Source organism: Dyadobacter sp. CY356, assembly GCF_021440195.1.
Classification (GTDB): Bacteria; Bacteroidota; Bacteroidia; order Cytophagales; family Spirosomataceae; genus Dyadobacter.
The window spans coordinates 346,030-461,372 of record NZ_JAJTSZ010000006.1 but is presented as its reverse complement, the minus strand read 5'-3'; the positions used below and the strand labels follow the sequence as shown (position 1 = coordinate 461,372).

95 protein-coding genes (2 of these 95 only partly in view) are annotated in these 115,343 nt (G+C 40.1%); 61 read left to right on the top strand and 34 right to left on the bottom strand.

Translation table 11 applies throughout. The features are described 5' to 3' along the window. From LXL81_RS20865 to lpxA, 4 genes are all read left to right on the top strand, one after another. Window positions 1-89: the 3' portion of an HD domain-containing protein gene (locus tag LXL81_RS20865; protein WP_234648701.1), read on the top strand. The gene continues 1,144 nt to the left of window position 1, outside the view; 89 of the gene's 1,233 nt are visible here — the last part of the coding sequence; its start codon lies beyond the left edge, outside the window; it ends in the stop codon at window positions 87-89. 89 nt (window positions 90-178) lie between these two features. After that, a complete protein-coding gene (gene lpxD / locus LXL81_RS20860) occupies window positions 179-1,216 on the top strand; it encodes a UDP-3-O-(3-hydroxymyristoyl)glucosamine N-acyltransferase (RefSeq protein WP_234648700.1) in 1,038 nt (345 codons plus the stop codon). A gap of 98 nt (window positions 1,217-1,314) precedes the next feature. Beyond that, the gene (locus tag LXL81_RS20855; RefSeq protein ID WP_234648699.1) at window positions 1,315-2,706 is read left to right on the top strand and encodes a bifunctional UDP-3-O-[3-hydroxymyristoyl] N-acetylglucosamine deacetylase/3-hydroxyacyl-ACP dehydratase; all 1,392 of its coding nucleotides are present in this window, start codon (window positions 1,315-1,317) and stop codon (window positions 2,704-2,706) included. Next, on the top strand, window positions 2,703-3,515 hold the full coding sequence (gene lpxA / locus LXL81_RS20850; protein ID WP_234648698.1) for an acyl-ACP--UDP-N-acetylglucosamine O-acyltransferase: 813 nt from the start codon (window positions 2,703-2,705) through the stop codon (window positions 3,513-3,515). The genes LXL81_RS20855 and lpxA overlap by 4 nt, the downstream gene beginning before the upstream one ends. Window positions 3,516-3,613: 98 nt before the next feature. On the opposite strand, the gene LXL81_RS20845 is transcribed toward lpxA, so the two are convergent. The 3 genes from LXL81_RS20845 to tsaD are packed head-to-tail and all read right to left on the bottom strand — an operon-like array spanning window position 3,614 to window position 6,304. Further along, on the bottom strand, window positions 3,614-4,477 hold the full coding sequence (locus tag LXL81_RS20845; protein ID WP_234648697.1) for a hypothetical protein: 864 nt from the start codon (window positions 4,475-4,477) through the stop codon (window positions 3,614-3,616). Window positions 4,478-4,487: 10 nt separating this feature from the next. Next, on the bottom strand, window positions 4,488-5,285 hold the full coding sequence (locus LXL81_RS20840) for an MOSC domain-containing protein (protein ID WP_234648696.1): 798 nt from the start codon (window positions 5,283-5,285) through the stop codon (window positions 4,488-4,490). Window positions 5,286-5,305: 20 nt separating this feature from the next. Then, window positions 5,306-6,304, bottom strand: coding sequence for a tRNA (adenosine(37)-N6)-threonylcarbamoyltransferase complex transferase subunit TsaD (tsaD, locus tag LXL81_RS20835; protein ID WP_234648695.1), 999 nt, complete (start codon window positions 6,302-6,304; stop codon window positions 5,306-5,308). A gap of 72 nt (window positions 6,305-6,376) precedes the next feature. On the opposite strand from tsaD, the gene LXL81_RS20830 reads away from it, so the two are divergent. Next, entirely contained in the window at window positions 6,377-10,978 is a 4,602-nt protein-coding gene (locus LXL81_RS20830; RefSeq protein WP_234648694.1) for a translocation/assembly module TamB domain-containing protein, read from the top strand. Here LXL81_RS20830 and LXL81_RS20825 read toward each other — a convergent pair. Both LXL81_RS20825 and LXL81_RS20820 read right to left on the bottom strand, forming a co-directional pair. Further along, window positions 10,968-11,495, bottom strand: a complete 528-nt coding sequence (locus LXL81_RS20825; RefSeq protein ID WP_234648693.1) for a thioesterase family protein — start codon at window positions 11,493-11,495, stop codon at window positions 10,968-10,970. The two genes, LXL81_RS20830 and LXL81_RS20825, sit on opposite strands and share 11 nt — an antisense overlap. A 20-nt stretch (window positions 11,496-11,515) precedes the next feature. Further along, window positions 11,516-11,908, bottom strand: a complete 393-nt coding sequence (locus LXL81_RS20820) for a hypothetical protein (protein WP_234648692.1) — start codon at window positions 11,906-11,908, stop codon at window positions 11,516-11,518. 361 nt (window positions 11,909-12,269) lie between these two features. Between LXL81_RS20820 and pafA (LXL81_RS20815) the strand changes: the two genes are divergently transcribed. The 4 genes from pafA (LXL81_RS20815) (at window position 12,270) to LXL81_RS20800 (ending at window position 16,445) form a co-directional block, all read left to right on the top strand. After that, window positions 12,270-13,943 (top strand): alkaline phosphatase PafA, encoded by a 1,674-nt coding sequence (gene pafA / locus LXL81_RS20815; protein ID WP_234648691.1) that lies wholly within the window; start codon window positions 12,270-12,272, stop codon window positions 13,941-13,943. A gap of 157 nt (window positions 13,944-14,100) precedes the next feature. Further along, the gene (gene pafA / locus LXL81_RS20810) at window positions 14,101-15,735 is read left to right on the top strand and encodes an alkaline phosphatase PafA (protein WP_234648739.1); all 1,635 of its coding nucleotides are present in this window, start codon (window positions 14,101-14,103) and stop codon (window positions 15,733-15,735) included. Window positions 15,736-15,921: 186 nt separating this feature from the next. Further along, window positions 15,922-16,182, top strand: a complete 261-nt coding sequence (locus LXL81_RS20805; protein ID WP_234648690.1) for a hypothetical protein — start codon at window positions 15,922-15,924, stop codon at window positions 16,180-16,182. Then, complete coding sequence (locus tag LXL81_RS20800) at window positions 16,164-16,445, top strand: Txe/YoeB family addiction module toxin (protein ID WP_234648689.1); 282 nt, start codon at window positions 16,164-16,166, stop codon at window positions 16,443-16,445. Before LXL81_RS20805 ends, LXL81_RS20800 begins: the two co-directional genes overlap by 19 nt. Window positions 16,446-16,473: 28 nt before the next feature. Here LXL81_RS20800 and LXL81_RS20795 read toward each other — a convergent pair whose 3' ends face one another. The 3 genes from LXL81_RS20795 to LXL81_RS20785 form a co-directional block, all read right to left on the bottom strand. After that, on the bottom strand, window positions 16,474-16,914 hold the full coding sequence (locus LXL81_RS20795) for an NfeD family protein (RefSeq protein ID WP_234648688.1): 441 nt from the start codon (window positions 16,912-16,914) through the stop codon (window positions 16,474-16,476). 3 nt (window positions 16,915-16,917) lie between these two features. Then, window positions 16,918-17,835: an SPFH domain-containing protein gene (locus LXL81_RS20790; protein ID WP_234648687.1), complete on the bottom strand. Its 918-nt coding sequence runs from the start codon at window positions 17,833-17,835 to the stop codon at window positions 16,918-16,920. A gap of 125 nt (window positions 17,836-17,960) precedes the next feature. After that, window positions 17,961-19,073, bottom strand: coding sequence for an acyl-CoA dehydrogenase family protein (locus LXL81_RS20785; protein ID WP_409013936.1), 1,113 nt, complete (start codon window positions 19,071-19,073; stop codon window positions 17,961-17,963). A 262-nt stretch (window positions 19,074-19,335) separates the two neighbouring features. On the opposite strand from LXL81_RS20785, the gene LXL81_RS20780 reads away from it, so the two are divergent. Both LXL81_RS20780 and LXL81_RS20775 read left to right on the top strand, forming a co-directional pair. Continuing rightward, window positions 19,336-20,646, top strand: a complete 1,311-nt coding sequence (locus LXL81_RS20780; protein WP_234648685.1) for a UDP-glucose/GDP-mannose dehydrogenase family protein — start codon at window positions 19,336-19,338, stop codon at window positions 20,644-20,646. 32 nt (window positions 20,647-20,678) lie between these two features. Further along, window positions 20,679-21,671 carry a UDP-glucuronic acid decarboxylase family protein gene (locus LXL81_RS20775; RefSeq protein WP_234648684.1) on the top strand — a complete coding sequence of 331 codons (993 nt, stop codon included), beginning with the start codon at window positions 20,679-20,681 and terminating at the stop codon, window positions 21,669-21,671. 155 nt (window positions 21,672-21,826) lie between these two features. On the opposite strand, the gene frr is transcribed toward LXL81_RS20775, so the two are convergent. The 6 genes from frr to dusB form a co-directional block, all read right to left on the bottom strand. Then, window positions 21,827-22,387, bottom strand: coding sequence for a ribosome recycling factor (frr, locus tag LXL81_RS20770; protein WP_234648683.1), 561 nt, complete (start codon window positions 22,385-22,387; stop codon window positions 21,827-21,829). Between the two features lie 8 nt (window positions 22,388-22,395). Then, window positions 22,396-22,884 (bottom strand): hypothetical protein, encoded by a 489-nt coding sequence (locus LXL81_RS20765; protein ID WP_234648682.1) that lies wholly within the window; start codon window positions 22,882-22,884, stop codon window positions 22,396-22,398. After that, a complete protein-coding gene (locus tag LXL81_RS20760) occupies window positions 22,881-24,233 on the bottom strand; it encodes an AAA family ATPase (protein WP_234648681.1) in 1,353 nt (450 codons plus the stop codon). The genes LXL81_RS20765 and LXL81_RS20760 overlap by 4 nt, the downstream gene beginning before the upstream one ends. Window positions 24,234-24,247: 14 nt before the next feature. Further along, a complete protein-coding gene (gene pyrH / locus LXL81_RS20755) occupies window positions 24,248-24,967 on the bottom strand; it encodes a UMP kinase (RefSeq protein ID WP_234648680.1) in 720 nt (239 codons plus the stop codon). A 62-nt stretch (window positions 24,968-25,029) separates the two neighbouring features. Next, complete coding sequence (locus LXL81_RS20750) at window positions 25,030-25,560, bottom strand: acetyl-CoA carboxylase biotin carboxyl carrier protein subunit (RefSeq protein WP_234648679.1); 531 nt, start codon at window positions 25,558-25,560, stop codon at window positions 25,030-25,032. Further along, window positions 25,554-26,543, bottom strand: coding sequence for a tRNA dihydrouridine synthase DusB (gene dusB, locus LXL81_RS20745; protein ID WP_234648678.1), 990 nt, complete (start codon window positions 26,541-26,543; stop codon window positions 25,554-25,556). Before dusB ends, LXL81_RS20750 begins: the two co-directional genes overlap by 7 nt. 121 nt (window positions 26,544-26,664) lie before the next feature. On the opposite strand from dusB, the gene LXL81_RS20740 reads away from it, so the two are divergent. From LXL81_RS20740 to LXL81_RS20720, 5 genes are all read left to right on the top strand, one after another. Next, window positions 26,665-27,630 carry a CPBP family intramembrane glutamic endopeptidase gene (locus tag LXL81_RS20740; RefSeq protein ID WP_234648677.1) on the top strand — a complete coding sequence of 322 codons (966 nt, stop codon included), beginning with the start codon at window positions 26,665-26,667 and terminating at the stop codon, window positions 27,628-27,630. Between the two features lie 41 nt (window positions 27,631-27,671). Then, the gene (locus LXL81_RS20735; protein WP_234648676.1) at window positions 27,672-27,893 is read left to right on the top strand and encodes a putative signal transducing protein; all 222 of its coding nucleotides are present in this window, start codon (window positions 27,672-27,674) and stop codon (window positions 27,891-27,893) included. After that, window positions 27,865-28,698 carry a phosphatidate cytidylyltransferase gene (locus LXL81_RS20730; protein ID WP_137340242.1) on the top strand — a complete coding sequence of 278 codons (834 nt, stop codon included), beginning with the start codon at window positions 27,865-27,867 and terminating at the stop codon, window positions 28,696-28,698. Before LXL81_RS20735 ends, LXL81_RS20730 begins: the two co-directional genes overlap by 29 nt. Window positions 28,699-28,888: 190 nt before the next feature. Next, window positions 28,889-29,644: a carboxypeptidase-like regulatory domain-containing protein gene (locus LXL81_RS20725; protein WP_234648675.1), complete on the top strand. Its 756-nt coding sequence runs from the start codon at window positions 28,889-28,891 to the stop codon at window positions 29,642-29,644. A 141-nt stretch (window positions 29,645-29,785) separates the two neighbouring features. Then, on the top strand, window positions 29,786-30,538 hold the full coding sequence (locus LXL81_RS20720) for a carboxypeptidase-like regulatory domain-containing protein (RefSeq protein ID WP_234648674.1): 753 nt from the start codon (window positions 29,786-29,788) through the stop codon (window positions 30,536-30,538). Window positions 30,539-30,547: 9 nt separating this feature from the next. Here LXL81_RS20720 and LXL81_RS20715 read toward each other — a convergent pair whose 3' ends face one another. After that, window positions 30,548-31,357, bottom strand: a complete 810-nt coding sequence (locus tag LXL81_RS20715; RefSeq protein WP_234648673.1) for a UDP-2,3-diacylglucosamine diphosphatase — start codon at window positions 31,355-31,357, stop codon at window positions 30,548-30,550. Between the two features lie 167 nt (window positions 31,358-31,524). Here LXL81_RS20715 and LXL81_RS20710 point away from each other — a divergent pair, with 167 nt between their 5' ends. Together LXL81_RS20710 and LXL81_RS20705 are read left to right on the top strand one after the other, a co-directional pair. Continuing rightward, window positions 31,525-32,895, top strand: a complete 1,371-nt coding sequence (locus LXL81_RS20710) for an OmpA family protein (RefSeq protein ID WP_234648672.1) — start codon at window positions 31,525-31,527, stop codon at window positions 32,893-32,895. A gap of 61 nt (window positions 32,896-32,956) precedes the next feature. After that, on the top strand, window positions 32,957-33,694 hold the full coding sequence (locus tag LXL81_RS20705; protein WP_234648671.1) for a hypothetical protein: 738 nt from the start codon (window positions 32,957-32,959) through the stop codon (window positions 33,692-33,694). A gap of 13 nt (window positions 33,695-33,707) precedes the next feature. On the opposite strand, the gene LXL81_RS20700 is transcribed toward LXL81_RS20705, so the two are convergent. Beyond that, entirely contained in the window at window positions 33,708-34,211 is a 504-nt protein-coding gene (locus LXL81_RS20700; RefSeq protein ID WP_234648670.1) for a DUF4494 domain-containing protein, read from the bottom strand. Between the two features lie 201 nt (window positions 34,212-34,412). Here LXL81_RS20700 and LXL81_RS20695 point away from each other — a divergent pair, with 201 nt between their 5' ends. The 7 genes from LXL81_RS20695 (at window position 34,413) to LXL81_RS20665 (ending at window position 43,035) form a co-directional block, all read left to right on the top strand. Continuing rightward, window positions 34,413-35,048 (top strand): hypothetical protein, encoded by a 636-nt coding sequence (locus tag LXL81_RS20695; protein ID WP_234648669.1) that lies wholly within the window; start codon window positions 34,413-34,415, stop codon window positions 35,046-35,048. A gap of 107 nt (window positions 35,049-35,155) precedes the next feature. Next, window positions 35,156-36,985, top strand: a complete 1,830-nt coding sequence (locus LXL81_RS20690; RefSeq protein WP_234648668.1) for a hypothetical protein — start codon at window positions 35,156-35,158, stop codon at window positions 36,983-36,985. A 54-nt stretch (window positions 36,986-37,039) separates the two neighbouring features. Next, entirely contained in the window at window positions 37,040-37,804 is a 765-nt protein-coding gene (locus tag LXL81_RS20685; RefSeq protein WP_234648667.1) for an exodeoxyribonuclease III, read from the top strand. A 71-nt stretch (window positions 37,805-37,875) separates the two neighbouring features. Next, a complete protein-coding gene (locus tag LXL81_RS20680) occupies window positions 37,876-38,460 on the top strand; it encodes a Uma2 family endonuclease (RefSeq protein ID WP_234648666.1) in 585 nt (194 codons plus the stop codon). A gap of 20 nt (window positions 38,461-38,480) precedes the next feature. Further along, window positions 38,481-39,077, top strand: a complete 597-nt coding sequence (locus LXL81_RS20675; RefSeq protein ID WP_255713828.1) for a pseudouridine synthase — start codon at window positions 38,481-38,483, stop codon at window positions 39,075-39,077. 95 nt (window positions 39,078-39,172) lie between these two features. Next, the gene (mutS, locus tag LXL81_RS20670) at window positions 39,173-41,794 is read left to right on the top strand and encodes a DNA mismatch repair protein MutS (protein ID WP_234648664.1); all 2,622 of its coding nucleotides are present in this window, start codon (window positions 39,173-39,175) and stop codon (window positions 41,792-41,794) included. A gap of 50 nt (window positions 41,795-41,844) precedes the next feature. Then, window positions 41,845-43,035, top strand: a complete 1,191-nt coding sequence (locus LXL81_RS20665) for a nucleoside permease (RefSeq protein ID WP_234648663.1) — start codon at window positions 41,845-41,847, stop codon at window positions 43,033-43,035. A gap of 405 nt (window positions 43,036-43,440) precedes the next feature. On the opposite strand, the gene LXL81_RS20660 is transcribed toward LXL81_RS20665, so the two are convergent. From LXL81_RS20660 to LXL81_RS20640, 5 genes are all read right to left on the bottom strand, one after another. Then, window positions 43,441-43,980, bottom strand: coding sequence for an RNA-binding protein (locus LXL81_RS20660; protein ID WP_234648662.1), 540 nt, complete (start codon window positions 43,978-43,980; stop codon window positions 43,441-43,443). 45 nt (window positions 43,981-44,025) lie between these two features. After that, complete coding sequence (locus tag LXL81_RS20655) at window positions 44,026-44,856, bottom strand: ATP/GTP-binding protein (RefSeq protein WP_234648661.1); 831 nt, start codon at window positions 44,854-44,856, stop codon at window positions 44,026-44,028. A 144-nt stretch (window positions 44,857-45,000) separates the two neighbouring features. Next, entirely contained in the window at window positions 45,001-48,450 is a 3,450-nt protein-coding gene (locus tag LXL81_RS20650; protein WP_234648660.1) for a DUF1080 domain-containing protein, read from the bottom strand. A gap of 122 nt (window positions 48,451-48,572) precedes the next feature. After that, complete coding sequence (locus tag LXL81_RS20645) at window positions 48,573-49,847, bottom strand: Gfo/Idh/MocA family oxidoreductase (RefSeq protein ID WP_234648659.1); 1,275 nt, start codon at window positions 49,845-49,847, stop codon at window positions 48,573-48,575. A 276-nt stretch (window positions 49,848-50,123) separates the two neighbouring features. Continuing rightward, on the bottom strand, window positions 50,124-51,764 hold the full coding sequence (locus LXL81_RS20640) for an aminopeptidase P family protein (protein WP_234648658.1): 1,641 nt from the start codon (window positions 51,762-51,764) through the stop codon (window positions 50,124-50,126). A gap of 170 nt (window positions 51,765-51,934) precedes the next feature. Here LXL81_RS20640 and LXL81_RS20635 point away from each other — a divergent pair, with 170 nt between their 5' ends. Further along, window positions 51,935-53,755 (top strand): alpha-amylase family glycosyl hydrolase, encoded by a 1,821-nt coding sequence (locus LXL81_RS20635; RefSeq protein ID WP_234648657.1) that lies wholly within the window; start codon window positions 51,935-51,937, stop codon window positions 53,753-53,755. A 16-nt stretch (window positions 53,756-53,771) separates the two neighbouring features. Here the strand turns inward: LXL81_RS20635 and LXL81_RS20630 are convergent, their stop codons facing one another. The 3 genes from LXL81_RS20630 to LXL81_RS20620 all read right to left on the bottom strand — a co-directional run bounded on the left by LXL81_RS20630 (window position 53,772) and on the right by LXL81_RS20620 (window position 57,568). Then, window positions 53,772-54,779: a ScyD/ScyE family protein gene (locus tag LXL81_RS20630; RefSeq protein WP_234648656.1), complete on the bottom strand. Its 1,008-nt coding sequence runs from the start codon at window positions 54,777-54,779 to the stop codon at window positions 53,772-53,774. A gap of 61 nt (window positions 54,780-54,840) precedes the next feature. Beyond that, a complete protein-coding gene (locus LXL81_RS20625; RefSeq protein WP_234648655.1) occupies window positions 54,841-55,713 on the bottom strand; it encodes a cytochrome c in 873 nt (290 codons plus the stop codon). 295 nt (window positions 55,714-56,008) lie between these two features. Further along, the gene (locus LXL81_RS20620) at window positions 56,009-57,568 is read right to left on the bottom strand and encodes an acyl-CoA carboxylase subunit beta (RefSeq protein WP_234648654.1); all 1,560 of its coding nucleotides are present in this window, start codon (window positions 57,566-57,568) and stop codon (window positions 56,009-56,011) included. Window positions 57,569-57,657: 89 nt separating this feature from the next. On the opposite strand from LXL81_RS20620, the gene porQ reads away from it, so the two are divergent. After that, complete coding sequence (gene porQ, locus LXL81_RS20615) at window positions 57,658-58,701, top strand: type IX secretion system protein PorQ (RefSeq protein ID WP_234648653.1); 1,044 nt, start codon at window positions 57,658-57,660, stop codon at window positions 58,699-58,701. A gap of 113 nt (window positions 58,702-58,814) precedes the next feature. On the opposite strand, the gene LXL81_RS20610 is transcribed toward porQ, so the two are convergent. The 5 genes from LXL81_RS20610 to clpB all read right to left on the bottom strand — a co-directional run bounded on the left by LXL81_RS20610 (window position 58,815) and on the right by clpB (window position 64,595). Beyond that, on the bottom strand, window positions 58,815-59,156 hold the full coding sequence (locus tag LXL81_RS20610; RefSeq protein WP_234648652.1) for a DUF86 domain-containing protein: 342 nt from the start codon (window positions 59,154-59,156) through the stop codon (window positions 58,815-58,817). Then, window positions 59,146-59,478: a nucleotidyltransferase family protein gene (locus LXL81_RS20605; protein ID WP_409013935.1), complete on the bottom strand. Its 333-nt coding sequence runs from the start codon at window positions 59,476-59,478 to the stop codon at window positions 59,146-59,148. Before LXL81_RS20605 ends, LXL81_RS20610 begins: the two co-directional genes overlap by 11 nt. Window positions 59,479-59,520: 42 nt before the next feature. Beyond that, window positions 59,521-61,023 (bottom strand): ATP-binding cassette domain-containing protein, encoded by a 1,503-nt coding sequence (locus LXL81_RS20600; RefSeq protein ID WP_234648650.1) that lies wholly within the window; start codon window positions 61,021-61,023, stop codon window positions 59,521-59,523. Window positions 61,024-61,206: 183 nt separating this feature from the next. Continuing rightward, a complete protein-coding gene (locus LXL81_RS20595; RefSeq protein WP_234648649.1) occupies window positions 61,207-61,758 on the bottom strand; it encodes a type 1 glutamine amidotransferase domain-containing protein in 552 nt (183 codons plus the stop codon). Window positions 61,759-61,988: 230 nt separating this feature from the next. Continuing rightward, window positions 61,989-64,595 (bottom strand): ATP-dependent chaperone ClpB, encoded by a 2,607-nt coding sequence (clpB, locus tag LXL81_RS20590; protein ID WP_234648648.1) that lies wholly within the window; start codon window positions 64,593-64,595, stop codon window positions 61,989-61,991. Window positions 64,596-64,833: 238 nt separating this feature from the next. Here clpB and LXL81_RS20585 point away from each other — a divergent pair, with 238 nt between their 5' ends. Both LXL81_RS20585 and LXL81_RS20580 read left to right on the top strand, forming a co-directional pair. Next, window positions 64,834-65,550: a glutamine amidotransferase-related protein gene (locus LXL81_RS20585; RefSeq protein ID WP_234648647.1), complete on the top strand. Its 717-nt coding sequence runs from the start codon at window positions 64,834-64,836 to the stop codon at window positions 65,548-65,550. Window positions 65,551-65,651: 101 nt separating this feature from the next. Next, complete coding sequence (locus LXL81_RS20580) at window positions 65,652-66,173, top strand: phosphoribosyltransferase family protein (protein ID WP_234648646.1); 522 nt, start codon at window positions 65,652-65,654, stop codon at window positions 66,171-66,173. Window positions 66,174-66,390: 217 nt separating this feature from the next. On the opposite strand, the gene LXL81_RS20575 is transcribed toward LXL81_RS20580, so the two are convergent. From LXL81_RS20575 to LXL81_RS20565, 3 genes are all read right to left on the bottom strand, one after another. Continuing rightward, on the bottom strand, window positions 66,391-68,592 hold the full coding sequence (locus tag LXL81_RS20575) for an alpha-galactosidase (RefSeq protein WP_234648645.1): 2,202 nt from the start codon (window positions 68,590-68,592) through the stop codon (window positions 66,391-66,393). 105 nt (window positions 68,593-68,697) lie between these two features. Continuing rightward, entirely contained in the window at window positions 68,698-70,641 is a 1,944-nt protein-coding gene (locus LXL81_RS20570; RefSeq protein WP_234648644.1) for a KUP/HAK/KT family potassium transporter, read from the bottom strand. Window positions 70,642-70,734: 93 nt separating this feature from the next. Next, the gene (locus LXL81_RS20565) at window positions 70,735-72,084 is read right to left on the bottom strand and encodes an Nramp family divalent metal transporter (protein WP_234648643.1); all 1,350 of its coding nucleotides are present in this window, start codon (window positions 72,082-72,084) and stop codon (window positions 70,735-70,737) included. A gap of 150 nt (window positions 72,085-72,234) precedes the next feature. Between LXL81_RS20565 and LXL81_RS20560 the strand changes: the two genes are divergently transcribed. The 9 genes from LXL81_RS20560 to LXL81_RS20520 all read left to right on the top strand — a co-directional run bounded on the left by LXL81_RS20560 (window position 72,235) and on the right by LXL81_RS20520 (window position 82,032). Continuing rightward, on the top strand, window positions 72,235-72,897 hold the full coding sequence (locus LXL81_RS20560) for a metal-dependent transcriptional regulator (RefSeq protein WP_234648642.1): 663 nt from the start codon (window positions 72,235-72,237) through the stop codon (window positions 72,895-72,897). A gap of 19 nt (window positions 72,898-72,916) precedes the next feature. Continuing rightward, a complete protein-coding gene (locus tag LXL81_RS20555; RefSeq protein ID WP_234648738.1) occupies window positions 72,917-73,993 on the top strand; it encodes an LptF/LptG family permease in 1,077 nt (358 codons plus the stop codon). Between the two features lie 4 nt (window positions 73,994-73,997). Then, window positions 73,998-74,906 (top strand): DMT family transporter, encoded by a 909-nt coding sequence (locus LXL81_RS20550; RefSeq protein WP_234648641.1) that lies wholly within the window; start codon window positions 73,998-74,000, stop codon window positions 74,904-74,906. A 45-nt stretch (window positions 74,907-74,951) separates the two neighbouring features. Beyond that, window positions 74,952-75,902, top strand: coding sequence for a glycosyltransferase family 2 protein (locus LXL81_RS20545; protein WP_234648640.1), 951 nt, complete (start codon window positions 74,952-74,954; stop codon window positions 75,900-75,902). Next, the gene (locus LXL81_RS20540) at window positions 75,895-77,307 is read left to right on the top strand and encodes a DUF6056 family protein (RefSeq protein WP_234648639.1); all 1,413 of its coding nucleotides are present in this window, start codon (window positions 75,895-75,897) and stop codon (window positions 77,305-77,307) included. The genes LXL81_RS20545 and LXL81_RS20540 overlap by 8 nt, the downstream gene beginning before the upstream one ends. Then, entirely contained in the window at window positions 77,304-79,004 is a 1,701-nt protein-coding gene (locus tag LXL81_RS20535; protein ID WP_234648638.1) for a hypothetical protein, read from the top strand. Before LXL81_RS20540 ends, LXL81_RS20535 begins: the two co-directional genes overlap by 4 nt. A 74-nt stretch (window positions 79,005-79,078) precedes the next feature. After that, the gene (locus LXL81_RS20530; protein ID WP_234648637.1) at window positions 79,079-80,023 is read left to right on the top strand and encodes a glycosyltransferase family 2 protein; all 945 of its coding nucleotides are present in this window, start codon (window positions 79,079-79,081) and stop codon (window positions 80,021-80,023) included. A gap of 3 nt (window positions 80,024-80,026) precedes the next feature. Continuing rightward, on the top strand, window positions 80,027-81,487 hold the full coding sequence (locus LXL81_RS20525) for an MBOAT family protein (RefSeq protein WP_234648636.1): 1,461 nt from the start codon (window positions 80,027-80,029) through the stop codon (window positions 81,485-81,487). Between the two features lie 164 nt (window positions 81,488-81,651). Then, a complete protein-coding gene (locus LXL81_RS20520; RefSeq protein ID WP_194118982.1) occupies window positions 81,652-82,032 on the top strand; it encodes a co-chaperone GroES family protein in 381 nt (126 codons plus the stop codon). A gap of 30 nt (window positions 82,033-82,062) precedes the next feature. On the opposite strand, the gene LXL81_RS20515 is transcribed toward LXL81_RS20520, so the two are convergent. After that, complete coding sequence (locus tag LXL81_RS20515; RefSeq protein WP_234648635.1) at window positions 82,063-82,773, bottom strand: hypothetical protein; 711 nt, start codon at window positions 82,771-82,773, stop codon at window positions 82,063-82,065. 267 nt (window positions 82,774-83,040) lie between these two features. Between LXL81_RS20515 and LXL81_RS20510 the strand changes: the two genes are divergently transcribed. The 4 genes from LXL81_RS20510 (at window position 83,041) to LXL81_RS20495 (ending at window position 87,552) form a co-directional block, all read left to right on the top strand. Beyond that, window positions 83,041-84,063 carry an aldo/keto reductase gene (locus tag LXL81_RS20510; RefSeq protein WP_234648634.1) on the top strand — a complete coding sequence of 341 codons (1,023 nt, stop codon included), beginning with the start codon at window positions 83,041-83,043 and terminating at the stop codon, window positions 84,061-84,063. Between the two features lie 78 nt (window positions 84,064-84,141). Beyond that, window positions 84,142-84,615 carry a hypothetical protein gene (locus tag LXL81_RS20505; protein WP_234648633.1) on the top strand — a complete coding sequence of 158 codons (474 nt, stop codon included), beginning with the start codon at window positions 84,142-84,144 and terminating at the stop codon, window positions 84,613-84,615. A gap of 45 nt (window positions 84,616-84,660) precedes the next feature. Beyond that, complete coding sequence (locus LXL81_RS20500) at window positions 84,661-85,983, top strand: DEAD/DEAH box helicase (RefSeq protein ID WP_234648632.1); 1,323 nt, start codon at window positions 84,661-84,663, stop codon at window positions 85,981-85,983. Window positions 85,984-86,127: 144 nt separating this feature from the next. Further along, window positions 86,128-87,552: a DUF4173 domain-containing protein gene (locus tag LXL81_RS20495; protein ID WP_234648631.1), complete on the top strand. Its 1,425-nt coding sequence runs from the start codon at window positions 86,128-86,130 to the stop codon at window positions 87,550-87,552. Window positions 87,553-87,755: 203 nt separating this feature from the next. Here LXL81_RS20495 and LXL81_RS20490 read toward each other — a convergent pair whose 3' ends face one another. Further along, entirely contained in the window at window positions 87,756-87,947 is a 192-nt protein-coding gene (locus tag LXL81_RS20490) for a cold-shock protein (protein ID WP_090339609.1), read from the bottom strand. Window positions 87,948-88,190: 243 nt separating this feature from the next. Between LXL81_RS20490 and LXL81_RS20485 the strand changes: the two genes are divergently transcribed. The 19 genes from LXL81_RS20485 to LXL81_RS20395 form a co-directional block, all read left to right on the top strand. Then, entirely contained in the window at window positions 88,191-89,186 is a 996-nt protein-coding gene (locus LXL81_RS20485; protein ID WP_234648630.1) for a YheT family hydrolase, read from the top strand. A gap of 270 nt (window positions 89,187-89,456) precedes the next feature. Continuing rightward, the gene (gene serA, locus LXL81_RS20480) at window positions 89,457-91,361 is read left to right on the top strand and encodes a phosphoglycerate dehydrogenase (RefSeq protein ID WP_234648629.1); all 1,905 of its coding nucleotides are present in this window, start codon (window positions 89,457-89,459) and stop codon (window positions 91,359-91,361) included. Window positions 91,362-91,596: 235 nt separating this feature from the next. Then, window positions 91,597-92,670 carry an aminotransferase class V-fold PLP-dependent enzyme gene (locus LXL81_RS20475; RefSeq protein ID WP_234648628.1) on the top strand — a complete coding sequence of 358 codons (1,074 nt, stop codon included), beginning with the start codon at window positions 91,597-91,599 and terminating at the stop codon, window positions 92,668-92,670. Window positions 92,671-92,928: 258 nt separating this feature from the next. Next, window positions 92,929-94,092, top strand: a complete 1,164-nt coding sequence (locus LXL81_RS20470) for a cellulase family glycosylhydrolase (protein ID WP_234648627.1) — start codon at window positions 92,929-92,931, stop codon at window positions 94,090-94,092. Between the two features lie 123 nt (window positions 94,093-94,215). Then, window positions 94,216-95,787, top strand: a complete 1,572-nt coding sequence (locus LXL81_RS20465) for an arylsulfatase (RefSeq protein WP_234648626.1) — start codon at window positions 94,216-94,218, stop codon at window positions 95,785-95,787. Between the two features lie 90 nt (window positions 95,788-95,877). Further along, window positions 95,878-96,939, top strand: coding sequence for a sensor histidine kinase (locus LXL81_RS20460; RefSeq protein WP_234648625.1), 1,062 nt, complete (start codon window positions 95,878-95,880; stop codon window positions 96,937-96,939). Next, window positions 96,936-97,661: a LytTR family DNA-binding domain-containing protein gene (locus LXL81_RS20455; protein ID WP_234648624.1), complete on the top strand. Its 726-nt coding sequence runs from the start codon at window positions 96,936-96,938 to the stop codon at window positions 97,659-97,661. Before LXL81_RS20460 ends, LXL81_RS20455 begins: the two co-directional genes overlap by 4 nt. A 273-nt stretch (window positions 97,662-97,934) precedes the next feature. Then, window positions 97,935-99,392: a hypothetical protein gene (locus tag LXL81_RS20450; protein ID WP_234648623.1), complete on the top strand. Its 1,458-nt coding sequence runs from the start codon at window positions 97,935-97,937 to the stop codon at window positions 99,390-99,392. 727 nt (window positions 99,393-100,119) lie between these two features. After that, window positions 100,120-100,815, top strand: a complete 696-nt coding sequence (locus LXL81_RS20445) for a hypothetical protein (protein ID WP_234648622.1) — start codon at window positions 100,120-100,122, stop codon at window positions 100,813-100,815. A gap of 66 nt (window positions 100,816-100,881) precedes the next feature. Then, window positions 100,882-101,982 (top strand): Ig-like domain-containing protein, encoded by a 1,101-nt coding sequence (locus LXL81_RS20440; RefSeq protein WP_234648621.1) that lies wholly within the window; start codon window positions 100,882-100,884, stop codon window positions 101,980-101,982. Between the two features lie 139 nt (window positions 101,983-102,121). Next, a complete protein-coding gene (locus LXL81_RS20435) occupies window positions 102,122-102,889 on the top strand; it encodes a T9SS C-terminal target domain-containing protein (protein ID WP_234648620.1) in 768 nt (255 codons plus the stop codon). 78 nt (window positions 102,890-102,967) lie between these two features. After that, window positions 102,968-103,576, top strand: coding sequence for an RNA polymerase sigma factor (locus tag LXL81_RS20430; protein WP_234648619.1), 609 nt, complete (start codon window positions 102,968-102,970; stop codon window positions 103,574-103,576). A 117-nt stretch (window positions 103,577-103,693) separates the two neighbouring features. After that, window positions 103,694-104,809 carry a FecR family protein gene (locus LXL81_RS20425; protein WP_234648618.1) on the top strand — a complete coding sequence of 372 codons (1,116 nt, stop codon included), beginning with the start codon at window positions 103,694-103,696 and terminating at the stop codon, window positions 104,807-104,809. A 212-nt stretch (window positions 104,810-105,021) separates the two neighbouring features. Beyond that, complete coding sequence (locus tag LXL81_RS20420) at window positions 105,022-108,348, top strand: TonB-dependent receptor (protein WP_234648617.1); 3,327 nt, start codon at window positions 105,022-105,024, stop codon at window positions 108,346-108,348. Window positions 108,349-108,374: 26 nt separating this feature from the next. Further along, complete coding sequence (locus LXL81_RS20415) at window positions 108,375-109,811, top strand: RagB/SusD family nutrient uptake outer membrane protein (protein WP_234648616.1); 1,437 nt, start codon at window positions 108,375-108,377, stop codon at window positions 109,809-109,811. A gap of 38 nt (window positions 109,812-109,849) precedes the next feature. Continuing rightward, a complete protein-coding gene (locus tag LXL81_RS20410) occupies window positions 109,850-111,859 on the top strand; it encodes an FAD-dependent oxidoreductase (protein WP_234648615.1) in 2,010 nt (669 codons plus the stop codon). A gap of 23 nt (window positions 111,860-111,882) precedes the next feature. Then, a complete protein-coding gene (locus tag LXL81_RS20405; RefSeq protein ID WP_234648614.1) occupies window positions 111,883-113,535 on the top strand; it encodes an FAD-dependent oxidoreductase in 1,653 nt (550 codons plus the stop codon). A gap of 131 nt (window positions 113,536-113,666) precedes the next feature. Next, window positions 113,667-114,908, top strand: coding sequence for an MFS transporter (locus LXL81_RS20400; protein WP_234648613.1), 1,242 nt, complete (start codon window positions 113,667-113,669; stop codon window positions 114,906-114,908). Window positions 114,909-114,951: 43 nt separating this feature from the next. Then, on the top strand, window positions 114,952-115,343 hold the 5' portion of the coding sequence (locus LXL81_RS20395) for a gluconate 2-dehydrogenase subunit 3 family protein (RefSeq protein ID WP_234648612.1). It continues 130 nt past the right edge of the window; only the first 392 of its 522 coding nucleotides appear in the window; it begins with the start codon at window positions 114,952-114,954; its stop codon lies off the right edge, out of view.

Below are 115,343 nucleotides of genomic sequence, written 5' to 3'. Positions count from 1 at the left end.
CTTCCGACATTCCAACGATCGAAGCACTCACTAAGATTGTCCGCAAGTATTATGTATGTTGGGGTAAAAATGTATCTTTGCGTGGTTAGTGAGGATGTCAATTCTTACACAATAAAAAGAGCCATTTTTATAAATAGCTTTATTACTTACAAAGACGTTACCAGAAATTAGCCGAAATATGAAATTTACTGTCAGCGAGATTGCAAAGATGCTTGATGGAACTACCGTTGGTGATGACACAGTTACAATTGATTCGGCTGCAAAAATAGAAGAGGGTCAGCCAGGTTGTATCTCTTTTCTAGCCAATAGTAAATACGAACCCTATATCTATACCACACAGTCTTCGGCCGTAATTGTTAACAAGGATTTTGTTCCAAAACAGGATATAGACGCTACTTTAATCTATGTAGAAAATGCCTATACTGCCTTTACTGTCCTTCTTGAAGAATATCAGAAACGTATTGCAAGCGGAAAAAGCGGTATAGAACAGCCAAGTTTTATCGGAGAAAACAGTGAAATGGGCTTGTTCGGTTACCGTGGAGCATTTTCCTATATCGGGCGTAATTGTAAGATTGGAAACAATGTTAAAATATATCCGAATGCTTATCTGGGAGATGGAATTGAAGTTGGAGATAACAGCATAATTCACCCTGGCGTAAGAATTTATGATAATACCATAATTGGTAAAAATTGCTGTATTTTCGCCAATACTGTAATTGGAGGTGATGGTTTTGGCTTTGCTCCACAGGCAGATGGTTCATACAAAAGAATTCCGCAGCTGGGTAACGTAATCATTGAAGATGATGTCAGTATTGGCTCTAATTCAACTATTGATTGTGCCACGATGGGTTCAACAATCATCAGAAAAGGAGTAAAAATTGACAATCTGGTTCAGATTGCGCATAACGTTGAGATTGGTAAAAACACTGTTATTGTATCTCAGGCTGGAATTGCCGGCTCAACACGCGTCGGTGAGCAATGTGTTATTGGCGGCCAGGTTGGTCTTGTCGGGCATATTACCATTGCTAATAACACCAAAATCGGAGCGCAGTCAGGTATAGGGAAATCGATCAAAAAAGAAGGATTATCACTTTCAGGATCGCCTGCGAGAGATTTGACAGAACATTTGAGATCTATGGCTTTGACGAGACGATTGCCTGAATTGGAAGAAAGATTGAAAGAACTTGAACGTAAGCGAGAAGTTTCTGAACATTAAAAATATAGAAAGGAATTAAATAATTAAGTTTGGGTTATAAACGCTCAGATTTTGGCAACCGCGAGCCCCGCAGCCTTTTAGTAGATTAGGAGAATATAATGAACGAAAAACAACAAACCATTAAGAAATCCGTATCAGTTACGGGAGTGGGTTTACACACGGGTGTCGTGGCAACGATGACTTTTGTTCCTGCCGCAGCCAATCACGGTTATAAATTTCAACGTGTTGATTTACCAAATCAGCCTATTGTTGACGCAGATGTTGATAATGTGGTAGACTTGTCCCGCGGGACAACCATTGAACAAAATGGTGCCCGTATCCATACTGTCGAACATACGCTTGCTGCTTTGGTAGGTTTGCAGATTGACAATGTCCTGATACAGCTGGATGGTCCTGAGCCTCCGATCATGGATGGAAGTTCTATCAAATTTATCGATGCATTAATGGATGCCGGTATTGAGGAACAAAATGCTTACCGTAACTATTTCGAAGTTCCGGAATACGTTCATTATAAAAACAAGGAAAATGACATCGAGATGGCTGCTTTGCCACTCTCTGATTATAGATTGACGGTCATGGTTGATTACAATTCCAAGGTAATCAGCAGTCAGCATGCTTCATTGAACGATATTACTTTGTTTAAAGACGATATCGCAAAATGCCGGACATTTGTGTTTTTGCATGAACTTGAAGCATTGTATAAACAAAATCTGATCAAAGGAGGAGACCTTACCAACGCCATTGTCATTGTGGACCGTGACGTAAAAGAAGGTGAACTGGATCATTTGTCTCAGTTGCTTAACAAGCCGAAAGTAAGTGTTGACAAAACGAAGGGAATTCTGAATAATGTAGAATTGCATTACCCGAATGAAATGGCCCGCCACAAACTGCTGGATCTTATTGGTGATCTTGCGCTGATTGGCCGGCCTATAAAAGCCCAGATTCTGGCAGCACGTCCGGGACATGCTGCAAACGTAGCACTGGCAAAAAAGATAAAAAAACTCATCAAGTCAGGAAAAGGAGATATTCCTTCTTATGACCCTAATAAAGCACCGGTTCTTGATATCAAGCAAATTGGTGAGTTACTTGCGCATCGTTATCCTTTCCAGATGATTGATAAGATCATTGCCCTGGATGAAAATAGCGTGGTGGGTGTCAAAAATGTAACCATCAATGAGGAATATTTCGTTGGGCACTTTCCTGGAAATCCTGTAATGCCAGGTGTTCTTCAATTGGAAGCCATGGCCCAGACCGGAGGTATTCTGGTATTGAGCAGTGTGCCGGATCCTGACAATTACTGGCCTTATTTAATTGGAATAGACGCTTGCCGTTTCCGTAGAAATGTTTTCCCTGGTGATACTGTGATATTCAAATGTGTTTTTACCTCGCCGATGAAACGCGGTATCGTAAAAATGAGCGGCCGGGGATATGTGTCCGGACAGCTGGTGTGTGAAGCAGATATGATCGCAAGTCTAGTAAAGAAAAAATGACACAACAGTTAGCATATATTCATTCAGACGCGAAGATCGCTGCGAATGTAGAAATCGAACCTTTCGCTATGATACATGCAGATGTAGAAATAGGTGAAGGTACCTGGATAGGCTCACATGCAGTAATAAATGCAGGTGCGCGAATCGGGAAAAATTGCCGTATATTTTCCGGAGCTGTGATTTCGTCAACACCTCAGGATTTAAAATATAACAATGAATACACGCTGACCATTATTGGCGATAATACCATTGTACGTGAATATGCAACCATCAGCCGTGGTACAGAGGAACACTGGAAAACGGTGGTTGGATCTGGCTGTTTGATTATGGCTTATGCGCACGTAGCACATGATTGCCGTGTAGGAAATAATTGTATCATTGGAAATAATGTGCAAATGGCGGGTCACGTTCACGTGGACGACTGGGCGATTGTGAGTGCGATGAGTGCTGTACATCAGTTTGTTAAGATCGGTGCGCATTCTTTTGTTTCAGGAGCTTCTCTTGTGCGTAAAGACGTTCCGCCATTTACAAAAGCTGCCCGTGAGCCAATTTCTTATGCTGGTATCAACTCCGTTGGCTTACGCCGCAGAGGTTATAGCAACGAGAAAATCATTGAGATCCAGAACATTTACCGGTATATTTACATGCGCGGCCTGAACAACGCCGAAGCATTACAAAAAATTGAACTAGAATTACCTCCATCAAACGAACGCGACGAAGTTGTAAACTTTGTGCGTAATTCAGAAAGAGGAATCATGAAAAGCCCATTCCAGACTTACGGAACCGGAGACACGGAGTCCCAGTCATAAGATAAGTAAGACAAAAAAAGAGCCCATTTTTCAACCAAAAAATGGGCTCTTTTTTTGCATTCACTCATTCTACCCTTCAATCATGCTCTCATTATTTATTAGAGGATCAGCAGCGGTATAAGCAAAACCATAACAATCAGCATTCCTTTATATTTATTCTTTTGCATAAATCCGGAATTTTGTAACATAAAAGATTGCAGGACAGCCATCATCATCAAAATAACAGAAAAGCGTTGGGTATACCGAAATTCTGTATGAAGGCAAATGCCCACGCCACCGGCAATAATAGCCAATGTGAGAAAATGTATAATTTTTCCGGATAAAGGTGCTTTCAGTAAACCTGCCACATTTGAAACATTCGGATATTCAACAGATTGATAATAAGATGAAAGCAGGAAGTTTTGTATTACGATCAGAAAAAATAAAGCCGCTGAATATTTAATTTCTTTAACAATTTCCTGGTTTGAGAACAAAGTAAAAGCTAGTATCCCGGCTGTTAAAATAATAACAGAAACGGGTGCCCGAAGCGTATGTAACGGACTTCGTTCGGGTAATAAAGATATTAACCAAACGCTGATTCCAGAGATAACAGTCAGTCCAATGGCAATTTTCCAAACATTTGGGGGCAAATAAAAAGCAATAAAAATCCCGGTTACCAATCCACCAGCAACCACTTCCAAATAAGTGATCCGGTTTTTCTGGTTTGGTAAAAATCGCTTCATCTCTGTTCTGGCCGGTTTTCTGTTATCCAAAAGCCTGTTCATGGAGGAAATGACAAAAACAGCCAGGCCCAAAACTAAATTTACGGTAAGGTTAACAGAAGTTTTTCCCGTTGGCAGGCGATTGAAAGCCAGTTGGCACATCATGGCACCGGCTGCCAGATCAATGTTTGCCCAGTGCAAATGAATAGGACGGAATTTGCGGACAATATTTAAGGTATCGTTGAGTAAATCTATTTTCACAAAAAACTTTTTATTCTAATAATGAAATCTGGTCGCCCTCTTTGATCAGTCCGTCTTGTCTTGTTACAACATTCTGTCCAAAGAGTATTTTATTGTTAACACGTCTGTAAGTCGCCAGGGTTTTAAGCGGCTCCTTACCTTTTTCTGCTGTTTCAGGATCAATGGTTGTGAGTACGCACCGCGCACAAGGCTTTACTATATCAAAAAACAATCCACCAATCTGAATCGATTTCCAGTCATCTTCTGCATGAGGATTTGTCCCTGTTACTACAAAGTTGGGGCGGAAACGCTGCATTACGATTGGTGTTTCCAATTGTTCATTAAGATGATCAAGTGAAGCTTGCGAAATCAGTAAAAATGGGAATCCATCGGCGAAACTGACATTTTCATTATTTTTGGCATAACGCGGATCCGCTTTCCGTTCACTGGATTCAGGCATGATCACCAGTTTTACGTTCAGTGATAATTGCTCAGAAAGCCATTTGTCAACTTCATCACTCACTGTAAGCGCCTCCACTTGATCGTCCCAAACCGTTACATTAACAGGAATTGCTGATATAGCCTGAAAAGGAACATGAACTAAATTATCTGTTTCCACGCGACTTAAAATGATCAAGCCACTTTCATTTATAGCAACTTTCAGCATGGCCATTTTTGGATATTCCCTTTGCGTGAGGAAACGATTGTTTTCATCAACAATCATCCATCTTCGGTCATATTGAAGCCCTTTTTCTTCAACCTGCGCTTCTGTCAAACGGATTCCGGCCAGTGATTTTATTGGATAAATCCAGATTTCTGAGAGTACCATATTTCAGTATTTTGGGGGAATTAGAATTCCATTCTGGCCATCGGACTTACCGTCTGGTCGCAAAAATCATCATTTAAATATTTATAATGAGCCGCCATCGCAATCATCGCGGCATTATCAGTGCAATATTCAAAATCAGGAATATAAACTTTCCAATTTAACTGCTGTCCAAGTTCCAAAAGCGAAGTTCTCAATCCTGAATTGGCAGAAACACCACCAGCAATCGCAATTTCTTTAATTCCGGTTTCCTTGGCAGCTTTTTTTAATTTTTTCAACAGGATATTGACCAGTGTATGCTGAACGCTGGCGCAAATATCTTCAATGTTTTCCTGAATGAAATCCGGATTTTCACGAACCTGTTTTTGCAGAAAATACATGAATGAAGTTTTGATCCCACTAAAAGAAAAATCAAGTTCAGGCATTTCCGGTAAGGGAAAAGCATAAGCCAGCGGATTTCCTGTTTTGGCATATTTATCAATTAATGGGCCACCCGGATAAGGCAGATCCAGCAATTTTGCGGTTTTATCAAAAGCTTCTCCCACAGCATCATCCCTTGTCTGGCCAATCACTTCCATTTCCAGCGGACTGGTTATTTTGACAATTTGAGTATGTCCGCCGCTCACAGTCAGGCATAAAAAAGGAAATTCCGGTTTTGGATCCTGAATAAAATGGGCTAATACATGCGCCTGCATATGATTTACTTCAATAAGCGGCAACCCAAGCCCAAGTGCCATGGATTTGGCAAAGGAAGTTCCAACCAGCAACGCACCTAATAATCCCGGTCCTTTTGTAAAAGCAATGGCATCAAGGTCTTTTTTTGTTACTTTTGCATCAGTCAAAGCTTTATCTACCACTGGCAGAATGTGTTGCTGATGTGCACGCGACGCCAACTCCGGAACAACGCCGCCATATTGTGTATGAATGAGCTGCGTGGCAACAACATTGGAGCAAATTTTGCCGTTAGATAAAACAGAAGCCGAAGTCTCATCACAAGACGACTCAATAGCGAGAATGTTCATGAAATTTGAATAATATTCGCAAAAATAAGCAATTAACGATAAGATACGCAGGAATATGCTGCGAAGCTATATATGTTAAAAACCCTGAAGGCGATCACCAATGTACTGGTTGTGCTCATGATCTTTGCGCTCTTAGCGCTTGGGATCGTCACAATCGCCGTACAGTTTCCTTCGGTTCAAACATTTCTGGTACAAACCGCAACGGCCAGGATTTCAGAAAAGATGGGTTATCCCATTGAGATAACAAAGGTAAATATCAAATGGTTTGATGTAGTTTCTTTGGAAGGTGTCTCAGTGAAGGATACCAGTCAAAATGATATGATTGATGTCGGGCGGATCGATGTTAATCTGAATATGCAGAATATTATCCAGAATTCTGTCAATGAAATTCATCTGGACGAAGTGACGCTGTATCAGCCTAATGTCCATCTGATCGTCGCCCCAAAATCCGGTGATCTGAATATCGACGGATTTATAAACCGTATTGTTGAACTAACTTCTTCCAATACGCCCAGACCGGCAAATGCGCCGGAAAATAATACACCTTTCACCATTGGAAAATCAAGAATTGTTGACGGTACTTTTCGTTATGACGATCCGAGGAAACCGCGTGACAAAGGTTCCAGGACTTTTGATTATTCCCATTTTGAGCTTAATAAACTTAATGCTGATCTGAAAGATTTCCTGGCACAGGGAGATACGATTTCTTTTTTGGCAAGAGATATGAAAACGGTTGACAGGCGGACGGGCATGAAAATGCATGATCTTGATACTCGTTTTTTGTTTTGTCAGAAGAAAATGGAGCTGAAAGAACTAAGCGCTCATATCGGAAATTCTTTCATCGGAAATGATATCAGTTTTCACTATAACCGCTCTGGCGATCTGGGCGATTTTAATCATAAAGTCTTTTTAAGAGCGCATTTTGTTAATAGTAAAGTCAGTTCATCCGATCTGGGTTTATTTTCAACTTATGTCGATGGCCTCAGGGAAACCTGGCAGGTGTCCGGTGATTTTAATGGCCGGGTTGATGATTTTGAACTATCTCACGCCGATATCCATTTTGGGCAGGGGAGCCGTTTGCTTGGTGATCTGGGTTTTAAAGGTTTGCCGGATAATGGTCCCGATATGAACCTCCAGCTTTCCCTTTCCAAGATTTTACCGGTGGATCTTGTGCAATATTATCCTGAATGGAAATCGCATGAAACCTTGCAGAAATTCGGAGTGACGCTTTTGGAGGGAAAATTTAAAGGTACCATCCAGGATTTTGATGTCAATGCCTCTGTTTCCTCTGAATTGGGAAAAGCCTCTGGTGATCTCGTTTTCCATATCACGGACGAAAAAACAACTACCTATTCAGGAGATGTGAAAACGTCGGATTTTGAAATCGGTAAACTTATTGATGAACCTGAAACCTGGCAGCGTCTTGATTTTTCAGGAATGATCCATGGTAAAGGACTGGATCTGGCCAATGCTTCCACCAACATGGATGCGGTGGTAACCAGGGTTGGTTTTAAAAATTATGACTACCGGAATATTGGTTTGAAAGGAAATCTTCAGAATCAGTATTTCAATGGATTAGTAAGCACGAAAGATTCAAACCTGGTCGTAAATCTGGAAGGGGAATTTGACCTTTCAAAACCTAAAAATTCTTTTGATCTGCAAGGTATTATTGAAAAAGCAAATCTTAAACAGTTGGGTTTCACCAAAGATGAGATCACGCTTCGGACGCAACTGGATATTAAAGTTGCAGGAAATACGGTGGACGAATTGTTGGGAGACGCCAAGCTGCTGAATACCTTTTTAATTACACCAAAAAAAGAACGAAATCTGGTCATTGATACTTTGTTGTTTTCTTCCAGACAAAGGCTTGACAAACGGATACTTAATCTGGAAAGCGAATTTTTAACGGCGAAAGTTGAAGGCGATTTCGTTCCAACCCGGGCCTGGAAGGATGTTAGCCAGGTTTTGGAAGAGTATCAGCTATATTTCCTGGACAACGAATCTGACCGGAATGCGTATTATGCCAAAAAGGAAAAGAAAATAATCCAGCAGCAGTATGAAATTGATTATCAGGTTGAAACGAAAAATATAGCACAGTTTCTGGCATTTGTTAGTCCGGATGTTTACGTTTCTCATGGTTCCAAAGCGGAAGGGAAATTCAAAATGGACAATACTGCGTTTTTGTCCTTCAATGCAATGGCGGACACAGCGCGTTATGGAAAAAATGAATTTATAAAGTCGGAAGTTGACGTCACCACTTCCAAGTTTGTGAACAGCGCGGAAGTTCTCGCTTCGGTGCTTGTCACTTCAACAAAACAGCAGATCAGTGTTTTGGTACCAACGGAAAAACTGGAACTGGAAGGTACCTGGGATGTGGATCATATTGATTTTGATGGCAGAATCAGACAGGTCAAAAGTACTAATCTTGCAAATCTGGCGGGGGAAATCAGATTTTTGCCGGCCGGTCTGGATATCAGTTTTAAGAATTCGAGACTTAATCTGCTTGATGAGGAGTGGAATATGCCTGCAAATAGTTTGATTTCCATTGTTGGCCGGGATATCACTTTTAGTAATCTTGGACTGATTAATGGAAAACAACGGCTGGCGGTTAATGGAACCGTTTCCAGCGATCCTGACCGTACCTTGCTTTTTGATATCAAAAACTTCAAACTGGGAACACTCAATCCGGTTTTGAATACGCAGCTTGCGGGAATTATGGACGGTTCTGCAAAAATGCGGGATGCTTATAACAGCGTTGTGCTTGACGCCAATTTTAATGTTGAAAGTCTTGGTTATGCAAATTATGAATTTGGGAATTTTGCAGGAACCGGAGAATGGGATCAGTTTGATAACCAGTTACAAATCGATGCTGAGCTTACCAAAGATGCACGAAGAATATTCAGTGTTGTTGGCTCCTATCGTCCTAAATTAAGTGCAAACACTTTAAATCTGAAAGCTATTTTTAACGACATGGATTTCAAAGCTTTGGAGCCATTTGCGGAAGAACTGGTTTCGGATGTCAGTGGAAAAGCACATGGGACTGTTTTGATTAAAGGTACTTTGAACGCGCCGGTACTGGATGGATCCATCATGGTTGATAAGGGGCGGATGAAGTTTGATTATCTGCAATCGATTTTTACGTTTAGTGATAAGATCAATTTTACGGAAAGTGAAATCACTGTAAATAATATCACCCTAACTGATCCTGATGGAAATACGGCTTCTCTGCGCGGCGGGGTTTTTCATGATGGATTTAAATATTTCAGTTTAGGTTTTAATGCCGATCTGCACAATTTTAAGATCCTGAATACTGGTGTCAAAGACAATGAGATGTTTTACGGAACGGCTTATGTCACAGGTCCGGTCAATATTTTTGGCCCGATTGATAATATGAATATCGAAGCCAACGTGACCAGTAACAAGGGAACAAGGATTCATATTCCCCTCGATGGCGCGACGGAAGTTGCTACGCAGGATTATATCCAGTTTGTCAGCCAGATACCAAAAGTGGATAGTACTAATCTGGAAAAAGATGTACAGCAAAGCAGAGTGGCCGGTGGTATCAAGATGAATTTCAATTTCAATCTTACACCTGACGCGACCTGTGAAATTATATTTGACAGACAAACCGGTGATATTATCCGGGCAAATGGGAACGGTCGTCTTAACTTAAATATTGATACAAAAGGTGATTTTACGATGGTCGGGACTTATGAAATTGATAAGGGAGACTATAATTTCACGTTACAAAATGTTATCAATAAGAAGTTTACAATAAAAAAAGGAAGCCGGATTGTTTGGTCGGGCGATCCTTATGGGGCGCAGCTGGATGTGAAAGCAGGTTATACCCAGCTGGTTTCTCTGGTTGGCGTTTTGCCAAATACTTCATCAGCCAACACCTCCGGAAATGAAGCAATTGCGTCGGCTCTATCGCGCAGATATCCGGTAGAAGTTTCAATTTCTTTATCCGACAGGCTGATGTCTCCGCAGATAAAATATGATCTGCAAATTCTTGATAATCCATCTTTGAGTGTTTTGCGTGGACAATTGGAAGCTTTTCAAACAAAATTGAAGTCGGATGAGCAGGAGCTTAGCCGGCAGGTTAGTAGTTTACTGGTTGTCAATCAGCTTTTGCCGGAAGTCAATGCGGCAAGCAGCCAGAATTTTGTTGGAAATAGTATCAGTGAGCTGGTTTCGAACCAGATCAGCCGCTGGGCGTCAACGTTGAATGAAAAACTGGAAGTTGGTGTCAGCGGACTTTCACTTGACCAGAACGCGCTGAATAATCTTCAGCTCCGCTTTTCTTACCGTTTCCTGAATGACCGTTTCCGTATCACACGTGACGGACGCATCAGTTCGGGTGTAACCGGAGCAAGCCAATATGATGCAACAAGTATTTTAGGGGAATGGACTTTGGAATATTGGCTGACGCCTAACGGATCAATACGGGCTAAAGCGTATAACCGAAATATTCAAAATGCGTTGTATCTGAACAGTACGCTGACGACAGGCGGAGTGAGTATGCAGTTTACACACAGCTTCAACCGCTTCAAAACAATGCCAAGACCGACGTTGCAGGTTCCTTACGTACTTCCAATTCCGATTCCATCGGATTCGGTTGATAAGGATACCAGTACAAACAAGCTGATTTCAAGAAAAGAACTTATGCGTTAGTCCCTTGTGAAAGCGCGTATTTTATTTGATGGATACGGTCATTAAATTCCAGATTTGGAAAATCGATATCGGGAACGCAGGTCGCAGCCAGATATGCCATCACCTCTTCATTGTGCGGCACTCTTTTTCCGGTCAAAATACTGATATGTTTTGAAGTTGTCCAAAGCATCGTTTTTAATTCTGTGCGGTGGTCGTTGGTCATGAAATATTCAGTAACCATCGTGTCTTCGTTATAATGAATTACTCTGGAAGTAATGCGCGTCCATTCACTGATGAGTGCCGGACGAACGTATGCAATCTGATGCTGATACACTACCCAGCTGGTTTTCAATTCCCTGAACATCGCCTCAAAGCTAAATCCGTATAGTTTGGAAACCTGATCTTCTCTGGCATTGAAAAAATACTCGAAATATTTCGAATTGTTTAGGTGCATGAGCGGATCACAATCCTGAAAACGGACAATGACGCGTGACTCCGCCTCAACGGGCATTTTTGATAAATCTCCTGTAAAAAGCATCTTTTCTGATTAAGCTTTGGTTATTCTCCTCTGTATCTTACAGCAAGGCCTTTCATAATGTAACCTTCTTTTTTTACAGAAGTATAGTATTTATACTGCACATTGATCAGCGCATTCGCTCCGATTTTTTGCGCTTTCATCACAAGTCTCGCGGCAAGAAGCTCCTTGGTTTCTGCATCATTTCCTCGATACATCATTTTACGGTCCTTGGTTTGTCTGGCTGTCAGAGAATCTTCGCTACTGATTTCCACCCAGCCAATTTCCGAATAGGGCCGGTCAAGTGACTGGTTTTCATAGAGCACTTCAATCGGGTATTTCTTACTCGTTGAAATAGGCACCCCGGAGGCGCAGCCCGCTAAGGTGATTATAGTCAGAGCCAATAAAATATGGCTTAATTTAATTTTGCCGGACATTCGATTAATTAGGATTATGATAACAAAACTGAGAATCTTATCGCTGAATTCCCACAGATTCTATAAATATGTGCGAGGTCGCTGTACATTACCTTATCAATACATCTGCTGACATGCGGATTGTTGCGTTCGGATTGAAAAATTACAAATATCTGATTTGAATTATTTGATTTTCAGTCCACATAATAAAGGTAAGGAACAATCATTCCTGCTTTTATCTGAGAGGTAATTATTTGTTAAACTAAAATTGGCCTGAACAAATAATTAAGAAGTATATATTTGGAGTTGGATTATATTTATTGCTTAAATAGGTCCGCAGTTGCTTTAACCTTTCAAGACCAATAAAATTAATTGATTTCCTATGAAACGTATACCCAAGTTATTTCTGCATGTTTTGATCACTGGTTGCATGCTGAGTTCTTCGGTTTTTGCGCAAATTCCTTCCAAAAATATTTCAAAATCCACAACACTCGCCCGGCCAAAACTCGTTGTTGGCATCGTTGTTGACCAGATGCGCTATGATTATCTATATCGGTATTATAACAAATATTCAGAAGGTGGATTGAAAAGACTGATCAACGATGGCTTCAACTGTCGGAATAATCATTATCATTATGCCTTAACGGTAACGGCGGCTGGCCATTCTGCGGTTTATAGCGGTTCATTGCCAGCCATAAACGGTATTATTGGCAATGACTGGTTTGATACTAAAACGGGGCAGAAAGTCTATTGCACTGATGATCATGACGTTTCTACGGTCGGAAGTAATAATGTGACTGTGGGGAAAATGTCTCCAAAAAATCTTCTGACCAGTACGGTAACTGATCAGTTAAGAATTGCTACAAATTTTCGTTCCAAATCTATCGGTATTGCAATAAAAGACCGGGCATCCATTCTTCCCGCAGGCCATGCAGCAAACGGTGCTTACTGGTTTGATTCAAAAACCGGAAATTTTGTTACCAGTACTTATTATATGAATGAACTTCCAAAGTGGGTTCAGGATTATAATGACAAAAAAATGCCGTCAGTGTATTTGAAAAAGGGTTGGAGTTTACTTTTGCCTGCTGACCAATATACAGAAAGTACGCCGGATGACGAGCCCTGGGAAGGGAAATTGCCAGGTGTTGCCAAACCTGTTTTTCCTTATGAACTGGCCGGTTTGGCTGGTGATGCATTTGGTGTTGTAACGACCACGCCCTGGGGAAATACCATTACAAAAGAAATGGCCATTGCGGCTATTAAAGGTGAGAATCTTGGAAAAGGAAAGGATACTGATTTTCTGGCAATAAGTTTTTCTTCACCTGACAGAATCGGTCACGCTTTTGGACCTACATCCATTGAGCAGGAAGATGATTATCTGAAACTGGATATGGAGTTTGCCGAACTGCTTAACTTTTTGGATGGTTGGGTTGGAAAAGGAAATTATACCGTTTTTCTGACGGCAGATCATGGCGGAGCGGATGTGCCTGGGTTTTGGAAAGAGCATAAATTGCCTGCTGATTTGCTGGATGCTGTTAAAATTGAAGAAGCTGTTAAAAAATCAATGGCCGATGCTTTTGGTAAGGGAGATTTTGTTTTAGCAAGTGAAAACTATCAATTATATCTTGACCATAAACTTCTGAAAGAAAAGAAAATTTCAATGAATGATGCTTATGAGGTAGTCAGAACAGCACTACTTCCGATTGACGGTATAGCTGATGTTTTAAACTTGGCCGATATTAATAAGGCTCCATTGAATACCTATCAGCTTGAATTATTCAAAAATAATATCAATGCCAAAAGAAGTGGAGATCTGCAAATCATTGTTCAGCCAGGCTGGTTTGCAGGTGGCGCAACGGGAACAGATCATGGCACGCCTTACAATTACGATACCCATGTTCCATTTCTTCTTTATGGCTGGGGGGTGAACAAAGGCGAAACTCTGCGCAGAACAAGCATAGCGGATATTGCACCTACGATTTCATCACTGCTACATATTCTGCCACCAAGTGGAAACGTTGGAAACCCTGTTGAAGAGGCTTTGAAGAAAAACTAATGGTTTGATAAGGTTGAGTTAATTTAATAATCATTTTTATTTTTGAAGAAATTCCGGATTATTTCCAGTTTTGATTTCAACCTTTGTGTCTTGTCGAATATAAATTGACACCAATAAATTAATATCCTGAATCGTGAGAAAATTATCCTTCTGGGTTATGGGCATGCTGGCAACTATTTCTGTTGCTGCTCAAATACCTAAAAAAACATCAGTACCTGCATCAAAAAATCTGGCACGACCAAAATTAGTAGTCGGAATCGTTGTGGATCAAATGCGTTATGATTACCTCTACCGCTATTATGACAAATATGTGGAAGGCGGATTGAAACGTTTTATGAACGAAGGTTTCAACTGCCGGAACAATCATTATAGCTACGCCTTAACCGTTACTGCGGCCGGACACGCTTCAATTTACACAGGTTCTGTACCGGCAATTAACGGAATTATCGGAAATGAATGGCATGATCAGTATTCCGGAAAAGGCGTTTATTGCGTGGAAGACAGCACCGTAAAAACAATTGGAAGTAATAATGTCAGTGTTGGGAAAATGTCACCAAAGAATTTATTGACAAGTACCGTTACAGATCAACTAAGAATTGCTACCAACTTTCGTTCAAAAACAATCGGCGTAGCGATAAAAGACCGCGGATCGATTTTGCCTGCCGGACATACGGCAAATGCCTCATATTGGTTTGATTCGAATACGGGAAACTGGGTTACCAGTACTTTTTACATGAACGATCTGCCGCAATGGGCTAAGGATTATAATAACAAAAAAATGCCTGCTGAATATTTAAAAAAGGGCTGGCAGCTTTTAAATCCGATTGAGCAGTATACGCAAAGTACGGCAGATGATGTTGCCTGGGAAGGGAAATTGCCGGGTGCTAAAAAACCTGTCTTTCCTTTTGAACTGGCAGGTTTTGCAGGAGATGTTTTCGGTACGGTTACAAGCACACCCTGGGGCAACACGATTACCAAAGAAATGGCCATTGAAGCGATTAAAGGTGAAAATCTTGGGAAAGGTGCTGACACAGATTTTCTTGCAATCAGTTTTTCTTCCCCGGATAAAATCGGGCATATGGCCGGGCCGAATTCTGTTGAACAGGAAGATGATTATTTGAAACTGGACCGTGAATTTGCGGAGCTTTTTTCATTTCTGGATAGCTGGACAGGAAAAGGTAATTATACCGTTTTTCTTACTGCGGATCACGGGGTAGTTGACGTTCCGGGATTTGCCAAGGAACACAAACTTCCGGCCGGACTTGCCAGCAGAACCGTTTTAGGAGATATTGTGAAACAGGCACTGGAAGAAAATTTTGGTAAGGGTGATTACATCAAAGGCAATGAAAACAATCAGTTGTATCTGGATCATGCGCTTTTGAAGCAGAAAAAGATCAATATTACCAATGTTTATGAAGTAGTGCGCGAAGCATTACTTCCTGTTGATGGCATTGCTGATGTTATTAATTTAAGTGATATGGGAAGAGCGCCGTTAAATACTTATCAGCTTGAATTGTACAAAAATAATGTCAACGCGAAAAGAAGCGGAGATATTCAGATTATAACGCAGCCCGGCTGGTTTTATGGCACTTCGACAGGAACTTCGCACGGTACGCCATACAATTATGACACGCAGGTTCCTTTTGTGTTATATGGCTGGGGAATTAATAAAGGTGAAACGCTGAGACGGACTTCAGTTTCTGATATCGCCTCTACGATTGCTTCTCTGTTACATATTTTACCGCCAAGCGGAAACATCGGAAATCCGGTTGAAGAGGCTTTGAAAAAATAGGAATTCTGATAATGATTGAAAAAAAGCCTTGATGGGATTTGATTCCCTTTGAGGCTTTTTTTAATAAAATTCAGAATCAAGTTACTATTTATAGTTTTCATTGTATCAATATCGTTCTGCTAAGGCAGTTATGATTGTAGCTTAAGATTTTTTAATTAAATTTGTGTACACAAAATTGTACATACCATGAGAGTTATAACAGCAAGGGAATTTCGTGAAAATCAAAAGGATTACCTTAATATAGCCGAAACAGAGAGAGTAATTATTCACAGGGGGAAAAAGAGAAAACCTGTGTTGCTCGTTCCAATTAATGAAAATACTGAAACAGATATTTTTTTTTCAGATCCAAATGTATTGAATTCTATTAAGGAAGGAATTGAAGACGTAAAAGCTGGGAGAATAACGACGATAAGGGATCTTAAAAATATATGGGCAGATATTCTATAAAGATTTCTGATAAGGCTAAAAAAGAATTGGTTTTACTCCATCGATCGGGAGATAAAATTTTAATGAAGCGTATTGAAAAAATATTCGAAGAATTAGGGGATAATCCCTACGCAGGAACAGGAAAACCTGAACAATTAAGATATAATCTTTCTGGCTTGTGGTCAAGACGACTTGACAGGAAGAACCGAATTGTTTATGAAGTTCTTGAAGAAATAGTAACCGTTTTTATTATCGCTGCAAAAGGGCATTATTCAGATAAATGAACTCGATACATTGCATATAAGCAAGCTCTCAGGATTCCTCCACCACCAAAGTAATCCCTTCAGTCCGCTGGATGATTACTTTGCTACCAGCTTCAATCGTAGCATGGTTTTCGGAAATGGCACTCCATTCCGCTCCACGATAATAAATTTTCCCTGATCCACTCGCCGGTATATCTCTGATAACCATCGCTGTTTCTCCAACAAATTCTTTGTATTCCTGATGTTTTTCGTGCCTTGCCTCCATGATTTTTTTTGCATTTCTCCTGAATACGATCAATGTTAAAAGTGATATTACAGAAAAAGCAATAATCTGATATTCCAGACTTGGCAGTAAACCAATGGCTGCAAGTAAAGCAGTTAATAATCCACCAACGGCAAAAAATACAAAAACCAGGGCAACGCTTACCAGCTCTGCAACTAACATCAGCAGTCCGATAATTACCCATATCTGTGGAAGCGACAAATCCATATTCTATTTCTTTGGTTCGGAAGATTTTACGATACTAACAGCTGCGGCAATCATACTGCCCATGTCAGCAAGATTGGCCGGAAGTATCAGTGTATTGCCTGCTTTCGCAAGTTTTCCGAATTGTTCTACATAATTATCAGCAACTTTTAATTGTACCGCTTCCATTCCGCCTTCGGTTTGGATTGCCGCGGCCACCAGCCTGATACTTTCTGCTGTTGCTTCTGCAACTGATTTTAAGGCAGCTGCTTCACCCTCAGCCTCGTTAATCTGACGTAAGCGCAAACCTTCAGATTCCAGTACCGCTTTTTGTTTTTGCCCTTCTGCGACGTTAATTGCAGCCTGCTTTTCTCCGTCCGATTGTAAAATTACCGCACGGCGTTCCCGCTCAGCCTGCATTTGTTTTTCCATCGCAATCAGAACGCTTTGCGGAGGCGTAATATTTTTTATTTCATAACGAAGTACTTTCACACCCCATCCGATAGCAGCGTCATCAATAGACTGCACAACAGCGCGGTTGATGGTCATTCTTTCTTCGAAAGTTTTATCTAGATCAAGTTTCCCAATCTCACTACGCATCGTAGTTTGTGCAAGTTGTATTACGGCAAAGGTATAATCTGCAATACCATAAGCTGCTTTTTTAGGATCAATTACCTGAATGAAAATTACGCCATCCATGCGCACCTGGACATTATCACGGGTGATACAGATCTGTTCCGGAATATCAACGGCTGTTTCTTTCAGCGTATACTTATAGGCAATCCGGTCGAAAAACGGAATGATAAAATTGATACCTGGTTGTAATACCGCATAGAATTTCCCAAGCCTCTCCATAATATAGGCGCTTTGCTGTGGAATTACTTTTACCGTCATCAGGATAGTGAGTACGACAAGGACAAGAAGTACCAATAGCGGAGTCATCATTGTTTGTTGTTAAGGTTTATAACGAAAATAGGTTCGTTACAAACTTATTCCTAACAATGTTGTACCAACGACCTGCAAACGCGGTCGTCGGTTATAGTACTGGATGGATGGTCATAATTGATATATTAATCTTTCAAGATTTCTTTTGAAATAACCATTTTCTGAATTTCGCTGGTGCCTTCTCCAATCGTACAAAGTTTACTATCACGATAAAATTTTTCTACCGGATAATCTTTTGTAAAACCATAACCACCAAAAATCTGCACTGCCTCATTGGCAACGCGTACGGCTGTTTCCGAAGAATGATATTTTGCAACAGCACTTGGTAAAGTTACGGTCTGGCCTTTGTCTTTTAGAGCCGCTGCGTGATAGGTTAATAATGAAGAAGCCTGAATATCCGTATACATATCGGCCAGTTTGAAAGCAATAGCCTGGAAATTTGAAATGGATTTTCCAAATTGTTTTCTTTCTTTGGAATAACTTATAGCAGCTTCATAAGCACCTAATGCAGTTCCTACACCTAAAGCCGCAATAGAAATTCTTCCGCCATCCAGTACTTTTAGTGATTGAATAAACCCGTCGCCAGTTTCACCCATCCGCTGATTATCCGGAATGAAACAGTCCTGAAAAATAAGTTCGACTGTTTCCGAGGCACGCATACCGAGTTTATTTTCTTTCCGGCCTGCGGTAAATCCCGGTGTTCCCTGTTCAATAATAAAAGCGGTAGCTCCATGTTTATCACCGGGTTCACCAGTTCTGGCGATTAAAACTGTAACATCACCGCTTTTTCCGTTTGTGATAAAATTTTTCGATCCGTTGATTATCCAGCCGTCCTCTTTTTTTACAGCGACCGTTTGCATATTTCCGGCATCAGATCCGGTATTGGGCTCCGTCAAACCCCAGGCACCGATCCACTGACCGGTGGCTAATTTTGGAAGATATTTACTTTTCTGTTCTTCACTGCCAAACATCAAAATATGATTTGTACAAAGAGAATTGTGCGCTGCCATGGAAAGTCCGATGGACGGATCAACTTTTGAAAGTTCTATAATCGCTGTTACGTATTCGGCATAACCAAAACCTGCGCCGCCGTAAATTTCAGGCACGAGCATACCCATCAGGCCAAGTTCCCCAAGCTGGTGAAATATGGTTTTAGGGAAATATTGCTCCTCATCCCATTGGCTGATATTTGGTTTTATTTCCTTTGCTGCAAAATCCCTCACCGTTTTTTCAATCATTGAACGGATTTCGTCTTGTTCATTTTCGGTTACATTTGGCGTGTGCATTGTTATTTATGTTGATGAATTAATATGTATAGTTCAATAATAAGAAGAAAAGAACATATTTCATTACCGATTAAAAACAAAAGCGGATTAGAAGAAGTATGATTCATATAAAAAAATTACTTTTGCTTCCAATTGGATTTTGCAGGCTTAATAAAATGCAATTTCCGGGCTAATCGAAATCTAATTCATCGCAGCTATATTATTTTAGGATTTTATGAAAATAGCAGTAGTAGGAACCGGCTATGTCGGGCTGGTAACAGGAACTTGTTTTGCTGAAACAGGTAATCAGGTCATTTGTGTAGACATTGATGTAAAAAAAATAGACCGTATGTTAAATGGGGAGATTCCTATTTACGAACCGGGACTGGATGTTCTTTTTCACCGTAACGTGGAAGAAGGCCGTTTAAAATTTACAACCAATCTTGCAGAAGGAATTAAAGATGCAGAGGTAATTTTCCTTGCACTTCCAACTCCTCCGGGCGAAGATGGTTCTGCGGATTTGAAATACATTCTTAAAGTAGCGGATGATCTTGGTTATATTTTGGATAAATATGCTGTAATCATCGATAAAAGTACCGTTCCGGTTGGGACAGCAGAAAAAGTACGCGCAACAATTGCAAAAAATGCAAAAGTCGAATTCGACGTAGTTTCTAACCCTGAGTTCTTGCGCGAAGGGGTTGCCGTTGAAGATTTCATGAAGCCAGACCGCGTTGTAGTTGGGACTACTTCTGAGAAAGCTAAAAAAGTTATGGAGAAACTTTACGCACCGTTAGTACGTCAGGGTAATCCGGTTATTTTCATGGACGAACGTTCTGCGGAAATGACGAAATATGCAGCGAATTCTTTCCTTGCCATGAAAATTACTTTCATGAATGAGATCGCAAACCTTTGCGAAAAAGTAGGAGCGAACGTGGATGATATCCGTCGTGGTATTGGTACGGACAGCCGCATTGGTAAACGTTTCCTTTTTGCCGGTATCGGTTACGGTGGAAGTTGTTTTCCAAAAGATGTTCAGGCTTTGGCAAAAACATCAGCGGATTTTGATTATGATTTCAGAATTTTGAAATCGGTAATGGAAGTGAATGACGACCAGAAGAAGAAACTTTTGCCGATGGTCCATAATTTCTTTGATAACGATCTGAAAGGAAAAACTATCGCAGTCTGGGGCTTGGCCTTCAAACCTTATACAGATGATATCCGTGAAGCGCCGGCATTGGAAAATATTGATGCCTTACTTGAAGCAGGAGCTAATATTACTGTTTACGATCCGGAAGCGATGGACAATGTGAAAGCGATTCTTGGAGATAAAGTTACTTTCTGCCATACGCCTTATGCCGCTCTGGATGATGCGGACGCGCTGATGATCTTTACCGAATGGCCGCAATTCCGTACTCCTGAATTTGAAAAAATGGGTAAATTGCTTAAAAACAAGGTAATTTTTGACGGGCGTAATCTTTATGAATTAAGTACAATGCGTGAAATGGGTTATACTTATTTCAGCATAGGCCGGGAAAAAGTATCATAATTTTGTCTTAATCTCAATAAAATATATAATTCATGAAGCGTGTATTAATAACGGGAGCGGCAGGTTTTTTAGGGTCGCATCTTTGTGAGCGATTCTTAAAAGAAGGCATGTACGTGATCGCAATGGACAACCTGATCACAGGTGATCTGCGAAATATCGAACATTTGATGCCTAATCCAAATTTTGAGTTCAATCACCATGATGTTACGAAATTCGTACACATTCCCGGCGATCTGGATTACATCATGCACTTTGCATCACCGGCCAGTCCGATCGATTATTTGAAAATCCCGATCCAGACTTTGAAAGTTGGTGCCATGGGAACGCATAATTTGTTAGGACTTGCGCTTGCCAAAAAAGCACGTTTCATTATCGCTTCCACTTCGGAAGTTTACGGAGATCCTTTGGTTCACCCGCAAACGGAAGAATATTGGGGTCATGTGAATCCGATCGGTCCACGGGGCTGTTATGACGAAGCAAAACGTTATCAGGAAGCAATCACGATGGCATATCACCGCTATCATGGTGTTGAAACCCGTATCGTTCGTATTTTCAATACCTACGGACCTAGAATGCGACTGAATGACGGACGTGTATTGCCGGCATTTATCGGACAGGCTCTGCGCGGAGAAGATATCACGATCTTTGGAGACGGATCTCAGACACGTGCTTTCTGTTACGTTGATGACCTTGTTGAAGGAATTTACCGCTTACTTTTAAGTGATTATGAATTACCTGTGAACATTGGAAATCCTTCGGAAATCACGATTAAGGAATTTGCTGAGGAAATCATCGCTTTGACTGGTACTGACCAGAAAGTTGTTTATAAAGATCTTCCGCAAGATGATCCGAAACAACGTCAGCCTGACATTACAAAAGCAAAAGAAATCCTTGGCTGGGAACCAAAAGTTGCCCGTGCGGAAGGTTTGCAGATCACCTATGATTATTTCCGTAATCTTCCGAATGAAAGATTATACGAAGAATCAAACCACAGAGGTTTTGCAGATTTTAAGAAGGAAGACTAATTTGGCATTCGGCTATCAGCAATCGGCTGTCGGCCTGACTTAGCTAAAAAAGTTTTATAAATCATAACAAAAAATCCCGCAGATGTTTCTACGGGATTTTTTGTTTTAATTATGCGAAAAACTGACAGCCGATTGCCGAAAGCTGACCGCCCAAATTATACCTCCATTATTTCCTTTTCCTTCGCAGTAAGAATCTGCTCAACTTTTGCAACAAAACTATTAGTAAGCTGCTGAACGCGGTCTTCGCTTACTTTAACCAAATCCTCCGCAACGCCATCTTTCGTCAATTTGCGAAGAGAATTGTTTGCATCCTGACGAATATTACGGATATTGATTTTGGCCGTTTCAACCTCGTTTTTAGCACGTTTTGCCAATTCACGACGGCGTTCCTCATTAAGCGGCGGAACAGAAATGCGGATCAATTCCCCATCATTAGAAGGAGCAAAACCAAGGTTTCCGTTACGGATCGCTTTTTCAATATCATTGATAATTTTTTTCTCAAACGGTCTGATGGCGATAGTCCTTGCATCCGGCGTATTGATCGTTGCCACATTGTGCAAAGGCGTCATCGTACCGTAATAGTCAATCTGAAGCCCTTCCAGCATTTGAGGAGATGCCTTTCCGGCGCGTATCTTGCCCAGTTCAATAATTAAGTGCTTCACCGCACCTTCCATCGTGTCTTTGGCGTCGTCCAGATATAATTCTATTTCTTCCATTGTTAACTTTATATTAATTCAGTATATTCTCTACTTTTAATTCTAATTAAGTCAGCCACTTTAAATTGGCTATTGGCTTTGTGTTTTTCTTTTAAATGACCAGTTATTTTATTAATGTATTTAGTCTGTGTAGTCCTATTTGTTTGTGTCTGGATAATTCGACAACAAAACTGAAAATTTTTCAATTTAGGAGCTAACATGTCCACAGTAGATATAATTTGGTCAGTTGCGCCACTAAGATCTCCCCCTTTTAATTCAATAAAATAAGCAATTTTATCCGAGCAATCTAAAATAAGAAAGTCGCATTTTCTTTTGTCTGACCCTTTTATTAGACAGTTGTCTACTCTTAATTTTACTATTAAATTTCTTTTTGTATTGCCAAGTATATATTGTGACTTTGCTCGATCATCCTTAACGCTTACTATCGATCTACGATCAGTATATTCTTGACATATCTCGAATTTGGTTTCATCAAAAGGATTACAATTCTTACTCATTCGCTATACTGAATATCTAACAGGTCATCGAATTGCTTAATAATATCATCTGATACTTTATCCAGTACTTCGTGGTCAATTAAACCGGACTCTTGATCAAAAATATCTTGGATACCAAAATTGTCTTCGCCTTCATTTTTATTCATAAATCCTACGAACAAGTTTTTAGGATCAATCCAGAATTCTTTACTTAGGATTTTTTCTACCTCTTCTGCCTTGTTCTCTATTTGAGCTGTGGAAAAAGCTTTTATAGAATTGTTTAAGGTCGCTAATATATATGGACTGTGCGTTGTGACAATTATTCTAGTTTTCTTTTCTGAATCTGGGCTACTTAATAGAGTAATTAGTTTCGTCATGTCACGTTGGGCATCCGGGAAGAGGTGAGCTTCGGGCTCCTCTATTATTATGTCATAACCATTGGCATCAGATTCAGCTAAAATATATTGAATAACATTAATCAGCCAAGAAGATTCTTGTTGACCGGAAGATGTATGTTTTAATGGAATAACATAACCCGAATTGTTATGATACTGCATAATACCGTCACCATTATCCCCTATATGAAAATCGCCCTTTAAAATTTTAAATGACAGCCTATTACATAAAGAAAAAATATCTTCTTCTCCTCTATATGGCAATATTATTGCATCCCTGCCAAAAAGATTATTATGGTCAGGAGAAGTTAAAAATTTTCTTACCTTATTTGTAAACCGTATAAGGCTTTCATTAAAGTAATCTAAACTGTTACTTTCAACAAGTTGAAATGAATTGGATAAAATGGATAAAATAATTCTTCCTGCGGGGATGTAAACTCTTTCTGTTTTTACTGTCTCCGTAGAATTCGAAAGAATATCGTTCGACAATATTTTTATAAAGTCGTCTAAATCTATTTTTTGTTGGCGAAGTAAATTTGTTAGAGAAGGAGAGCTCTTTATCTTTTGGTCTACTTCATTTATTTCATTAATAAAACCACTACTTAGTTGAATATCCTCTTTCCCACGTAAGGAATACAAAGTGAGATCAATTGAAATGCTGTATTCATTATTGTAGAAATAGGAAATATTGCCATTTCTAATTGTTGGGAAAAAATCAGAAATTAGTTTTCTAATATCACCTTTAAATGTCTCAGCATAATTAACTTCTTCGCGATGAGTTTTTGTTAATAAATTACCTATATAAGTTGGTAATATTTCTTGCCTAAACTTATCCTCAACCTTCCAAAAGAAATAAATCAACTTCGCCAGCGTGCTTTTTCCCGAAGCCTGTGGCCCAATAAAAACCATGTAATCCTTGATTTCAAGGTTTATGTCTTTTAATGGGCCGAAATTTTTGACTTCGATGCGCTGCATGTATTTTGGAATTATTAATTCGATATCAAAGTCCCAACTTCTCCACCCATCACAAGGTCAAAAAGATTGCCGGTTTTGTTCATATCAAAAACGATGATGGGTACATTGTTTTCTTTACAAAGCGTGAAGGCAGTCAAATCCATAATTTTCAGATTTCTCGACAATGCTTCATCAAAAGTAAGTGAGGTATATTTTGTTGCCGTAGGATCTTTTTCAGGATCTGCTGTGTAAACACCGTCAACACGTGTACCTTTCAAAACCACTTCGGATTCTGATTCAATCGCGCGCAGACCTGCTGTGGTATCGGTTGTGAAATAGGGATTACCGGTTCCTGCACCAAAAATCACGATACGTCCTTTTTCCAGGTGACGTATTGCCCGTCGGCGGATCAAAGGTTCGCAAACCTGTTCCATCTTAATGGCAGACATCAGGCGCGTCCGCATGCCATGTTTTTCAAGTGAACTTTGAATTGCCATCCCGTTGATTACAGTGGCCAGCATGCCCATATGGTCGCCCTGTACCCGGTCAATTCCTGATTTTTCAACAGATGCGCCACGGAAAATATTTCCTCCGCCAATCACAATAGCAATTTGTACACCTACTTCCGCAATTCGTTTGATTTCTGACGAATAACTATCCAGAATGTTAAAATCGATTACTTGTGTTTTATCTCCACCGTTGAGTGCTTCTCCGCTAAGTTTGAGAAGGATACGTTTGTATTTAGGTTCGGGCATGATTTGTTTGTTGGTGTTTTTTCTGTAAAAATAAGTGTAGGCAGCTCAGATTACCAAGCATTTTATTGAAACTCTACCAATACCTGGTTTTTTTCTACGATTTGCCCGGCTGTAATTTTCAAAGTTTTCACAATTCCGGTACCAGGGGATTTGATAATATTCTCCATTTTCATCGCCACCAATACCAGTAAAGTCTCTCCTTTGTGCACTTCCTGGCCAGGTTCAACGGCAATAGACTGGATAAGTCCGGGCATTGGTGCTTTAAGATTATTTATTTTTGTGCTGATGCTGGCCTGCATACCCAATCCTTCCAGCAGCAGATCAAACTGATCTTTTACTGACGTTTCGAATAGTTGTCCGTTAATAAGGAGCTTGTAAGTTTTGCCGGCGATGCCCGTTTCCAGAACTTCAACATTGTAGGACCGGTTTTGCCATAAAACATGATATTGATTCTGGCTAATCTTCACAATATCACCATCGAAAATATTTTCTCCGACCGACCACAAACCTTTTTGCTGATCAATTTCAAAAGTTGAAATTTCACCGGATAAAACACCATCTACGGATTTGCCGCCTACATTTACTTTTAGCATAATACTTCACTGAATTCCTGTACAACTTCATTAAGGATCTGATCCAGCTCTTCATAAGACATGCCCTCGACAAGGCGCATACGGAAAGGTTTGAAGTTTTCCAGCCCTTTGAAATAATTGGTATAATGACGGCGCATTTCAAAAACACCGGCTATCGGACCTTTCCAGCGAATGGAGAATTCGAGATGGCGGCGGCAAACGGCCACACGTTCCGCAAGGGTAGGAGGTGCCAGTCTATGACCTGTTTTGACAAAATGTTTTATTTCATTAAAAATCCAGGGATTTCCAATCGTCGCACGTCCGATCATGATTCCATCGACACCAAAACGGTTTTTATATTCCAGTGCTTTTTCCGGACTATCCACATCGCCGTTTCCGAAAATCGGAATCGTAATACGCGGATTGTCTTTTATTTTAGCAATCAAAGTCCAGTCGGCTTCACCTTTATACATCTGCACGCGGGTTCTTCCATGGACTGAAAGCGCCTGAATACCTATATCCTGTAATCTTTCCGCTACTTCCTGAACGTTCTTAGTACTTTCATCCCAGCCCAGACGCGTTTTTACAGTCACTGGCAAATGGGTAGATTTCACAACAGCGTCCGTCATGCGCACCATTTTTGGTATATCCTGTAATAATGCAGCACCGGCTCCACGGCAGGCAACCTGTTTTACCGGGCAGCCATAATTAATATCAATCAGGTCCGGATTAACGCGGGACGCTATTTCGGAACAAGCGCCCATCGTTTCCACATCGCTTCCAAAAAGCTGAATACCAACCGGTCTTTCATATTCAAAAATATCCAGTTTTTGTACGCTCTTCGCAGCATCACGAATTAAACCTTCGGATGAAACAAATTCGGTATACATCAAATCCGCCCCGTTTTCCTTGCACACCGCACGAAAAGGCGGGTCGCTCACATCTTCCATGGGAGCAAGCAGCAGCGGGAAATCTCCCAGTTCTATTTTGCCGATTTTTATCATTTTCACAGATTTGAGATGCTTGTGGGAACAGATTTTATAAGTCTTTTATTCACTTAATCTTACAGCTCAACAATCACTCAATATTTTTAAATTCATAATTAGCTGTAAATTTACACCAATTATGCAAAAAAGTTATTCAAATTTGGTACATACACGAGTGCCCGGTACGTTGGGAGGTTTGTTGGTCTTGGTTGGTTTCGTGCTTATTGGAATGGCTGTTGGTAATATCCTGGCAATTGTGATCCTTGCTTTGCTAACATCTTCGGATGCAAATAGTATTACCGGTTTGTTAACCACACTTTTTGCAGAACCTGAAAAAGTGCCCAATGGATGGCTTTTAATGATGGTTTTGCAGGGAACAGTTCATTTTTTCTCCTATCTTCTTCCTTCGCTTTTGTATTGGTTTTACATGGAGAAGAAAGGTTTTCAGGATTTCAATTTTAAGAATAAACCTGTTGCCTCAATCTGGTTTCTTGTCTGCATATTAGTTTTGGTTTTTATTCCTGTCAATAGCTTTTTTATAGATTTGAATTCCAAAATGACATTCCCGGATTCATTGTCCGGCATTGAAAACTGGATGCGGGATAAGGAAGACCAGAATGCGATGCTGACCAGTTTTATGACCAGCTATACCCAGGTCGGTCAGCTGATCATTGCACTTATTGTGGTGGTACTTCTTCCGGCTGTTGGTGAAGAAGTCTTGTTTCGTGGAATTATACAGCGTAAACTTGCACAACATTGGATAAATCCGCATGTGGCGATATGGGTTTCAGCTGCCATTTTCAGTGCAATCCATTTTCAGTTTTTTGGATTTTTGCCACGCATGATTTTGGGTGCACTGTTTGGATATCTTTATTTCTGGTCCGGAAGGCTTTCTATTTCGATACTGGCTCATTTTATTAACAACGGATTTATCCTGGTTATGATGTTTCTCCGGAATATAAAAGTGCTTGATATTGATATTGAAGAAAAAGAAGTGATGCCTGTCGCTGCGATGATAGCCTCAGCAGTTTTGACCATTGGTATCATATATGAGATAAGAAAAAAGAGCGGTACAAAGCCGGTTTTGAGAACGGGTAATCAATAATAACTTAGATAATTAACACAGTATTTGCAGGGCGAATTTTTATGGATGATAATTGGGGTAAGGTATACAATACCAAACAAATGATAAGGGCGGAAATTGCTAGGGAAATATTGGAACAAAATGAAATTGCTGCTGTCATTCTCAACAAGCAGGATAGTGTTTATCCTATTTTGGGGCAGTTTGAAGTACATGTTCCTATGACTGAATTTGTTCGGGCGCAAACCATCCTATCTAATGAAGACTCCCTTACAGAATCTGAGTAATTTACAGCAGCGGACCATTACCGGATTAATAGGGTTTGTAATCATTCTTGGCTGTATTCTGTACAGCGAATGGAGTTTTCTATTGCTTTTTTGTACCATCAGCTCGCTCACACAACTCGAATTTTACAAGCTGCTGGGCCTCGACGGAAATCAGCCATTAACATATTATGGTACTTTCTGTGGCACAGTTATGATGTTATTGGCGTACCTTATAGAGCAGGACCTCGTTTCTTTCGAAAATTACTTCCTGATAAGTCCTTTGCTGTCGATGATCTTTTTTATCAAACTTTATAAAAAGAATGATTTAAAACCATTTACAAATATTGGTTTTACTTTTTTAGGGATAATTTACGTAGCACTGCCATTTTCATTGATCATTGTAATGGCCATGCGTGGAGGGACTTACAACTACGAGATCGTTTTAGGAAGTCTGCTTTTGCTTTGGGCTTCTGATATCGGCGGATATTTTGCAGGAACAAATTTCGGGAAACGGAAACTTTTTGAACGTATTTCTCCTAAAAAATCCTGGGAAGGGGCCATGGGTAGCGCTGCTTTTGCTGCACTTATTGCTTTTGTGCTCGGTCATTATTTCCGTACCTTCGAACCGTGGAAATGGTATTGTATCGGCGGGATTATCGTAGTGGTTGGTACCTATGGAGATTTGGTTGAGTCATTATTTAAGCGTAGTATAGCAATTAAAGATTCTGGAAACAGTATTCCGGGTCATGGTGGATTTTTGGACCGTTTTGATGGATTGTTGCTTTCAGCACCATTTATTGTAACATTTCTCAAATTGTTTTCCTGATCGTCCAATTAATTTCCTGCGCAGGCAATGCATCAGAGCATCAGGCGTTTTTAAGTAAAGGAACAGTTCTTTTAAAAATACAGAAGATTATATTGAAGTAATTTTATAATATATTAAAGTCATTTAATCAACCTATAACCCTTAAAGGCGCAGGAAACGATGTTCCGGGGCCGGAAAACGAAATTTAAGAATGAAAAAACGATTTCTAATATATTTTGCTATACTCGCAAGCGTGTTATGTGGGCAGGAGATTTTTGCACAAGGTGAGCAGAAGGCAATTATTTTTACCGGGGTAGTGGTTGGTGGAAAAAGTACTGATCGTTTACCAGGTGCCTATATTTTTATACCAAAAGCCGGTAAAGGAACACTGGCAGACAGCAGAGGTAATTTTACAATCCCGGTTTTTCCTGGCGATAGTATTATTTACAGCTACGTAGGATACAAAAAGCAATACCACGTTATACCTAGAAGTTATAATGCCGATACGTATTCCGCCATCGTAGCGATGCAGGAAGATGTAACCATGCTTTCAGAGGTTAAGATTTATCCATATGCTACCGAAGAGGATTTCAAAAAAGCATTTCTGGCTTTGAAATTACCAGATCAGGCAGACCGGGATGCTTTAGCGCGAAGTACAGATCCTGATTATATCAACCGGATGGCTGCTCAGGTTCCAAACAACGCACAGACCAATTATCGTTATACGATGGATCAGCAACTGTTTGGTCGTGAATCTGCGGCGGGGAAGGGTTTTGCCACAACCTTTCCATTCCTGAACCCATTTGCCTGGGCCAACTTCATCAAGTCGGTTAAAAGAGGTGATCTGAAACAAAAGGAATGGAGAAAAGATCTTAATAACGCGCCTCGTGAAAGCATTACCAGACAGGATGTTATCAAGAAAAACGAAGAATTTGAGAACCCTAAAAAGGATGAAAATAACAACTGATACAAATGTTAAAGTATCTTAAAATTCAGCCCGAAAGGCTGAATTTTTTTGTGCCCTATCGTTACTTTTAAGTAGAATTTGTAAGTTTGTCCGGATCGTCTGGTCATTTATTTCCAGCGCTGAAATAAATACCGATAACAAATGAAAAATAAGGGTTTGCTATTTTGGGTGTGCTTTGCAGTGCTATTTTATGCGCAAAACGTTTTTGCTCAGGGAGAACAAAAGGCAATTATTTTTTCAGGTGTCGTTGTAGGTGGAAAAAAAACTGACCTCTTGCCAGGAGCCTATATTTACATTCCAAAAGCAGGAACCGGTACGCTGGCACATCGCGACGGCTCTTTCACGATCGCTGTTTTTCCAGGCGATAGTATTGTTTACAGTTACGTAGGATATAAAAAGCAGTACCATATTATTCCAAAAAACTACAATGCAGATACTTATTCGGCTATTGTTTCCTTGCAGGAGGATGTAATGATGTTATCCGAAGTCAAGATTTATCCGTACAGCAGTGAGGAGGAATTCAAAAAGGCATTTTTAGCTTTAAAATTACCTGATCAGGCAGATCGGGACGCGTTGGCAAAAAGTACGGATCCGCAATACATCAGAAGATTATCGGAGCAGGTGGCCAATAATGCGCAAACGAATTACCGGTATTCAATGGATCAGCTGATGTTTGGCCGGGAATCTGCTGCTGGTAAAGGTTTTGCAACTACTTTCCCTTTCCTGGATCCGTTCCGCATAGCGAAGTTTATTAAATCAGTCAAAAACGGTGATCTGAAACAGCAGGAATGGCGAAAGGTATTGAATGATACGCCGCCGGAAAGTATCAATAAATATGATGTGATGAATGATAAAACGCAGTTCGATCAGCTTAAAAAGGAAGTTAAAAAGTAGACCTGAAATCTATTTAAATTCTTTAAGTATTACTTTTTCTCCATCATAAGCGGCGTAGGCCTGTCTGGTTTGTTTGGTAACCCATTCTCCCAGATTTATATATCGGCTGTTAGCATTCACCGCCAGGTCGAGTACCAGATGCCGGTGCCCGAAGATGTAGTAATCGTGATGTTGTTCTTTTTCAACATCCTTACAATAGTGAAGCAGCCACTCGTAATCTTCGCTCACAAACACTTCTTCGCCTTTTTTAATATTGGCAATCCTGCTTCTTTTTGACCATTGAGAGGCTATCCACATACCAATATCCGGATGTACGATCCGGAAGATCCATTGGAAGAATGAGTTTTCAAAAATCTGTTTCAGAATTTTATAAACTTTATCGCCAGGACCAAGTCCGTCTCCATGTCCAATTAAAAGTGATTTTTTTATACCGTCAGAACTGGTAATTTCAAAGTTTACAGGATTTCTGAAAATGGTCGCGCCAATTTCTTCTTTCAGATAACCGAACATCCACATATCATGATTTCCGGTAAAAAGTATAAGTTCGATACCACGGTCTGAAAGTTCAGCCAGCTTGCCTAATAACCGGACAAAACCTTTTGGAACGACGTGTCCGTATTCAAACCAGAAATCGAAAATATCACCTACCAGAAAAATGATCTGAGCATCATGTTCAATAGATTCCAGCCACTTCACAAGCACTCTTTCCCGGTCTCGGCTTTTTTCAACCGTGGGAACGCCAAGGTGAAAATCGGAGGAAAAATAAATTCTGCGGCCTTCCTGTAATACGACGGTTCTGGTTTCGAAATTGAAAATCATGCGATATAAACTAATGCGCCGCAATTTACGATCTTCTGCGAAATCGACACGACAGATTGTTCAGGAATGTGTCATTACCGGTTACACAATATCTCTGAAACTGAATGACATATTTCGTAAGTTTATAATTATGAGGCTCAGTTTAGATAAATAAACTATTGATAATCATGTATATAAAACTACAATTTCTATTGATTCTGACTTGCTGTTCCTATATGACAAAAGCTCAGATCCGGATCACTGATCCAGGCAAGGTTGCTGAAAGGCAGGCAGAAAATCGTGCAAACCAGAAAGTAAATCAAACCATTGACAAGGGTTTCGATAAAGTTGAAGAAGGAATTGGTGGTCTTTTCAAGAAAAAGGATAAGAAAACAAAAGAAGAGCCATCTGCCGGAAAAATCGAACAATCTGCAAATACTTCAAATAAAATCGACAATACTGCTGCAACGGAATCAGAATCCGTCGCTGTTGGCAATAATGCAAAACCAACACTGAAATCATATAGCAAGTTTGATTTTGTTCCAGGCGAAAAAGTGGTAGCCATTGAAGATTTTTCCCAGGATGCCGTTGGCGATTTTCCTGCGAAGTGGAATACAAATTCCGCAGGTGAAGTAGTCACAATTGCCGGTACCGAAGGAAAATGGTTAATGCTTGGTCCGGAAGGAGTTTTTTATCCGGAATTTGTAACCAAACTTCCTGAGAATTTTACATTGGAATTTAACCTGGCTACTACTTCTGATTTTAGTTTTTATTCCGGTGTAGTCCGTACCATTTTTGCCGAGGTTGCCAATCCGGCAAAGAGTTTTTCAATCTGGAAAGGGTTCGATGGTGACAAACAAAAAGGCCTGGAGTTGGGCCTGCATCCAAAAGACGCCGGCGGTCAGCAGGGAATAGCTAATTTCAATGTTTTTGAAGGTCCCGCCGAGTCGATTATGAAAAACGAAAAAAGTTTTCCTGCGTTTCATGTTCCGGATCACAATGTTGTTAAAGTTTCGATCTGGCGTCAAAAGTCGCGGCTTCGGTTATATGTGGATGATTACAAAGTCTGGGATCTTCCAAAAGCATTTAATCCTGCCACCAATTATAATTTTATCGCTTTCAGTAATCAGGGATATCATGTAGAAACCGACCGGTATTTTATTTCAAATCTCAGACTTGCCGTCGGCGCACCTGACACGCGAAACAAACTGATTACGGAAGGGAAATTCTCGACAACCGGAATTCTTTTCGATGTAAATTCAGCCAATATCAAACCGGAATCGTATGGCGTATTGAAAGATATTGCCAATGTTTTGAGCGAAAATGCAACCGTAAAAGTGAAAGTAATTGGCCATACAGATTCGGATGGTGATGATGCCGGAAATCTTGCTTTGTCAAAAAAACGATCAGAAGCGGTTAAAGAAGCACTTTCAAAAGATTTTGCAATTGATAAATCAAGACTGGAAACCGATGGAAAAGGTGAAACTGCTCCCGTTTCTCCAAACACGTCTGCCGAAGGAAAAGCCAATAACCGCCGTGTTGAATTTATTAAATTGTAAAAGGAATCATGGTTTTTTGATAGGCTCTTTCTAGCTTGCAGGTATTTATAAATATTATGTTATGCCTGGAAAAATATCCGTTTATCTGACTTTCGCCTTTTTTATTTTTGGTGGTTACGCAATGGCTCAAACGCCTAAAAGCACTGTTGCCAACCAAAGGGCTACACAATGGAAACCTGAAAAAGGACAGTATTATTTTAGTCATGCTTTGACCTATTCTTTTGAAAATAAAGAAAAGAAAACAAAAGGTGAAATTGTGATTTATGTTGATCCGGTGACCGGAACGATGTGTTTTAAACGTGAAAACAGTTTTGGAGATACCGGAAAAGCTTTTGATTTTATTCTTGCTTTTCAGGATGGGAAATACGTTTATTACGGCGCTGACGAATCCGCAAAAAAATTCAAAATGACCGAAAAGGTGGAAGAATTAAAGCCGGATGCAGAAACAATTGCTCAGCAAAAGGAAGATTTCAGTACCTATTGCATTCCAACCGGAAATACCCGTAAAGACTTTGGTATGGAAAGTATTGAATACGAACTTTCATACCCGACTTCCGATGCAAAAGATAAATTGTGGCTGACCAAAACACCTTTCGGCATTAATCCATTATACGGATTTGACCTGATCGACGGCGTTGCAAGTCTGCCGGTATCATTTGATTACACGCATATTTTCAATAACAAACAGCTTCTCACAGAATTGGATTCCAAGGGGCTGATCCTTAAACTGAAAAGTTATGAGCCTAATCCTTTTTTAGCTGTTACCCGCGGTTATGCGGAAGTAAAGGCTGAGAATTAGGCTCATTTTTTATTTATTGTGCCGCTTCTCTTTCCGCCATTACTTCGGAAAGAGGGCGCATATTTGCAGGGATTTCTTCTCCTGTTTCTTCTTCCGCAGTATAAGGAAAAACATCCAGAATTGGCGTTAGATTCATGTCCGTAGTTTCATAAGGAATCAGCATCGTGCGCAGACTTTCAGTGATCCGCTGCAAAGCCTGATCGATCCCATCGGCATTGACAAGCATATAATTCACTACTTTTTTCTCTTTTCCACTTTTTTCATCCACAGAAAAATAGATCACTTTTGCCTTGAACCATTTCTCTCCGTCTTCGTAAGAAAATAAATCGGCCAGGCGCATACGCGTAATGCTGGTAACACTGAAATCACTCGCACCCGTTACGATTTGTTGATAAAGCCTTGCTTCTGATTCTGTGTAGGACACCGCGTCTACCAGATAAACTTCATTAATTGTTTTAAGACTTCCTGCCTCATCTTCTTTTTGGTAACGTATTTTTCCTAAATACCAGCTTGCCATTGTAGTCTGTTTTTGATTAAAGTGGATACAAAAGTTTGCAAAGGTATAGTTTGAGAATATGGCTTGCAACTCGATTTTTTTAACGAAAATCCTTTATCAGATTTTAACTTAAAAAAAGTGATGACAAAAGAATAATCCGTTTGAAGTATGCGCGTTGTAGTAGCTACTGTTTATCTTGCATAAAAATTATTAAAACACACAATGAAAAAACGAATTTGGTTTGTTGCGGTTTTGGCCGCTGTTGGATTATATTTTACTGGCTGCGGTGTAAGTCGCCAGGTTTCGGAAGCAAAGGTTTTCGGTGATTGTAAGTATAAAATTGCGTCTGCCGATAGTATCTATCTGGCCGGAATTGATATCAATGAATTCAGAAATATCAAAAGTATGAGCGATCTGAACATTGCAAGATTTCCAAAACTGGGCCTCGCGCTTTTGCGTAAGGATGTGCCATTGGATCTTCGTGTTAACCTGGATATAAATAATCCAACAAGAAAAAAGGCTGCTGTCAATCAGTTGGAGTACAAAGTGTTATTGACAAATACTGAAATTTTCAATGGTTTTTTTAATCAGAAAATTGAAGTTTATCCCGGAAGTGGCAGTACCCGTGTTCCATTGAAATTAAGCGCGAATGTTTATAATTTGCTGACAAATGATCAGACCAGAGATGAGTTTATCAACATGGTAATGACTCTGACCGGAAAATCGGATGCTAAACCAGCGAAGTTTGTAGTGAAGGTTAAACCTACGCTCGATCTTGCGGGAAAAACAATCAATTATCCCGGATATATAACTTTTGATCAGGAGATTACAACTGACATGGTTCTAAAAACGAAATAGTCAAATTGTTGTCTGGGCATACTTTTGATAAAACGCATAAAAAATGGCTGGTGGACTGATTATTTTCATTCTATCAGCCATTTAAATTAATTCTAACACTAAGAAAATTGGATAATTCCTTTCTACAAAACCCCCGTTTATTTGAATATTTTGTACTTGTACTAATATTAGCACTGCTGTTCGGACTTACATTTTTATCAAATAGTCTGAAAAAATTCAGGAATTTTCTCGGATTGGGTTTAATAATTGTTCCGGTTGCCTACTTCTATATTATTCTCAATGCCCACGTTGTCAATATTCCTTATGAAGATGACTATAATCTTCTGGAAACGATTTACAAGCTGAAAAACGGTACGGGTTTTGTCAATACCGCAAAAGTACTTTTTGAACAGGTCAATCAGCACAGGTTTGCTTTTGAGCGGATTGTGATGCTCATTATGGTATTATTTACCGGCACAGTTGATATAAAATTGCAGGTGATGCTAGGCAATCTTTTCATGCTCGGTATCCTTTATCTCTTTTTTCTTGCATTTAAAAAGGAGAAAGTTTCCTGGCATTATTTCATTCCGATTCCATATATTCTCTTCAATCTGGTATATTTTGAAAATGCTATCTGGGGAATTGCAGCCATCCAGAATACTCCACTGCTGTTTTTTGCCATGTTAACTGTTTATTTTATTGGTAAACCGGATAAGAAAAGCTGGAATTTTGCTGTAATGGCGGCCATTGTTACCATGTTTATCAGTGGCAGTGGCATGTTGACCTGGATTATTGGCGGGGTTATTCTTTTCTTTCAAAAGCGATACAAATTACTGGCTCAATGGATGGGAATAGCAATTGCCCTGATTCTTTTCTATTTCCTTTTTGATTATCAATTTATATCCACGGGTCAGGGGAAAGTCTGGGAACATCCGGTTTTCAATCTGATTTTTATATTCGGATTCTGGGGGAATGCTTTGTATATGGATATTCCTCATCCGCTTACGCCAGTCTTTTATAAGGATATGGTCATGTGCGTATTTTTGGGTATGGGCATATTTGCAGCCTTTCTGGCGTGGGTTATCAGGATCTTCCTCAGCAAAGACAGGCCATGGACCCATTGGTTTTTGCTGGGGGCGTTTATGTTTCTGATGGGCACCGGGGCAATGTTTATTGTCAGCAGGCCGGCGGCTAATTTTTTAATGTATGGAGGAAATATTTTTTCCAGACGTTACATGATTTTCGGCGTTGTGCTTTTGGCCATTGCTTATGTTGGTCTGATGTTGGTGGTCAAAAATTACAAAAACATTAGTTTATCATTATTCAGTTTGTGCCTGATAGGTTGTCTTGCCTTAAACTTTGTAAGTTATTTCTACTCCATACGAAGTATCAGGGAACAACGTGAAAAGTTATCTCTTGACGCGTATTACTGGAAAAATTATACAACGCTTTTATCTGTCGGATTTAATTATGGCGATATACCTTTCTGGAACCACCCGACCAGGATGAAAAATCTTGTTAAAAATCTGGAAAGCGATGGATTGCTTCACTTGTATGAATCTGACAAATTACCTGCTGCCAACCGCCTTATTCCGGAAACGGAAAAGGTGGGGGAATATGCACCTAAGCTGAATATCAATCTGGGTTTACGAAATGGTGATGAAAATATCCCGATCAGATACATCACCTTCGAAACCAAAATAGGTGTTCACCCTAAACCTGCTTATTTTGTTTTAGTTTCTGACCGGCATATCAATCTGCTTCCAGCCATTCCAGTGCCAAATACTTTTTCTGATTTTTTGAAAAAAAGAACATATTACGACGATAAATATTCATTTTCTTTTTACAAGAGAAAAGTACCAAAAGGCAAGTTTGATATCTGGTTATTATCGGGCGGAATGGAAAACCCTGGTAAGTGGGAATCGCGCTACACCAGAGAAAAAATATTTATATTTTAGAATATAAATTGCTGTTATCTCATTGTTTAACACTTTTTCTGAAACCAGGTTTTTATGCAAATTCTTACATACAATCTCAACGGAATCCGTGCAGCTTTGAAAAATGGCCTGCTGGAATGGTTAAAGGATAAACCTTTTGATATACTATGTTTTCAGGAAGTAAAAGCAACGCCCGACGTAGTTGACCTTTCAGGATTTGCGGCATTGGGTTACGAGCTGATTGGCTGGCATGCGGCTGAAAAGAAGGGTTACAGCGGCGTGGCGATTTTTTCAAAAATAAAACCCGACTTTGTTTCACTTGGATTTAACCTGCCGGTTTATGATAGTGAAGGAAGAATTTTACGTGCTGATTTTGGCGACATTACTTTGTTGAATTGCTATTTCCCATCCGGTACGAGCGGAGAAATCCGGCAAAGCGTAAAAATGAGTTTCCTTGAAGATTTCAATAACTGGGTAGATATGCTGCGCGTTGCAAGACCTAATTTAATTATCTGCGGAGATTACAATATCGCACATACGGAAATGGATATCCATAATCCAAAAGGAAATAAGAAGTCATCAGGGTTTTTGCCGGAAGAAAGAGAGTGGATGACAAAATGGTTCGGCAGCGGATATACCGATGCTTTCAGGCATATGAATCCTGATTTGCAGGAGTATTCGTGGTGGACTTACCGCTCAGGGGCAAGGGCAAATAACAAAGGCTGGCGAATCGATTATATCTCGGTAGCCGATTCGATTAAAGACAGAATTGTAGGAAGCAGGCAATACAATGATGCCGTACATTCGGATCATTGTCCTGTTTGGCTGGAAATTGAATAGGAATATTCGTCCTTATCTAGTGTCAATAATATTTTGTATTTTTGATAATGCCAGTTTGTAAAACCTAAGTTATGAACATCCCAACACCTGTTACTTTACGAATGGGAGAATTGATGAGTGAAGAAGATTTCTATCAGTTTTGCCAAATGAATGACACACTAGAGTTCGAAAGAGACTCAAATGGAAATATTATACTTATGTCACCGACTGGTTCTTACACAGGAAGTCTGAATTTCCGTGTCTTGGGTAATTTATTCGTTTGGAATGAAAAATGGGGTTTAGGAGAAGCATTTGATTCCGCAACTGGATTTACTTTACCAAACGGAGCAATTCGTTCTCCTGATGCATCTTGGATTAAGAATGAAAGATGGGCATCTCTGGATGATGAGGAAAAGGAAAAGTTTGCTCCCATTTGTCCTGATTTTGTTGTAGAAATTCGGTCTAAATCTGACGAGCTGAAATACCTTCTGGAAAAGATGGAAGAATATATTGAAAATGGAGTACAGCTGGCTTGGCTAATTGACCGTTTTGAGGGAAAAGTTTACATTTATAAGGGTGATAAATCTATCACAAGGCTTGATTCATTAAAGGTGAAACTTTCTGGCGAAAATGTACTTCCGGAATTCGTTCTTGACTTGGAATCATTTATCAAATAAAGTTTTAATAAATTTTACTATTGTTCAGCTACTACCTCATTTACAAACCTTTCGGAATGCTTTCGCAATTTACCCGCGAGGGCGACCACGCTACCTTGGCTGACCTTGATTTTAATTTTGCAAAAGATATTTATCCCGTCGGCAGACTGGATGCAGATAGTGAAGGATTGCTTTTGCTTACCAACGATAATTATCTCAAAACAAAACTACTGGAACCTCGAAACCGGCATAATAGAACTTATTACGTTCAGGTTGAAGGCGAAATATCCAGCGAAGCCTGCCAAAAAATGGCGGATGGCGTGATAATTTCCATCAACGGGAAATCTTATCAAACCCTGCCGGCGTCAGCTTCCCAATTGGGAGAACCAACACTGCCTGAAAGAAATCCTCCAATCCGTTTTAGAAAAAATATTCCTACTTCCTGGGTTTCCATTACGCTTCATGAAGGTAAAAACCGTCAGGTGCGTCGTATGACTGCCGCCGTTGGTTTTCCAACTTTACGTCTGGTCCGCTGGGCAATAGGAAAAATTAATCTGGCTGATTTTGGTACAGACGGAGCTAAACCGGGAGACGTATGGGAAGTTACAGATCAGGAAGTCCGTAAGCTCCTGATTTGATATCGGTACTTACTTGATAAAACAACTAATTGGACTTGCCAAACCGGATAGAAGGGTTAATTTTGTAGTTATCCTGTTTTCAAAATTGATATTAGTTGGCAAAGGAACAAAAAGAAACTCCGCTTAATAAACAGTATAATCAGATTAAGGCCAAGTACCCCGGTGCATTGCTTCTTTTCCGGGTTGGCGATTTTTACGAAACATTCGGAGAAGACGCGATACGTGCGTCCAAGATACTTGGAATCGTACTGACGCGTCGAAATAACGGCGGGTCGCATGAAGAACTTGCCGGATTTCCTCACCATTCCTTAGATAATTACCTTCCAAAACTGGTTCGCGCCGGTGAGCGTGTGGCTATTTGTGATCAGTTGGAAGATCCATCAACAGCTAAAGGAATTGTAAAACGTGGTGTTACGGAACTGGTTACGCCGGGCGTTTCCATGAACGATAATGTGCTGGATACACGCAGGAATAATTATCTGGCTGCGGTGCATGTGGGTGGTGAAGATATGTACGGAATTTCTTTTCTGGATATTTCTACGGGAGAGTTTATGACGTCGCAGGGCAATGCGGCCTATGTTGATAAAATGCTTCAGGGTTTTACGCCATCGGAGGTATTATTTTGTAAAAAACACAAACAGGAATTTAATCAGCTTTTTGGAGGTAAGTTTCATACTTTTCAACTGGAAGACTGGTGTTTTGGATATGATTATGGTTATGAGCAGCTGACTACACATTTCAGCACCACAACACTAAAAGGTTTTGGTATTGAAAATCTGTCGATGGGTATCATCGCAGCCGGTGTCATTCTGCATTATCTGCGGGAAACTGAACACAGGGAAGTAAGCCATATCAGCCGCGTTACAAGGCTGGAAGAAGAGAAATACGTATGGCTTGACCGCTTTACGGTCAGAAATCTTGAACTGGTTTTCCCGCAACAGGAAGGCGGTGTGCCTTTAATTCAGATTCTGGACCAAACTGTTACGCCTATGGGCGCGCGTTTGCTGAGAAGATGGGTTGTTTTACCGTTAAAGGAAAAGTTGCCAATTGAGGAGCGCCTGAATACCGTTGAGTTTTTTCTTGCCAATGATGAATTGCATGAATCTATCACCCAATATTTAAAACAAATCGGGGATCTGGAAAGATTGATTTCAAAAGTTGCCGTTCGCAGGATCAGTCCGCGTGAAATGGTTCAGCTGAAAAAATCATTGAAACAAATCGGCCCGATCAAGGAGATCCTGGGCAAAATAGCGTCGACACATACCAGCTATGCAGTTTTAAACAAATATGCTGATCAACTGAATCTTTGTACTTTTTTGATTGATAAAATTGAAACAGAATTAAGAGAAGATGCGCCGCTGCTGATTAATCAGGGCGGAATGATCAAGAGTGGAATTGACGCGGAACTGGACGAATTACATGCCATTTCCCGTGAAGGAAAAGGATTTCTATTGAAGCTTCAAAATGAAGAAATGGAGCGGACGGGAATTCCTTCACTTAAAATCGCCTATAACAGAGTTTTTGGATATTATCTTGAAGTTACCAATTCACATAAAAATAAAGTCCCGGAAGAATGGATTCGTAAACAAACGCTTGTCAACTGCGAACGATACATTACGCCGGAACTCAAAGAATACGAAGAAAAAATACTGAACGCAGAGGACAAGATTTCGGCCATTGAATTCCGTATTTTTTCAGCTTTGATATTGACTGCGGCCGAGTATGTCGGTACCATTCAGCAAAATGCAACCATCATTTCTACACTGGATGCGTTGGGTTCCTTTGCCACCACAGCCAGAAAAAACAATTATGTAAAGCCTGTAATCAATGAAGACAGGATTCTGGATATTAAAGACGGTCGCCATGCGGTTATAGAACAACAGTTGCCGTTAGGTGAAAGTTACGTTCCCAATGATCTTTATCTGGATAATGAAACGCAGCAGATTATTATAATCACCGGACCAAACATGGCGGGAAAATCTGCCTTGTTACGTCAAACGGCCCTTATTGTTTTAATGGCCCAAATGGGAAGTTACGTACCTGCAAAAGCGGCTACGATTGGTATTGTTGATAAGATATTTACGAGGGTAGGAGCGAGCGACAATTTGAGCAGGGGAGAAAGTACGTTTATGGTTGAAATGACCGAAACGGCCAGTATCCTGAATAACCTTAGCGACCGCAGTCTGGTTTTGATGGATGAGATTGGCCGGGGAACGAGTACTTATGACGGTGTTTCCATAGCCTGGGCCATTGCCGAATATTTACACAATCAGCCTTTGGTGAAACCGAAAACCTTGTTTGCTACACATTATCATGAATTAAATCAGCTTTCGGATGATTTTCCACGCATCAAAAACTTCAATGTTGCCGTAAAGGAAGTTGACAATAAGGTAATATTTTTAAGAAAGCTGAAACCGGGCGGAAGTGCGCATAGCTTTGGTATACACGTGGCACAAATTGCCGGGATGCCGCAACCAATTGTGTTACGTGCCAGTGAAATTATGCATCACCTGGAAAAAGATCACGTTGCCGATAAACATCAGAAAAAGATCAAGGAAATGCCGAAAAATAATTTTCAGCTCAGCATTTTCGAGCCAACCGATCCAAGACTTGAAAAGTTAAAAGAAGATCTGGCCTTAATTGATGTAAATACGTTATCCCCGATTGAGGCACTTTTAAAACTGAATGAATTTCAGAAGATGTTGCAAAAAAAATAAAATTACCACAGTGCGAGCTGTATTTTAATCTAATAACTCCTAATCTTTTTATGAAAAATTTGACGCGTTATCAATTGATGGCCATGATGTTCCTCCTTTATTTTATTTGGGGATCGTGGTATGGCCAGATGAGTAAATATATGTTTAATTCTTTGCATGCAACCGGCGTTCAGGTAGGTGGGGCATATGCTGCTTTTTCTATCGCCATGATCATTGCGCCGTTTTTTGTGGGGATGATTGCGGACCGGTATTTTGCTGCGCAGAAAGTGTTAGGTGTATTAAGTTTGGCGGGAGCAGCTTTGTTGTATTTAATAACAGGAATTACAGACGCTGACACATTCTTCTGGGTGATTTTGGCTTACTGTATCACTTTCGCACCTACAATGGCTTTGACGACTTCCATTGCGATGCAGCACGTGAAGGATACAGAAAAAGATTTTCCAACAATTCGGGTGATGGGAACGGTGGCCTGGATCGTGGTTTCTAATATTATCGGATATTATGGTTTTGGAGATAGTGTAATGATCTTTAAGATTTCCATGATCGCAGCTGCTGTATTGGGTGTTTATTCATTTTTCCTTCCCAATACACCGCCGAAACCAAATACAAGCACTACCTTTTCTGACATTCTGGGTTTGGATGCCTTCAAACTTTTCAAAGACCGCTCTTTTGCGATTTTCTTTATTTCTTCTTTGCTGATCTGTATTCCTTTGTCATTTTATTATGCCATGGCCAATCCGTCTCTGACAGATTCGGGTATGACTAATGTTGAAAATAAAATGTCGCTTGGGCAGGCTTCGGAAGTAATTTTCATGCTTTTGATTCCTTTTGCTTTCCGGAAATTTGGCGTTAAGTGGATATTGATCGTTGGCTTGATTGCGTGGATTGTCCGTTTTATCGGTTTTGGATATGGTGATGCAAGCAGTGAGTGGTTGCTTTACATGGCAATATTGCTCCACGGTGTTTGTTATGATTTCTTCTTTGTTACAGGGCAGATCTATACGGATAGTAAAGCAGGGGAGAAATATCGTTCTTCTGCGCAGGGATTAATCACGATTGCTACTTATGGTATCGGTATGGGGATTGGTTCTTGGATTGCCGGTATTGTGGCAGATCAGTATACTGTGAATGGTGTGAAGGATTGGACAAGTATCTGGATGGTTCCGGCTGGAATTGCTGCTTTGGTGCTTGTTTTGTTTGTTTTGTTCTTTAAGGATAACAAGGTGAAGGCTGAGGCGTAAGGTAAAAGGGTTTCACGCAAAGTAGAAAAGTTTAAAAGGGAAGGTCGCAAAGTTTTATTTGCGGCTTTTTTGTTTTTGGAGCCAGAAATACTCCAGATGGCAGAGCCATCTCCTGTTTATAGAAAAAATGGCTGGATTTTGATTTTTTGACTCCTTCGGAGTCTCCTGTTTTTTGCCTGATATTAGAATTTGATCGAAATTCCAGGAGGCTCCGAAGGAGCCAGGAATGCTGTTGGGTATCTCAAATTTCTATAAACAGGAGGCTCTGATAGAGCCGTAAATGTGTTTGTGATTCCTGAATGGGTTTTAATGATTTTATAAAATAAAAGGTCACCAAGTCCGAAAACATGATGACCTTTTATTCGTATTATATTTAATTATCGAACCTCAGGCTCAATAAATTTCTCACCAATCGTCTCTGTCTCTGGAATCACCTCTTTTGGATCCGCCACCTTTCTTGTAATCTCCACCATCTCTTCCGCCGCGTCCGTAATCCGATTTTGGTTTCCCGCCGTATCCGCCGCTGCCACCACCATAACCTCCGCCGCTGTTTCCGCCTCCACTATAACCTCCACCGCCACCGGCAGGTTTATTTCTTCCGAAATTAGCACTTCTGTCACTTGCGCCCGGGCCGCTGCTACGCGTGTCACTGCTACGAGAGTCACTGCTGCTGCTGGTTCTTGGCTGGTCTCCCGGTGTTCTCTCTTTTTTCTGCGATTCGTTTACTACCAACGGTCTGCCGTACATTTCAACTCCATTCAATTCACTTATGGCTAGTTTAGCCTGCTCATCATCAGGCATTTCTACAAACCCAAACCCCTTGCTTTGACGTGTAATTTTGTCAATAATAATTTTTGCGGAGCTTACTTCACCAAATTTTTCAAAAGCTTCACGCAACTCGCTTTCTTTTAACTTAAAAGAAAGACTCCCAACAAAAATGTCCATAGAAATGCCTGTTTTTTAAAATTCTGTTTTGTTAGGATAAATATATTATTTTAACTGATAAGCTACTACACTATTTTTCAAAAATGTTGGTACATACACAATCTTTTTCCTGGCGTCGTACCCGATATCGGCAGTATTGCTGCCTGCTGCCTTCGTATCCAGCATCAATTCCTTAGATCCGTCAGATTTTACGTAATAGATAACGCCAGCCCAGCAGGACACAATGTATTCACCTGGTTTAACTTCTTCAATACCATCTGTGCTTTTATCCAGACCTTCTGCTATGGTCGTTGGCTTCTTATTTGCGTCCAGTTTTATCAACGAACCGCTATCCAGGATCAGTAAGTCGGAACCTATTGCCAGCAGGCCATTCGGGCGTGTCAGGGTTTCGTAATAAGTTGATACTTTCCCATCTTTCAGTAGATGAACTTTGTGTGTGTCAGAATCTGAAACATAGATATTTCCTTTTGAATCGATAGTGAGATCGTTCAGGAATTTTGATTCTTCAACAGGATATTTTTTCAGGATTTTCCCGGATTTAAAGTCAATTTCAACAATATCCGTAACATCGGCTACATAGAATTTTGAACCAAGTCTTCCCATCCCTTTGGGTGCATTCAATCCTGAAACCCAATTCAGATCAATCACTTTTCCATCCAGCCCCACTTTCCCAATAGCACCTTTTCCATCTTTTTCACCTGCTTTACCATCAATTTGTGCTACATATAAAATTTTGTCGGTTGCGCTGTAAAATACAGATTCAGGAACAGGAATTGTCCCTTCTGTGGCCCAGATTTCTGCCAGGGTATTTTGTGCCTGAACAGAAAAAAAAGATGCTGTAAAAAGGGCTGTAAAAAATAGATTTTTGATTTTCATTTGAATGTGATTTGTTTGAAATTGAGGTTAAATCGTTTAGACTATTGGATTTGAAATCATTATTATACCAAAGCTAAATAAAAAAATACAAAAAAAGTCCGGTCAGTTTTGGACCGGACTTTTTAAATTTTTTGCAAAATATAGTTACTTCTTCTTTTTAACTTTTTTCTTTCCGGATGCCACAGGCTCCTCGGTTGCCTTCGAAAGATCCTTGATACGGATGTTTCTGAATTTTAAAGGAGCACCATGTCCAAGAAATCCAAGATGACCTGTTGTGTTTTTTAAACCCGGATGATCTCTGTGATCGGCAGTTCCATTTTTGCTGGCTTCGGCAAGATCGCCTTCCGTGATCACAGTACCGTTCAGCGTAACTTTTATTTTTGAACCTTTAAGATATACTTCCTCGTAGTTCCATTCACCAAGCGGTTTCAGAAATCCGCGTTTTGCAGGGATAATGCCATAAGCAGAACCGTGATACTGATATTCTTTCAAATCTTTATAAATGTCAGCATCGTTATCAAGGATTTGAATTTCTGTTCCAACATAAGCAGCATCGCCTTCCATAGGCGTACGAACACCCAGACCGTTATTTGCGCCTGGTGTTAACTGGAATTCAAAACGGAAGACAAAATCACTGAATTCATCTTTTGTGTAAAGATTTCCTTTTCCGCCGCCATTCGGATTACAAACCATCTCACCGTTTTCGCTGGTGTAATCGATTGTATTACCAACCCATTCGTGCATGTTTGTGCCGTCGAAAAGAATTTTATAACCTTCTTTTTTCTCTTCATCAGAAAGCATAAAAGGTTCCGGACGAGGAATTTCACGAACATAGATGTCACGGTAGTAAACGATGTTTCCATGAGCCTGCAATTCCAGTTGCTCTTTTACGAAAATTGGTAATTTACGATCCCAGTAATTTTCAAGGATCACATTGTCAACCACTTTTTCTCCGTTCAGTTCAACCGTTACACGGTCTCCGACCATGGTAATATGGAAGTTGTTCCAGTCGCCGATAGCGTTGTCTGCAAGTTTGGTTGGGTTTTTCGGATTTTTGGCGTTGTTATATAATCCGCCAGACCCCACCTGAGCACCCACATCCACACGCGATGTATCCCATATCTGAACCTGAGGCGTACCGCGCAAATAAATTCCTGCATCACCTTTTGATTCAATTTTCCAGTCAACATACATTTCAAAATCCCCGTATTGTTTAACCGTACAAAGGTTATCTCCATGACCTGAAAACACCAGATTGCCCTCCTGTGCAGACCAGCCGGATTTCATAATTTCATCTGCTTTTTTCTGTTTTGCTGCCATAGTATCAGCGCTCATTTTTTCACGGGCGATCGGATTTTCTACCAGACCTTTCCAACCTGTTAAATCTTTCCCGTTAAATAAAGAGACAAAACCTTCGCCAGCCGGCATTTCAGCCAGATATTTACGGATTGATTCTTTTTGATATTCACTGTCCTGGCCTTTCAAAACCGAAGAGGTTTTAGTCATCAATGTACGAACTTCCGCTCCGCTGAAATTTTTGTTCGCCAAACCGATATTCATCACAGCCTGTGCCGCAGCCTGCTGAACAGCACCGGAATTGTCAAGATATTTTCCAGCCAAAAGCAAGGCGTTAAAAGTTTTGTATCGTTGTAACTCTTTTAATATCAATTCTTTCTGCACATCTGTTTTTGCAATGTCTATCGCATTATGAAGCATTAATACTTTGTTTACAGGCGTTTTTGGAGATTTTGATATGCCGGAAACATAACCGGTTAGCGCAAGATTAAAATCTTCGGGATCCGTAGATTTTTTTGCAATGGCCAAAAGTTCGTTGGCAGCACTTGCGTCCATCCAGTTAGATAGTGCCGAAATAGCTGCTTTTTTAAAAACTGCATCACCTGTATTATAGGATGAAACAACCGAAGTCAAAGCTTTATTTCCACCAATGCTGGCCAAAACTGCCATGTATCGTGATTGTTTATCCGCAGGTGAAGCGGCAATTTGTTTCAAAATCAGATCACTCTGCGCCGTGGCATTTCCTGATTCTTTTACCGCTGTTTTTATACCATTTTGAACAGCTGTTATTTCGTCAGCATTATTTACAGAACCTAAAAATGTAAATAGCAAGGGAAGATCATTTGAAGTTGCCAGTGATTTCAAGGCATTGAATGCTGCCGTGTTTACTTCTGGATTAGTATTGTTCAACAGGGCGGAAACCACATTCATTTTGGAACTTGCAGCACGTGCTGCTAAAACATCGATTACGGCAGGTTGTGCCGCAACAGGTAAAGTGGGTAAAGCAGCCGCAAGCTGATTCACAACCGAATTTCCTTTCAAAGTCAGAAGTGTATTTTTAACCGCTTTGATTTCATCAGCATTACCTTTTTTCAAGATTGGAAGCAGGGCAGGAAGACTGCTTTCTCCTCCGATTTTTCCGACCGCCCAGATAGCTGCCATTTTCACTTTGGCGTCTTTTGAAGCAAGTGATTTGTTAATCGTTGCCAGCGCATCTTTCGATTCAGCGCGGCCCAGCATGTAAATAATCTCAGCCTGAACTTCCGGTTTTGCTTTTTTCATAGCATTCAACCAGGGCGTAGTTCCGTCGGCCATTGTATATTTCTGGCCGAGTTTCAAAGCCGCTGCGCGGTATTCAGGATCTGTGCTATCCAGTGCTTTTACCAAAACAGGAACACTTTCACGTTTTTTGCTGTCGGCATATATTTTCAAGGCAGACGAACGGGTACCAGTCTGTTTGGCGTCGACCAAGGAAGTTGTAAGGGCCAAAGCCGCTTTTTCTGCAATCGGAGCGTTTCCGGTTAATGACAAACGTGACAAATAATTCAGATAAGCCGCAGTTGAATTTGCTTCATCATAGAGATAATTGGCCTTCATTGCAGCCGCTGCCAGGATGGATTCAGAAGATGGAGCAGCGATTTCTGAAAGCGCGAACAAGCTGACTTTGCGTAAATTCAAATCCTCACTTGCAGCCGTTTTTTCAATAACACCAGCTGCTTCTTTAAAACGGCTCATGCCCAGTGCTTCTGTGATCGAAATCTGTGATTTTCCTTTTGCATCTGCCAAAGCCTGTAAAAGTGCTTTTCCTGCGCTTTCAGTACCAATTCTTGCCAATGTTCTGGCGGCAGGTCCTGACAAATATTCATCTGAAAGATAAGTTGCTACAACCGGAACGGCTTCGTCTTTACCGATTGTTTGTAATTGATAAATCAAAAACTGCTTGGTTTCCGGCGATTGTGCTTTGGATAAAGCTTCAACATAAGCCTCGGCAGCATTTTTGCGCCAAGCTTCTTTTCCTGATTGAGATGCGTAATAAGTAAATCCGCCCAATGCATATTGTGCTTTGGCGTCATTTCCTTTGCCAGGTGCTACGAGCATCGATGCGATCTGAATCAATCCCGGTTTTCCGAGATCGGCCAGTTCGTCCATACTTTTCTTTAACTGAGCTGCATTATCAGCCGGAAGTTGCGCAAGCAGATCGGCAACGCGGGTTGACAAAGTTCTGTTTTTATCCAATTGTGCCATTGCAGCGGTATTTAACACACAGCAGGCAAGCAGCGCATATATAATTTTTTTCATGATCTGTTTTAAATGAATGAAACGTTTTTTGTATTTCTCTTTTTCATAATTTGAATTAAGATCAATACAGAAATTACTGTGTACACACGGATCCGGGCTATTTTAAATCCGTATCTAAAAGTTTACATGGTCCAGGGCCCACGCATGGGCTGGTCGATTAGCCGGTTTGCACCTTCGTCATCAATAAATTCTTGTTTCACAGGATCAAATTTTAATGATCTGCCCAAACGCAAAGCAATAAGGCCCATATTAACGATCGTACAGGAACGGTGTCCGTTTTCTTCATTTAAAGCGAATTTCTGACGGCTCTTCACAGCTTCAACAAAATTTGTAACCTGGGGTTCCGGGTCCGGGAAAGCCGCCAGTTTCTTTTCAAGATCCTGGATATCCGATTTGAAATTTGGATAAAGTTTTCCTTTTGGCCCTTCAATATAAGCCACATTTTCGTCCTTGCCTTCACCATCCAGGATGATCTGGCAGCCATCTGCATAGGTATAAGTAATACGTCTCCAGGTACCAACCGCTTCGGTATGCTGCTGAGGAGCATCCACTTCCACGCTCACCGGACTGGTATCGTCTTTTCCAAGGAAATACTGGATTGGGTCAATATAATGTTGTCCCATATCGCCTAATCCGCCGCCATCATAATCCCAGTAACCACGGAAAGTCTGATGCACACGGTGTTCACTATATGGTTTGTAAGGAGCAGGGCCGAGCCACATGTCATAATCAAGTTCTGCCGGAACAGGCATAGGTTGATTATCTGTTTTCCCAACCCAGTAAAATTTCCAGTCGAAACCAGTATGCTTACTTACTGTTACTTTTAACGGCCATCCAAGTAAACCACTTTGAACCAGCTTTTTGATAGGTTTCACGGTCGTTTTCATACCATAAAAATTATCCTCAAAACGGAACCAGGTATTCAGTCGAAAAATTCTTCCGTGCTGCTGAACTGCTTCCACCAAACGTTTTCCTTCGCCGATCGTGCGTGTCATTGGTTTTTCACACCACACGTCTTTTCCGGCGCGCGCTGCATCGGCTGCAATGATGCCATGCCAGTGCGGAGGCGTTGCCACGTGAACAATATCAACTTCCGGTAATTGAATCAGTTCGCGATAGTCAGAAAAGGTTTTGACGCCTTTGTCAACAAGATCCACTGCTTTTTGAAGATGGGTTTTATCAACATCACAAAGAGCTACAACCTTGGTTCCGGCATAAGGAATGTGGCCGCGGCCCATGGAACCTACGCCTACAATTGCTTTTGTGAGCTGATCGCTTGGCGCAATAAAACCTTTGCCTAATACATGGCGGGGTACAATTGAAAATGTGGCGATTGTCGCCAGCGAACCTTTGATAAAGTTACGCCTGGACGAAGAGGTGCCTTTCTTTTCTTTCATTAGTTAAGGGAATAATTTAGGAATTGAAAAGTTTAGGATCGTAAATAATATTATTAAATACGTGTGAAATTATGACATTATTTATAATGTAGCAAAGGCGGTTATGTTATTCTAAGTTTTATTTCACATTAACTTATTATGCCACAATTGTTTCGTTAAAATAAATAATCTAAACTATTAACGCTGTCTGACTTTTGTCATACCAAATAAATTAAAAGCTGCAACTCATTTTCAGAATTGCAGCTTTTATATATTCAATATTATTTATTTTGGATATTATTTTTTTAAATCATCAGACAAGTTATCTACAAAACTTTTTTGTGCAGCAACCTTTTCAGCATCTTCTGTTTTTCTGGGTGCTGATAGGGACAGGATTTCAAGTTTATCCTTTTTAATTAAAACATCATCTTCAATCCTTACCGCAATTCCCCACCATTTTTTATCACAGTTGCTGCCTTCCGGAATGTAAATTCCAGGCTCCACCGTGATGATCATGTTTTCCATCAATTTGTCATAAATACCTTTGTCGTGTACATCAAGCCCAAGGAAATGCGAACAGCCATGCGGGAAATAAGTGCGGCTTTCGTTTTCATCTTTCAGGATACCAAGTTTTACCAATCCTTTTGCAACAACATCACGCGCGGCTTTTTCAATTTCCTGAAATGAAGTTCCTTCTTTACAAATCCTGAAAACGGCTTCCTGAGCGTCGATTACGATATCATAGATTTGTTTTTGTTCAGGTGTGAATTTTCCATTTGCAGGGAAAGTTCTTGTTATGTCGGCCGAATAGCCGTGGTATTCTGCACCAATATCCATGAGTATCATTTTGTTATTTCCAATACCGGTTGCATTGTTTTCAATATAATGCAGCACACAGCCATTTGCTCCGGCTCCGGCAATGGATGGATATCCAACATATTCGGCACCCAGTTTTTTATGGATAAATTCCTGGACACCCTGCAATTCCAGCTCCGACATTTCTGGTTTGATCGCTTTCATCGCCTCACGATGCGCCAAAGCAGAAATCTCTACTGTTTTTCGCATCAAAACTAACTCTTCCGCAGTTTTAATTTGTCTTAATTGTTTGGTATACAGACTGTAAAGTGCAGGATTATATTTCATCGCATCCATTTCCGCCAAAAGTTTTGTCACTTCCGTCGAGTCTTTTACCTGAATGATTTTTGTAACCAGTGTGTTCTTTTTATACCGTTCGCTTTTGTCAGCCAAAGCCTGGTAATATGAAGTAAGTCTTGGAACCGAAGCGAGTAATTTTGGATACTGGCGAAGAGACATTAAATCACCAAGTACTTCATCATCAAAATCTTCCGGCATTGCCGATTTCTTTTTAAATGTTTTTACCAAATCGTAAATGTCATCCGGCTCATTCAGTTTATCAGCAATATCCTGTGGGAATTCAAAAATGATTTTATCAAATTTTGAAAGATCAGGTGCGTAACGATCGAAATCTTCCGCATTGTAGGCATGTGAAAATCCTGCTGCTTTCACACCTTCAATACCAAGCCGTTTGCCGGTCCATTGTTCTCTCCGCGGATCTTTTTTCTGAACAAAAAACAGTTCATTGTAAGATTGATTGGCAGAATCTTTCTGGTTTTCTTTAAAAATCAGCAGCACGGAATTCGGTTCTGTATATCCGCTGAAATAATACAGATCTGGATTTGCATGATATTTATAATCCACATCATTGGAAAAATTCCTGACCGGATAGGCGAAAATCGCTATCACTGAATTTGCAGGAAGTAATTTCCTGAGTGCTTCCCGCCTTCCTTTGTGAAAATCTTTTGTGAGATAATCGGTGGGCACTGGAAGTTGCGCAAAGCTGTGCGTGGCACAAACGTAGAAAAACAGGAAGGTGATTTTTGCTTTTACCAAAGCCTTTGGGAGTGAGAATTTTTTCAATTTTCTGGTATATTTATAATTAATGTATTGACTGACAAATTGTTGTAATTGAATTAAGCTTAACTCCGCATTATCGTTTCAGTTTTGATATGATCGAAAATACTGAATTGTTTTCTTTTTTCCTTTTTTTTACGACTATCCGGTTATCATCGTCAGCCACTTTATCTATCATGGGAAATTTTAAATCAACATCAGAACTGGATTTTCAAAATTTGATCAAATCCGAATATTTTCCCTCACCGGACGCTTGGGAGGACCAGGTATTGTATTTTTTACTGCTCGATCGTTTTTCAGATGGAAGAGAAAAAGATTACCTGGATAATGATGGAAGCATTGTAACCACCGGAAATACTGTAAGATATATTCCATCATATTTTGAAAATGCGATTCAAACTACTCAGGATGCAGAAGTTTGGAATGAGGCCGGACAGAAATTTGTGGGTGGAAATCTGTCAGGTTTAAAAAGTAAAATCGGATATCTGAAACGTCTTGGTATTACGGCGATCTGGATCAGTCCGGTATTCAAGCAAGTGTCGTCCCAGGAAACCTACCATGGTTATGGCATTCAGGATTTCCTTGATATTGAACCGCGTTTTGGCACAACCCAGGATCTTATTGATGTTGTTAAAACAGCCCATGAACATGGCATTTATGTAATTCTTGATATAATACTAAATCACAGCGGCGATGTTTTTGGTTATATTAATGGCCAGCCGGATTATCAGAACGGACAAACATTTCCGGTTGAAGGATTTCGAAATGTTTCCGGAACTCCGGATTTGCCGTTGGATTTTGTCGGAGAGGACAAATACCCGGATGCTGCTATATGGCCAAAAGAACTTCAAACCGCCGATACCTTTACCCAAAAAGGAAAAATAATTCATTGGGACGATAGTCCGGAATTTCTGGAAGGCGACTTTGAAGTGCTGAAAGATTTGCATCATGGGACTGGTACGGTCGATGATTATGGTCCGTCTGAAACCTTGAAAGTATTAACCAAGGCTTATAAATACTGGATTGCAATTGCTGATATTGACGGTTTTCGCATTGATACGGTAAAACACATGGATCCGGGAGCTACCAGATATTTCGCATCGGTGATCAAAGAATTCACCATGTCAATCGGGAAGGAAAATTTTTATTTGATCGGAGAAATTACGGGTGGGCGCCAACGTGCTTTTGATACGCTTGAAATAACTGGCCTGGATGCTGCACTTGGTATCGATGATATTCCCGATAAAATGGAATATTTGGTAAAAGGTTATCGGAACCCGACAGATTATTTTAACCTTTTCAGAAACTCGGAACTTGTTCATAAAGAATCACATATATGGTTCCGGAATAAAGTTGTGACACTTTTTGACGATCATGATCAGGTTAGGAAAGGCCAGAATAAGGCGCGGTTCTGCGCTAATGATTCCGGTTCTATGTCACTTATTGCCGTTATTGGACTCAACCTTACTTCGCTTGGTATTCCTTGTCTGTACTATGGAACCGAACAAGGTTTCGATGGCAAAGGTGGAAATGATCGTTATATCAGAGAATCGATGTTTGGAGGAGATTTCGGAGCTTTCCGGAGCAAAAATGTTCATTTTTTTAACGAAGAAAATTCATGCTTTCCAGAGATCGCAAAAATTGCATCACTCAGGAAACAGCATTTAGCTTTAAGACGAGGCCGGCAATATTTAAGACAGATTTCGGGAAACGGAACTGATTTTGGTTATCCGGTTCTTATGGGCGATCGGATGAATTCAATCGTTGCCTGGTCAAGGATTTGTAATGATCGGGAGATTTTGTGCGCAATTAATACCGACCAGCAAAATGAAACGATTGCATACGTTACCATCGACGAAAGTTTGCATTCCATTGATTCCAATCTTAAATGTTTATATGCCTCAGGTCCAAGTCCGGTTCAGGTTAATGTAGAAACAAGAAATGGCAAGGCCGTTCGCCTTACCATTCCACCTGCTGGTTTTGTAATTTATGGTTGATGTTAGAAGCGCAGAATCAATAGGTTAATTTGAAAACTTTTGCCAGTGCCAGTGAAACATAATAATAAGTTTTGTCACCGGTTCTTTCCAAATCCGTTGGCATCATCAATCCACCTGAGATCGTGGTTTTGTCATCCCCTTGTATCTGTCCTGTGAAAGGAACAAAATCCGGCGGTGTTGTTGCGAATGAAAATTCAGCGAATGAAACAACAAGCGGCTTATTGCCAGGCGTAAGTTCAATATCGACCAAAGTTGTAAATCCTTCTTTGTATGGTGTTACCGTTCCACCTGTACTAACCTGCTTAATTGTAGCCAAACCTTTAATAAATGGTCCGCCGCTAAGCGAAGTAACAAGGAATCTGGAACCATCATAAACAATACCGGTGGGAACGAAATCTATTGTATCAGTTGCTGTGTAATAGGGATCAAATTCGGCAAAAATACTTATTGATTTGTCGGCTGCACGGTGCACCACAGCATTGGCAGCCGCATCCGTTATATATAGATCTCCCTCCGGTCCCCAGGTCAGATTGTACAAGTTAGATTCGTTTGTCGGATGTCTGAACTTGGAAGCCTTCACTTTGCTGCCAATATCTTCACTGGGTAGTGTGGCGGCGTCTATTGGAGCGTCAGTGCCTGGTTTAAACTTGGAAATATCTGCAATGTATAATTTTCCTTCCGGGCCATGTAAAATATATAGTTTTCCATCTTTATAACTTAAATGGGTAAGTCCGCTGGGTGCATTTTCAGGGCTGATCACAGATAAAAAGCCGGTTATTCCGGGATAAATTTTTCCATCAGGTGTGATCACGGAAACTCTGCCACTCTTACCAGAGCCCGTTCCCTGCTCTGTTACCCATAAATTATTGTTCGCATCATGCGTTAATGCCAGTGGCACCAGAAGTTCCCCAGCCACTTCTTCTGATTTGAATTGTGTTGGTTCCTGAAATATATCGTGATCCGTACAGCCGAGGACAAGAGAAGCAAGGAGTAGTAAATTTCGTAGAAATGGTAAGATTTTCATCGTTATACTTATTTGGTTGAACAATTAATGAAGTTTAATTACAGTTGGTGCAGCAACATTTTCACGGCAGTCCGTGCAGATACGTATAAATGGCATTCAATTCTTCGTGGGTATAGTTGAAGGCTTTCCAGGGCATTGCCGGGTTCAATGGTTTTCCATCAGGCCTTTTTCCTGTTTGAAGCGTGGTAACAAATCCGTCGGAAGTCCATTTTCCTAAACTTCCCGTCGAGCTGATATCCGGAATTGGCGGCTCGCCCGGTCCATGTGCTTCTGCTCCTTTAAAGTTTTCGGAATGGCAGCCTGTGCAGGTAATGGCCAGGTATTTACCATATTCGGGTGTCACAGAAACGGTTACGGCATCGACAGGAACAGCGTTATGGTCAATTTTTTCAGCAGGCAAAAGTGGGAACTCGTTAAAAAATGTCAGGATTCTGCCAAGTGGTTTTATTGATTTATTATGATTTTCCTTATCAACGGGCGGACGTGTTTTGACATAACTGATCAAAGACGCCATATCCTGATTTGAGATCTGGTATATTTCGTGTGAAGGCATAAACCAGAGTGAGCGGTTATCCTTTCCCAGGCCATGGCGCAAAGCCTTTATCCAATCTGCATCAGTGTAATTTATTCCACCTTTTCCTTTGGTTATATTACTACTGTATAAAATTCCGATAGGAGACTGATCATCAGCAAAGGCCTGTCCGCCTGAAAAATCAGTTCCATGACAACCCGTACATGCCCGGATTTCTGCCAGATGTTTCCCTTTTGCCAGTGACAGGCTGTCTGTTGGAATATTTAAATTCTGAACCTGAATGTCATAAATTTTATTAATTCGGGACTCTGTATTAAAATATACATAGGTATAGAAGATCAGAAGAAAAATGATGAGTGAGCCAATGATAATGCTCGTCCATTTTAGAATTTTATTGATCATAAGGACAAAGAAAGATGCGATTCATACTTTTCCAAAAAATGTATTTGGGAAAGATTAAACCAGGTTCATGTTTTGTTTACGTAACTGTAAGGTACTAATCCGATTGATTATCAGGCAAGTAAAAGTGATTAAGCGGTAGCCGTTTTGAGTAAACGGTTTTGGATCAACCAGTTTTATTTGAAAAATTAAATTTCCTGACAAAAACTAAAAAGCCTGGTAAATTCCCGAATAGAGAAGATAACCAGACTTGATGAGTACGATTTTTTGAAAAATATTTTAGTAATAAAAAGCAGCTTTATAAAGGAATGTTCCCATGTTTTTTTCTTGGCAAAGTGGCGACTTTATTTTCCAGCATACCAAATGCACGGATAAGTTTTTCCCTTGTTTGTTCAGGGTAGATCACTTCATCTATATAACCGCGATGTGCTGCCCGATAGGGGTTTGCAAACTTTTTGGTATAGGCATCGATTTTTTCCTGCAACTTTTCGGCAGGATTTTCTGATTCTGCGATTTCTCTTTTGAAAATAATTTCGGCTGCACCGCTTGCACCCATGACGGCAATTTCTGCTGTGGGCCAGGCGTAATTCATATCGGCGCCAATATGTTTGGAGTTCATTACATCATAAGCACCGCCGTAAGCTTTTCGGGTAATCACCGTAATGCGCGGAACGGTGGCTTCACAAAAGGCATATAATAACTTGGCACCGTTGGTGATAATCCCGTTCCATTCCTGATCCGTACCTGGTAAAAATCCCGGCACATCTTCCAGGACCAGCAAGGGAATGTTGAAACAATCACAAAAACGGACAAAACGTGCTGCTTTCTGACTTGCATTAATATCCAGAACACCGGCCAAAACAGCAGGCTGGTTGGCTACGATGCCAATGCTTCTGCCAGCAATACGTGCAAAACCGACAACGATATTTTCAGCAAAATTTTTATGAACTTCAAAAAATGTTTCAGTATCCGTCAATTCTTCAATCACTTCCCGGATATCATAAGGCTGGTTTGGGTTTTCGGGAATGATAGTATTAAGGCCTGGTCGCGTTTCACTTGCTTGTTCATAAGCAGTTGCTGGCGCTTCATCTTCACAGTTTTGAGGAATATAACTTAGCAGTTTTTTGATATTTAACAGACATTCAACCTCATTGGGCGAAACAAAATGTGTAACACCGGATTTTGTCGCATGGGTCATGGCGCCACCTAGTTCCTCAGAAGTAACGTCTTCATGGGTAACTGTTTTGACAACATTGGGGCCGGTCACAAACATGTAGCTGCTGTTTTCAACCATCATAATAAAATCCGTAATGGCAGGTGAATAAACGGCTCCACCGGCACAGGGACCCATAATGGCCGAAATTTGTGGAATAACACCTGATGCCAGGGTATTTTTGTAAAATATATCCGCATATCCTGCAAGAGAAAGTACACCTTCCTGAATACGTGCACCTCCCGAATCATTTAATCCAATGACCGGAGCCCCATTTTTCATAGCAAGATCCATGATCTTGCAAATTTTTTCCGCATGTGTTTCGGAGAGGGAGCCTCCAAAGACGGTAAAATCCTGTGCAAACACATATACCAGTCTTCCATTGATTTTGCCATAACCGGTGATAACGCCATCGCCCAGATAATGCTCTTTATCCAGGCCAAAATCACGGCTTCTGTGCATTACAAACTTTCCGATTTCTTCAAAAGAACCTTCATCAAGAAGTATAGAAACCCGTTCACGAGCCGTTAACTTACCTTTTGCATGTTGGGTTTTGATCCGGTTTTCGCCGCCTCCAAGGTCAGCTTCTGCATTTTTTTTATCTAATTGATCTTTTTTCGAAGCTGCGGCAGACGTTGATTCCATGTAATACAGACGATATGGTTACATTTGTTTTTAAACAGATTCATAAATATAATGTCATTTTAACGGAATCGGGAAATTTTTGCATTTCTATGAGGGAGATCGGTACGCGCTTCTTTTTTTTACTGGTTTTTCTTCTACTGATTATAGGAGAAAGTTTCGCGCAAACGACTGGTGGGAAAAGTGGTCTTAATTTTCTGCAACTTCCATCGCAGGCAAAAAGCACAGCCCTTGGAGCTAATCACATGACGATTTCAGGAAATGATCCAGCACTTTTCTTACAAAATCCCGCTTTGCTTGATTCTTCCAAAGAAGATCAGGTGTCAGTAAACTTGATGCCATATCTGGCGGATACCAAATTTCTGAATCTGGCTTACGGACATAAAGTAAAACGTACTGCCGGAACCTGGGCGGTTGCTTTACAATATCTGAACTATGGAACAATCACAGAAACGGATGCGGCAGGAAATATAATCGGAGAATTTCGTGCCGCTGATTACGGATTATCTGCCGGTTACGGACAAACCGTTGGTGCTTTTACGCTTGGCGGAGCCGTAAAATTTGTAGGTTCTTCCATTGAATCCTATCAGGTTTATGGGCTGGCATTTGATTGGGGAGGTGTTTTTAAACATCCGCAGCAAGATCTAACCATAGGTTTTGTGGTTAAAAATCTTGGATTTTTAAAGCAAAATTTTACCGGAGCAAACACACCGGTTTTACCTCTGGATTTACGGACCGGAGTAACTTTCAAACCGAAATATATGCCAATCAGGTTTTCAGGAACAATTCATCACCTGAATAGTTTTGACATGGTTTATAATGATCCGGATTTGTTTTTTACTTATGACATCAACGGCACCAGAATTTCCAGGAAAGTAGGCGTTGCAGAAAAACTAGCCCGTCATATGTCCATCGGAGCAGAATTATTACTGGACAAAAACTTTAAAATCCTGCTTGGTTACGATCATTTGAAAAGGCAGGAACTACGATTGTATAATGCCGGAGGATTGGCCGGGTTTTCTTTTGGTGCGTGGCTTCGTGTAAAACGGTTTGAAATCAGTTATGGTAGGGCGCAATACACGCCTGGTTTTGGGAGTAGTTCTTTGTCTGTATTGATGGATTTGAAGAAGTCCTAGTTATTATTTAAGTCTGAAAGAAATTTATTTATTTTTCTAAAAAAGAATTTCTATAATCGAAGGTTGGTGGAATTGATATTAATGAAAATATATTGATAAATAATAAAAATAAATTAATTTTTATGAAGTAAATTTTCAATTTCTTGTTTTAAAACTGGAAGGTGTCTAATAATAATTCCCCAAATTATATCATCTGAAACCGCATCATAGGCATGTATTATTCTATTTCTGGTATCAACAAGTTTTCGAGAATTTGTGATTACCATTGACGGCTCTCTTTTGAGAACTCGACTCATAGCTTCTCCTATGATTTCAATGTTTCTCTCAACGGCTCTTTTTGTTTTTAAATCTGCCTTATAGTGAAGGAATTCTTTGGGAATATCGGTAAAATAGCTTTCAATCTCTGAAATTGCATTCAAAATATCGTAAAGCCATACTTTTATTTCAGTGTCCATAAACGAGTTTTCTGTGCTGATCAACGGATTTTCTGAAATATGGGTTTTTGATCGCTTGTTCTTCAAGCAGGTCGATAGGTCTTTCTAAGATTTTTTGAAGGGAAAACTTTAAATCAAAATAATTGTCCGCATATTCCTCAGTTTCAATCTCTTCAAAGTCTACAATTAGATCTATATCACTTTCATTATTAAAACTGTCCGTCAAAATTGAGCCAAATGCATATAAACTTTTAACCTTATGTGTCTCACAAAGTTTGATGATATCAGATGCATATAATTCAAGCCTTTTCATCAATTTTCGTTTGATATGAAAGTGTTGCAAAAATACGTATTTCTTCCTGCTTTATCGTTGCCAAAATTATATCTAGCTGTTTTCAACCACGTAACCCTTCTCCAATTTCAAAAACTTCGTTACACAAGATGGAATTTCATTCAGATAATGTGAAACATAGATTAACGTGCGTTCGGGCGTATCACAAATCGCATCAACCACCGATTTGAAATATTCAATCGAAATGGTGTCCAGTCCCTGACATGGCTCGTCAAGAATTAATAGCGGAGGGTTTTTTACCAAAGCTCTCGCCAATAAAACCAGACGCTGTTCTCCTTTTGATAATTGGGAAAAATCTTTTTCAATTAAATCACGAACGTGAAGAAGTTCGGCAACTTCATGAACCCGTTCAATCTGAATTTCCGTAAGTTTTTTAAAAAATATGCCTGTTGCGTCAAAAAATCCGGATGCTATGGTTTTAAAAACCGTAGTGTTTTTTGGGAAATATAGATGAAGCTCCGGCGAAACATGACCTATTTTTTGTTTAATATCCCAGATTGAAGCACCGATTCCGCCACGTTTTTTGTCAAACAGATCATAGTCATTGGCAAAACGCTGCGGGTTATCTGCCGTGATAATACTCAGCAAAGTGGATTTGCCTGAGCCGTTTGCGCCGGACAAAGCCCATTTTTCACCTTTAATAATTTTCCACTCAATACCTTTTAAAATCAGATCCTCACCATATTTTACACGGATATTTCTCAGGTCAATCGCTACTTCAAAATCTTTGAAATTCGGTTCACCAAACTTTGCCAGTTTTTGCGGATCAGGTTTTGGAAATGTTTCAACGTTATGGCTTGTTAGCTGATAATCATCAACGGTACTTAACTTTTCTATATGTCCATGGTTTAATTCCAGAATATTGGTAACACAAGGCGGGATTTCAGTGGCTGAGGTGGCGATGACAATGGTCACGCCCGACTGCGACAGAGCATTTAATGCATTTCTCAAAACTTCGCGGGAGTGAACGTCCAGCCCACTGAACGGATGATCAAGCAATAATATTTTCGGATGTTTCAGAAGTGATTTTGCCAATAACATACGGCGTGTTTCGCCATTGGATAAGGTAACAAAAGGATGGTCCAGCAAATGAGTTATGGACAGCAGCGCACTCACTTTTGTCAGTTGCTCATCATTAACTTTTGAAGGTGCCAGATGGACTGAATTTTCATTAACCGTTCCAACAGGTTTTAACTGATCAGTTAAAATCGCCCGAACAGAAGGGGCTCGTTCCGCTTCGTAGGCATGAAAACGCTGTTGATAATATTCTGCTCCGGCACTGACAATACGGTTGAAAGAATAATCATTGGGTACAAACTCAATAATCTCACGAACCGGCTGATCAAAACCATAACTTAATTTACCTTTGGAAACCGGCCACTTGCCGGCAATAATATCCAGTAATGTTGTTTTCCCGGATCCATTCGGACCGATTATTGCCCAATGTTCTCCTTTCTCAACTTTACAGTTCAGGTCGGTTAATACGGTGATTTCATACTTTTTAACAAAAACATTTTCTAATGACAGTTGGCTCATAGGGAAATCTCAAATTCGATTAAATCAGCGGTAGTGGCGGTTTTTGCCGGTTACATTCTTAAACAAAGATTGTTAAGTTTGCCAAGAATCGAAAGGTGAAGTTGCTTTTAAAAAAAGAACACCCGACTCGGCTCGTGCAGAATCAGGTGTTTAAAGACCATATTAATAACATGAATAACTACACTATTGATGCAGCTCCATATTGAACTCTTTTATCATTTGATTAATAAAAATTGCTAGGTCATCCGTTTTTCTACTGGTAACCAAGCTATTATCTGAAACAACAGCCTGGTCAATCCAGATTGCCCCGGCATTTTCCAAATCATTTTTAACAGCCGCATTTGACGTTAACGTTCTGCCCAAAACCACATCGGCATCAATTAAAATCTGAGGTCCGTGACAAATTGCAGCTACCGGCTTATGATTCATGAAAAACGAGCGCACAAATTCAACTGCTTTTGCGTTGGTCCGCAGCGCATCCACTCCCATAACGCCACCCGGTATTACCAGAGCGTCATAATAGTCTGCTCTTGCGTTATCCAGTGGCACATCCACTTTGTGTGATCCGCCCCAATCCACATGATTCCAGCCCTTTACCAAATCCTTATTAGGTGATATAATATGGGTTGTCGCACCATTTTTATCCAAAGCTTGCCTTGGACACGTCATTTCTACCTGTTCAAATCCGTCAGCTACCAAAATGGCAACTTTGATTGCATTGGTTGTCGAGTCCATAATTATATTGATTTGAATTATTGCATGAAAATTTTTAATAAAATAATGATAACAAATAATATGCCAGGTCAGAATAAAGATAATTGGGGATTTTTCATTTCAAGATCAGGAAGATCTTTCACGTAGGAAGCTAACTTATTGAGTGTTAAGTTACAAAAAATCATGGATTAGTAAAAGAAAGAGCGCAACAAAATTTGCTGCGCTCCTAAATAATCAAACTTTGATTAAAATTATATTTCTACACTACCAACATTCTCGAAAATCAGTTCGCCTTCAGCATTTAACTCCATCATAATCACTGAATCACGGGCAACCTGTCCGCTCAGAATTCCTTTTGAAAGTTCGTTGAGAATTTTACGTTGTAACACTCTTTTTAGTGGTCTTGCACCAAACGCCGGATCAAAACCTTCTTCTCCCAATTTGGTTAATGCTTCTTCGGTTGAATCCAGCGTTACGCCTTGTTCAAGCAACATTTTTTGAATTCCTTTAAATTGTATATCAACAATTTTCCGGATGTTTTTCATAGATAACGGTTCAAACAAAACGATCTCATCAATCCGGTTCAAGAATTCGGGGCGAACCGAAGCTTTTAGCAAATCAAGAACGCCTTGTTTAGCTTCTTCAACGATCAACGCATGATTCCATCCTTCGTCTTCTGCAAATTTTTCCTGAATAATATGGCTTCCGATATTTGAAGTCATAATTATGATCGTGTTTTTGAAATTGGCAACACGGCCTTTATTATCAGTCAAACGACCTTCGTCCAAAACCTGCAAAAGAATATTCCAGACATCCGGATGTGCTTTTTCAATCTCATCTAGAAGAATAACACTGTATGGTTTCCGACGGACAGCCTCTGTCAATTGTCCACCTTCGTCATAACCAACATATCCCGGAGGTGCTCCAACCAAACGGCTTACTGCATGACGTTCCTGATACTCACTCATATCAATCCGGACCATTGCATTTTCGTCATTGAACAAATATTCAGCAAGTGTTTTTGCCAATTCCGTTTTACCAACTCCTGTCGGTCCAAGGAAAAGAAAACTTCCCAAAGGACGTTTTGAATCCTGCAATCCGGCCCGGCTACGACGAACGGCATCTGATACCAAAGTGATGGCTTCTTCCTGACCTGCAACGCGTTGATGCAAATGATCTTCCAGATGCAGCAATTTTTCCTTATCACTTTGCAGCATTTTAACCACCGGAATTCCGGTCCATTTGGCTACAACCTCAGCAATTTCTTCCGGCGTTACTTCTTCCTGCATCAGGCTTTCCGCATTTTCGGATTCTTTCAGCGCTTCCAAACGGCTGTTAGCTTCCGGGATCCGTCCATATCTGATCTCCGCAACTTTACCAAAATCACCACTTCTTTCGGCCTGTTCAGCTTCCAGACGCAGTTGTTCAAGTTGTTCTTTCAGCGTACGAACTTCGTTGACTTTGCCTTTTTCATTTTCCCAAAGTGCTTTCAGACTATTCCGTCTTTCACTCAGGTCTGCAATTTCCTTATTTAATATCGTTTCTTTTTCCTTGTTATTCTCACGGCGAATTGCTTCCCGTTCAATTTCGAGCTGCATTACTTTACGGTTTAGCTCATCCAGCTCTTCCGGAACGCTATCCATTTCAAGACGTAACTTAGAAGCCGCTTCGTCCATTAAGTCAATTGCTTTATCCGGCAAAAAACGGTCGCTGATGTAACGGGTTGAAAGTTCAACCGCTGCGATCACCGCATCATCCTGGATTCTTACACCATGATGCAGCTCATATTTTTCTTTGATACCACGCAAAATACTGATGGCGTCAGGAATATTCGGCTCGTCTACCATCACAGCCTGGAACCGACGTTCCAGCGCTTTATCCTTCTCCATGTATTTTTGGTATTCTTTCAGCGTCGTCGCGCCAATTGCATGCAATTCTCCACGAGCCAAAGCAGGTTTTAATAAATTTGCTGCGTCCATGGCTCCTTCACCGCCGCCACCTGCGCCGATGAGCGTGTGAATTTCATCAATGAATAAAACAATTTCACCTTCCGAGTCAGTCACTTCTTTAATAACTGCTTTCAATCGTTCCTCAAATTCTCCCTTGTATTTTGCACCTGCAATCAGCAGACCCATATCAAGGGAAGCAATGATTTTTGATTTCAGGTTTTCAGGAACATCACCCTGAACAATTCTTTGGGCAAGTCCTTCTACGATCGCTGTTTTACCAACACCCGGCTCTCCCAGCAGAATCGGATTGTTTTTTGTACGGCGACTTAATATCTGTAAAACCCGTCTGATTTCTTCGTCACGACCAATCACCGGATCAATTTTTCCGGCTTTGGCGAGTTCATTAAGGTTTTTGCTGTAACGTTCCAGAGAACGATATTTTGCTTCTGCGTTTTGATCTTTCACGGGGTTATTTTTTCCTCTTAGTTCTTTAATGGCGTTTATTAACTCCTTTTCTTTAAAACCCACTTCCTTCATCATGGTGGCTGTGGAATCTTTTCCACTAAGTATTCCCAGAAGAAGAAGTTCAATACTTATAAATTCGTCACCGAATTCTTTCAGATAGTTTTGTGCCTTAGATGTTGCGGCTGCAAGATCATTACCTAAAAAAGCCTGGCTGGTTCCACTAACCCGCGGATAAGAATCCAGTATTTTTTGCAGACGATTACTTAAAACATCTGCACTAATATTTAGTTGATTAAGGATAAACTGCGACGTATTTGGATCTTCCTCCAAAATGGATTTAACAACATGCCCTGTTTCAATAGCCTGCTGCTGGTTGCCCTGAGCCATTTGTGCGGCGTGTTGTATAATTTCCTGCGCCTTGATGGTATATTGGTTAAAGTTCATGGCGGTATTTCGTTGATAAGTTGATAACAATGTACTACCGTCAAACAATGTGCCGGGAGAATAAACCGGAAATAATGTCGTACATTTTTCAATAATGGAAGAATATACGTCAAAAAGTCATGTTTTTAATTGTACGGGCGCAGATACCAATCTGCATTGTTTTATTTCAAATCTATTTTATTCTTAATTTAACCGAATATTTAGCCAAAATCCGGCAGGAAATTATCTGATTTATTCAATGAAAGTAGGTCTGTTAGAATGTGATCATGTTCGGGTGGAATTCTTGTCAATAGCGGGAGATTACCGGGTTATGTTTCCTGCGTTATTCGCAAACATTGCACCTGACTGGCAATTTGAGTTTTATGATGTTTGTAACGGAGCTTTTCCAGCTTCGGTGAATGCGTGTGATGTTTACATCTGTACCGGATCAAAATCTTCTGTTTATGACGGGGATGAATGGATTGAGAATTTGAAATCATTTGTAAGGAAAATACACCAATCTGGGAAAACATTCATCGGTGTTTGTTTTGGGCATCAGATTCTTAGTGAGGCGTTAGGAGGTGAGGTAAGAAAATCTGATGTTGGCTGGTGTGTGGGTGTGCATACTTTTGAAACGTTAAAATTTCAAAACTGGATGATGCCTGCTGCATCCTCCTTTAATCTTTTGATGATGTGCCAGGATCAGGTTTTAAAATTACCCACAGAGGCGATTTTGCTAGCCCGGACGCCAGATTGTCCGAATGCCATGTTTCAGATTGGTGAAACGATGCTTGGGATACAAGCGCATCCTGAATTCCCTAAAGCTTACGATCGGGCTTTGATGGAATTAAGAGTGGAAAGAATAGGAGAACGGAAAGTAGAAATGGGTATCACGAGCCTGGAATTACCGACATCAGAGAAAGTTTTTGCACAATGGATTGTTAATTTTGCTGAGAGTACCAGGATTAACAAATAGGTTTTGCATATTATAATTTTTTCTTGTCGGAAGATTGTGAGATTTTTACTACAAAGAAATGTTAATTGAGAGAAACCCGGAATTTTTTGAACAATAGTCTCATGGAAATAACAAATATAGATACACACAGACAAATACTGACATCCTTGCAAACCCGCCAAAAAATCCGGCGGATAGCTTTTGAAATATATGAGCAGAATTTTGAAGAAAGTTCTGTAATCCTGGCTGGTATAGCCGGAGAAGGATATCAGTTTGCCAAGATCCTCACAGAAGAATTACGGTCAATTTCCCCGTTGGATATAAAACTGATTGAGCTTCGTTTTGACAAAACAATCCACTGGCAAAGTGAAATACATTTTGACGATGAATCCGTTGAGCTTGAAAATCAGGTTGCGGTAGTTGTGGATGATGTTTTGAATACCGGTCGTACGCTGGCATTTGCACTTGAACCATTTTTGAAAGTGCAAATGAAAAAATTACAAGTAGCTGTGATAGTTGACCGTGAACACCATTTATTTCCGGTTTCCGCCAATTACGTAGGATATTCATTAAGCACGACCATCAGCGAAAGAGTAGAAGTAATCCTAAGCCGCCCAACCGAAGAAGGGGTTTATCTCAGGTAGGGGCGACCCTTGTGGTCGCCCGGTTTGACTCCCAAATTATTTATAATTTGAGAGTCAAACGCAAGTGCACATATAATCGAACGAGAGAATGTCTTTTAGACTCATTTTGGAGTAAATCACCATGGATGGATTAATCGCCATGGATGGAATTGAAAAACCATTTATGGAATAAAGAACCGTGGTTATTTATTCCAACGGGCGACCACGAGGGTCGCCCCTACGGCACCACCTCAATCTCAACAATGACACTGGTTCTCCTCGCATTCACAACCGGATTAAATCCGGCCGTCATCAAATATTCTCCTGAATAAACCTGATCTTCTTTTAATGCAGATTTCGTATCGGGGTATAGATTCAACTCTTTCACTTTATAATTTTTAGAAGCATCCAGTCCTTCCAGACGGATCGGCGTATCCGAGCCATCACCATTCCTGTTTCCAACCAAATAAGAAAACAGAATTGCTTTTGATTTGTTTTTTGTAGCAAACATCAATGCTGCATAGTCATTTTTTTTAGGATCGACCAACCTGAAAAGATCGCCCTGGAAAATTACATCTTTCACAGCATTATAGGTTGAAACAGCCTGCTGACTGAATTTCAGATCTTTTTCATTCAAATGACTTACAACGATATCATAACCTAAACGGCCCATCATGGCCACATCCGTACGGAATTTTAAAGGCTGCTTTCCCCAATCCGTCACGTGTGCGCTTTGCGTGATGGCAGGGAAGAAATAAGAATATTCCCATTGCATAAAAACTCTTTCCAAGGGATCAGTATTATCGCTAGGCCAGAATTCGGTGAAATATTTAAGTGCTTCATAATCTACCCGACCGCCGCCGCCTGAGCATAACATCATCGGGATTTTTGGATATTTTGCCCGTAGTTTTTCCAAAACTTTGTACAATCCCTTTACATAATCAACATAAAGCTGAGATTGTTTTTGCTTACTTTTTTCGAGATAAGCGGAGTATGCGTTAAAAGTGATCGCGTTACAATCCCATTTGATGTAGGCGATATCCGGATTTTCGGTAAAAAGTTTATCCAAAATTCCATAAACGAAATTCTGAACTTCCGGATTTGACAAGTCCAGCGGAAGCTGGTTGCGCATATAATGTTCGGGACGCTGCGGTTGTTTAATTACCCAATCCGGATGTTTTTCATACAATTCACTTTTTGGATTTACCATTTCAGGCTCCACCCAAATTCCGAATTTGATTCCTGTTTTTTGTGCTTCTTTAACCAGATAACCAATGCCATGCGGCAATTTTTTGACGTTTTCCTGCCAGTCGCCCAAGCCTGCCTGATCATTATTTCGGGGATATTTATTGGCAAACCAGCCGTCGTCCAGCAAAAACAAATCAACGCCCAGCTTCTTCCCATCTTTGAAAAGCCCGGAAAGTTTGTCTTCGTTAAAATTAAAATAAGTTGCCTCCCAGTTATTTAATAATGTCATGCGAGTGCCTTCACCATCCAGAATCCTGTATTTTCTTGCCCAGTTATGCAAGTTACGGCTTGCTTCACCTTTTCCGTTTTCAGAGAAAGTGTAGATGAAAGACGGTGTTTTAAATTCCTGTTTTGATACCAGCGGATATTCTGAGGCGTAAGGATTTATTCCGGCGATTAATCTCAGATTATGGTAGGAATCAACCTCAAAATCCATCTTGAAATTCCCTGACCAGGCTAAGGTTCCAAGCAAAACTTTTCCTTCTGTTTCAGTTGCCGGTTTATCAAAAGACAGCGAAAAACTTGGTGGCTGAAAAAGATTGGCGCGAGTTCCAAGTTTAGAATCCAAAACACGGATTCCGGCTGTCAGTAATTCTTCTTCGGGATTCATCTCTTTGGCCCAGGTTCCGTTATAATGCGTCAGATAATAATCTTTTGCGATGAAATAAAGATTAGCCGAAGCATACTTTTGAAGTGTAACCGGATTTTTTTCTTCACTTTTAATTATACTCCACTGTTCAACCACATTCTCCTGAAAGTATGTTTTGTAGAAAAGCGTTACCTCAACTGCATAGACAGGATCTTTCAGAACGATGCTGGTAACACTTACATTGTTATTTTCCTTTGCTGTTTTATGGCTTACATAAATGAGATCCAACGATTTATTTCCATCACCATGTGTAAGTTGCAGGGCAGGTTCGGACACGCTCCACGTTCCGGATGGCGTGTAGGCCGAGTTGTAAATACCTGCATTTCCATCACGCTGGCGACTTTGTGAAGGAATAAGTTGGTATTCTGCCGCCTGGTTTAACTTCTTTCCAAAATAGATAATACCAAGATGGTTTTCTTTGTCCGTTTGTAGTACCAAAGCGTTTTGTCTGGTTTCTATCGGAATGATGACGGGTTGATTCTGAGCATAGGACGTAATTCCAAAAACGATCAGAATGAGGGATAGGATAATGCTTTTATACACAACAGTTAAGATTAATAAAATTTAGTGACGAGATAGCAAAAGGATCAATACCACTCAATCATACTGAGTAATATTGATCCTTTAATTCATATTGATAACTTCGTCTTACACGTAAACCCGTCTCAATTTAATATTTTCGATAGGACGGATAATCAGCGGGACTTTTTCAATTTTTACAGAACTGCTGTCCAGGCCAAACCATTTATCTTCCGGCGTAGTAAAATCTTTTACAAAAAAGTAAGTTTTCATGACCAGTTGTTCAAAAAACGGGAGGTCATTTTCAAAAGAAAGAAAACGTTCCAGAACGACGAAGCGGAAATCACCAGTAACATTCTGGCGACTTAATGATTCGTAACGGCTGGTAATGTCCACCTCTTTATTCATCACCATATCTTCCACTACTTTTCGGAAAAACAGGTTAATGCGCTGTTCAACACGGAAACCGAGTTTGAAATTGACTTTGATAACCGTTTCATCATCATCAATCGTATTCACTTTGTATTCCATTGTATATGGATCATCCGTGGTGTCGACGTGGATAAACCAGTAAATATCAGCACGTTTAGGCCGCTTTTGAAAAATGGAATAAACCACCTTTGTTTCAATTTCTGAAACGCGGGAAGCGTTGGTCATGAAAACCAGATGGGTTGTATATTTTGGAATACTGATATCACGACTCAGTTCCTTCAAAGCAGGCAGATAGGATTCAAGTTTGGTATATTCTGTCAAACGCAATTTAATATAAAAAGCGCGAAGCCATACCGACATCAAACCTGCCACCATAACACCGATCATGATCGTAAACCAGCCGCCGTGTGTGAATTTCAATAAATTAGCTCCAAGGAAAAGTCCTTCAATGAACAGATACAGCATCATGAAAGCGATGACAATCCACAAATTCACCCGTTTTAAATATAGATAATAGGAGAAAAGAATGGTGGTCATAATCATCGTTGCTGTGATGGCCAATCCGTAAGCGGCTTCCATGTTGGAAGATTCTTTGAAATAAAATACAACGACCATACAACCCAGCCACAAAAGCCAGTTTACACTTGGAACGTATAATTGTCCTTTCTGGTCGCTTGGGTATACCAATCGAACTTTTGGCCAGAAATTCAATCGGATAGCTTCTGAAATCAGTGTAAAAGAACCGGAAATTAAAGCCTGACTGGCAATAATGGCAGCAGAAGTGGCGATGACAATTCCGGGAAGAAGCCACCAATCGGGCATCACTTCATAAAATGGTTTACGTTCTGCAAGCAGATTTCCAACTTCGGAAAGAAGCCAAGCACCCTGGCCGAAATAATTCAGAACCAGACAAATTTTTACAAATACCCAGCTTACACGAATATTCGCACGGCCACAATGTCCAAGATCGGTATATAAAGCTTCGGCTCCGGTTGTACAAAGAAAAACGGCACCTAACATCCAGAATCCGCCCGGATGTTTTGTAAGCAATTCATATCCGTACATTGGATTTAATGCCTTAAATATTTCTGGGTGACCCATCACCTGGTATAATCCCAAAACGCCAAGCATAGAAAACCAGGTGATCATGATCGGTCCAAACGCCCGTCCCACGATTTTTGTCCCAAAAGCCTGGATCAGGAAAATGCCGGTCAGGATGGCGATAACAATCGGTATGGTTTGAATATTCGGATATAAAATTCTAAGTCCTTCAACAGCTGAGGAAACCGAAATTGGCGGGGTAATAATTCCGTCGGCCAACAGCGTACTACCGCCAATGACAGCCGGAACAGTCAGCCAGCGTGCATGTTTACGCACCAGCGCATACAAAGCGAAAATCCCGCCTTCACCACGATTGTCTGCGCGAAGTATCAGGATTACGTATTTTACCGTGGTTTGTAAAGTCAGCGTCCATACGATGCAGGACAGAGCACCGTAAATAATTTCGTCTGTGATAACTTCTTTGCCAATGATGGCCTGCATTACATAAAGCGGCGATGTACCTATGTCTCCATAAATAATTCCGAATGCAATAAGAATACCGGCAGCAGAGATTTTATCAAAATTGTGTTTGGGTTCCATTCATTTCTGTTCTAAAAACAGCGAAAGTTAGGAAACCGCAGGCAAAGAAGGTACTTGTAGGCCGAAATTTAATTTCCTGGTCGTGACGTATATCTAAAAAAGTGTCCGGAATAACAGATAACCATTTAGTACAATGATAATTGAAGTGATCACCCAACTGAGCATTGTCAGCCCTTTTGAATTAGCAAAATTACCCATAATCTTACGATTTGCAGTGAAAAGTACCAACGGCACCACAGCAAAACTAAGTTGCAGGGATAATATCACCTGGCTAAAAACCAATAATTCTGCCATACCTTTTTCACCATAAAGCGTAGTAACGATCAATGCCGGAATGATGGCAATGGCTCTGGTAATCAGCCGTCGGATCCATGGTTTGAGGCGGATATTTAAAAATCCTTCCATAACAATCTGTCCGGCCAGCGTTCCGGTGAGTGTTGAACTTTGTCCGGATGCAAGTAACGCCAGCGCAAAGAAGATACCTGCAAGACTCACACCCAGTAAAGGATCCAACAAATGATAAGCATCTGTAATATCGGCCACTTCCCTGTGTCCGTTGTTATGAAATGCAGCTGCGGCTAGGATCAGAATGGATGCATTGATAAAAAAGGCAAGTCCAAGTGAAACCGTTGAATCGATGGTAGCAAATTTGATGGCCGTCTTTTTTCCTTCTTCGTCACGTTTGAAATTTCTGGTTTGCACGATACTGGAATGCAGATATAAATTATGCGGCATCACCGTCGCCCCCAGAATTCCGATGGCAATGTAAAGCATTCCCGGATTGGTTACGATCTCAGCTTTTGGAAGAAGTCCTCCCAGCATACCGGAAAGAGAAGGCTGAGAAACAATCATTTCATACATGAAACTCAACAAAATGATGCCCATCAAAGCACCAACAATACTTTCAATAATCCTGAATCCTTTTTGTTGAAAATATAAAACAAGCAACACGTCAAGCGATGTGAAAATAATGCCGACCGTTAATGGGAGGTTAAACAATAAATTCAGGGCGATGGCTGAGCCGATAACCTCGGCCAGATCGGTGGCGGCGATGGCTATTTCAGATAGTATCCATAATACGATGGAAACCGGCCTGGAATAATAATCCCGGCAGGCCTGCGCCAGGTCGCGGCCGGATGCAATGCCAAGTTTCAGTGCCAGGTGCTGTAACAGCATAGCAAATAAATTGGAGACCAAAATGACCGTAAGCAGGGTGTAGCCAAAACGGGAACCGCCTTCAATATCCGTAGCCCAGTTGCCCGGATCGATATATCCAACGGCCACCATTAGCCCAGGACCGGTAAATGCCATTAGTTTTCTCCAAAAGCCTGCACCTTCAGGTATATTTATTGAAGCGTGAACTTCCGACAACGAAGCAAGTTTATTGGTATCGTCTGTTATGTTTTTAAGCAATGAATCCTTGGTAGTTAAATTGTCAAACATTTTTCGAATGTCTAAAATAAACAATCTGGTTTATTGAAAACAAAGATAGTTAAATCTTTAAATCAATTTTTAGGTTAATCTAAATTTTTTTAAATCCGATTAGTAAATTGTACTTTTGCTGACATATTGAGGTTTTGGGATAAACATACGATGCAGAACTCGTTCACAGAAGAAAATTATTTAAAAATTATTCACGCACTTTCTGGGCGTGAAGGGCTGGAAGTGAGTACCAATGCCTTGGCGGAAAGTACTTCTACACGTGCAGCATCTGTTACGGATATGTTGCGCAAGCTTGCGGAAAAGGGTCTGATACATTATAAAAAGTATCAGGGTGTGAGATTGACGGAATCCGGAGAAAAAGTTGCGATCAATGTAATCCGCAAACATCGCCTTTGGGAGGTGTTTTTGGTTGAGAAACTTGGTTTTGGGTGGGATGAGGTGCACGATATTGCAGAAGAACTTGAACATATAGCGTCTGATCACCTGGTGGAACGTCTGGATTCGTTTTTAGGACATCCGCGTTTCGATCCGCACGGTGATCCGATTCCTGATGCAAAGGGTAACCTGACTGAACCGGATTATCTGATATTGACCGATGTGGCAATAGGGGAAAAAGTGAGGATGATGGGCGTTCTGGATCACGCGCCTTCATTTTTGCAGCATCTCGACAGAGCGGGGATCACGCTTGGCTGTATTTTGGAAATAAAAGAAATTAATGAATATGATAAATCCGCCTCTGTACAGATTGGTGACAAACAAACGTTGTTTATAAGTCTTGAGGTTTCTAAAAATTTACTAGTACAACGCCGATGAGACTTGCCCAGCCATGAGATTGAAAATATTAGATCGTTATCTGATCAAGAATTTCCTGATTACCTATTTTTTCGTAGCCTTTGTGATCGTACTGATCATTTGTATGATCGATTATACAGAAAAGGTGGACGATTTTCTTGAAAAGAAAGCCCCGATCAATGAAATCCTGGTTGATTATTATCTCAATCTGATTCCTTACTGGATTAATTACATTAGTCCGCTGATGGTTTTTATCGCCACAGTATTCTTTACATCAAGAATTGCAGCCCGTACTGAAATTGTTGCGATGCTGAGCAGCGGAATCAGTTTTGGCCGAATTTTATTTCCATATCTGATCGGAGCGGTGGTACTTGGTGCTGTAACATTTGTTCAGGTAGGCTGGATCTTGCCCAAAGCGAATAAAATCAGGAATACTTTTGAAAAGACTTATGTGAAAAGTGAATATACTTTCAGCGGGCGGAATGTACATATCACCATTGCCCCTGATGTTTATGCCTACCTGGAAAGCTATAATACGGCTACCAAAACCGGGAATAAATTCACAATGGAAACAATCAAAGGGAATAAACTTCTTCAAAAACTGTCAGCAGATAAAATTGTATGGCAGGACAAAAAGAAGAAGTGGACACTTCAGAATATCCAGGTCAGGACGATAGACAGCCTGAAAGAAACGCTTAGTTATCCAAAGGATATTGATACCACAATCAATCTTTTCCCCAAAGATTTTGAAAGTAATTATAACCTCTATGAAACTTTTACGCTTCCGGAGCTCAATACTTATATTGCACTTTTACGCAGTAGGGGAGCCGATGGACTTGAAGTTTATCTGATTGAGAAATATGTTCGTTTTACCCAGCCTTTTGCAATTCTGATCCTAACTTCCATTGGTGTGATCGTTTCGGCGCGTAAAAGCAGGCGGGGAGTGGGGTGGCAAATTGCCCTCGGATTTATGCTGGCCTTTATCTATATCCTCTTTTTCCTTTTGTCAAAAGGAGTTGCAGAAGCGGGGACTGTAAGTACATTATTTGCCGTATGGCTTCCCAATATCGTATTTTCGTTTATCGGATTGCTGTTGTATAAAACATTACCAAGATAATTTTATGTTCACATCAACCAATTTCAAATCCTATCTTCATCTGCATTTTCTGGTGCTGATCTGGGGTTTTACGGCCATAGTTGGTTTGATGGTTTCTGTATCTCCGATAGCACTGGTTTTTTACCGGACCTTTTTAGCAGGCCTTGGCCTGGCGGTTGTGATGATGATAAAGAAAAAGAAATTTGATGTAACAGGAGCAGATCTTCGGCGGATGTTTTTTGTTGGCTGTATTTTATCGTCTCACTGGATACTTTTTTTTGCTGCCGCCCGTGTTTCAACTGCGTCGGTTTGTCTGGCAGGTATGGCCACAACTTCACTCTGGACAAGTTTGATTGAACCTTTGGTAAACAAACGTCCCATAAAGCCACTTGAAGTCGGTCTTGGGATACTGGCTTTTGCCGGGTTATATGTGGTTTTTCGGTTTGAATTTGATCATGCCCTAGGGCTGGGACTTGCGCTGGCATCGGCATTACTGGCCGCTATGTTTACCGTCGCGAATAGCAGATTAGTACAAAGAATCGATGCTTTTACGATCACTTTTTATGAAATGGTCGGAGCCAGTTTGTTTTCGTTATTGTTTTTAATTGTAGCAGAATCACAAGGGTGGACAAACAATATGCCTGTTTGGCCCAAAGGTCAGGATTGGATATGGATTTTGTTTCTGGCCTGGATCTGTACTGTTTATGCAAGCACGATGGCTACACAGCTCATGAAACAGTTTTCTGCATATCTTATCAATTTGACAATCAATCTTGAACCGGTTTATGGAATCGCGTTGGCTTTTTTCTATTTTGGAGAAAAGGAAAGGATGACACAGGGTTTTTATATGGGTACCATTTTAATCCTGATGGCTGTACTTTTATACCCGATTTTGAACGGGCGAACTTTTCAAAAAAAGACAAAAACTACTTAATTAACATATTACTACTACTTTTGTCGCATCAACAAATCCGGAAACATGAATTTATCCCGTTTACTTTTAGTAGTACCATGTTATAATGAGGAGGCGATTTTGAATCTTACCTATTCAACGCTAAAAACTTATTACGCTGGTATTAAGGAACGTGGACTTATTGCGGCTGACAGTAAAATCTGTTTTGTTAACGATGGCAGCCGAGATAAAACCTGGGATATTATAGAAGATTTGTGCAATCAGGATGAAAATATTATCGGTGTCAAACTATCTAGAAATTTCGGTCATCAGAGCGCGATCATGGCCGGTCTGGAAAAATATATCGACGATTTCGACTGCTTTATAACCATTGATGCAGATTTACAGGACGACATCAATGCCATTACCAGTATGATTGAAAAACACCGCGAAGGTGCAATGGTTGTATATGGCGTCCGTGGAGACAGAAGTTCTGATAGCTGGTTCAAGCGTTTTACGGCAGAGAGTTTTTATGTGATTATGCAGAAAATGGGTGTTCCTGTTGTTTTCAACCACGCTGATTTTCGATTGATGGACCGCCGGGTTCTTCAGGAACTTGGTAATTTTAAGGAAATTAACATGTTCCTTCGCGGCATTGTTCCGCTGGTTGGTTTCAGAAATGAGAAGGTAATTTACAATCGTCTTGAACGCGCTGCCGGAGAAACAAAATATCCGCTAAGTAAGATGTTGCTTTTTGCCTGGAACGGGATCACTTCTTTCTCTACCTTTCCGATGCGGCTGGTGCTTTACTTTGGGGTTTTTAACTTTATGGTTGCCATGGTTATCGTGGCCTATATTTTCTTTTCCTACATTATCGGCAAAACTGTTCCTGGCTGGACTTCAACGATGCTCCCAATCACTTTTTTCAGCGGCTCCAATATGATGGCTCTGGGATTGATCGGCGAGTATATCGGGAAAATCTATGAAGAAGTAAAAGGCCGTCCACGCTACATAATTGAAAAAACTGTTAATGAATAGATTTTATAAAAAATACCGCACCGTTGGCAATTTGATCAATATGCTTCTTGCACTAAGCGTGTTGATACCCTTGCTGGCGCTATCCTATTTTAACCATCCATCTCCCGCCGACGATTATTGTTACATCGATACGGTTTTCAAATACAGCTGGCTGGAAGCGATGAACTTTTACTATTCCGGCTGGACCGGGCGCTACTTTGGTATATTTCTCAATCATTCCAATCCGCTTCTATTTCATTCAATCACAGGTTTTAAAGTGATTCCGGTATTGTTGCTTTTGGCCATGTTGTTTGCATTTTACAATTTGTTCCGTCACCTGACACCCACTTTATCACGGGTAGCACATCTTGGTTTTGCAGGGATTGTCTTCTTCCTGTATATTCTTAAAATGGCTAGTATTGTAGAAGGTTTCTACTGGATGGCTGCTTTTGTCACGTATACAGTTCCAAATATTCTTACATTATTATGGGTTGGTGTTGTGCTGGACTGGTATCGTCAGGATACAAGAAAAGTGTTACTTGCCATATTAGCCAACCTGATGGTTTTTGCCATTATCGGATGTAGTGAAACCAACCTTGTCATTCTTGTGATGTTACTTGGCGCTTTATGGTTTTATCGTCTCGTTTTTCACAGAAAAGTGGACGGTTTGATGATCAGTATGGCGGTTATAGGTGTTATATCCATTTACATTTTTCTTGCAGCTCCGGGTAATGCTGCCCGTCTGGATGGAAATCCGATGAGCAGAAATATTGGATTTTCAGTCATTTCTTCATTTAAACAACTGGCCGTTTTAAGTTTTCCGTGGATATTTAAAACCCCGTTACTGATCTTTTCTCTTGCCTGGATGATCGTCCTTTCCAAGATATCTGTTGGTGCGCGCAATTACTTTTCGATGCCGGTATGGTTCGCCATTTTGCTTTACATAGGTATTTTGGCCGGCCAGATATTTCCTTCCTATTATGGAATTGGAATAGAACCGTCATTGCGGGCTGTGAATTGTGTATATCTTTTTTTCCTGATCGGATGGTTTTATGTGATCGGGGTGATATTTCATTATTTCCACAAACGATATACTCCTAATTTCCCCTTATCCTTTTTGCGGTATGGTGTTCTTTACTCGCTATTGGTTATTTCCATAGCTTTTTCATTCTTCCGGAGTGCGAACGTAAAGATGATTTATTCTGATTTGTTAAGAGGAAAAGCAGCCGCTTTTAGCAGAGAAACAGACGAACGATACGTATTGATCCAGAATTCAAAAACAAGTATCGTCTATTTACCTCCCATCAAAACCAGACCCATGTCTCTTTATTTTGATGATATTAAAGAGAACAGAGATCATTGGTGGAATAAATGCATGGCAGGTTATTTCGGGAAAGAGGCGATCATTATGAAAGAAACAAAGTGAATAAAAATAAACTGATACTTGGTGGTTTAGTGGCAATACCTGTTTTTTTCTGGGTATTTGTCATTCTGAATAATTCTGTAAACGTGCCCTGGTACGATGATTTTGATCCTTTTCCGGATTTTCTTCGTCAATGGATCAACAGCGCCTCTTTTTCTGATCATCTGAGATTACTTTTTCAGCCAAACAATGAACACCGGATGGTGATCGGAAAGTTGGTTACCTTGTTTTATTATGGTATTACCGGACATCTGAATTTTACATTTCTTCACATTGCAGGAGCCTGTTTTACGCTCGGGACTTTATATTTGTTTTGGACGTCATTTAAAGACAGTAAATTAAAATGGTGGTATTTTTTGCCGGTGCCGTTTTTATTGTTCCAGCTGCAATACCATCTGGTTTTCCTTTGGGCAATTTGTAGTCTTCAGCATCAGCCAGTTGTGTTCTTTGTCAGTTTGTCCATGTTATTGCTGGCCAGAAATCGGTTTGGCTGGGCGCTTTTAGCCGCAGTTTGCGCGACCTATTCCATGAGCAATGGCATTTTTGTCTGGGTTTCCGGAGCTGTGATCCTGATATTGAGATCCAATTACAAGCTGCTCGGAATCTGGTGTATCACGGGTGCTGCTGCCATTGGATTTTATTTTTTCGGTTTAACAACACAAGGCAACGAATCCAGTATTGCTTATTTCAAACAATATCCGCATCTTTCTTTCCTTGGTTTCTTTGCTTTTCTGGGCGGTTTGTTTGACTTCTTCCCTGAAAAAACAATTGTGACCAGATCCGTTCTTCCCGTCATGATGGGGCTGGCCGTGACGGTTTGGATAGGAATCTGGCTTTTGACACTATTATTAACGTGGTTTAAAAAGACTTTTAATACATCTCAAAAACTGCCGGAATTTGTTGATTCATTTTCTGTCGTAGAAAAAGGTCGGAAATCATTTCAGGAATTTCTTTTAGGAATACTTGTCTTTTTGTTGATGAATGCCCTGGTTATCGGATTGTTAAGACCAAGATTCGGTTTTTTTGTAATGATCGTGAGTAATTACAAAATGTACCCGGCGTTGTTCCTGATCATTGCTTATCTGTCTTTTATTTCATCAACGGTCAGGATCAATTTACAGGAAAGGGGCTTTCAACTTGCAATTTTTCTAAGTCTTTTGATCTGGGGTTTTTCGATTTACAGTTATCTGCCCGTTATTCAGGAACGTAAAAAATATCTTTCAATCAACGGATATAACCAGGAATTTAATGGGTACGGACTAGGCCACGTACCTTTTTCGGCCGGTGCTAAATATGTTGATATCCTGATGAAAGAAATGGTTGCTATGAATATTTATAAGTATCCATCTGAAACAGCTCATTCGGTGACTGAAATAAAAAAGATAGATAAACCAATTCCGGCCAATTTTGATATTTCTGCTAAAATGCTGAATGATAAAATTCTGATTCAGGATTCTACTGCCAGGTTAAGTGCAAATACCGGTCAATACGCATTTGTGAAAAATAAAGAGCATTTGTATCTGTTCAAACTGGAACCGAACAGATATACCGGAAAAAATGTATTCAGACAATATTTTAATGGTTCCAATGTCGAAGTTCCTCTGACTTCATTGCTTCCCGGATCCTATGATCTGGGTGTCGTAAAAGTAAATGGAGAAGAGGTTACCGGAGGGATTTTGAAGAGCATTACAGTACCTTAACTAAATCAATGGTTCCAAATTTCGTTTAAAGGCGTATTTTTGCCACCGTTGTCTAATCGTTTAAAAAAAGCATATTGAAAACCCCGCAAATATCTATTGTTGCTCCGTTATACAATGAGTCAGAGTCTTTTCCTCAGCTGATTCAGCGTCTCAGCGCATTAATGGATTCCAGTCCGCTGTCGATCGAAGTGGTGCTTATCGATGACGGAAGCAGGGACGATACCGCTTTACGTATCCGTCAGCTGGCTTTAACGGATGAGCGTTATCATGGCGTATTTTTGTCAAGAAATCATGGTCATCAGCTCGCATTGACAGCAGGCATAGCATCAGCGCGGGGAAGTGAGGCATTGTTTGTCATTGACGGAGATTTACAGGATCCGCCTGAACTGCTCCCGGATTTTTACAAATTGATGCAGGAAGGCAATGACGTGGTTTATGCTGTTCGTAAAAAACGGAAAGAAAACTTTATCAAAAAAACCGGATATCATTTATTTTACCGCCTGCTTCGTTCGATATCTTATGTTGAAATTCCGTTGGATTCAGGGGATTTTGCCTTGATCAGCCGCCGTGTTGTTGATGTGATGAACAAGATGCCGGAGGAAAGCAGGTATCTTCGCGGAATGCGGTCCTGGATCGGATTTAATCAGACAGGTTTTGAATACGAGCGTGATGCACGTGCGGCAGGGGAATCAAAATATTCTTTCAAACAATTATTTGGTCTGGCATATAACGGAATATTTAATTTCAGTGAATTCCCGATCAAATTCATGAGCAGAATGGGCGTTTTGGCTATTCTGATTTCACTGGTTTATTTTATTATTGTAGTCATTAAAAAACTCTTTTTTGTCCAGGTCATCGAAGGTTTCACAGCGTTGCTTTTTGTGATCATTCTTTTCAGCGGCGTGCAGCTTCTGGCGCTTGGCATCATTGGTGAATATGTACTCAGGATCTTTTTTCAATCAAAAAATCGTCCGTTGTATATCGTTAAAGAAGAGATTGTAAACCGCGAGTATATTTAACAAATGCTTTTCAATTCCATACAGTTTCTGGTTTTCTTCATTGTAGTCACGCTGGCTTATTTCAGCTTGTCGTGGCGTGGACGATGGATTCTTCTGCTGGCGGCGAGCTGTTATTTTTACATGGTTTTCAAGCCGGTTTTCATCCTGATCCTGTTTGGTACCATTGTCATTGACTATTATGCCGGGATCTGGATCGCACAGACAAAAGACCAGAAACAGAAAAAGTTATTACTGATTATCAGTTTGATATCTAATATCGGGATACTCTGCTTTTTTAAATATTACGATTTTTTAGAAGATTCTGTAAATCATGCACTCCGTGTGATTGGATTCAGGCCAATGATACCGCACCTGGAAAGTGTTATTCCACAGCCAATTTTGAGTTGGATGGTAAATAACGCTGGACACGTTTTGTTGCCCATCGGATTATCATTTCATACTTTCCAGGCCATGAGTTATACCATTGAAGTATATCGGGGAAATCAGGAACCTGAAAGACATTTTGGTATTTACGCGTTGTACGTGATGTTTTATCCGCAGCTTGTGGCCGGTCCAATCGAGCGTCCGCAGAATATGCTGTATCAGTTTCATTCTTATTTCAAGTATGATTTTGAACAGGTAAAGTCGGGTTTGGTACAAATGGCATTCGGTTTCTTCAAAAAAATCGTAATCGCCGACAGGCTTTCTCAGGTTGTAGATTTCGCGTACGTTAACCCGGCAGAGCAAAACGGACTGACAATTGTAACGGCGATGGTCTTTTATTCTTTCCAGATCTACTGCGATTTCTCAGGTTATTCAGATATTGCCATTGGCGCTGCGCGTGTGATGGGTTTTACATTGATGGACAATTTTCGCTCTCCTTACGAAGCCAGATCCGTGGCGGAATTCTGGGGAAGATGGCATATTTCCTTATCAACATGGTTCAGGGATTATCTCTATATTCCCCTGGGAGGCAACAGAAAAGGAGAATTTAATAAATACAGAAATCAATTTATTGTATTCCTTGTCAGCGGACTTTGGCATGGCACGAGCTGGCGTTTTGTAATTTGGGGAGCTCTTCATGGTACCTATCAGGTTACGGCAGCATTACGAGATAAATGGCTGAAAAAAGCCGGAATAGCACTTCCTGACAATCCTGTTTTTAGGATACTTGGGACTCTGTTAACTTTCGTTCTGGTAACAATAGCATGGATATTTTTTAGAAATGAACTTCATAATTCAATAGTTATCCTGAAAAAAATTCCGACATTATCTTTTTCAGATAAGATACAGACTCCTTTTAATGAAGTTGAAATGTGGTTTTGCGTGTTTTTGATGGTATTTCTTTTGGTAAAGGAACATTATTACCAAAACATCCCAACAAAAAATACAGCCGGATTCTTTATCCTTTTTATAACGCTGTCATTCCTTACCTACTTCTTGGGAGTCGTTACGACAAATCAGTTTATTTACTTCCAGTTTTAATTTCCAGCTGAATCTTAGTTGACAGATTTTCAAAGTAATTTTTGAAAGTTTGACTATTTATGTATTTAATTTCTGCCAAGCTGACAGAAAACAGGTCTAGTACTATTTTTTACAATGCACTTTACTGATTTAAACTAACGTCGCACCACGACAGATTTATAGATATGTACGAAGTTACAGCAGACAACCGTTTGAGAAGATTGATCATCGTTGGAGATCGCGTTTTGATAAAACCAAAAAGTCCAACCGACCGAACCAACAGCGGTCTATATTTACCGCCAACAGTTACCGAAAGAGAACAAGTTCAAAGCGGTTACGTGATCAAAGTTGGTCCGGGTTATCCAATTCCTACGCCTTCCGAAGATGAACCATGGAAAGAATCAGAAGAAAAACTGAAATATATGCCTTTACAGGCCAAAGAAGGTGATATCGCCATTTATCTGCAAAGAAATGCGATTGACCTGGAATATGATGGTGAGAAATATGTCATTGTTCCCCAAGGTTCGATTTTGATGTTGGACCGGTCTGAGGATTTATTTGAATAATAATTTATTTTTCCTTCAAAATATCTCCCTTTAATTTGTTTTAGAGGGAGATATTTTAGTTTCAGCTGGAAGAATATCAAACTCCGGACCTATTGTGAAAAGAGCATCATCAATAGGTTTTTCTGTGATACTTTGGGCTTTGAGATGTAATAATTCGATATTATTATCGTCAAAATAAAATTCAAGGGGAGTTCCTGTCAACTTTTGATATTCGGGTAGGAAAAGGCTAAAAGAAGTATCAATATTTTTCGCTACTAATAGTTTCCAGGTTCTATCAGGATCTTTTTCTACCCGATAAACTGTTTCAGCCTGAGTTCCTAAAACTATAACTTTTTTAAAAGTTTCTCTGTACGTGCAGTGAGTAATTTTGCCACTTATTGCAAAGTGGGCTGGTCTTTGTTCAAGCTCTTCAATTGTCTCAAAAGAAGCTGATTTCCTTAAAGAATTTAATAACGGAGAATCAATCACTAAGTACATTCCTTTTTCATTTAAAATTTGTGTAATTGTAAAGGAAGACATTGAATCAGGAGTAGACGGACTTATAATATCCATTCTACGTAAATTGTTTTTCTTATATAACCTGATTTCACTCACAGAAACACTCGAAGAATCTATTGGTCGTTTATGTGACAAAATAGAATCAACTTTAAAAATTATTACCCCTTCCGTAAATTTTACCTGGGCGTTAACATGGATTGCGCTTAACATAAAAACAAATGCAATAACGACAGCTTTCTTCATCTTGTTTAAGCTGGATTTAAAAGGAGAGTGGAGCATGAGAATAGTTATTCGGGTATATATGATCTGAAATTAAAGACTTTATTTCAAAAAATATTGAAAATTCATCTTTTGAAGTCTTTTAATCAAACTTTGATTAAAAGACTGTATTAGGAGGTTGCTACAATTAGCTGAATCGCTTTAAAAGATTTGTTCAAACAATAACATTGCCCTCCTGAAATAAACCTTAATTTTAAGCCAGTAATCGTATTTATTCAAAAACAAACTATCATGAAATATAAGTTTTTAGGAAATACCGGTGTCCTGGTTTCGGAATTATGTTTCGGTACCATGACTTTTGGTGGTGATGGATATTGGGAAGCCATTGGTAAACTTCAACAGGAAGAAGGAAATGCATTAGTAAAAACAGCTTTCGACAGCGGAATTAATTTCTTTGATACAGCCAACGTTTATTCCTATGGTAAGTCGGAGGAAATACTTGGTAAGTCATTTAAAGATCTGGGAATCAATAGGAGTGAGGTTGTTGTAGCCACCAAAGCCAGAGGCAGAATGGCGCCCGGTGCGAATCAGATCGGTTTGTCGAGACTGCATATTATGGATTCTGTAAATGACAGTTTGCGCCGTCTGGATATGGATCATATTGATCTTTTTTATATTCACGGTGTAGACGCCTATACTCCGCTGGAAGAAACCATGCGTGGATTGGAAGATATTGTCCGTTCCGGAAAAGTGCGTTACCTGGGCGTGAGTAACCACGCAGCCTGGCAAATCATGAAAGCAAATGGAATTGCAGAAAAAAATCGCTGGACAAAATTTGTAGCCTGTCAGCATTATTATACCATAGCAGGCCGGGATCTGGAACGTGAACTTATTCCGATGATGGAGGATCAAAACCTGGCCCTAATGCCTTGGAGCCCACTGGCAGGAGGTTTTCTTTCAGGGAAATATACCAGAAACAACGAAACTTCGGGAGATAACCGTCGTGATAATTTTGATTTCCCGCCGATCGATAAAGAAAAGGCATACGATATTATTGACGTGATTCAGCCCATTGCAGCATCTCATGGTGTTTCAGTCGCTCAGATTTCATTAGCCTGGTTGTTGCATCAAAAAAGTGTGACAAGTGTAATTATCGGTGCTAAAAAACCGGAACAATTGAAAGATAATATCGCAGCGACAACTGTTTCATTATCCCAGTCCGATCTTGCGCAATTGTATGATATCAGCATGCTCAATACCGAGTATCCGCAGTGGATGTTTGAGCGTCAGGGAAGGGACAGACTTCCGCAATAGATTTTTTCAATCTGAAAAGTAAAGGCAGCTGGTCATCCGGCTGCTTTACTTTTTCTAACCTCTCTAATCAGTTTATTAATGATTTACCTTTTATGGTCTTTATTCAATATCGGAATGCTTGTTTGGTTTCTTTTAATCGCATTCGGCGCCTTAAAATTGTTTCTGAAAGAAATGGGCATGGTTTCAACCATCATTTTTGTCATTGGCGTTTTTTCTTTTATAAAAGGATCGGTGGTGAGTGATCAGGACAAAGGATATCAAATGAAACAAAATGAAGCCGTTGGAATAAAGAATCTGGAAAATGCAATTTCCTATCATTTGGATCTCAGTTACATTTATACAAAAGATTCAACTTACACGGGACAATTATCCTCAAAGATTCTGGTATCCGGACTGATTTCCGGACATGGATGGAGCCCGGGATTAACTTCTGCCTTGATGGAAAATGGGATTGTCAGTTATCAGGTAACCGGATTTCATCAGTGGAAACTGCTTGGACTGGTTTTATACAATCAGGAGCAGGAATTTAAAGGCACCGTAAAAGTGAAATAATGATTACTATACGGATTTGGCCGAAGAACAAAGTACCTTTGTGATATGTCAAATCAGGAAAATTTAGAAACCACGCTATCAGGGCTGGGAATCGCTGCGTTAAATGAAATGCAGCAGGAAGCAAATACTGCGATTCAGGAAAATTCAGAAATACTTTTGTTATCCCCGACAGGTTCAGGTAAAACACTTGCGTTTTTACTTCCGATTATGTCGGTTTTGCAAAGGGATATATCAGAGGTTCAATGCATTATCATTGTGCCAACAAGGGAGTTGGCATTGCAGATTGAATCAGTATGGAGGAAAATGTCAACCGGTTTTAAAGTGACCTGCTGTTATGGTGGCCACGATATGCAGACTGAAATTAGAAGCCTTAGTGAAGCTCCGGCACTGTTAATTGGAACCCCGGGAAGATTAATGGACCATATTTTCAGAAAGACTTTTACAACCAGAAAAATTACAACGCTTATTCTGGATGAATTTGATAAGTCTCTGGAAATGGGTTTTCAGGATGAAATGTCCGAGATTATGGGCAACCTGCGCGGACTGAAAAAAAGAATTCTGGTATCAGCTACCGAAGGTTCGAAAGTTCCTTCGTTTACAGGTGTGAAAAATCCTGTTGTGCTGGATTTTATTGCCAATAAAAATCAGGAAAGCGGCCTGACAGTAAAACTAGTTTTGTCTGACAAAAAAGATAAAACTGAAAAGCTGGTTCAGCTTTTGAGCTTTCTGGGTTCAGAATCAACGCTGATTTTCTGCAATCTCCGCGAATCGGTGGAACGGCTAAGTACTATCTTAAAAGAAGAGGGAATTGATTGCGCCTATTTTCACGGCAAACTTGAACAGGAAGACAGGGAGCGTACTTTAATTCGTTTTCGAAACGGATCTACGTTATATCTTGCAGCGACGGACCTGGCGGCTCGTGGTCTGGATATACCTGATATGAAACACGTTATACATTTTGAGCTTCCGTTAAAAGCAGACGAATTCAGGCACCGCAACGGTCGCACCGCCCGTATGCTGACAGAAGGAACAGCTTATATTTTATTGAATTCTGACGATGTTTTACCTGAATATATTGTAAGAAAACCTCAGGTTCTGGATCTGCCCGCGAAGTTTACATTACCAGCCCCATCCGAATGGACAACGATTTATATCAGTGGAGGAAAGAAAAACAAGCTGAATAAAATGGACATTGTAGGCTTTTTAATCCAGAAAGGAAAACTTGAAAAACAGGATCTTGGACTGATTGAAGTGAAAGATAATATCTCCTTCGCTGCTGTCAGAAAAAGCCAGGTAAAATCCATGTTGAGCCTGATTTCGGAAGAAAAAATGAAAGGAAAAAAGTTTAAGATTGAGGTGGCAAGATAAAAATCAGATAAAAAATAATGTTGATGGGCGTGGTCATTTCTATGATCACGTCCTTTTTTATAAATAAATATTCAACCAGTCTTGTATTTATAACTTTAAATACATTTACTTTGTAATTCAAAGTACTTTTAAAATGTATAAATCATGACGAAAATTCGTACTTATCTGCTCTGGATTATTTTATCCGCACTTCACACTTATCTATTTTACGAGCTCGGCACAGGAGTCAACGCATTGTTGTTTTCCGCTTTGACTATTGCCGTAGTCACATTATTTCATGGATTGAACAATGAAAAATTGTGGTGGCTCGCAGCCTCAGGCCATCTGATCTCTGCACTTTCCGTTGCCTTGCATAGTTATCCATGGAGCACAGCCATTTACAATTTATCTTTTTACACACTGGCAGGATATGTTGTTTACGTAAGGAGCAGCTTGCCGATAGCCATTATCAACAGCCTGTACCGGAGCTTCTTTTACAGTTTTATCATAACGGTTTACAGTGGATTTGTTGATTTGCTTCACGTGATTTTCAAATCGAACAGTTCTTTCCTTGCATTCAGGAAAACTTCTCTCTATATCGCACCGATCACGGTCACAGCTGTTTTTTATTTTTTATACGGAGCTGTAAACCCGGATTTTTTTCTAACAATTAATTTTCCGGATTGGGAGTTTGATGGAGGAATTATCGCCTACACTTTATTTGGTTTAATCATTATCTGTCCATTATTTTTTCCGGGCAACCCAGGTCCGCTTGTTGCCTGGGACGCATCGAAGCCAAATCTGCTGAAAAGGCAATATGAGAAAGTAAAAGGAAGATGGTTTCCCATTCTTGGTTTGACATATGAAAACAAACAGGGCGTGATCATGTTCATTATGCTCAACACCCTCATCGCTGCGTTCCTGGTTTTTAATATTTCACAGATATTTTTTCCGTCATTAAATTATCATCCGATCGGGCATTCCGACCAGGTCCACCAGGGTTTTGAGGTGCTTATGTTGAGTATAGGTGCGGCTATCGTGCTGATTATGTATTACTTCCGTGAAAATCAAAATTTTTATAACAAGAAAGACAGGCTGGTAAAATTTGCCACAATCTGGATTATACTGAATGGTTTGCTGATACTTTTTACCTGCTATAAAAATATTCTTTATGTAGATGCTTTCGGGTTGACATACAAGCGTATATGTGTTTTCATAGGTATGTTATTGACAAGTATCGGTTTGTATTTAACACTGATTAAAATTTACAGGGTGAAAACAAACTGGTATTTGCTAAGACAAAATGCCTGGGTGCTTTATTTTGTCTTCACATCTTTTGGCGTCGTGGATTGGGATCGTCTGATTACCTGGTATAATCCAAATTATGCGCAGTTTCTGGACGTAAATTATATTTTAACGCTTGGCAATACCCAGATTCCATATATGAGTGAACTGCTAGATGCCAAAGATCCAAGAGTTATACCATACAAAGCGGCTATTGAAAGTAAGAGTGTAAACATGCAATTGCCCACAAGCTGGCAGGCTGAAACGGCGGATTCGAAATGGATGCCGAGAAAATATAAAAAATAATAAGTGCCGGGTGAATTAATCTATTAGCCATGATAATTAATTCCCCGGTTTTTTATGTTTTTGAATAAATCAGTATGATAAATACTCCGTCTAATGCTGATTCATTGAATATTCGAGATGATAACTAATCGAAAAAACGATCAGAGTACAAAAAAAGCCTGATATCGCGATATCAGGCTTTCCAAATGATAGTATGATTAAACTTAGATAACTTTAACGTTAACCGCGTTTAGACCTTTTTTGCCATTTTCTACTTCGTAAGACACTTTGTCATTTTCACGGATATCGTCTTGAAGACCTGAAACGTGAACGAAAATGTCTTGGTCTCCATTAGATGGAGAAATGAAACCAAATCCTTTGGAATCATTGAAAAATTTTACTGTACCTTCTGCCATTAGTATTGTTCTTATATATTTTGAAGACCAAATATACGAACGTCTTTTGGATATACAAGAAAAAAAATATTTTTATTTAGAAAAAGTAAAATTTAATATTCTCCGATAGGAGTTGTAGACTATGTGGCGGGCGTTGATAATTCTTCAAAAGGGATAGCTGATTTTAAATTTATTTTGAAAATTTTGGCTTCCGGGACATATAACAGTTTCTTTGTTTCCTATTTAAATGTACGAAGCGTCAGCATGCCTGTAATCAGAACTTCTAATCATAAACCTCCTTTTTGGCTTCCAAACGGCCATTTGCAAACCGTTTATCCGGCACTTTTCAGAATTATCAATTCTGTGCATTATCAAAGGGAACGTATTGTTACACCAGACCAGGATTTCCTGGATCTGGATTGGTCACTGGCACCGAAAAAACCGGATTTTGAGGGTAAAAATAATTTGGTAATTCTTTCGCACGGACTGGAAGGAAATAGTACCCGCCAATATATTTTAGGTATGGTACGCTTTCTGAATGCGCAGGGTTATGATTGTCTGGCCTGGAATTTTCGCAGTTGCAGTGGTGAAATGAATAAAACTTCACGTTTTTATCACAGCGGCGCTACCGAAGATCTGGATCTTGTTATTCAACACGTTTTTGAAAAAGGATATACCCATGTCGATTTATTGGGTTTCAGCCTTGGTGGAAATCTGACACTTAAATATTTAGGAGAAAAGGGGGCCGGTATTGATCCGGGAATAAAAAAAACGGTTGTTTTTAGTGTTCCAATGGATTTGAAAGCTTGTAGCCTGGAAATTGTCAAACCTCAAAACAGGTTATATCAATCGAGATTTCTCAAAACGCTTAAACCCAAAGTTGATCAGAAAGCGGTTCACTTTCCCGGAGACATCAATCCTGCTGATTTCAAATTTGTAGCTACCTTATATGATTTCGATGATATTTTCACAGCACCGCTTCACGGCTTTCAGAATGCCGACCATTATTATGAAATGAGCAGTGCTATGTTTTTTGTCAAAAATATAACCATTCCTACCTTAATTGTCAATGCAGCCAATGATCCGATTGTTCCTGTAAATAGCCTTCCGGTTGGTCTGATCAATACACTTCCGCATGTTTTGTTGGAGATTTCTGATTTTGGAGGCCATTGCGGATTTCGTCCTTCGGGTTTATTTCAAACCAATTACTGGTCAGAATTGCGGGCATTGGAATTTCTTCGAAGTGAATCATTGTTGTAGGTGTAGGCACGCTATCCGATTTTTTGTTGAAGTTATATTTTGTTAAAATGAATATAAGAATTTGATATTCAGATACTTTTACAGGAATTTTCCTTTTTTATAAATTTTGCGAAATTCTGAAAACAATAATAAAAAGCGTCAGATTAACATTTTTTTAGGGTCATAGAAAACAGATTCGTAATTTTGTGACAAAATTGGGAATTCAGCCAAATTTAACCGTTTGAAACATTCACATTTTAATTTGATACTTATTCAGTTATCTCCTGCTTCATGCCGACATTAACACTCAATCCCCCGCATATCATTATTGATTTTGACAGTACTTTCACGAAAGTAGAAGGACTGGACGAACTGGCTGCCATTGCATTGACAGGGCATCCGCAACGTGAAAAGATTGTTCAGGAAATTGCTGACCTGACAAATATGGGTATGAACGGGGAAATGTCTTTTTCGGAAGGGCTTCACAAGCGCATTGATCTTTTGAAGGCTACCCGAGCCAATATTGAAGAATTGGTTTCTTTTTTAAAGACCAAAGTTTCTGATTCTTTCCAACGGAACAAACAGTTTTTAACCGAAAATGCAGACCATATTTTCATTGTTTCAAGCGGATTTAAAGAATTTATTATTCCGGTTGTAACGGAACTGGGTCTGCGCGCGGATCACGTATATGCCAATGAATTTCGTTTTGATGAGCAAGGTAACATTATTGGTATCGATGAAGAAAATGTTTTGTCGACAGACGGAGGGAAGATCAAATTACTCTCTTCTCTGAAACTTGAAGGTGAAGTTTATGCCATTGGAGACGGTTACACGGATTACCAGATTAAAGAAGCGGGTTTCGCAAACCGTTTCTACGCATTTACAGAAAATGTTGAGCGTCCGAAAGTGGTAGCTGTTGCAGATCATATTGCCACTTCTTTTGACGATTTCTTATATGACAATAAATTAAGCAGAAGCCAGTCTTATCCAAAAAGCCGGATTAAGGTTCTTTTGCTTGAAAACGTTCATCCGGTTGCTTTGCGTGCTTTTGAAGAGCAGGGTTTTAATGTTGAATTTGTGAAAGGTGCGCTTGATGAGGATGAACTTTGTGAGCGTATCAAGGATGTATCTATTATAGGTATCCGTTCTAAAACAAATATTACAAAACGAGTTCTGGAAAATGCCAATCGTTTGATGGCAATCGGTGCCTTTTGTATCGGTACCAATCAGATTGACCTGGAAGCAGCAGCTGAAAAAGGTATTGCAGTTTTCAACGCACCATATAGCAATACGCGTTCTGTGGTAGAACTTGCTGTGGGTGAAATGATCTTGCTGATTAGAAATATTGTTACAAAAAGTAACCAGATGCATGCCGGAATCTGGGATAAATCTGCGAACGGAAGTTTTGAAGTTCGTGGAAAAAAACTGGGTATGGTGGGTTATGGAAGTATAGGTACACAGCTTTCTGTTGTAGCTGAGGCTCTGGGTATGGAAGTGTATTTTTATGATGAAGTTGAAAAACTGTCGCTTGGGAATGCCCGTAAACTTAATTCTCTGGAAGAGTTACTTTCCGTTGCTGATGTGATCAGTATGCACGTGGATGGTCGGAAGGAAAATTCAAACCTGATCGGGAAACGTGAATTCAGTTTGATGAAAGACGGCGTGATTTTCATGAATCTTTCCCGCGGACATGTGGTGGATATTGAAGCTTTGGCAGAAGCAGTGAAAAGTGGAAAAGTGGCCGGAGCGGGCGTTGACGTCTTCCCGAAAGAGCCGAAAACAAATGATGAATCTTTTGAAAGCGCATTACGCGGATTGCCAAATGTAATCCTTACTCCTCATATTGGAGGAAGTACCGAAGAAGCGCAGGAAAATATCGGGCATTTTGTTCCTTCCAAATTGCTGGAATTCATGAACAATGGTAGTTCTTATGGAAGTGTGAATTTCCCGGAGGTTCAATTACCGAAACTGAAAGATTCTCACCGTTTGCTTCATATTCACGCCAACGTGCCGGGTGTTTTAGCAAAACTGAATAACATTTTCGCGAAAAATAATATCAACATCACAGGTCAGTATCTGAAAACGAACGAGAAAATCGGTTACGTAATCGTAGATATCGCGAAAGGATATACAGAAGAATTTATTCAGGAAGTAAAAGAAGTTGAAGGTACCATTCGTTTTAGAATGTTGTACTAACGTAATATAGTCAGGAAATTGTCATGGATAGTCAGGCATGGTCATTTATTGTTAGTCATTTGTAGTCAGGTTTTGTCAAGGGTTGTCATTTATAGTCAGGGTTCAGCGACAAATGACAATCCTTGACCACCCATGACAATTAATGACAACGTCCTGACCATCCCTGACAACTAATTACAACTTCCTGACAACCCCTGACCATTCATAATGATCCCCACTTTCCAGCCATATTAAAATGTCACTAACTTTTTTCACTCCAGGTCCCGCGCAGCTTTACCCGACATTTGAAAAACATTTACAGACCTTTGTAAGTGAGCAGTTGGGCTCAATTTCGCACCGTAGCCAGCAATATCGTGATCTTCATAAATTCACGGTTGATCAGCTGCGTACGCTTTTGAATGTTCCGGATTCACACGCAATACTTTTTCTAGGTTCAGCCTCAGAAGCATGGGAACGTATTTTATTTAGTTGTGTGGAACTGGAAAGTTTTCATTTGGTGAATGGTTCTTTCTCGAAAAAATTCTATGACTATTCCTTAGGCTTGTGCAAATATGCGCATAGTCAGGAAAAACCAATGGGCGAGGGTTTCAGTGCTTCGGAGGTTATTGTTCCTGAGTATGCTGAATTGATCTGTACAACCCACAACGAAACAAGTTCTGGTGTGCAAATGCCGGTTTCTGAAATTCATAAACTGAAACAGAAATATCCGGACAAACTGATCGCGGTGGATATTGTTTCGTCAGCACCATATCCTGATCTGGATTTTAACTTAATTGATACGGCGTTTTTCTCCGTTCAAAAAGCATTTGGTTTGCCAGCCGGACTTGGTGTCTGGATTGTGAATGAAAAGTGTCTGAAAAAATCGGAGGAAATTAAAAAGCAATATTCAATCGGTGCGCACAATGATTTACCGACCCTTTGGAAGAATGCTCAAAACAATGAAACACCCGCAACACCAAATGTGATGGGGATTTATTTGTTAGGCAAAATCGCAGAAGATTTTAACAAAATTGGTGTAAAGAATATCCGTAAGGAAACAGAACAAAAGGCGGATCTGCTTTATAAATTTATCGAAAGCGCGAATGGTTTTTCTTCGTTTGTAAAAGATAAAAAATACAGATCCCAAACAGTTATCGTAGCCAATACAGAACAGCCGTCTGCGGATATTATCAAAACAATGAAAACAAAAGGAATGGTAATTGGCAGTGGTTATGGACAGTTTAAATCTTCTCAGCTTCGTATTGCTAATTTTCCTGCTACTTCATTGGAAGAAATTCAGTCTTTGATTCAGGAGTTGAAAGCGTTATAATCAGAATATTTTTAGTGTTTAAAGCGTAAAATCGTAATTGGTTTTGCGCTTTTTTTGTTCTATCCGGAAAGTAGACTGAGTATGTAAATGAACAAAAATCCTTTTTTTCAAAATGAAAGAAAGATTACAAACGTTTCACGCAAAATAGAAAAGTTGAATACAAAGTACGCAAAAAATATACTTAACGATCTTAGCATATTATCTTCCCTTCTTTGCGTGAAACCTCTTAAAAAACTTAAAACTCTTAAATCTTTATAAATGAAATTTTTAAAAACGACAGTCTGGGCATTACTTATCGGGCTTTCTTTCCAAAACTGCGCGAAAAAGGCAGAAGAAAAAAAGGAAGAAGCCACAACAGAACAGAAATCAGCATCCAGAGAAATCTGGACAAAAGAGCAGGCTAAGGAGTGGTATGGGAAAAAGGATTGGATCGTTGGTGCCGACTTTTTGCCAAGTACCGCCATTAATCAGCTTGAAATGTTCCAGGAAGCTTCTTTCGATACAGCCACAATCAACAAAGAATTGGGCTGGGCAGAAGGAATTGGTATGAATACGATGCGTGTCTATCTTCACGATTTATTATGGCAGCAGGATTCAACCGGATTTTTGAAAAGACTGGATACTTTTCTTTCCATCGCTGATAAACATAAAATCAAGCCGGTTTTTGTAATCTTCGATTCCTGCTGGGATCCCTTTCCAAAACTGGGAACGCAACGTGCGCCAAAACCAGGCGTTCATAATTCCGGCTGGGTACAAAGTCCTGGTTACAATGCATTGAAAGACAGTACGCAATATCCTCGTTTGGAACAGTATGTAAAAGGTGTTGTAAAAGAATTTGCGGGCGACGACCGTGTTTTGGCCTGGGATATCTGGAATGAGCCGGACAATACAAATAACAGTTCATATGGAAAAGTTGAGCTTCCTAACAAAGTTGATTATGTATTGCCACTGATGAAAAAAGCTTTTGGCTGGGCAAGATCTGTTAATCCTGAGCAGCCATTAACTGCCGGCATTTGGGCAGGAGACTGGACTTCACACGAAACTTTGAAACCGATAGAAAAAGCCAGCATCGACGAATCGGATGTGATTTCTTTCCATAATTATGACAATGCAACCGAGTTTGAAAAACGTATCAAACAATTGCAGCAATACGACCGTCCGATGATCTGTACCGAATATATGTCTCGTGGAAATGGCAGTTTCTTTGAAGGTTCTTTACCAATTGCAATGAAATATAATGTGGGCGCAATCAACTGGGGACTGGTTGACGGAAAATCACAAACCATTTACCCATGGGATAGCTGGAAAAAAACATATACAGGCGAACCAACGCTATGGTTTCATGATATTTTCAGAAAAGACGGAACGCCATACAAACAGGCAGAAGTTGACCTGATTAAAAAACTTACTGCCCGCAAATAATTTTTGAAAAGATATTGAAATCCCGTGACGGCTGATACCTGTCACGGGATTTATTTTTTACACTTATATTTGACAATAATTAAACTCTGAACCCTGTCATTTAAGTTAATAAAGCCGCATTTTATGAAGTTAATTACTCAGCAAATCATCCGGACAATCCGATTTATAAATCAACAATTTAACATTTTAACTTTTGTCTTAATACTATTTTCTTCCGTTGCTTTTGCACAAAAAAAACAAAAACCGAATGTCATTTTCATCTATGCGGATGACCTCGGTTATGGAGATTTAAGTTCTTATGGGGCGACTAAAATCAGCACACCCAATATTGACAGGCTTGCCAAAGAAGGTTTAAAGTTTACAAACGCGCACGCAACTTCCGGAACCTGCACACCTTCAAGATATGCCCTGATGACGGGAAATTATCCATGGCGGAAAAAGGGAACAGGCGTTTTGCCCGGAAATGCATCACTGATCATCCCTGTTGATAAAATTACATTGCCACAGGTTTTTCAAAATGCTGGTTATAAAACCGGAGCTGTCGGGAAATGGCATTTAGGATTAGGATCGCCCGGAAGAGAAATCAACTGGAACAAACCACTCCTGGTTGGACCGAATGAAGTGGGCTTTGATTATGCCTATTTTTTTCCGGCAACATCGGATCGGGTTCCAACCGTTTTTGTTGAAAACCACAATATTGTCGGCTATGAAAAAGAAGATCCGATTGAAGTTAATTACAAGGAAAAAGTTGGTAAAGAGCCTACCGGAAAAGAAAATCCTGAATTACTGAAATTACAATCTTCTCCAAATCACGGGCATAATAATACGATCGTGAACGGTATTGGCAGGATCGGTTTTATGAGCGGCGGAAAACAGGCGCGATGGGCAGATGAAGAAATCGCTCATGTATTTTTGAGTAAGGCAGAACAGTTTATTGAAGAAAACCAGAAGAATCCGTTCTTCCTGTATTTTTCACTGAACGACATCCACGTGCCACGTATGCCGAGTACTGAATTTAAAGGGAAAAGTAAAATGGGATTGCGTGGCGATGTGATTTTACAAATGGACTGGACCGTTGGCCAAATCCTGAAAAAGCTCGAAGCACTTAATTTGGAAGAAAATACACTGATTATTTTTTCAAGTGATAACGGTCCTGTTCTGGACGATGGTTATGCAGACAATGCTGTTGAGTTAGCAGCTGGTCATAAACCTGCCGGCGTTCTACGTGGTGGAAAATATAGTGCTTTTGAAGGAGGCAGCCGTGTTCCCTGGCTTGCACGCTGGCCTGAGGTGATCAAACCCGCAACTGTTTCAAGCGCATTAATTTGCCAGATCGATTTGTTGTCATCCTTCGCTCATTTTTTTCAGCAAAAGATTGAGGACAAAGATGCGACTGATAGTTTTGAGTTAATGGACGCACTGATCGGAAAAGAGAAAATTGGCCGCGAAAGTCTTGTCACACAGGGCGGTGCACTTTCTTTCACAAAAGGAAACTGGAAATATATTGAACCAGGCACCGGCGAATCTTTCAACAAACTTACCGGCACAGAACTCGGAAACGACCCGAAACCACAATTATATGATTTGAGCAAAGATATAGGGGAGAAGCATAATTTGGCCGGGCAATATCCTAACAAAGTAAAAGTAATGGCGGATGAACTGGCGAAGATAAAAGAAGCGGGTGGGAGTAGATAATTGGCTGTTTATCATGAAAAATAATCTATGCATCGGATAGACTTTGATTTGGTTTCTTATCCTGTTAATGTTGTTCTTTAAATAAATGATATGATTACAGGAACATCCAAAAAGATAGTAACGATTTTTGTCCATTTGCTGGCCTGGGCATTGTTTGGCTATACTTTGATTTTTTATCATCCGCTGACCTGGAATGTTAAATTGCCGAACGTGTTTTGGGTGAAACAGATCGCTCAGTTATGCATTCTTGTTATTCTGTTTTATGTCAATACCTATTATTTCGTACCGGAATATTTATTGAAAAATAAGTTGTTGCCGTTTTCTGTCTTTATGATTATCTCCGTTCTTTTGGCTTTATATCTGATGTTTAATTTTGATGCATTGCTTCATGTTTCAGAGCAAATGGACGAGGTTATAGGAAGAAGAAAGCCACCGGGAAGAAAAGGTTTTCTGGATGGTTTTTTATTGATGACCGTTCTTTTGGTTTTGGGTATTAGCACCAGTCTGGCCGTGATTCAACGCTGGCAGCGTGACGCGCTGCTGCGGGAAGATATGGAGAAACAACAGATCCGCTCCGAACTTTCATTTTTGAAAGCGCAGATAAATCCACATTTTTTCTTCAATACGCTAAATAATATTTACGCATTATCTTTTACCGACGTCGCTTTGTCGCGCGATGCATTGCTGAAATTGTCGAGAATGATGCGCTATTTGCTTTACGAAACGCAAAGTGATAAAGCGGTTTTGAACAATGAAATATCGTTTTTAAAAGATTACATCGAGCTGATGAAACTTCGGCTTCACGGAAGCACGGAAGTGATTTTTCATGAGCCTAAATTGATTAAGGACTACATGATTGCACCGATGATGCTGCTCCCATTCATCGAAAATGCCTTCAAACATGGAATCAGTGCCTTTCAGCAGACTTCAATTTTAGTAGAAATTGAGGTTGAAAATGATGTATTACAGCTTCGTGTTCAAAATAATGTTTTCCATGAAAAAAATGCTTTGGCAATGGATAGTGGCGGAATTGGCCTGAGCAATACTAGGAGAAGACTCGACTTGCTATATTCCGGAAAGCACCAGCTCACAATTGAAGACAACAAGGCCGAAAATAATTTCTATATTGAATTGCAAATTGACATGTCATGAAAATAAACTGTATAGCCGTAGATGACGAACCATTAGCCCTGGGCCTGATCAGCGCCTTTATAAAACAGACTGCATTTCTGGAATTTAAAGGACAATATTCCAATGCAGTCCAGGCACTTAATGCCATTCATTCAGAAGATATCCAGCTTGTATTTCTTGATATTCAAATGCCGGAATTAAATGGAATGGAGCTTGCCAGAGTATTAAGCCAGACGAATGCTGCACCAAAAATTATTTTTACCACAGCCTATAATCAGTTTGCCATTGAAGGATATAAGGTGGATGCGCTGGATTATTTGTTGAAACCTTTCGGTTATGAAGAATTTCTCCGGGCCGCAAATAAGGCCAAAAATCATTTGGAAGGAATTGTTCAAAATCAAACAGTTCCTGAAAGCCAGGATGATAAATATTTATTTGTAAAAGCAGATTATAAACTGGTAAGAATTGATTTTGATAACATTTTATACATTGAATCACTAAAAGATTATATCAAAATTCATCTTATCAATTCAACACATCCAGTCGTTTCATTAAGCAGCCTGAAGGCTATTGAAGAAAAACTCCCGGCTTCCCGTTTTATGCGTATCCACAGGTCGTTTGTTGTAGCCATTGATAAAGTAGATTCTATATCCAAAAGCACTGTTCAGCTGGGCAATACTAACATTTCGGTAGGCGATCAATACAAGGATGCGTTTAAGGAATTGTTATTACGCTGGGGTTGATATAGAATTTTTTCTGCTTCCAATATACGGTCAAATGTTACACACTGATCTTATTTTATCATTTTTGATATTATTTTAACCGCTTACGCAGTGCGGGATATGCAGTCAGTATCCGTTAATTTTTATGGAATATAGCTATGAGATTATGAGAAATTACCGTTAACAAAATTATTTTTCAAATTTTTATGAAATAATTTGGAATGTAGTAAAGATTCTATATAATTGTATCGAGCTAGAAATAGTTCTACAAAATATAAAATTTTGTAAATGCCTATGAACAGACTGCTATACCCACTAATTTTTACTTTTATATTATTGCTTAGAGGAGTTGGTTATTGCCAGCCAGCTGATGCTGTGTATGCAAATTCACAAACAAATGATAATCCAAATGCAGGTATATCAAGTTCAAGTGTAACCAATCCCCAAAACGCACTTACCAATACAATATCAAATACGACGGACGCGAGTTTTAAAAAACCGAATTCAAAATTTACAACCTTAAAAGCTACTGCATTAAGCACTGTAACGGGTAGCGCATCAGCCTGGATACAGTTGGCTTTTGTTTCGAGCCCAACAGATGTAGCGGTGCCAGCCAACACAACCGTTTACGTTAAGTCAACCACCACTGCGGCAGGCTTGCTGGGGCTGGTGGGAGGGGCTGGATTAACGTTTACAGCATATGCTTCGAACACGGGAAATGCAAGTCCGGTTGCACTTGCTGGTACTCCTAAAATATATTACACAGCAGATGGAAATATTTATTTTGCTGTCAAGCCGACGTCAAACTTTAAATCTATCAGAATTACACTGGCCGCTGGTGCTGTATTGGGGGACGGTTCGGTAGATATTTTTTACGCCTTTTATGGACCAAATCAGTCAAATGATACTAATCCTTTCCCGTTCAGCATAGCGGATTGTGGGTTGCCGAATGTGACCTCAACAGCTTTTTCAGGTATTACAGTGGGCTCCGTTGCCATTGTCAATCCCGGAAATTCAATAGATACGGACGTAAGTACAGGGTCTGCTTATAATTCTGTCGGAGCAAATATTGCGGGACACATGATTCAGACATTTCACTTTAATGGAAATTCCAATTCAGGAGATGCAGTCAGAGTGGTTTTTTCAAAAGGTTCTGCATTGGCCAATATCGATGTGGGAAAGGCTGTGACCATCCAGGCATATAGTGGCGGTAATTCTGTGGGTAAATTAAGGCTTTTGAGTTCTTTACTTGATGCTGACCTTTTAGGACTTTTGACAACTGGAAACACGGCCATTACATCCTATTTTGCTCCGAAGGACGACAGCAATGCACCCGTAATATTTGACCGCGTCATATTGGATTTTGATCTTGGATTGTTGGGTATATCCCTGAATGGCAATGGTTTAAATGTGTTTGACGTCCGGCGTGTACCGGATGCTCCGACGACTTCTGATGTTACGGCCTGCACGAATGTTGGAACAATTAATTTGGCTGCAACGACCATTCAGAACAGTATTGCCGGCATAGGAAATTTTACTTATACCTGGTACAATGCCGTTCGCCAGGGCACTCTTTTAGGTACTTTGGTTGGCCAGATCCCATTTGTAGCAACCGGGTTGACAACGGTTGGCACAAAACAATACTATGTGGACATTACAAAATCCGGCTGCACAGTTCCATCAGGAAGAACCAGGGTTACAGTAAATACCGTAAACCCGCCCATAGTGCCACCGATTGCCTTAGTGCCTTAAAATGAATACTTTACAATAATGCCAAGCTAAATATTTCTCACTTTAATTTATCAATCGTTATGAAAACACAATTACGCCTTCACATCAAGTCTCCCACCCCCGGGGTTTTATTTCTTTTCTGGACAGGAAAACAGTTCTCAAAATCCTGATTGATCAATTTAGATAGCTATTGATTTAAAAAATCAATTACAGGCAGATTACATCTGTTCGTATCTGATACCTGACTAATGTATTACAGCAAATTTTTCAAACAATGAAAAATGAGATGACTTTTTATGTCTAAAACTTAATAGCGTATATAGACAAGAGTTAAATATCACATTGCATTTACCAAGTTATTATAACGTAAACTTCCCCCTATCAATTAAATTTTTATTTCTATGAAAAAGACGCTTTCTCCGCCAGAGCCGATTCATTGGGCTATTTCTGTTGATGGTTTTTGTTTTATGTCAACAAAAAATCATTCAAATCTGCCATCATATCAGTGGCAAACTTAATCGTAAAATTTTACAAGTGTCCAAGTAATATTTCTCACGTAATACATGAAATCTTTATTGAAAAGATGCTGACCCCTCTATGTCAAAACTTTTAAGAATTGTGTTTGACTAATCCTTTTATTCAATTGAGAAAAAAGGTCAACAAAATGAAAAGGATGGGTCTATCCGACGATACATCCAATAATGCAATCAAAAATCAATACGTAAATCTTCCTTAAATAATCAATGTTATGAAAAAGATCATTACCTCTCTTTGCCTGAGCTTTGTATTTGTTATAATGGCTTTCACTGAGTCCAAAGCCAACACCTACTACGTCTTGGATGAACAAGAATTTACCCTGACTCCTGATGCAGTCGCCGGTACTTTTTCTTCTATCCTTTGGACAGTGGATAATGTTGCGCTAAGTCCCATATTAACGGGAGTGGGTGCTCTGACTAAATCATTCAAATTAACCAATTCGGGAACTGCGGAAGAACATAAAATTAAACTTGGTGTTATTGCGAGTCTTGGCGGCTGTCTATCGGAATTAGTTGAGCACACCGTTGTAGTCATTCCGAAACTTTCTTTGTCTATTACGACGCCTAAAGATAACTTTTGCGTTGGTGCGTTTAGTGCAGATTTGACTGTTAATGTAAGTTTGGATGCAACAGCATTAGGTTTACTAAAAAGTAAATATAACATCACACTTGCTCCATTTGCATGGACAGGCGGCGGAACTGCAAATGGCAATGTATTGACTATTAACCAGGCAGGCAATTATTCTGTTTCAGGTGATTATTTGGTTCTGGAAGGTACCAACGTAGTTTCCGGTGCTCTAATTCCAACGGCTACAAAGATTCTGGGCCAGGGGGCAATTGCCGGTGCAAGTAAATTGATCAAAAATGACCTTGCAATTCCTGTGGTTACTAATCTTTTGTTTAACTAAGATTATGGGTTACATAATCTTTCATTCCGGTTTTGTCAGATCCTTGGATATTTAGCAGTGTAATACATGAAAATCGTAACCTTATCCATATTTATTATGCTGATTTTGCCCGCTCTTGCTTTTGCACAGAGCGGTGCAAAACCGGTTTCTATATGTAAGGGTACAACTTTGAAGTTAAAGGCAGAGTCAACCAATGCCACCCGTTATGAATGGCATAAAAATGGGGAAGTCGTTTCCGGGCAATCGGGTCAGGAACTGGTCGTTTCCGATGAGGCAAGTTATACTGTTTTTGCCCTGAATGCCGAAGGTTGCAGCTCCGGTATTTCCATTGCAATTTTGCTAAGTTACAATGTGCCTTCAGCGGTAGACGACAGAATGGGTGGTAAAAACAACGAGGTCATCAGTCTTGATGTGCTGCAAAATGATCAGTCACTTTGTGCGGCCTTGGATACTACCACCTTGTTACTGAAAACGCTGCCCACCCACGGGCAGATTTACAAAAGCAGAGGGAAATTTTTGTATAGGCCAAATAAGGGCTATGAAGGCGCAGATACGTTTACCTATACCGTTAGTGACAAAAGCGGACAGTCTGCTAATATTGCCACGGTGACAATGGATATTATTTCGGTGCCCTTACCAGTAACGTTAATCGGATTTGATGCTGTAAAAGAAGGTTCAACCTCCTTGCTAACATGGATTACTTCAACAGAAATGAATAGCGACTATTTTGAAATTGAACGAAGTACAGATGCCAAAACATGGGTGAATTTGGGAATAGTCAACGCGGCAGGCAATAGCAATACAAAAAGCAATTACAGTTTTGTCGACAGCATCCCGGAATCAGGACTGAATTACTATCGCTTAAAGATGATTGACCTGGATGGAACGTTTGCTTACAGCCGGATCGAATCAGTCAATTTTCCAGAGTTTTCCTGGGCTAAATTATATCCAAATCCGGTTAATGACGTCCTTCAAGTTGTCGTCAATAACAGAAGGGTCAGAAAAATCCGTCTTATTGATTCTTACGGAAGAGTTATGTATGAAGGCCACGTTTCTTCCGCATTGTTGCGTGTTGACATGAAATCTTATGCTCCCGGAACTTACCTTATTCACCTGGAACAGGAAGATGGCATGGTACGTGTATTTAAAATTGTTCATTTAAATTAAATAAGGTTAGAAATAGTTTGGAACTCCTTTTTTGAGCTTGTCTCAGGAAAGGAGTTTTGTTTTTATCAAAAATGCAAGTGACGGATATCAATGGAAGCGTCTAACTTCCAGTGTTTCCTTTAATTGTAACTTGCTGATTATGATTAAATATTACAAACAGTTTGTCGCTTTAAAAATATTACTTCTCATATTTGCAGCCAGTCCTTCTCTCGCTCAGACGAACTATATGCAGGAAAACTTTTCAGGCCCACGCCAATTCAGTGACCTGATTAGTACAAATCCTGCACTTTCAAAATTTGTATTTGGGTCGGGTTATATGGATATGGTCAGGCTGCAAGCTTCTGGTGGCGGTTTGGTAAGAGCTGTCAAAGCCACACCATTTTCTCCAAACCCCAAAACGTTATATATCCAGATTACTTTCAGCGTGGAGGAGATCAGTGTGCCCGATGTCAATGCTTTATACTTTTATTCGGGTGAAAATTTTTCACCGACCAATAGTACATTTCCTGCCAACAGTATTTTATTCAGCAGATTCTCAATAGACTTTTTGTCTTCTTCATTTGTTGTACACGATATTCAAACAAATAAAAAGAGCAGTCCTTTGCCACTTAATACTTCGGTAACAGTTACCTGGCTGCTCAATAATTCTGCTGACGGGCAGATTTACAGGAAACCAGAAACGGCTGCCAATCCAGATTACAAAGTCATGCCGGGGAAATATGATCTTTGGGTTAATAATGAATTAGTCGCAGATGAAGCAAGTGCATATCCCGGCACGTCAGCCTACACAAGTACAAAACTTGCCAATTTTGAAATCCGCTTCTGGACCGGTGTTGGCAGAGTGCGTTTTACAAACTTGCGCATACGGGATATCACCAATATCTTACTTTTACCCGATGCTAATTAACTATTAGAAATAATTATATAAAATCTATTGCGATTTGTAGTCTGCTTGTGTTATTTTGAGGTATAATTCTTAAAATCTATGCAATCTACTTCCCATTTGAAAGAAGCTCCGGATGATAAAATCATTTGGCAGCGTTTTCTTGCCGGAGAAGTGGAAGCATTTGACCACCTGATGACGTTGCATTTCCGTACATTATTTCACTACGGAAGTAAGTTTTCAAGAGATAAGGAATTTGTAAAGGACAATATCCAGGATCTTTTTCTGGTGTTATGGGAGCGCAGACAAACTTTAAGCCATGATATCGCCGTTAAACCGTATATGATGGCATCCTTGCGCCGGCTTATGCATAGGAGTTCGATGTCGAAACCGTTACTATCTGACAATTCTGTTGAAGAGATCAACGGGAATTTTGAGATTGAATTTTCGGTGGAAGAAGAATACATTGAAAATGAATCCAGTCTTGTTGTAACACAAAAATTAAAAAAGCTGATCGATGAATTGCCATTACGACAAAAAGAGGTAATCTATCTGAAATTTTTTCAGGAAATGGATCGCAGCCAGATTTCTGAAGTCATGAATATTTCTCCGCAGACCGTATCCAATCTTCTTCAAATCGCAATTAAACAATTAAAAAAGCATTGGAAATCAGAGCTTTTGATTCTGATTTTTATACATTTTCTAATATAATTTGCGATTATTAAATCTCTGAAAAATTATTTTATCAATTTTTTTAGAAATACTTTAAAATTTAATGGTATCCCTGATGTGTTTTTGTCTATCGTATGGTAGATGTACATAAGGGATATGAATCATTACAAAAATTACAAGACAGAAGATCTTATTTGGGACACATTCTTTCGCCAGTGGGTGCTTTCGCCTACACGTGAAAACGATGGTGAATGGAAAGAATGGTTGTCTGAAAATCCTGAAATGACTGAGAAAATCAATCTGGCGCGGCAGGCTGTTTTGTCAATACAAGTAAAAGAACCGGAAATATCAAATCAGGAAATCGCAAAAATTGTGAAAGAAACAATTGCCAGAGCGAAACCTGTTTCTACTGATGAGTCGTCTAATGTTGCGTTTCAAAGAATTCCGTTTTATCACAGGGTATGGTTTAAAATTGCAGCATCAATCACCTTTATTATTCTTTTTGGCTGGTTGGCGAAATCCGGACTTAATCGTAATCATCAGCTAAGTAATGTTCAGAAGGAAATTATAAGTGATAAGTTGACGGAGAAATCGAACTCCACATCTGCTTCTATATTAGTTACTTTGAACGATGGCAGCAAAATTACCCTGGCACCTGCTAGCACAATCCGTTATCCTGAAAATTTTGCTAATAAGAAAAGGGAAGTTTATTTAGCCGGAGAAGCTTTTTTTGAAATTTCAAAAGATTCAGATCGACCATTTTTTGTATATGCCAATGAATTGGTGACAAAGGTTTTGGGGACAAGTTTCAGGATCAAAGCCTACAAAACCTCGAAGGAAGTAACGGTTGAAGTGAAAACCGGAAGAGTTTCCGTATTTGCGCAATCGGACCCGGATATTAAAAATAAGACTGCAAATCATGAACTGGAAGGAATAGTATTATCGCCCAACCAAAAAATCATCTACGCCCGCGATCAGATTCGCATGGTTAAAACACTGGTTGAAGAACCTGAAATCGTTATCCCCAAGGCACAGATCCCGCAGTTTATTTTTGAAGATACCCCGGTTACCGATGTTTTTGATTCGATCGCCAAAACCTATGGAATCGACATTCTTTATGACGAGCAATCATTAAAGGGATGTCCCTTAACCGCCATTCTCGATAATCAGACGCTTCACGAAAAGTTAACCATTATCTGCAAAGCCATTGAAGCAAATTATGAAATCCTGGATGGTCAGATCATAATAAAAGGTGGGGGATGTAAAAATTGAAATATTTAATAATCAGCAGATTAAATTAAAATTTTGTTAAACTAAACATCATAATATTTGAGATTATAACATAATTACTAAAAAAAAGAGCCGGTAATGTTCCCGCATTACCGACTCCGAATCAAGTTCCCCAAGGTTAGCACCAGTTTACCTCCAAAAGGAGGCGGGGATTATTTTGCCAAATTTTCAAGCTTAACAAAACAATCAAATCTATGAAAAAACCAGTACAATACCATCAGGTATTACTTTGGACTATGCGAATAACGGCTACACAATTTATCCTGGCATTACTGTTTATCGGCTCTGGCTACGCACATTCCAGCTACGGCCAGACTTTGCTAAGCCAGAAAATTTCCATTAATGCAAATGGAAGTGAAGTAAAAAAAGTCCTTAATCAGGTTGAAAAACAAGTGGATGTGCGGTTTGTATTTAGCTCAAAGCTGATACAATCCGGCAGAAAGGTGAACGTCACTGCACAGAATAAACCTTTGTATGAAGTGCTCGACGATATTTTAACTCCGCTGGGCCTGCAATATGAATTGTCCGGTAAAATTATAATTCTGAAAAGAATGGAAAATTTACCTGAACCACAGCTGCCTTCAAAAAGTAATGCACCGAAAAAGAATGTTTCGGGAAAAGTATTGGATGAGGCAGGTTTGGGGCTGCCCGGCGTAAGTGTAGTTTTGAAAGGAACACAAACCGGAACCACAACAGATATTGATGGTGGATTTCAACTGGAAGTTGGAGACGAAATCGCTTCAAAGGCAGTTCTTGTTTTTAGTTTTGTAGGTTTTAAAACGCAGGAAATCGTTTTGGGCGGGCAAGCTACCCTGACGATCAGTATGGCTTTGGAAGATAAATCCTTACAGGAAATCGTTGTGATTGGATACGGACAGGTTAAGAAAAGTGACTTGACCGGTTCGGTTGCCTCCATTAAATCCGGAGAAATTAATGCTTATCCCGCAACTTCTATGGTGCAGTCTTTGGCAGGTAGAGCGGCGGGGGTTTATGTTTCTCAAAATACGGGTGCTCCCGGAAGTGCTATCAGTGTTCGTGTGCGCGGTACCAATTCTATTCAGGGAAGTAACGAGCCACTTTATGTGGTGGATGGTTTCCCATATTCCGGAAATCCGACTTTGCTTAACAATGCTGATATTGAATCCATTGAAGTTTTGAAAGATGCCTCCGCCACTGCCATTTATGGTTCAAGAGGAGCAAACGGTGTTGTTTTGATCACTACAAAAAGAGGTAAAACAGGCCGGATCAATGTTGAGTATGATGGCTATTATGGTGTTCAGAAAATCAGAAAGAAACTTGATCTGATGGATGCAACGCAATATGCCCAGTTTTATAACGAACAGGCAGCAAATGATGGATTGGCCGCACATTTTACCCAGGATCAGATAGCAGGTTTTGGAAAAGGAACCGACTGGCAGGATCAGATCTTTCAATCTGCACCCATTCAAAATCATTCGATATCGGTAAATGGTGGCAGTGAAAAAACGAGATTTTCGGTCTCGGGAAGTAATTTCAATCAGGATGGTATTGTTGTTGGAAGCAATTACAAACGGAATTCTCTTCGGTTTAATATCAATTCTGACCTGGGCAAAAAGTTTAAACTCGATGTGAATTCAGTATTAAGCCGTATTGATTCGGATAGAAAAAATTCGGAAAAAGGTAACCGTGGAGGTTCGTTATTTTCTGCTATATTGTCTGGTTATCCTACCGTAACACCTTATAAAGCGGATGGGACACTATCAAATCTTGGTGAAACCTATTCCTGGGGATCGAACGCCATTGTTAATCCGCTGAATTACATTAATGAGCAGACGAACCATATCCAGTCAAACAAAGTGCTGGCCAACGCTGCCGTAACTTTTGAGCCGGTTCCTGGTTTAATACTTAAAACGCTGGGTGGTATCGAAAGTACAGACGACCGGGAAAATGGCTATACGACGAACAGGTTTGTGAATTCAAAGGGAAGCGCGCTTATAAATACAACGCGTGTAAGCAGTCTTTTGACTGAAAATACGGCCAGTTATCGTAAAGAATTTGGCAAACACAGTATTTCAGCGGTTGCCGGTTTTACTTACCAGGATTATACATCTACGGCATTTAATACGACCGGGAGTGGTTTTATCAGTAATACCCAGGAAAGTTATGACATCGGTGCGGCATCTACACAGGGAATTCCTGTGTCAAAATATGAAAAGTGGAGTTTGATGTCTTATCTGGCGCGGGTTAATTATACGTTTAACAATAGAATTTTAGCTACCATAAGTTTCCGTGCTGACGGATCATCCCGTTATAGTGAAGGCCAGAAATGGGGATATTTTCCATCGGCAGCACTTGCATGGAGATTGGCAGAAGAAGATTTTATTAAAAAAATACCTTTTATCTCCGATCTTAAAATACGGGCAGGATATGGCGAAACTGGTAATACTGCCATCAATCCATACCAGACTTTAAATCAGCTTGCTTCAAATCAGGTCGTTTTTGGTGACGCGTTGACCACTGCTTATTCTCCAACTTCAAGACTTGCAGGCCCTTTAAAATGGGAGACAACGGCACAAACCGATGCGGGAATTGATTTTAGTATCTTAAATAACCGTTTCAGTTTTACCGCGGATTATTATGTTAAAAACACAAGAGATCTGTTGAACAACGTTCAATTACCATCTTCACTCGGTTATGCATATACCATCCAGAATATTGGTAAAATACAAAACAAAGGTTTTGAATTCTCCGCCAATGCAAAAGTTTTTGAAGGAGATTTTAAGTGGGATCTGGCTGGCAATATTTCTTTCAACAAAAATAAGGTTGTCAAACTTTATGGCGGAAACGATATTCTTGGGGATGCGATCAATATTTCCGTGGTGAACGATAACATCAACATTCTGCGTGAAGGAGAATCGCTGGGTTCTTTTTATGGATACGTTTCAAAAGGATATGATGAAAAAGGGATGGTTGTTTATGAAGATTTCAATAACAACGGCGTCCGCGATGCGGGTGATAAAAAGATCATCGGAAATCCAAATCCGAAATTTACTTATGGATTAAGTTCTAGCATGAGCTACAAAAATTTCGATCTCGCGGTTTTTGTTCAGGGTAGTCAGGGAAACGATATTTTTAACCTGAGCGCCGTAAATCAGACCAATGATTATGGACAAGCCCTGAATATGCCGAAGGAAGTTTTTGAAAATCACTGGACGCCGACCAATACCAATGCAAAATATCCGGTCATCAAAACCTCTTCCCAGCCACAGGTTTCAGATCGGTTTATAGAAAACGGATCGTTTTTGAGATTTAAAAATATTCAGCTGAGCTATAATGTTCCGGTGTCGAAACTAAACATTAAATGGATGACGCACGCGCAGATCTATGTCAGTGCCCAGAATCTTTTTACGATCACGAAATATTCATGGTACGATCCTGAAATCAATTCATACGGTGGTAATAATTCGATTTTGCTGGGGATTGACCATTATGTCTATCCGGTTGCCAAAACAACCACAGTTGGGATCAGAGTTGGGTTTTAATTTTTTTACAAGCAAAAAATATTGATATGAATAAGTTACTGATTTATATATTTTCAGCACTTTTCCTGGCTTCCTGCACCGACTCTCTGGTTGAAAAACCAAAATCGCTGGCGTCAGAAAATTTTTACAATACAGCTGCCGAAGTTGAGGCTGCCGTAAATGCCATCTATTGGCCAATGCGCCAAGATAATGGATTGTCTATCAACTATCCGTCTCAGCTGGAAGGTCTGGCAGATTATGGCAATTCCCGTGGCAGCCAGACTCCCGTGAGTCTGTATCAGGGTTTGGACAATACCAACATTAACAGGGTAGGCGTGATCTGGGACAACTTTTATCAGTCGATCCGGAATGCCAATCTGGTTATAGCCAATGCGCCGAATGGCACCAATATTTCAGATGCCGATAAAACCAAATACATCGCCGAAGCCAAATATCTACGTTCGTTGATTTATTTTGCCTTAGTGCGCAACTGGTCTGGTGTGCCCATACGCACAGAGGCAAATATGACCATCGCCGACCTGAAAAGATCAAGTGTTGCGGAGGTTTATGATCTGATATTAAGTGATGCCCTGGAAGCTGAAAAAGGACTTCCCGATGTTCCGGCCGCTATCGGAAGACCGTCCAAATGGGCAGCTAAAACGTTGCTTTCTGAAATTTATATGTACAAGGAAGATTGGAAATCTTCTAGCACAAAAGCGAAAGAAGTTATAGATTCCGGTAAATATTCGCTTGTGCCAGTTACAGTGTCTGAGGACTTTCAGAAAATCTATGGCCCGGAAGTTGTCAATACGCCAGAGGAAATATTCTACTTTAAATACAACCGTCAGCAGGGATTTGGTCTGGTAGCTTATGCACACCGGAAAACCAGTGCTTATAATTATTACGGTCCTGGTGGTGTATATGCACAATATACAGATTCTGTATCCAATTCTGTCATCAAGAAATGGGATATTAAGGATCTTAGAAAAACACATATTCTTTACAATGTAGATATTGGTTTGGGACCAAATTCCTGTTTGTACAGGAAATTCCGTGATCCAAATGCTACCAACGGCGGTGGTAATGATTATCCATGGTATCGTTACGCTGATCTCCTTTTATTTCATGCGGAAACTGATGCCCGTGCCAATACTGCTCCCACGGCCGCAGCTTTGGAAAGTCTGAATAAGGTACATCGCCGGGCGTACGGATATCCGGCAGAAGCCGCCTCCCCGGTAGACTTCAAACTGGCAGATTTTACACTAACCAGCTTCATTGACAAGGTCGTGCAGGAGCGCGGTTATGAAACCATGTATGAAGGAAAACGCTGGCTTGACCTGAAAAGGCTTGGTATAGCCAAACAACGGATTTTGGAAGTTAAAAATATTGTGGTGGCCGACAAACACATGCTTTGGCCAATCCCGAATTCTGAGCTTTTATATAACAAAGCACTTACGGCAGCGGATCAGAATCCAGGCTATTAAGCTTTAATACTATCTTTCTTAATTTTATATTGATGAGAATGAAGATAAAACCGGCGCATCTTGCCTGTATCATCGCCTTTGTTTTGTCGGGGTTTCAGTTTAAGACTGAAGCCCCGCAACAGGCCGATATCTGTATTTACGGAGCCACTTCGGCTGGTGTCATTGCAGCTTATACTGCCAAAAAAATGGGTAAATCTGTCATCCTCATTGAACCCGGAAACCATCTGGGAGGCATGACAACAGGCGGACTTGGTTATACGGATATCGGGAATAAATATGCCATAACAGGTTTGTCGAGAGATTTTTATCGCCGGATCGGTGCCCATTATGGGAAATTTGAACAATGGATTTTTGAGCCGCACGTGGCCAAAAAGTATCTTCAGCAATATCTGGACGAAGCCGGGATTAAAGTTGTCTATCAACACAGGATCACGAAAGTCAATAAAACCGGAAAGATGATCCAGTCCATCGTTTTGGAAAAAAGTGATAACCCGGAACAGAAAACCGAAGAAGTTATTTCAGCCAAAATGTTTATCGATTGTACTTATGAAGGTGATCTGATGGCAAAAAGCGGCGTGTCTTACAAAGTTGGAAGAGAAGCAAATGCAGATTACAAGGAAACCATAAATGGCGTTCAGTTGCAGGACGGTCACCAGTTGCCGTATCGCGTTGATCCTTATAAAATTCCCGGAAAACCCGAAAGTGGTTTGTTATGGGGAATCGATTCTGGTAAACTTGAACCCAACGGGAGTGGAGATAATAAGGTGCAGGCCTATAACTACCGTATCTGCCTTACCTCTGATCCGAAAAACAGCATTCCAGTTTCCAGACCTGAAAATTATGATCCTTCCCAATTTGATCTTTTGGTAAGATTAATGCAAAAGCAACCCAACAAGACAAAACTGGGAGATTATTTTATCTGGAGTAAAATGCCAAATAACAAAACAGATATTAACAATCGTGGTGGTTTTTCTACCGACATGATTGGCATGGATTATGATTATCCGGATGCCGATTACAAAACGAGAAAGAAAATAATCGATAGTCACGAAGCTTATACCAAAAGTTTGCTTTACTTTTTTGGTCATGATGAACGTGTTTCCACATCAATCCGTGAGGAAATGTTAAAATGGGGATATCCGAAAGATGAGTACACGGATTCGGGAAACTGGTCGCCACAATTGTATATCCGTGAGGCACGTCGAATGATCGGGAATTATGTGATGACGCAGGCAAATTGTGAAGGAAAGGAAATAGTAAAAGATGGCGTAGGTATGGCCGCCTACACAATGGATTCTCACAATTGTCAGCGTATTGTTGTCAATGGAATGGTCAAAAATGAAGGAAATGTGGAACAAGGCGGCTTCGGTCCTTATCCGATTTCGTATAATTGTCTGATCCCAAAAGAATCTGAATGCAGCAATTTGTTAGTTCCGGTATGTCTTTCAGCAACACATATCGCCTATGGATCTATCCGGATGGAACCTGTATTTATGGTGCTTGCACAATCTTCCGCCGCAGCTGCCGTAATGGCGATTGACGCAAAAACGTCCGTTCAAAAAATTGATGTGGTAAAATTACAGCAACAGTTGAAAACCAATCCGCTTGCAAATCATGCGCCTTCAGAAATTCTGGTTGACAATGATGATGAAAGCCACGTGAAAACAGAAGGTGATTGGACCATTCAGAAAAAGGGCGGTTACGGTCCTTCATTTATTGTAGCCAATGCCAATAACAAATCTTCAAGATCGGTAACTTTTACGCCAAGCATTGATAAAAGCGGTGAGTATAACATCTACGCTTATTTTCCGAAAATACCCAAACTGGCGCAAGAAATGGCTCTTACAATTTCTGATGGTAAGTCAGCAAAAGACATTATCGTTAGAGAATCTGACATCGTAGTGGAAGGGCAAACTTCCGGAGAATGGTTTCACGTCGGCAAATTTAATCTTCCAAAAGGAAACACTGCTAATGTTAAGATTGCTTCAAAAGGCGCTGACGGTGCTTTGGTAGCCGATGCCGTTTTGTTTGTTCCAAATTTCAAATAATTAAAACCTAACCCCAATAAGTAATGAGACAAATTTTGAGATTAACCATAGTTGCCATACTCGCATTTTCTTTTTCAATCTGTTCAGCACAAAAAGCGAAAGATTCTTATAATGCAGATGTAATTATTTACGGTGGAACTTCGGGCGCTATTACGGCGGCTGTTCAGGTTGTAAAACAAGGAAAAACGGTACTTGTAGTTTCTCCCGACAAACATTTAGGTGGCCTTTCTGCGGGAGGACTGGGTTTTACTGATACTGGCAATAAATCCGTGATCGGCGGGTTATCGAGAGAATTTTACCACCGGGTTTTTATGGAATATGATAAACCGGAAGGATGGAAGTGGCAGAAAAAGGAGGAATATGGCAATAAGGGCCAGGGAACACCAGCCATGGACGGAACGGACAGAACCATGTGGATCTTCGAACCGCATGTCGCTGAAAAGATTTTTGAAGATTTTGTAAAAGAAAATAATATCAAAATTTATAGAGACGAATGGCTTGACCGTGCGAAAGGGGTAATAAAAAAGGAAGGAAAAATCGTTTCTATTAAAACCCTTTCAGGAAAAACATTTACCGGAAAAATGTTTATCGATGCAACGTATGAGGGTGACCTTATGGCTGCCGCCGGTGTGAAATATCATGTTGGCCGTGAAGCCAATAGCGTTTATAATGAAGAATGGAATGGAATCCAGCCGGAAGTTTTTCAGCACAATCATTATTTTCAAAAAAATATAAGTCCGTATAAAATTGAAGGTGACCCGAAAAGTGGATTGCTACCTTACGTTTCAGCTGAAAAAATTGGTAAAAAGGGAGAAGGCGATAATAAAATTCAGGCTTATTGCTTCCGGATGTGTTTATCGGCAAATTCTGAAAATCGTATTCCATTTCCAAAACCTGCGGGATATGATGCTTCCAAATATGAATTGCTGGCAAGAATTTACAAAGCTGGCTGGACAGAAACTTTTGACAAGTTTGACCCGATTCCAAATAAAAAAACGGATACCAACAATCACGGTCCGTTCAGCACCGACTTTATCGGTATGAATTATGATTATCCGGAAGCGACTTATGAACGTAGAAAGGCGATTATCAAAGAGCACGAACTGTATCAAAAAGGTTTGATGTATTATCTTTCAAACGATCCCAAAGTTCCGGCTGATGTGCGCAAAGAAATGAATAACTGGGGCTTGCCGAAGGATGAATTTAAGGATAACGGCGGCTGGCCACATCAGATTTATGTACGTGAAGCCCGACGAATGATAGGCCAGAGCGTGATGACGGAAAATGAAACCCTGGTCAAAAAAGCAGTTTCAGAATCTATTGGTATGGGTTCATACTCTTTGGATTCTCACAATGCGCAGCGTTATATAAAAGAAGATGGTTTTGTTCAAAACGAAGGTGATATTGGTGTGCATACCAAAAGCCCATACAGCATTTCCTATGGCTCGATCACCCCAAAGAAAGAAGATTGTCTTAATTTACTGGTTCCTGTTTGCGTATCCAGCTCTCATATTGCCTATGGATCGATCAGAATGGAGCCTGTTTTTATGATACTGGGACAAAGTGCTGCCAGTGCTGCCATTCAGGCCATCGACAGAAACGTTTCAGTTCAGGAAGTGGATTATACCAAATTGAAAGAGCAGCTTTTAAAAGATAAACAACGTCTGGAACTGTAAGCTTATAATGCTTATTTATCAGAAGCTGATTCTAAGATAACTTTATATCAATTATAGTGCTAATAGCCGGATAATAGTCCGGCTATTTTATATAATATTGCATAAAATCCTGAAAAATTTTTATTTACAGAATGAATACTCTGGAAACACCACGTTCAAACCTTTCACATCTTTTCAGTGCACCCGTTATTGTAGCTGCGCTTGGCTATTTTGTAGACATTTACGATTTGCTGCTTTTTGGTATTGTTCGCCTGCCAAGTCTGGCCTCACTTGGTCTTTCGGAAACAGAAATTTCTTTGACCGGAGCCAGCATTTTGAACTGGCAAATGACAGGTTTGCTTATAGGCGGAATTCTCTGGGGGATTTTGGGAGATAAAAAAGGCAGACTTTCAGTTCTTTTTGGTTCAATCATTACGTATTCACTTGCCAATATTGCCTGCGGATTTGTTCAGGATCCAACCACTTATAAAATTCTTCGATTTGTCGCTGGCGTTGGGCTGGCGGGTGAACTTGGCGCCGGAATTACCCTGGTTTCAGAAATTTTGCCAAAACATTTACGTGCCATTGGTACTTCCCTTGTAGCAGGAATTGGTCTTTTAGGTGCGATTGTCGGCTATTTTACAGTTGAGTTTTTTGCGTGGCGCAATGCTTATTTCATTGGTGGAGGTCTGGGAATATCATTGTTACTGCTTCGTATCGGGGTTTTTGAATCGGGTATTTTTGAAGGTGTCAAAAGTCAGAAACACATAACAAAAGGTAATTTCTTCGCTTTGTTTACAAATAAAGACAGATTTATTAGATATCTGAAATGTATCGGAATAGGACTTCCGACCTGGTTTGTGATTGGAATCCTGGCCACTTTCAGTAATGAGTTTGGAAAAGCATTAGGCATTTCAGAACCGATTAAACCCGGACTTTCGATCATGTGGTGTTATGTAGGGCTTTCGGTTGGTGATTTTTTAAGCGGGTTTTTAAGTCACTGGCTCGAATCGCGGAAGAAGGCTGTATTTTTTATGATGTCTTTTACGTTAATATGCAGTGGAATTTATTTATACACGGGAATAAAATCAGCTTCAAGTTTATATACCGTTGCAACATTACTTGGATTTGGGATCGGATACTGGGCCATGTTTGTGACCATCGGAGCAGAGCAATTTGGTACAAACCTGAGAGCAACCGCAGCGACTACGGTTCCAAACATGGTGCGCGGAATGGTGGTGGTGATGACAACCTTATTTGCAACCTTTAAAGGTTCTTTTTCTGTTATAGACTCTGGCGCACTTGTTGGATTAATTTGTTTTATTTTAGGCTTTTATTCGATTCTTACCATCCCGGAAACACACGGACGTGATCTGGACTTTTTGGAAGAATAGAAGACAGCATACCCTTAGTTTTTAAACATTGAAAAATAATAAAATGGAAAGACGGATAGCGCTTAAAGGTATGGCCGCAGCCATCGGAGCGATTGTGAGTTTGCCAGCCTGGGCTTCGGGATGGAATGATTCATCGCTTGGAAATGTAAAGTTTTCAGGTGTTGGCCAGGCAGAAATTTTGAAAGTTGCTGTGGAGGCAATTATTCCCAAAACGGATACGCCCGGAGCAGGTGAATTAGGTGTTGCAACTTTTGTTCAGCGTATGGTAACAGATTGTTACGATAAAAAAACGCAGGATGTTTTTGCCAAAGGAATTGCAGGCCTGGATGCGCAGAGCAATAAAAGTTTTGGGAAAGCATTTACCGAAGCTTCTAAAACTCAGCAAACACAACTTTTGCAGGAACTTGAAAAGAGCAGCGACTCAGAAACAAAAAG

What these genes read in the sequence shown, in the direction of transcription:
- LXL81_RS20475 (WP_234648628.1), top strand. Translation starts at nt 91,597, where the DNA reads ATGTCACTAACTTTTTTCACTCCAGGTCCCGCGCAGCTTTACCCGACA.
- frr (WP_234648683.1), bottom strand. Translation starts at nt 22,387, where the DNA reads ATGGAAGAAATAGAATTATATCTGGACGACGCCAAAGACACGATGGAA.
- pafA (WP_234648739.1), top strand. Translation starts at nt 14,101, where the DNA reads ATGGGCATGCTGGCAACTATTTCTGTTGCTGCTCAAATACCTAAAAAA.
- pafA (WP_234648691.1), top strand. Translation starts at nt 12,270, where the DNA reads ATGAAACGTATACCCAAGTTATTTCTGCATGTTTTGATCACTGGTTGC.
- LXL81_RS20440 (WP_234648621.1), top strand. Translation starts at nt 100,882, where the DNA reads ATGAAAATCGTAACCTTATCCATATTTATTATGCTGATTTTGCCCGCT.
- LXL81_RS20585 (WP_234648647.1), top strand. Translation starts at nt 64,834, where the DNA reads ATGAAAGTAGGTCTGTTAGAATGTGATCATGTTCGGGTGGAATTCTTG.
- LXL81_RS20525 (WP_234648636.1), top strand. Translation starts at nt 80,027, where the DNA reads ATGCTTTTCAATTCCATACAGTTTCTGGTTTTCTTCATTGTAGTCACG.
- LXL81_RS20785 (WP_409013936.1), bottom strand. Translation starts at nt 19,073, where the DNA reads ATGATTGAAAAAACGGTGAGGGATTTTGCAGCAAAGGAAATAAAACCA.
- LXL81_RS20430 (WP_234648619.1), top strand. Translation starts at nt 102,968, where the DNA reads ATGCAATCTACTTCCCATTTGAAAGAAGCTCCGGATGATAAAATCATT.
- LXL81_RS20405 (WP_234648614.1), top strand. Translation starts at nt 111,883, where the DNA reads ATGAGACAAATTTTGAGATTAACCATAGTTGCCATACTCGCATTTTCT.
- LXL81_RS20565 (WP_234648643.1), bottom strand. Translation starts at nt 72,084, where the DNA reads ATGTTTGACAATTTAACTACCAAGGATTCATTGCTTAAAAACATAACA.
- LXL81_RS20510 (WP_234648634.1), top strand. Translation starts at nt 83,041, where the DNA reads ATGAAATATAAGTTTTTAGGAAATACCGGTGTCCTGGTTTCGGAATTA.
- LXL81_RS20630 (WP_234648656.1), bottom strand. Translation starts at nt 54,779, where the DNA reads ATGAAAATCTTACCATTTCTACGAAATTTACTACTCCTTGCTTCTCTT.
- LXL81_RS20790 (WP_234648687.1), bottom strand. Translation starts at nt 17,835, where the DNA reads ATGATGACTCCGCTATTGGTACTTCTTGTCCTTGTCGTACTCACTATC.
- LXL81_RS20580 (WP_234648646.1), top strand. Translation starts at nt 65,652, where the DNA reads ATGGAAATAACAAATATAGATACACACAGACAAATACTGACATCCTTG.
- LXL81_RS20515 (WP_234648635.1), bottom strand. Translation starts at nt 82,773, where the DNA reads ATGAAGAAAGCTGTCGTTATTGCATTTGTTTTTATGTTAAGCGCAATC.
- LXL81_RS20610 (WP_234648652.1), bottom strand. Translation starts at nt 59,156, where the DNA reads ATGGACACTGAAATAAAAGTATGGCTTTACGATATTTTGAATGCAATT.
- LXL81_RS20735 (WP_234648676.1), top strand. Translation starts at nt 27,672, where the DNA reads ATGGATGATAATTGGGGTAAGGTATACAATACCAAACAAATGATAAGG.
- LXL81_RS20505 (WP_234648633.1), top strand. Translation starts at nt 84,142, where the DNA reads ATGATTTACCTTTTATGGTCTTTATTCAATATCGGAATGCTTGTTTGG.
- LXL81_RS20750 (WP_234648679.1), bottom strand. Translation starts at nt 25,560, where the DNA reads ATGCTAAAAGTAAATGTAGGCGGCAAATCCGTAGATGGTGTTTTATCC.
- LXL81_RS20495 (WP_234648631.1), top strand. Translation starts at nt 86,128, where the DNA reads ATGACGAAAATTCGTACTTATCTGCTCTGGATTATTTTATCCGCACTT.
- LXL81_RS20620 (WP_234648654.1), bottom strand. Translation starts at nt 57,568, where the DNA reads ATGGAATCAACGTCTGCCGCAGCTTCGAAAAAAGATCAATTAGATAAA.
- LXL81_RS20625 (WP_234648655.1), bottom strand. Translation starts at nt 55,713, where the DNA reads ATGATCAATAAAATTCTAAAATGGACGAGCATTATCATTGGCTCACTC.
- LXL81_RS20460 (WP_234648625.1), top strand. Translation starts at nt 95,878, where the DNA reads ATGATTACAGGAACATCCAAAAAGATAGTAACGATTTTTGTCCATTTG.
- LXL81_RS20415 (WP_234648616.1), top strand. Translation starts at nt 108,375, where the DNA reads ATGAATAAGTTACTGATTTATATATTTTCAGCACTTTTCCTGGCTTCC.
- LXL81_RS20695 (WP_234648669.1), top strand. Translation starts at nt 34,413, where the DNA reads ATGAAAAAACGAATTTGGTTTGTTGCGGTTTTGGCCGCTGTTGGATTA.
- LXL81_RS20685 (WP_234648667.1), top strand. Translation starts at nt 37,040, where the DNA reads ATGCAAATTCTTACATACAATCTCAACGGAATCCGTGCAGCTTTGAAA.
- LXL81_RS20470 (WP_234648627.1), top strand. Translation starts at nt 92,929, where the DNA reads ATGAAATTTTTAAAAACGACAGTCTGGGCATTACTTATCGGGCTTTCT.
- LXL81_RS20660 (WP_234648662.1), bottom strand. Translation starts at nt 43,980, where the DNA reads ATGGACATTTTTGTTGGGAGTCTTTCTTTTAAGTTAAAAGAAAGCGAG.
- LXL81_RS20725 (WP_234648675.1), top strand. Translation starts at nt 28,889, where the DNA reads ATGAAAAAACGATTTCTAATATATTTTGCTATACTCGCAAGCGTGTTA.
- LXL81_RS20700 (WP_234648670.1), bottom strand. Translation starts at nt 34,211, where the DNA reads ATGGCAAGCTGGTATTTAGGAAAAATACGTTACCAAAAAGAAGATGAG.
- LXL81_RS20545 (WP_234648640.1), top strand. Translation starts at nt 74,952, where the DNA reads ATGAATTTATCCCGTTTACTTTTAGTAGTACCATGTTATAATGAGGAG.
- LXL81_RS20760 (WP_234648681.1), bottom strand. Translation starts at nt 24,233, where the DNA reads ATGCAGCGCATCGAAGTCAAAAATTTCGGCCCATTAAAAGACATAAAC.
- LXL81_RS20490 (WP_090339609.1), bottom strand. Translation starts at nt 87,947, where the DNA reads ATGGCAGAAGGTACAGTAAAATTTTTCAATGATTCCAAAGGATTTGGT.
- pyrH (WP_234648680.1), bottom strand. Translation starts at nt 24,967, where the DNA reads ATGCCCGAACCTAAATACAAACGTATCCTTCTCAAACTTAGCGGAGAA.
- LXL81_RS20485 (WP_234648630.1), top strand. Translation starts at nt 88,191, where the DNA reads ATGCCTGTAATCAGAACTTCTAATCATAAACCTCCTTTTTGGCTTCCA.
- LXL81_RS20805 (WP_234648690.1), top strand. Translation starts at nt 15,922, where the DNA reads ATGAGAGTTATAACAGCAAGGGAATTTCGTGAAAATCAAAAGGATTAC.
- LXL81_RS20720 (WP_234648674.1), top strand. Translation starts at nt 29,786, where the DNA reads ATGAAAAATAAGGGTTTGCTATTTTGGGTGTGCTTTGCAGTGCTATTT.
- LXL81_RS20665 (WP_234648663.1), top strand. Translation starts at nt 41,845, where the DNA reads ATGAAAAATTTGACGCGTTATCAATTGATGGCCATGATGTTCCTCCTT.
- LXL81_RS20600 (WP_234648650.1), bottom strand. Translation starts at nt 61,023, where the DNA reads ATGAGCCAACTGTCATTAGAAAATGTTTTTGTTAAAAAGTATGAAATC.
- LXL81_RS20780 (WP_234648685.1), top strand. Translation starts at nt 19,336, where the DNA reads ATGAAAATAGCAGTAGTAGGAACCGGCTATGTCGGGCTGGTAACAGGA.
- LXL81_RS20435 (WP_234648620.1), top strand. Translation starts at nt 102,122, where the DNA reads ATGATTAAATATTACAAACAGTTTGTCGCTTTAAAAATATTACTTCTC.
- LXL81_RS20730 (WP_137340242.1), top strand. Translation starts at nt 27,865, where the DNA reads ATGAAGACTCCCTTACAGAATCTGAGTAATTTACAGCAGCGGACCATT.
- LXL81_RS20830 (WP_234648694.1), top strand. Translation starts at nt 6,377, where the DNA reads ATGTTAAAAACCCTGAAGGCGATCACCAATGTACTGGTTGTGCTCATG.
- dusB (WP_234648678.1), bottom strand. Translation starts at nt 26,543, where the DNA reads ATGATAAAAATCGGCAAAATAGAACTGGGAGATTTCCCGCTGCTGCTT.
- LXL81_RS20445 (WP_234648622.1), top strand. Translation starts at nt 100,120, where the DNA reads ATGAAAAAGATCATTACCTCTCTTTGCCTGAGCTTTGTATTTGTTATA.
- LXL81_RS20540 (WP_234648639.1), top strand. Translation starts at nt 75,895, where the DNA reads ATGAATAGATTTTATAAAAAATACCGCACCGTTGGCAATTTGATCAAT.
- LXL81_RS20650 (WP_234648660.1), bottom strand. Translation starts at nt 48,450, where the DNA reads ATGAAAAAAATTATATATGCGCTGCTTGCCTGCTGTGTGTTAAATACC.
- LXL81_RS20855 (WP_234648699.1), top strand. Translation starts at nt 1,315, where the DNA reads ATGAACGAAAAACAACAAACCATTAAGAAATCCGTATCAGTTACGGGA.
- LXL81_RS20795 (WP_234648688.1), bottom strand. Translation starts at nt 16,914, where the DNA reads ATGGATTTGTCGCTTCCACAGATATGGGTAATTATCGGACTGCTGATG.
- LXL81_RS20400 (WP_234648613.1), top strand. Translation starts at nt 113,667, where the DNA reads ATGAATACTCTGGAAACACCACGTTCAAACCTTTCACATCTTTTCAGT.
- LXL81_RS20500 (WP_234648632.1), top strand. Translation starts at nt 84,661, where the DNA reads ATGTCAAATCAGGAAAATTTAGAAACCACGCTATCAGGGCTGGGAATC.
- clpB (WP_234648648.1), bottom strand. Translation starts at nt 64,595, where the DNA reads ATGAACTTTAACCAATATACCATCAAGGCGCAGGAAATTATACAACAC.
- porQ (WP_234648653.1), top strand. Translation starts at nt 57,658, where the DNA reads ATGAGGGAGATCGGTACGCGCTTCTTTTTTTTACTGGTTTTTCTTCTA.
- LXL81_RS20570 (WP_234648644.1), bottom strand. Translation starts at nt 70,641, where the DNA reads ATGGAACCCAAACACAATTTTGATAAAATCTCTGCTGCCGGTATTCTT.
- LXL81_RS20705 (WP_234648671.1), top strand. Translation starts at nt 32,957, where the DNA reads ATGCCTGGAAAAATATCCGTTTATCTGACTTTCGCCTTTTTTATTTTT.
- serA (WP_234648629.1), top strand. Translation starts at nt 89,457, where the DNA reads ATGCCGACATTAACACTCAATCCCCCGCATATCATTATTGATTTTGAC.
- LXL81_RS20520 (WP_194118982.1), top strand. Translation starts at nt 81,652, where the DNA reads ATGTACGAAGTTACAGCAGACAACCGTTTGAGAAGATTGATCATCGTT.
- LXL81_RS20680 (WP_234648666.1), top strand. Translation starts at nt 37,876, where the DNA reads ATGAACATCCCAACACCTGTTACTTTACGAATGGGAGAATTGATGAGT.
- LXL81_RS20550 (WP_234648641.1), top strand. Translation starts at nt 73,998, where the DNA reads ATGTTCACATCAACCAATTTCAAATCCTATCTTCATCTGCATTTTCTG.
- LXL81_RS20710 (WP_234648672.1), top strand. Translation starts at nt 31,525, where the DNA reads ATGTATATAAAACTACAATTTCTATTGATTCTGACTTGCTGTTCCTAT.
- LXL81_RS20560 (WP_234648642.1), top strand. Translation starts at nt 72,235, where the DNA reads ATGCAGAACTCGTTCACAGAAGAAAATTATTTAAAAATTATTCACGCA.
- LXL81_RS20840 (WP_234648696.1), bottom strand. Translation starts at nt 5,285, where the DNA reads ATGGTACTCTCAGAAATCTGGATTTATCCAATAAAATCACTGGCCGGA.
- tsaD (WP_234648695.1), bottom strand. Translation starts at nt 6,304, where the DNA reads ATGAACATTCTCGCTATTGAGTCGTCTTGTGATGAGACTTCGGCTTCT.
- lpxD (WP_234648700.1), top strand. Translation starts at nt 179, where the DNA reads ATGAAATTTACTGTCAGCGAGATTGCAAAGATGCTTGATGGAACTACC.
- lpxA (WP_234648698.1), top strand. Translation starts at nt 2,703, where the DNA reads ATGACACAACAGTTAGCATATATTCATTCAGACGCGAAGATCGCTGCG.
- LXL81_RS20740 (WP_234648677.1), top strand. Translation starts at nt 26,665, where the DNA reads ATGCAAAAAAGTTATTCAAATTTGGTACATACACGAGTGCCCGGTACG.
- LXL81_RS20455 (WP_234648624.1), top strand. Translation starts at nt 96,936, where the DNA reads ATGAAAATAAACTGTATAGCCGTAGATGACGAACCATTAGCCCTGGGC.
- LXL81_RS20800 (WP_234648689.1), top strand. Translation starts at nt 16,164, where the DNA reads ATGGGCAGATATTCTATAAAGATTTCTGATAAGGCTAAAAAAGAATTG.
- LXL81_RS20635 (WP_234648657.1), top strand. Translation starts at nt 51,935, where the DNA reads ATGGGAAATTTTAAATCAACATCAGAACTGGATTTTCAAAATTTGATC.
- LXL81_RS20820 (WP_234648692.1), bottom strand. Translation starts at nt 11,908, where the DNA reads ATGTCCGGCAAAATTAAATTAAGCCATATTTTATTGGCTCTGACTATA.
- LXL81_RS20425 (WP_234648618.1), top strand. Translation starts at nt 103,694, where the DNA reads ATGAATCATTACAAAAATTACAAGACAGAAGATCTTATTTGGGACACA.
- LXL81_RS20655 (WP_234648661.1), bottom strand. Translation starts at nt 44,856, where the DNA reads ATGAAAATCAAAAATCTATTTTTTACAGCCCTTTTTACAGCATCTTTT.
- LXL81_RS20715 (WP_234648673.1), bottom strand. Translation starts at nt 31,357, where the DNA reads ATGATTTTCAATTTCGAAACCAGAACCGTCGTATTACAGGAAGGCCGC.
- LXL81_RS20465 (WP_234648626.1), top strand. Translation starts at nt 94,216, where the DNA reads ATGAAGTTAATTACTCAGCAAATCATCCGGACAATCCGATTTATAAAT.
- LXL81_RS20645 (WP_234648659.1), bottom strand. Translation starts at nt 49,847, where the DNA reads ATGAAAGAAAAGAAAGGCACCTCTTCGTCCAGGCGTAACTTTATCAAA.
- LXL81_RS20595 (WP_234648649.1), bottom strand. Translation starts at nt 61,758, where the DNA reads ATGGACTCGACAACCAATGCAATCAAAGTTGCCATTTTGGTAGCTGAC.
- LXL81_RS20825 (WP_234648693.1), bottom strand. Translation starts at nt 11,495, where the DNA reads ATGCTTTTTACAGGAGATTTATCAAAAATGCCCGTTGAGGCGGAGTCA.
- LXL81_RS20450 (WP_234648623.1), top strand. Translation starts at nt 97,935, where the DNA reads ATGAACAGACTGCTATACCCACTAATTTTTACTTTTATATTATTGCTT.
- LXL81_RS20410 (WP_234648615.1), top strand. Translation starts at nt 109,850, where the DNA reads ATGAAGATAAAACCGGCGCATCTTGCCTGTATCATCGCCTTTGTTTTG.
- LXL81_RS20765 (WP_234648682.1), bottom strand. Translation starts at nt 22,884, where the DNA reads ATGAGTAAGAATTGTAATCCTTTTGATGAAACCAAATTCGAGATATGT.
- LXL81_RS20420 (WP_234648617.1), top strand. Translation starts at nt 105,022, where the DNA reads ATGAAAAAACCAGTACAATACCATCAGGTATTACTTTGGACTATGCGA.
- LXL81_RS20775 (WP_234648684.1), top strand. Translation starts at nt 20,679, where the DNA reads ATGAAGCGTGTATTAATAACGGGAGCGGCAGGTTTTTTAGGGTCGCAT.